This is a genomic window from Limnobacter sp., assembly GCF_043511195.1.
GTDB lineage: Bacteria > Pseudomonadota > Gammaproteobacteria > Burkholderiales > Burkholderiaceae_B > Limnobacter.
Window position 1 is genome coordinate 400,533 of record NZ_CP121330.1, and the last position, 115,343, is coordinate 515,875.

Genomic DNA, 115,343 nt, shown 5'->3' on the forward strand with positions numbered 1-115,343 from the left:
CAAAGAAAGCCCCCCTCGCGCCGCCTGATTCAGCGCAATTTTTTGTGCGCTGTCACAAAAGTTTCATCAAATAATTCCATATTTCCATTATTATCGAATTATGGACGAACAAAATATTATCAAAGCGCTTGCCGCACTTTCACACGTATCTCGATTGCGTGTATTTCGCACGCTCGTGGTCACAGGGCCTGAAGGGCTCACGCCTGGCCAGCTGTGCGAAAAACTGGACATTCCCGCTGCCACCATGTCCTTTCACTTGAAAGAACTCAGCAACGCGGGCTTGGTTCAACCCATTCGCGACGGGCGCAATCTGATTTACAGCGCCCAATTTGATCACATGAACGGCGTGATTGCTTACCTGACCGAAAACTGCTGTGAAGGTCGGAACTGCGCCACCAACACCCACCCTGCCCACAATGAGGCTCACCATGAGTGACAAAACATTCAACGTGCTGTTTATCTGTACAGGCAACTCGGCCCGATCCATTTTGGCCGAGGCCATCCTGAATCAACTGGGCCGTGGCCAGTTCAAAGCCTATTCTGCAGGCAGCTTCCCGGCTGGCCGCGTGAACCCTTACACCCTTGAAATTTTGCAACGGTGGGAAATGGACACCAGCACTCTACGCAGCAAAAGCTGGGACGAGTTCGCTGCGCCTGGCGCACCAAAAATGGACTTCGTATTCACCGTGTGCGACCAAGCCGCAGGTGAGGTTTGCCCCGTGTGGCCCGGTCAACCCATTCTGGCGCACTGGGGTGCCCCCGACCCGGCCAAAGCCGAAGGCAGCCACGAGCACATCATTCAGGAATTCCGCAATGTCGGCCTGTTGCTGCGCAAGCGCATTGAGCTAATGCTTGCCCTGCCAATTGCAACACTCGAAAAATTAGCCATTCAACACGAAGTCGAACAAATAGGAAAAGTATCTTCATGAGCACCAACGTACTCATTCTTTGCACTCACAACTCTGCACGCAGCGTATTGTCGGAAGGCATGCTGAATCACCTTGCCCGGCAATACGGCAAAGACATCAAAGCCTTCAGCGCAGGCAGTGCGCCCAGTGGCCGTGTGAATCCATACGCGCTTCAGGCGCTTGCCAATGTGGGCATTGACACCAGCCAATACACCAGCAAAAGCTGGGACGTGTTCACCGAGCCCGGTGCACCAAAAATCGACATTGTAATTACCGTGTGCGACAGTGCGGCCGCCGAGCAATGCCCCTACTGGCCTGGTAGCCCGGTAAAAACCCACTGGGGCTACCCCGACCCCTCCAACGAGCTAGAGGAAAACAAGCCCCGCGCATTCGAGCTGACCCGCCAAGCCATTGCATTCAAAATGATGCAGCTGATTCAGCTGCCGCTGAGCACCATGAACCCAGCGGAATTGAATACCGCCCTGGCTGCCATTTCACGGAGTTAAAACAACCATGTATTCCTTGCAAAAACGTTTGGGTGCCGAGTTTCTGGGCACCCTGTTGCTGTTGGCCATTGTGATTGGTTCTGGCGTCATGGCCGAGAACCTGTCAGAAGGCAACAACGGCATTGCCCTGATCGCCAATACCCTGGCCACCGTGTTTGGCCTTTATATTTTGATCGAGGTGTTTGGTCCCATCAGTGGTGCCCATTTCAACCCGGTCGTCACGCTCGGCATGGTGCTTCTAAAACGCCAACCCGGTGCCGAACTGCTGCCCTATGTGGTGGTTCAACTGGCAGGCGCATTTCTGGGTGCCATACTGGTTCACCAAATGTTCGACATGGAGCTGTTTCAGTTCTCTGAAAAGGCCCGCACAGGTTGGGGCATCTGGACCGGGGAAATTGTAGCCACGGCGGGTCTGCTGCTGGTGATTCTAATGGCCAAGGCCGAACGGGTTTCTGGCATGGTGGCCTGTTACATTGGTGCTGCGTACTGGTTTACTTCCAGCACCTCGTTCGCCAACCCGGCCGCCGCATTTGGTCGCCAGTTCTCCAACAGTTTTGCGGGCATTGCGCCAGCCGATGTCCCCGCTTACGTGATTTTTGAAGTGGTGGGCGGTTTGCTGGCACTGGTGTTGTACAAAGCCTTCAGTGCAAACAGCGAAGTCACCACTTCTCAGGCACCCAACCCGGCGGCTTGATCAAGCACAGCATCCGGTTTTTGAAGTCTCGGGTGCTGGCTTTGTTTTCTCTGAAACCACATCCAAAAAAAGAAAAGGGTCCCGAAGGACCCTTTTCCGATCAACCTGGGTTGATTTTTACTTCAGTGCAATCGCCTTGCCGTTGTCCGACTTTACAGACTTCCAAGCGTTTTCGATCAGCTTGACTGTTGCATCTGGCAGTGGAACATAGTCCAGGTCAGAGCTCAACTTGTCGCCCTTGGCGTAAGCCCAGTTGAAGAACTTCAACACTTCAGAAGCCTTGGCAGCGTCAGCCTGTTGTGTGTGAAACAGGATAAACGTAGCACCGGTGATGGGCCATGCGGCTTTACCTGGTTGCAATGTCAGAATTTCGTAGAAGCTGTTGGACCAATCGGCACCTGCAGCAGCCGCCTTGAAAGTCTCTTCATCAGGCTGAACAAATTCACCTTCCTTGTTGTTCAACTGTGTGTGCGTCAGCTTGTTTTGTTTCGCGTAAGCATACTCAACGTAACCAATTGAACCGGGCACGCGTTGTACGAAAGCAGACACGCCCTCGTTACCCTTGCCACCCAAACCGACTGGCCACTTCACTGCGGTGCCTTCGCCAACAGTGCTCTTCCAGTCTGCGCTGACCTTGCTCAGGTAGTTGGTAAAAATAAAGGTTGTACCGGAACCGTCAGCACGACGAATCACGCTGATGTCCTGCGCTGGCAACTTCACGCCTGGGTTCAGGTCTGCAATTGCCTTGTCATTCCACTTGGTAATCTTGTTCAGGTAAATGTTGGCCAGTACTTCACCGGACAACTTCATTTGGCCTGGGGCGATACCTTGCAGATTCACCACGGGCACAACGCCACCGATCACGGTTGGAAACTGCATCAAACCTTTTTCTTTCAGGTCTTCTGGCTTCAAAGGCATGTCAGAGGCACCGAAATCGACTGTTTTTGCAGAAATCTGCTTGATACCACCACCGGAACCGATGGACTGGTAATTCACCTTGTGGCCAGTTTCTTTGTTATAAGCATCGGCCCACTTGGCGTAAACAGGAGCGGGGAAGGAAGCGCCAGCACCAGTAATTTCAGCGGCGTTCACAGAAGTCATACTCAGGGCCAGGGCGCCTGCGGAAATCGCTGTAGCGATTGTTTTGATGTTGAACATTTTTCACCTCACTTATTAAAGTGCCTCAATCATGCCGCAGCAATGTTTCAGAATAATGACAAATATAAGGCAATAACATAAATGTCAAAAAACCACACCGGGCGACCCAAATGTGGTTTTTCAGCAAACAAGTCAAGTACTTGTAGGCCGCGTTAACCGAATCGACCCGTAATGTAGTTCTCAGTTTCCTGCTTTTTGGGTTTCAGGAAAATTTGATCAGTTACGCCAAATTCAATCAACTCACCCAAATACATATAGGCGGTGTAATCCGACACACGCGCAGCTTGCTGCATGTTGTGGGTCACAATCACCACGGTGTAGTCCTCTTTTAATTCAGTGATCAGCTCTTCAATGCTCGCCGTTGAAATAGGGTCAAGCGCCGAACAAGGCTCGTCGAGCAACAGAATTTCGGGCTTGATCGCAATGCCACGTGCAATACACAGGCGTTGCTGCTGACCACCCGACAAGCCATTGCCACTTTGGTGCAGCTTGTCTTTCACTTCTTTCCACAAGGCGGCTTTGGTCAGCGCCCATTCCACGCGCTCTTCCATTTCGCCTTTGGACAACTTCTCGAACAGCCGCACACCGAAGGCAATGTTTTCGTAAATGGACATCGGGAACGGTGTTGGCTTCTGAAACACCATGCCGATCTTCGAGCGAATCAAAGCGATGTCTTTCTTGCTGGTGATCAGGTCTTCACCGTCCATCAGGATTTGGCCTTCTGCACGCTGCTCAGGGTACAGTGCGTACATTTTGTTGAACACGCGCAACAAAGTGGACTTGCCACAACCTGAAGGTCCAATAAATGCGGTGACCTTCTTCTCGGGAATGCTCAAGTTGACCGATTTCAAGGCCTGAAATGAACCGTAATAAAAATTCAGGTTCTTCACTTCAAGTTTGATCTTTTCTTCAACGTCAATCGTGGACATATTCTTGGCCTTTAAAGGTCAGTTATTTCGAGTTCTTCAGTAGCGAACGCGCGATGATATTCAACACCAGCACGCCAGCAGTAATCAGGAATACACCAGCCCATGCCAGTTCCTGCCACTCTTTGAAAGGGCTGAGCGCAAAGTTGAAAATCATCACTGGCAAGTTCGCCATGGGTTTCATCATGTCGGTGTTCCAGAACTGGTTCGACAAGGCTGTAAACAACAAGGGCGCAGTTTCACCGGCAATTCGAGCCACCGACAGCAAAATGCCGGTCATGATGCCCGCATAGCTGGCCTTTACAGTAATGGCCATGACCATTTTCCACTTGGGTGTACCCAAGGCAAAGGCCGCTTCGCGCAGGGCATCTGGCACCAGTCGCAGCATGTTCTCGGTGGTGCGAATCACAATTGGAATCTGGATCAATGCCAGTGCCACAACGCCTGCCCAGGCGGAGAAGTGCCCCATGATGCGAACCATGACCGCATATACAAACAAACCAATCACGATAGAAGGCGCGGACAGCAGAATATCGTTGATGAAACGGACAGAGCTGGCCAGCTTGTTGTCTTTGCGGGACTCGGCCAAGTGAATACCCGCCAAGATACCCAAGGGCGTGCCAAACAAAGTGGCAAAGCCCACCATCAAAAGGGTGCCGGTAATGGCATTGGCCAAACCACCGCCTTCTACACCCGGGGGTGGCGTCATTTCAGTGAACAAGTCCCAAGACAAACCATTAATGCCCAAGGTCACTGTGGTGTACAAAATCCAGATCAACCAAAACAGGCCAAAAGCCATGGCCGCCAGCGACAGTGTCAAGGCGAAAGAGTTGATCCGTTTGCGCTTGGCCTGCATTTTCACGCGCATTTTTTCATCCGTGGCAACAGTAGTCACCGAGGAGTCTTTGGACGTCACAGTGGGATCAGAATGAATGCTGCTCATGCTTTATCTCCCGTTGCTCGATAGTTTGGCCAAAAGCAGCTTGGAGGCGACCAGCACAAAGAAGGTGATGACAAACAGAACCAAGCCCAGCTCCATCAAGGCAGATGTATGCAAACCTGGGCCAGCCTCGGCAAACTCGTTGGCCAAGGCGGAAGTGATACTGTTGCCGGGCGAGAACAGGGAAATGTCATTGAGATAATTGGTGTTACCAATCACGAACGTCACCGCCATGGTTTCACCCAAGGCACGGCCAAGGCCCAACATAACTCCACCAATCACACCCACCTTGGTGTGCGGCAATACAATTTTCCACACCACTTCCCAAGTGGTACATCCCATGCCGTAACCCGCTTCTTTCAGCATCACAGGGGTTACTTCAAATACATCGCGCATTACTGCGGCAATGTAAGGAATGATCATAATGGCCAGCACAACACCGGCTGTCAGCAAACCAATGCCGATGGGAGGCCCGGAGAACAATGCACCGATCACAGGCACCTGACCAATGGTGGCATTCATTGGGCCTTGCACGTACTTGGCAAAAATTGGCGCAAAAACCAGCAAGCCCCACATGCCGTAAACAATGGATGGCACCGCGGCAAGCAACTCAATGGCCGTGCCCAGTGGGCGGCGCAACCAGGGAGGAGAAAGCTCAGTAAGAAACAATGCAATACCAAAGCTGATTGGAACGGCAATCACCAATGCAATCAGCGAAGTGACCAAGGTGCCGTAGATCGGGACCAATGCGCCGTATTCATCAACGGGAGGATCCCAGTTGGCGGTAAACAGAAAATCAAAGCCAAACGCAGTGATTGTGGGCCACGAGGCCACAATCAACGAGGCAATGATGCCACCGAGCATCAGCAAAGTGAAAACAGAAGCTCCGCTGGTTAACAAGCCAAATATGGCGTCGCCCCGCTTGGTTGGGGCCTTGATCGTCGAAGTATCAGACATATTGGTAAGTAATTAATCCAGCAGAAAGTTTCACGCAGACCTGCAAGGGTATCCAAGAATTATGACAAAAAAATGACAAAAATTTGACACACCCGTGAAATCGAATATCACGGCACGGAACCGTGGGCTAAAACCTCATGCTGGCTTGCGCTTCATGAATGTGATTGGCACCACCGACGGAGGCGGGCTATTGAAAATGTCTTTGCGCATTTTACCCATGATGTGCATTTCACAAGGTTTGCAATCGAATTTCAGGGTGTACTTTTGATCACCATTGACCAACACCATGGGCTCGGCCTTCACCTGCCCCTGCACACCTGTTACACCCTTAGCTTGTTTTGGGCACAAATTAAACGAAAATCGCAGACAATGCTTAGTGATCATAACAGGCACCTCGTCAGCTTCCTCATGTGCCTCGTAAGCTGCCGCAATCATCTGCACGCCATGTTTTTTGTAAAATTCACGCGCTTTGTCGTTGTAAACATTGGCCAGAAAGCTGAGCGACTTTTCGGGATAGTCCACATAGGGCTGCACAGGCGCTTTGCGAGCAGGGCGTTGCCAGGCCGCAATCCGCACCCTGTTCAAGGCCTCGATCGCGTCTCGACGCATGCCATTCAAAGTACTGGCCGGCACAAACCAGGGCTGACTCAGGTGTACATTCAGGCCCAAAGCGGAATAATCAGTACCCCCCAGCTTGCCCAAGTGGGTTTTAATGCTTTCTACTGCCGTGTCGGCCTGTTTGGCCAACTCCAGCGCCATTTCAACCTGCGCAGTGGTGGCAATGCCGTCTTCGTCGGTCAGGCTAAGTTGCAGGCCTTTCAACACATCGCCTTCCATCCACTCGGTCAGTGTTAGCCAAAGGCCAATTCGGCGCTCGGCACTTTCTTTGGTCAGCGCCATGTCCCAAGCGTGGTCGCGGTTACGGTGCATGGGCAAGCCAGCCTTCAGGCCGCCATAACTGCCAATCGTGTCTTTGGGAAACACGCGGTACACCGCCTGCCCTTCGCCTTTGCTGTGCAGTTTCTCGGCACGGTTCACGTGCAAGCCCACCACTTCGCGTTTGCGCATGAAGTTCAAGCCGTCGCCGTTGTTCAGCTCATCGCTGGTTTGAATGTCGATGCTTTTGTCATTCACCGCAATCACATGGCCAATGGGCTGACCAATGAATTTGGGTGAATCGAAGGCGCCGATGTCGATTTTCCGGCCACTGGCAAAATAATCGGTTGAGCCACGGTGAAAGTTGCGGTCCGGATCGGGCCTGAAATAGTGGCGTGCAGCACCACTGGATGCGCGGGTAAACTCTCCGCGCTGCTCCATGATCTCGTCCAGCAAAATGCGGTAGTGAGCCGTGATGTTTTTTACATAGGCCATGTCTTTGTACCGGCCTTCAATTTTGAAAGACCTTACACCCGCATCAATCAAGTGCTCCAGGTTGCCGCTTTGATTGTTGTCTTTCATCGACAGCAAATGCTTGTCAAATGCCACCACGGCACCACTTTGATCGGTCAGCGTATAGGGCAGGCGGCAGGCCTGCGAACAATCGCCCCGGTTGGCACTGCGCCCGGTTTCGGCGTGGCTGATATAACACTGCCCCGAAAAAGCCACACACAGGGCACCGTGAATAAAATACTCAATGGTTGCTGAATTGCCCACTGCGCCATGCACGGCGGTAATTTCTTCAACTGTCAGTTCTCGGGCCAATACAAGCTGGGAAAAACCACTGTCGGCCAAAAACTTTGCTTTTTCTACTGTGCGAATGTCGCACTGCGTGCTGGCATGCAGCTGAATCGGCGGCAAGTCCATTTCCAGCAAACCCATGTCTTGAATAATCAGGGCATCCACACCCGCGTCATACAACTGCCACACCAGCTTGCGGGCCTCTTCAAGCTCGGCATCGTGAAGAATGGTGTTGATGGTTGTAAAAATACGCGCATGGTAGCGGTGGGCAAACTCAACCAGTTTTGCAATATCCGCCACCGAATTGGCTGCATTGGCGCGTGCGCCAAACACCGGCCCACCCAGGTACACCGCGTCTGCGCCATGCAAAATCGCCTGGCGACCAATTTCAACGTCGCGTGCGGGGGCTAGCAATTCCAACTCGTGCGGCAACAAACTCATGATTTCACTAATCTTTTCAGGCAAAGGGTGAACATTATTTCAAAAAGCGGGTCTGAATGAAAGCAAAACCGTGGTGCTTGCCACAATCAGTTTGAACATTGCGCAAGGAGTCCTGGCATGACATGGGTAAATTGGTCCCGTAATACCGCAACCTTTCTGGTGGGGCTTTCCAGCTTTTTACCCGTGGCACACGCCCAACAGCTTGATGAAGCCATATTTGGGGGCGGGTGTTTCTGGTGTATGGAAGAGACATTCGAGAAAATCAGGGGCGTTAAATCAGTCGATTCCGGTTACACCGGCGGGCGCACCCCCTCACCCACCTACGAACAAGTCAGCCAAGGCAACACTGGCCATGTTGAAGTGGTGAGGGTGCAATACGACCCCCAACAAGTCAGCTACAGCACCCTGTTGAAGGCCTTCTGGACCAATATCGACCCCACAGTCGAGAACCGTCAGTTCTGTGATGTGGGTGCGCAGTATCGATCGGCGATTTACTACTTGAACAGCGAGCAGCACCAACAAGCCAAACGCAGCAAGGAAGAATTGCAAGGAACGGGCAAATTCAAAAAAATCTACACCACCATTGAAGCGGCCCAGCCCTTCTACGTAGCCAAGGAATATCACCAGGACTTTTATCGCAAAAACCCATTGCGTTACCAGTACTACAAAACCACCTGCGGCCGGGAAAATCGCTTGAACGAGGTGTGGGGCTACAAACCCAAATAACAACACCTAGAAGCCAAACTCCAGGAAAAACAATCACATCCGGCTACACTTCACCCCAAATTCACTCTGGCTTATTGTGATGAAGCATCAAGTTCGCCTGTTGGTCGCCCTTGTATTTACTACTTTCACCGCCTGCTTTTCCCCTGCTGCGTTGGCCGAAACGCTGGAGAAAGTTCAGGATTGGCGTACCGTACTTCCCGACAACTGGGGCAAAAGCGAGATCGTATCCGTTCAGGTGCGCAACAGTCGTTTGGCACTCGCCAACAACATTCAATTCGACGTGAAGTCACTGCACGGCCAGCTGCTGCCGCACCAGGCCAATGCACCTGTATTGCTGGAAAACCTGTCGGCCTTTGACGTTCGTGTTGACCATGCTCAACTGCGCATTTCCGATGACGTGCTGCAGGCATTGGTACAAGCCGAATTACAGGCCAGTGAAGCCCCCTTGCGAATCAGGCAGGTGAGCACCCAACCCGGGGGAATTTTAATTACTGGCGATATCCGGCGGCTTGGCCTTTGGATTTCCTTCTCGATGGAAGGCACACCCACCATAGAAAATGGCCAGGAAATTACATTGACGCCACGCACACTCAAAGTGGCTGGCCTACCCGTTTACAAGGCGCTGCTCGCCACCAACATTCAACTGCAGTCACTCATCGACATGAAATCCAGGGCAGTTGCCTTGCAAGGGCAAGCCATGGTGCTGCGCTTGGGCCAACTGCTACAGGCACCCAAAATTGCGTTTGAACTGAACTCGCTGCAACTTGGGCAAGGAGAAGTTCAACTCGGGCTGGGAACCAGCAAAACAGGCCCCGCCTTTTTTTGCAAATCCGAATGCCCCAGTAATTTTGTGTACACCCACGGGGGTGAATTACGCGCCGCCGGCATGGTGCTGGCAGGCCAGCCCACCTTGGTTACGGGAATCAGCGATGGCAGCCTGCCGATTGCACTGCACGATTTAAACCGCTTGATCACCACCAGCACAGTTCAGCTTCGAACCGACGGTGCACTGTGGATAAGCGCACAAGAAGGCTTACTCAATACCGATGACCTCTTGCTGCTGGCCACGGGCGAAAAAGCGCTCGCCCAACTGGCACTTCTCGTGGGCACCCAAAGCGACCCGGTCACCCTGGCTGTGCACCATGCCACCCTGCTGTCACAAGAAGGCGTCGAATTGCGCGTTGAAAAGCTGTTGGCCAGCACCAGGTCCACCAACCTGGGCCAACTGCCCACCGCCGCACAAACCGTTCATGTGGGCGAAATTTCCCTCAGTGAAACCGCATTGAACACCATGATGAACAAAGCCCTGTTCAATTTCAAAGGCAGCCCGATCCGCAAGGTGAGTGCCACCATTGGCGAACCTCACCTTCAGCTTGCCTTGCAGGCGAGGCCTGAAATTTTTGGCATTCCCCTATTCTGGTTGCCTGCCAAACTTAGCGGGCCTCTTGTCATTTCAAACGACAGGCAGCACCTTGAATTCACACCCACCCAAGTGCGCATGTTCGGCCTCTCGGTGCTGCCGATCATCAAGTATGTGGGACTGAATCTCGGCGATCTGATTAAAATTGACGAAACTGCGGTGAAGCTGCAAGGCAATACCATTCGCATCGCCCTGGGCAGCGCACTGCCACCCTTGCAGCTCAACACCGAATTGCGAGCCATTAAAAACGTATTGCGCTCGCCTTTGGGGCCTTACTTGCAAGTGCATGTCGGCAAATTGACCGCTGAAAAAATTGGTGAAATTTACAACACCATGGAATTGCTGCCATTGGGCTTGTGGATGAACACACCTGAATTCACTGCGCTGGGCATGCGCACCGGGCCCACCCTGGGCCATGTTTACAATGACCCACGCCAGGAAAGGCTGGTAATCGACCTGGCCCGTTACCCCGATTTGTTGGCCAACGCCACACTGCGCTTGCCGAAAACAGAACGCGTGTGGGTCAGCATGCCCAGCCAGGGTGCGGGCTCACAGCACCCAGTACAAGGCCATCGGCACGAAAATCAGGCTCATCAGGTTCCCCATCATCACCAGTGAAGCCACGCGTTGGGGCTGAAGGCCATATTTTTCAGCAAACACGAAACTGAGCACCGCGGGTGGCAACGCGCCAAACACAATCAGCATGGCGGTGTGCTCAGGCGTCAAGGGCAGCAGCCACACGCACAACGCCGCGAATATCAGCCCGGTTAAAGGGCACAACACACCGCCAATTACCCCAAGTTTCACATCCGAGAAATCAGCCTGTGTCAGCCGCACACCCAGCGAAAACAGCAGCAAGGGAATGGACACATCGCCCACCATGTCGATCGCAAAATACAAAGGTGACCACACCTCGATATTCAATACACTGACCAACAAGCCCGCAATGGACGCCGCAATCACGGGTTCTTTCCAGAGCATTAAAATGCGCGCATTGGGGCTCATCATCCACGTGCCTAGCGAATAGTGCAGCGTGTTGCCCACCAAAAACAACATCACTGCGGCGGGCAAAGCCTGCTCGCCAAACGCCAGAATGGCCAATGGCAACCCCATGTTTCCCGAGTTGTTGAACATCATGGGAGGAACAAAAATCCGACTGTCTATACCCAGCAAACGCCCAATGGGCCAAGCCAACAGGCCCGAACCCAATACAACAATGGCACCGCCCACAGCCAACAACCAATACGACTCAATTTCAAACGACTTGCTGGCCAGCGCAGAGAACACCAGCGCCGGCACAAAAATTTCCATATTCAGCTGATTGGCAAACTTCATGTCGGGCTTTTTCACCCGGCCATACCAATACCCCAAAGCCACAACCGCAAACACCGGAAAAATAACTGCAACAATGCGCAAGAACATAAAAGGCCGTAAGGAGAAAGGGCTGGAAAAGTCGCAGTGTACTGCAAGCCATTAAACGGGGCGATTCGGGTTTGTATTGGTGTTGGCGTTCGGCGTGGCGTTAAACAGCAGCTTGAGCGCCGGGTGATTTAAATTGCGCGGATGGGTAAAAGCAAAAAAATCCTCAACTACACCTTGGGCGTCGCCCATGTGCACCACCGTGTGGTCACGCACCACATCTTCAATCAACAGTGCCGGCACTGCAAACAAGCCCAAGCCTGCACGCCCAAAAGTTTCCAGCAAAGCGAGGTCGTCGAATTCCCCCACCACGGTCACTTCAACCCCCACACTTTCCAGCCAGTGCTCAAGTTTCAAGCGCAGCACGTTGTTTCGCGAAGGCATCAGGAATGGCGCATGGTGCAGGCTGTGCGGGAAATTCTCTTCATACTTCTTTTTCAAGACCGGGCTTGCAAATATGCGCACCGGGTAGCTGAGTAACTTGGCCACCTGCAAGTGGGCCGTGCCTTGGCCTCCCGGGCGCTCGGCCAACACCACGTCTACACTGTGCTGCACCAACTCGGAACACAGGGCTTCAAAACGACCTTCATGACACACCAGGCGCACTGGACGCTGCATGCCCAAAATTGGCTCAATCATGTGAAACGACACTGTTTTTGGCAACGCGTCGGCAATACCCACCGACAAACGCAATGTGTAATCCAATTGCTCATCGCCCAGGCTTTCGGCCATTTGCTCGCCTAACTGGAAAATTTGATCGGCATAACGCAAGGCAATTCGCCCCGCCTCAGTCAGCCCCAAGCCCCGGCCCACCGGTTGAAACAGCGCCCTGCCCAGCGTTTGTTCCAACTGGGTAATTTGGCTTGAAAGCGTTTGTGCGCGCAGGCCCAGCCGCTCAGCCGCCGCCGTCAGACTGCCCGTGTTCGCCACCATCCAGAAGTAGCGCAGGTGATGGAAATTCAAGTCAGTAAGTTTCATCAACCCTTCGATTTATTCGAATATTCACTAAACAATTGTTCTATTTATTCTTACATTGAACCGGCGTACACTTCAACTGTCTATTTCCCCGAAAGGAGGACGCAACCATGAATACAGAAATTGTGGCTCGGCATCCCGAGATCGATGACACCCTGCGCAGGTATGTACTTCGCCGCGTGCGCTCGGCCATCAATCAACTTTCGACACAGATCAAAAACATCACAGTGAAACTGGACCGGCGCACTGCCCAACAGGCTGATCAGCGCAACTGTGTGATTGAAATTCGAATCGACGGGCAAGCGCCCGTGATCGTAGACAGCGCCGGGCCGCATTGGCTCAGCGCAATTGACCAGGCGGTTGAATCAGCCGCACGCGCCGTTCGCCGCCAATTGAAACACACCCTTCACCAGGTGACCCCCCACTTGCAATTGTTGAAAGGACAACACGCATCATGAAACGCATTGTTTTATTTTTAGCCACCAACGTCGCCATCATGGTGGTACTGGGCATTACCGTGCATGTACTGGGCTTGAACCAGTTCATGGCCGGGGGGCAGCTTAACCTGACCATGCTGCTGGCATTCAGTGCTGTACTGGGCTTTGGTGGTTCATTCATCAGCCTGTTGATCAGCAAAAAAGTGGCCAAGTGGAGCACCGGTGCACAAGTCATTGACACCCCGCGCAATCCGACCGAGCAGTGGTTGGTGCAAACCGTTCAGCGTTTTGCGCAGAAAGCCAACATTCCCATGCCCGAGGTTGCCATTTACGAAGGCGCACCCAATGCATTTGCGACCGGCCCCAGCAAAAACAATTCGCTGGTGGCAGTCAGCACCGGTTTGCTGCAAAGCATGAGCCGTGAAGAAGCCGAAGCCGTGCTGGCCCACGAAGTAGCCCACATTGCCAATGGCGACATGGTGACACTCACGCTGATTCAAGGCGTGGTGAATACCTTTGTGTTTTTCCTGGCGCGCGTCGTGGGGTTCTTTGTGGATCAGTTTTTGCGCAAAGACGATTCCCAATCCAGCGGCACCGGCATGGGTTATTTCATCACCGTGATCGTGATGGAAATTACGCTGGGCATTTTGGCCTCCATCATCGTGATGTACTTCTCGCGTCAGCGTGAATTTCGCGCTGACTCGGGTGCAGCCACGATTATGGGCTCACGCCAACCCATGATCTCGGCGCTAAAACGTTTGGGTGGCATGCAGGCTGGTGAGTTGCCTTCCAACATGGCTGCCTCGGGCATTTCAGGCAAAGGCGGTGTGATGGCCTTGTTCAGCAGCCACCCGCCCATTGAGCAGCGCATTGAAGCACTGGCACAGCAGCGATAAATACACCGCGGCACAGTCAGTGCGCACCAACAAAAACCCGCCGAAGTTTGGCGGGTTTTTTTATTGAGCTGAAATTCACATCACCCTTCTTACTTTCCAGAAGGTTTTTCGCCAGTACAAATCATCCAGCCGACTAATCGTGACACCGACTTTGGTCGAGGCATGAAGAAACTTCCCATCCCCCAGATAAAACCCCACGTGCCGGGTGGAATAGCCTGTTCTGAAAAACAGCAAATCGCCCACCTGCATGGCGTCGCGTGCAATTTCATCTCCCATTTTCAATTGCTGGGCGGTGGTTCGTGGTGCCTTGATTTGAAAATGAGTGCTCAAGGTTTGTTGCACAAACGCTGAACAATCGATGCCCCCCCTGGAATTACCACCCAATTGGTAGGGCGTGCCACGCCATTGTCGGAACTGGGTCAGCAAACGTTGTTGAACTTCACCCTTGTCTGCAGCATCACCAAAAAACAGCGAGCCATCTTCAAGCACCAGCACGTCCGAAGGTTCATCGGGCGCTGTGGCACAGGCTTGCAAAACAAGTGCCGCACACAACAGCAGGCTGCGTAATTTCATTGACTGAATCAGGCTAGACAACAGCCTTCCTTTCGCTGAATCGCAGCAAACCTTTCACAAAACGATACAGCAACCACAGGCTTAAAATGCCATACACAATAAAGCCCACGCCAAACACCATGGTGATCATGGCCACAACAAACCAGAACATACCGATCCAGAAAGTTGATATAAGCCAGTCATAGTGGCTGTAATAAATGGTGCCGGTTGATTCACCGCGCTTGACATAGCAAATAATCAAGGCGATCAGGATTGGAATGAATGCAGTGAAAATACCCACTGCGCCCAAAATATAGGCCACCAGCACGATGGTGCGATTGGACTCTTCCTGGCTGGGAACCGGGTTGGGTTGATAGCTCATCAAGTGATACCCATGTGATCTTCGAATTTTTATTTTAGACGACCCTGAGCGTGCAAAATTCAATTTAACCGGCGTTGAATGCAAAAAACCCCGCCACAGCGGGGTTTGCAATCGAAGTTCAGCGGTGATTACAGCTTCAGCGCGGCAATGCCAGCACGCGCAATTTGCGCATCTTGGTCCGATTTCACGCCAGAAACCCCCACTGCGCCAACCACTTGCCCATCAGCCACAATGGTTACACCACCTTCCAGCAGACCATCTACGTAAGGAGCGGTTACAAATGCAGTGCGGCCATTGTTGATCACGTCTTCAAGAATTTTGGTGTCTTTGCGCGCCATGGCGGCCGACTTGGCTTTGGAAGGGCCAATGTGCGCACTCATGGGGGGTGCGCCGTCCAAACGAATCAAGCCCAGCAGGTGCCCGCCATCGTCGGCCACCGCAATGGTTACAGCCCAGGCATTGGCTTCAGCTTCAGCGCGGGCCGCTGTCAAAATTGCTTGAACGTCGTCAGCAGACAACATGGGTTTGGTTTTCATAAACTTGCTCCAATTCGATTTAAAAATTCAAACCGAAGTATGCGGCACACTTCCCGTGATGGCTACACAGGAAGTCCCTAATCCAGCCAGAACTTAAGGGTTGCAAGCCAACCCTGTGTCTGCCGCGTCACAAGAAGTAGGCTTGCCAGCACCACCCTCCCCTTCGGTGGCGGGGCGCCCTGGCCCAACCTCAACAACCACCCCATGAATAATTTTGCCAGCCACATTCTCGGTTCTGACTACCGAGCGGGTTTGCTCCTGGCGGGCCAGAACCACTGCGCCCTGCGCCGTTGTCAAAGCAGCGGTCTCTTGCGGTGAAAGCAATAAGCTTCCGTTGTAAACCACCGGCACACGATTCAGATTGCGTGCGCCATCGTAAAAGAAGGCCTGAGTGCCTTTGCGCTCCGGACCGGCAAGATACACCACTTGCCCGGGCAACAGGTTGCTGCCCTCGAAAGGCAATACGGTAAGGAACCCGCCCAACCCAGGCCTCGAGGTGTCACCCACTTCAACGCGAATGGCCCCCGCACTGCCCGGCAAACCATTGTCCGACGACTCGCCGAAACTGGCATTTGAACCTTGTGCCCCACCCGATGGGCTCAGGGGGATAGACAAAGTCAGACCCGCATAGGACCGGGCGGTGCCCACCGCAACATCGTTATACGGCATGCGCGCCCTTATCAACGACTCTTCACCCGGCGTGGCCAATCCACGGGCACGAATGGCAATGACATCGGCTTCCACGCCTTGCGCACCCACGAGCAGTTTCACCGTGTTGTTCACGGCAAAAAGGCTGCCTCCCCGATTGGGCAAATAGTCAAATGACATAGCGAAACGATCGCCCGACAAGGCGCTGACCTGGCCGTTGATCTGATTACCCTGCGTCAGGACAACCGAACCATTTTGCGACGCCTTGAACTGGGTCAGCGAACCCGCTGCTGTCGTGATTTGCCCACCGGTTTGCTCAATGGCCGTACTGGCCAAACTGATTCGCCCCAAGCCGGTGATTGGATTGGCAGCTTCTTTGTTCGAGAAAACGTCCAGTGCTGGTGGTAGCAACAGTGCAATTTCAGCTGAAGACAAAGGACTGGGTACACCATGCGCAGCAAAAGTCAGCGTACCACCTTGTTGCTCAATATTACCCAGCAGAAGCAAACGACCATCCGCCGTAATTTCACCACCTCGACTGCTCAGGTTCATCAGTTGCAAATCACGGCGCCCTGCGATATTTGTTTGCTCGGCGCTTGCACTGACATGCCCGGTAAACCGGTTGTTTGAATTCAGCAGATTAATGCTTCCGCCCACCGCAACCAGCTGCGTATTGCCTTGCACTTCTAGCGCATGCGAACCTGTCAGCACCTGGGAAATCTGGTTGGCATTGACTGACAAATTTTCGCTGAACTTTGATTGCGAAAACCTGACATGCTCACCTTGCAGGTTTGTATTCCCATCAACATTCAACTTCAGGATTGCATTTGACGAGCCAACATCTGCGTTGAAATCACCAGCCGTGCGAAGCACCACCTCGTCCGAGGCGTCCAGCGTGGTGTCACCCTTAAAAAGGTTGGCAGAGTTATTTAAAACAATTCGATCTGCGTTCAGCAAAGCATTGTTCAAACTCACCGCGCCGTTTTGGGTCAACTCACCTGTCAGTATTAGCTGACTATCGCCGAGTACTGCGGTTTGCCCCAGAACCAGATTATCTGCTAGCACAGTTAAATCGCCTTGAATTTGAGCGCTTAACTGTAAATCATCCCCCTGCACGGTCAATGAATTTTTATCAGCGATTTCTACAACAGGGTTTGACGAGACATAAGCCTGAACAAGCACGTCACCCACAAAGTCATTGCCTGAATCACCCAGTTCCACTTTGCGCGCTGTCAACGTGGTTTGCCCTTGCACCAACAAGGCTGAATTTTGATCCACTTTGTCAGCGACAACATTCAACGTTTGAAATTCACCTAATGCACCCAAGCTGACTTCGTTCGCGGTCAACGACAAATGTTCAAGACCTGCACCGGTCAGGGTTAAGCGGCCAGTACTGACCAAATTGGCGTCGACTGCATTTTCGATCCGAACCACGCCGTTGAATTGATTGCCGGAATTGCCGAGGTCAACATTCGCAGATTGCAGCAGCAGGGAAGAACCTGTGGTCAAAGCACGGGTTTGCTCAACGCGCTTTGCCATGAACTGCGTGCTTCCGTTCACTTGACCTGAAACAGTCAAGGAGTTCGCATCAACCACACGGGCGCTGCCCGTGGCATTGAACACCACCTCACCCTGAAAATCGTTGTCCGCATGATCCAACGTTACGTTGTTGACATTCACATGGGTATCACCTGCCACCGCCAGCGCACCACGCTGCTCAAGATTTCGCGCGTAAACATCCAACTGGTCAACCGAACCTTCCAAACTCAGGGTATTGCTATCTCGCAGCTGCGCCTGTTCAGTGACTTGTAAATTCACCACACCTTGAAAATCGTTGTTACCACGAAGGTCAACCGCCGTTGCCTTCAGTGTAGTTTCACCATTCACCTTAAGCGTTTGCCCCGGCTGAGTTGATTGAAGAACACGCTCTGCCTCAGCATTCAGCTTGTTGGCGAGCAAGCCAGTGAAAGTCAGTGACTCATCCACTGACACATTGAATTGATCAACTACGCCGCCTACAGTCAATTGGTGCTTGCTTACAAGATTTACTGTGCCGGCACCCTCAAGAATCAACTCGCCTGCAAAGTTGTTCTCCGCATGAGTCAAATTGATGACAGGCGCTGCCAGCGTAATTTGACCGCCCGTGCTGGCAGCTTCATTTTGAGTGATCAGTTCAGCCTGTAAGCGCACTGCGTCTGTAACATCCAATTGGTTTAATTCAATCGTGGCTGCGGTCAAAGTACCTCGCTCAATTTGCAGCTTGTCAGTGTCACCGGCGATGAAAGTTCCGTTCTCGGCGCTTGCATTCAAACTTTGAGAGGCACCTTGAATTTGCAAACTATTCCGGTCAGTCACAGTGGAGTTCTCTGCGACAGCCAAATTCACAATGCCTTTGAAATCATTGCCTGCGTTGTTCAACAAAACAGACTGTGCACCCAATGAGGCTTCCTCATTAATTTCTATCGCGCTCAAGGCAGTCTGTGTAATCTGTCCCCCAGCTGCAGCTGTCAGGCGCCCCAAAGTCAACGCACCCAACTCCAAATCGCCACCCACTGTCGCATTCAGACTTTCAGCGCGTCCTGCCACCAGCAAGTTCTGCTCGGCTTGCACGTTGGCAGTTTGATCCGCATGCAAGGTAACTTCTCCGCCGAAGCTGTTCGCCACATTGTTCAGTTGAATGTTCGCTGCGGTGGCCCGCGTCGTACCGGCAACTGCAAGTGAGGCGGACTGTTCTATATCACCGTTGGCCAACAACTCCAGTGCAGCTGTACTGCCCTGAATGTGAATGTTGTTGTCGTCGCGAAGCGCGGCACTGCCAGTGACATTCAAAATGACATCACCCTGGAAATCATTGCCCGATTCACTCAAATTCACGGCACCTGCATTGATTTGGGTCTGGGTCTCGACAAGCAACGCCGAATTTTCCCGTTGACCCAACTGTTGCGCAAAGACCTCCAATCGACTGGTCGTGCCCTCCACCTGCAATGTATTTGCATCTCGCAGTTGCGTGTTCCCGGTCACTTGTAACTTCACCGCACCTTGAAAATCGTTGTTGTTGCGAAGTTCAACGTCTGCTGCAGCCAGACTGGTTTCACCACGCACCAGAACGACACTGCCAGGCGAGGTGATTTGATCGATCTGCTGTGCGCGGGCACTCAAGTTATTGGCCTGCAACGCGCCCAAGGTAAGGCGCTCTGTCGCTTCCACATTCAAGTTGCCCGTGGTACCGCTGATGGTCACTTGGTTTGCGTCCACAATATCAGCGATTCGAACACCATCTAAAACCAGTTCGCCGGCAAAATCGTTATCCGCCTGGGTCAAAGAAACCGTGTCGGCTTTCAATGTAATTTTGCCACCGGTATTGCTGGCTTGGCGTTGCGTGATTGAGTTGGCTTGCAAGCTGACGTCGTTCAACACGAGCAATCGATCCAGTTCGATAGTCGACGCTGTCAATGTTCCGTTGCTTACTTCCAGGCTTTCACTGCCACCTGCGATCAAGATCCCATTGCTGGCATCAGCGATCAAATTTTGAGTGCCCCCCTGAAGATTCAGGTCATTTCGATCCCGAATTTCGGTGCTTTCCTCGACAGTCAAATAAACAACACCTTTAAAGTCGTTGTTACTGCCATCGATGCGAACATTTTGACCGCTCAATGTAGCCCGCTCTTCGACAGTGATAGCACTTGCAGAGTTTTGCCCAATCAGACCGCCTGAAATTGCATTCAGGGTTCCTATCTGGGTGTCGCCCAATACAAGGTTTCCGGTCGTATTAACATTTAATGTCGCAGCGGTGGAGCGAAGCTGCAGATCGTGCGCGCTGTGTATTGTGGCTTCCTGCGTTGCCTGCAGATCTACCATGCTGCCAAACCGGTTGAACGTGTTGTTCAAATTGATCGTGGCCCCCTCGAAGCGGGAAAAGCCATTAATACCCACAGCGCCCGTTTGTTCAAGAATCGTGGTGGCTTCAACCTGCAAGGCCTCGGCCTGACCTTGAATGCGAATGTCATTCATGTCGTGCAGTGCTACCTGCCCGGCGTCGTTGAATATCACCTTGCCTTTGAAATCATTGGAGGAGTCGACCAACTCAACCCGGCTTGCGCCCAATGTGGTGTCACCCTCAACGGTCAAAGCGCCCTGCTGGCTTACACTGCCGCCATTCAGCGTCAAATTACCCGATGCCACTAAATTGTTTAGCACCACATTTGCCGCATTCAGTGAAATATCTTGTGCATCCAATTGACTCACAGCCAGTTCACCTGCCGCTGTTGCATTCACCAACTCGGCCTTCCCAAGAAGCGCGAGATCACCAGAGGAATGCAAAGCCACTTCACCAGTCAAATCCAGGTGAACAGTGCCCGAAAACGTATTGCTTGTTGAGGTGGCAAGGTTGGCCGTTCCACCCACCAAGCGGGTGTTACCGTTGGCAATCAGGCCACCTTCCTGTTGAATTGAATCGGCATGAATCGCTAAATCACCCTGCGCGGTCAATCCATCTATTACTGCAGTTTGCGCTTTCAGGCTGAGTGCATTAACAACGCCTTTCACGCGCAACTCGTTGGTATCCTGCAAGTCAGCCTGTCCACCCACACTCAGGTTAACTGCACCAACAAAATCATTCTCGAAGCCATTCAGCTCAAGTTCGCTGGCATTTAAACTACTTTCACCGGTTACGACCACCGAGCCACTTTGCGCAATACGCTGTGAATTCACAACAAGACTTTCAACCGTCAAATCGCCCAGCGTAACCAGGCCAGAGCCTGCAAGCGGCGTTGACACTTCCAGAGAACTCGCCTGCCCCAGCACCTCGATGCCATTTCGATCAGCGAGTACCACCTCTCCGGCGTCGAGAAGATTCACCACGCCTACAAAATCGTTTGTCGTGTTGTTCAAGCTTGCAATGCTTGATTGCTCAATCGTTGTAACTCCAGCCACGGACAGGGGAGCATTGCCTTGAACACGCTCTGCTTGCAAGTTCAAGTTGCCAGTCACGTTGAATGCTCCCGCCAGCTCGATTGAACTGGCCTCAAGCCGTGTATTGTGGGTTACACCTTCAACACGCAATTGATTGGCATCGCGAATTCTCGCTTCATCATCAACATTCAAATTGACCGTACCCGCGAAGTCATTGGCGCTGTTTGCAAGCTCAACATGGCTGGCGTTCAGGTGTGTGGAACCAGACACACGAATGGCGCTACCTGGTTCGCTTGCATTGATATGGCGCACCGAATTTGCTGCCACAGTCAACGACTGCGCCTGCAAATTACCCAACGCAACAACACCGGAAACTGCGTCTGTAGACACAACACTGATATCGCCCGCCTGGCCACTCAGTTGGATAGTATTTCGATCAGTCGAATTGACTTCAGCCAGGTCGGCTCCAGCCAAGGTCACAAGACCGACAAAATCGTTGGATGAATCAAGATTAACTGCTGATGTGTTTTGAATAGTCGTGTTGCCATGTGCTACCAGGCTCGCCGTTTGACCAATGGTGTTTGCAACAAGACTTAAATTTCCCTCGGCATTCACACCACTCAAAACAAGGTTGTCTGCCTGCAACAATGCGTTGTTTACCTGCCCGGCCACTTCAAGACGTCCACTGCCGCGCAGTTCTGTTTGCGAGCTCACATCAAGGTTCACCAAACCGCTAAAACGATTGCTGTCCTGGTTCAAGGTCACGCTGTCAGCCAGCACAGTGGTGGTGCCCCCAACAGTTAGCGCGTCATTGCCCAGTTGGCTTAATTCACTGGCCTCCACGTGAAGACGACCTGTATTCAATTCACCAAGCACCACATGGTCACCTGTCAATACGGCTTGCCCAGCCTCACCTGTCACGGTCAAAGATTGGCTGCCATGCAGTGTGGCTTGTCCTTCAACTACCAAGTCGACCACACCGTTGAAGCGATTCTCGCTGTTACCCAAGGTCACTCGGTTGGCGGTCAGGTTACTGCCCGCGCTCACATCAACTGACGTATTTTGAATTTGGCTCACGCTTTGCGTGCTGATGCTCAAGCTGTTGGCGCTCAAGTCGCCAAGGCTTGCTTCTGTGCCAGCGTCGATTCTCAAGTGATTGTTCACATGGAAGCCGTTCACCAGAATACTCTCGCCTGCATTCAGCGTTGCATCTTCTGCAACACCTTGAATATCGAGACTGTTTGAATCGCTCAAACTGAGCTGCCCAGTGACATTCAGTGTCACTTTGTCTGAAAAATCATTTTGTGCATTCTGCAAATTCACTGAATCTGCATTCAACACCACTTCACCGCCCATGCTCACCGCGTTGAGTTGCGCAATATTGCGAGCAATGACCTCGACTGTGGCATTGCTTAGCGTCGAATTAATGTCGCCACTTAAACGCACCGAATCACCCTGCACAGAAATTTGCGTGGCCTGGTTCAGGTTCGAGACATTGATCACGCTAGGTGCACCACCTGCCGAAGCGCTTGCCAGGAAAACAATTCGCCCACCCTCAGCCATCACCGTGCCAAGTTGCTCGATCAGGGCATTCTCGTGACCCGCCATGACTTGAAAAACCAGATTGCCATCGGCTGTGTTCACCGTGACTTCGCTTGCAGCAAGCAGTTGTACAGACGAGTTGGCAACATTCGACGCCAATGTTCCGTTGTTCTCAATGGTGGGGGCAATCAACAGAATGTCTTTTGCTGATATATGGCCATTGTTGATGATGCTTCCAGCGGTGCCATTGATCTCCAGGCCCACCTCATCCGAATTGGATTGCATTCCAGGCTTCAAACTCAAGGTGGAGGCCACCAGACCATTCACACTCACCTGCGAGTTCGCGCCAAATACAATACCGTTGGGGTTAATCAAAAAGACACGCCCATTGGCCTGCAAGTTACCCAGAATTTTTGAGGTGTCCTCACCGGTCACGCGATTCAGTATCACTGCGTTCGCGTTGTCTTGAAGGAACTGAACCGTTTCATTTGCCTCGATGGAGAAATCGCGCCAGTTGGCCACTGCACGGCTACCCTCCTGAACAACCACAGTAGTTTGAGCGTCAGGATTGCTCACCGTGACATTGCTGCCGAGTGAATTTTGAAAAACAGGTGCCGATTGAATGCCGGTGGCATAGATCAGCAACACTGCCGCAGCCAATGGCTTGAGTGGAAAGGAACGTACAGACGTGCAAATGGCGGAGTTCATGATTAATACTCGCTTAGAAATAGTAGATGTAAGATGCAAAAATTCGTGGTGATTGACGCTTCGGATCAGACTTGCGTATGCCCGTTAATTCCCAGGCCAAACTCAGGTTGAATGTGAATACGTCTTGGCGATCCCAGGCCAGACCAAGTCCATAACCAGCCAATTCAGCGTGATTGTCAAAGCCACTGGCCTGTGAACTTGCATCGTGTCGCAGTTGCACACGACCTTGGTCATAGAACACGTTGAACGACAATTCGCGTGCGTAACCGTCGAGCCAGGCAGCCGACGGCAAATAACGGGCTTCCAGCGTAAACAGGTCGCAACTGTCACCCGATGTTTCACCTTGGGCAAAAGCACGTACTGCCGTGGCACCGCCCAAGGAACATTGTTCACTGCTGTCAAGATTGTCAAAGGCCTGCTGGCCACGTAAATAAGCCCACAGCATGAGCTTGCCCGGAACAATTGACTGCAAGCGTCCCAGTGAATAGTTGGCCCGCATGGCACTCAGGTCATCATCCAGACCAAACGGCACTCCACCGGGATAGTTCACTTTGCTTTCTTCGTAAGTCAGATTGAAAAAATTCAAACCGCCGCCTGCGAAACTGTCACGGGAATCACCGTTTAAACCCAATCTGAACGAGTCCACTTGCTTGACTGTTTCCAAGCCGGTCAGCGTTTGTCGGTCAGTAAATTCTTTTTGATCCAAACCTGCCAGGACAAACAGGTTCAAGTTTCGCGAACGCAACAAGGGGTACAAGGCAAAGACCCCGAATGACTCAGCATCGCCATTCAATCCCAAGGGAAAATCATCTTCGCTCAGCTGGTAATTCACTGTGGACACGTTCGCGCCCAACTTCAATCCATTCGAACCCACCGGCAGTGTGTAACCGAGCAAGGTAAAGTCCAGACCACCGGTATCAGACTTCAAATGGCTGACTGACAGGGAATCACCAAGGCCCAAAGGGCTTTCCCATGACAGGGTGGCAATTCCACGGTATGTGCCCGCGAAACGTGAGCCATTTGTATCCACCCCAACGCTTCCGGTCAACGGCTTATCGTTCGTGGGTGTGGCCACCAAAATTGCCTTTCCGGCTTGAGTGCCTGGCTTGATCGCAAAAGACATTCGAATGCCACGCAGATCATTGAGCAGGAAAACCACGCGCTCAACCTCGTCCACGCGAATGATTGACCCGGGCCTCAGGCTTGCCAAATGTGACTGGACAATTTCGCGCTTCACCCTGAGTTCATCTGCAGGCCACACCACCTCTACAGACTCAAGAATCCCTGGCAGTACCGCAATACGAACCACACCATTTTTGATGTCCTGCGCAGGCAGGGAAGCATAGGCCAGGTACAAACCCAGTTCACGCTGAAGGTATGCCGTTACAAGTTGCGCTGCGTTGCTGAGGTCTTCAAACGACCGGCCTGCTCCCACATAGGGAGCCAACAATGTTTCAAGATCGTTCTGGTATCGGGCTTCCACGTCGTCAATTCGGTAAGCCGTGACATCGATTGAGATGTCATTCAAGGGCTTGCCAAGTTCGGGCGCTGCTTTGTCGGGCAACTGATTGTCAATCGTGGGCACTGGTGAGTTTTCTCGGCTTGATACGGCGGGCTTGGCGTTCAACAAGGTGGAGGGGGTATCAACCTGCGCCTGCAATGGCAGGGCGAACACCGCACACAAAGTGGCAAGAAAAAAACGAAAGGGGAACATGGCTGGAACACTTAAAATAAAGGCGAACGCGATTGAAGCATCAAACTGGAAAATGAGAAAATAGGGTCGTTGGCATGGCATCAACCGTTCGAATGACACCCCTCACCTACGAAAAGAACCATGCTGCTTAAATTGTCTGCACGCCCTGTCGCACGATTAAGCGCAAGTTGGTGAATGTGCGTACAAAAACTCTCCTGATTCCAAAGACTCGATCCGATCAAGCCCAGTTCTGCATCACTGAAATGCTCCCAAAGCCCGTCACTGCACAACAAAAACCAATCGCCAGGCGTCACGATGTAAACATCAGAAATATCAATGGTGAGTTCAGAAGGCTGCTCGCCCAGCGCGGTATAGAGCGTGTTGCGGGCTGGTGGCGAATGGTCAGGCTGGTGGTCAGTCATCCACTGCAACATGCTGTGGTCACGGGTTCTTGACACCAAATTGTCTTGATGAAACCTGTATACGCGCGAATCACCAACATGCAACCACAGAGCCTGCAGGGTGTCACGATTCACAACAAGTGCGCAAAAGGTGGTGTGCATGTCCTGTAGCCCGGCATTCAATTGCTGCATTTCAAGAATGCGTTTGTTCACCTGATTCACCATGGCGAGCAATTGCACACGGCAAACAGTTGGTTGCAGCAAGAACAATTCGAGAAAAAAATCAACGGCCTGCTGAGCAGCAACCTGACCACCTTGGTGCCCCCCCGCACCATCAGCAAGCGCGCACACATGCCACGCACCCGAAATAGCATGGTTCAATGCGTCCTGATTCTCGTCACGATCACCTTGATCGCTACGAGAAATCACATGCAGTGAAACGGGTCGCGATTCACCGCAGGCTCCGAGCTGAATGGTCAACTCCATAATTCGCCCAACAATCGATACCGCTCGCAATAAAGATCCCACAAACGGGCTTTTCGGGAAGATGCGAGCTTCAGGTTGAATCCGCCTTCGTGCTGAAGTTCGTCAGCGATCAACTGTGGGTTCAGTGTCGTTTGTGCTTGTTCAATCACTTGTTGAACCTGTGCAATGCTCAGCTGCATGTGCGCAAGCAAATCCTGACAGGCCTGCTCCAAGGACTGTTCTGCAGGCAAGTATCCGGGAGACTGCCCGCCGGTCAGCAAGGCCATGGCTTCATCCACGGTCTTGGAGAATTTCAGTGGATTATTGCCCTTGCCGGACAGGGACGTGTAGTCGCCCCCCAATTCTGTTTTGTACAATCGTCGGGCTTGCAACAACTGCATGTAACCTTGAACGCTGATGCGTAACAGTTGCCTGACAGTGGCCAGCTCCATTTGCAACCCGGCGCTATCCACTGGTGCAACTGCAGGCCCCGGTGCGACTTGTGCCTGCTGCTGGGGACCCACATACATTCGCTGAGCGAGCACCGGAACCTGCCCGGAATCGTTGGATAACTCCGCAACTTGCTGTTCATCGTGATCACTCAACAGCGCATCAATCTGAATTTCGGGTACCGACTGTGGCGACAGAAAATCAAATGAATCCGTCGCGGGGTCAAACCAATTGTTCGGGAGTTTTTCCACAACAATCGAATAATCGCCCAACTTTACAATGTCGCCTGACATCAAAAGCGTGCGCTGAGAAGGATTCATCGGCTTGCCATTGACCTGTGTGCTGTTGGTACCCAAATCGGTCCAGTAGCATTGCTCAGCCTCAAGATCTATCCTGGCGTGCTGGCGTGAAATGACCCTGCCGGGATCGGGCAACACCCAATCGCAGTCAATCGCCCGACCAAGCAAACCGCCTTTCGACGGCACTCTCCATTCATCGATGGAAGGCGACAGCAAAAAACTCGACTGAATTTTGAACACCCAACTTGAACTCATGATGAAGCCCTATCGCAGTACAAAAACCTCACCGCCCAAAACGCCCACATGCATGGGAATTTGAAGTGCGGTGCCGTCATCGTCAAATTGAAGTTGAAAGAGCGGCTGATGCTGATTGTTGAGCAAGGCATACACTGCAGCTCGACGAACCGGAAGCAAACACCACGATTGAGAATCCCATACGCAGTCCGGGAAAATTCCATGTGTGGTGATGCGCCGAAGGTGCTGTTGAAAATCATGATGAACCTGCTGCGCATCCAAACCGTATGCAATGGCGATCTCCCTGTTTCTGACTGAGAAGAAAGGCAGCAAAAGGGTAGTTTTCTTCTCTTGCATCAGACGCAAGAGTTGGAGAATGAAGTCTTGGATTTTTTGCAGATCCTGACCATCGCTGCTTGCCTGCATCACGTCCAGGTAACGCCATTTCGGAAAGGACACGGGCAGATCAACACAAACATCGATCAGTCGGTTTTTCTCCAAACGTTCTCCACGTAACAGCGATTCTTCAAATTCATACAAGACCTGAGGCTGAACAAGTACATCGGCACCCCTGTCTTTCTGTAACTCGACGCACACACGACTGTGGGTGTCATTCAGTACGCTTCCCAGCAAAATCACTTGAATCCGGTTTTCACCAGACTGAATAAACTCATGCACCGGCAAACGCATTTCTTGCCCTGAAATCAATTTGCACAAGACCATGCCATTGAGGCACAGCAGCGCATCTGAGCCTGTCACGCACGCGCGTATCAACAAGGTTTTATCCATGCGTTACATTCCAGCTTGCAATGTGCGCTTGTGTGAGCAATGTCGATGAACCGAAGGACCTTCCCAGCAAGGCGTCCGCAAATTGCCAGTGATACTGCAACTCTGAATGACTCAAACTCAATTCAAGATCTAAGCAGTGCGTATCGGCATTTACGTGACCCTGCAAGCGAATGGTCAGGTATCCAGCCACACCGGGGGGCGTACTCAATACAGCCTGACCAACCGCCAAGGGTGTGGTGCAGTTCACCACCACAGGCACAGTGTGCTCACGGATTAGAAACGGTTCCTCGAAGGGCAGTTGCCCCTCGTCCCATGCATGGGACAAACACCATTGCGTTTGCGAGTTCTGCTCGGGTTGCACAGTGAGGTACATGCGCACGCCCTTGTGCACAAGGCTTGCATGCCATTGAATTGCATCTGCCTGAATTTCCACTGATGCGTTGCCTTGTACTTTGAACTGAAACTTGTGCCCCACCTTCTCCCATGCGGCAGTCAGTTGCATGGCGAAATCAAGCAAATACTTTTGTACCAACACCTGCGCTTCACTGAGAGAACGCTGAGATTGCCAAGTGGACTGAAGAGCTTGCTTATCGCTCGCCGGGCATTCAAGTGGCCTGCGATCGAACTTGAACTGCAGCTGCCTTGCATCCAGCAAAGCGACATGGTGAGCAACTGTGAACTTGTTGTGGCGCATTTCACCAAAACTGCATTGAGCAACAACAGCTTGGAGGCTAAGTGCAGTTTCGCATCGGGGCAACGCCTGAAGGCACACTTGTTGAATCAATGCCGACGGTGTGAATTTTCCAGATACCTTGTGCCGGAAACCCGACTCTGTGCACAAGTGATTAATGTCCTCGGAAAAAGGAGGCAAATGATCTGAATTCAAAACTCCGTCGTGAGTACAAGCCAAATACAGAAGACTTGGATCGGCCTTCGAATTCACCGCGGCAGGCAAACTCACGGTGCTGTTCAATGGCGCAAGCCAGATCTCATCAAACCGGCCCAGACCCGCAAAAATTTGTTGTATCCGATCCAGATTTTGCTGCAGATTCTTTGAATCAGGAGACTGCTCAACACACTGCTTCAAACACACATCAAACGAATTATTCGTTTGTAGGGTCTGTAGCAGTGTGGTCATGCAACATGCTTCAGTGAGCACGCAATAAAGCGCTTGTGTTTGCTCGGTGGCACCGTGTAGCCCCTGGTCTGCCAACGCTGAAATACAAGCGACAAGCCGCGTATTGAAATCAGTTTGTTGACTATAGCCATGACTGATGTCCAGATCCGTCAGGGTCGCTGACACTCGCAGAAGGTGATCTGCTCGCGCCAACTCGGAGAAACGTTCCTTGAGGTCCAGGGTGATCATGCCGCAACCTTTTTGACAAGCAAACCATCCAGACCCAATTGATACAATTCAATCGCGTGAATATTGTCCGCGTTGTCATTGGCTACGAATCCGAAAGCCTGAATCGGACCAAACATGAAACTTAGCTCTGAACCTTCAAGCGAGTTCAGTGCCAGCTTGAGATAACGTGGGTCAAACCAAGGCCACACTCGGTTCTGTCCAAACTCATCTTGAAGATAACGAATCTTTCTCAGTTGATTTTTCAGTGCGCTGCCAGGCTGTTCGTTGAGCAAAACAACATAGCCACGGTTTGTCGGCTTCCATGGCCAATGCTCGGAAGACTTCCCAGCCGAACTCGAGAGCTCGAGAACTCCCGTTGGGCAGTCTACCGGGACAACGCCCCCCACTGTTTGCCCAGAGAACGACGGGAATTCAGCCACAACTTTTCCGGATGAAATCAGATCGCTTGGGGCCACACCAAAGACGCTCAACATGATGTGCAATCAGGAAATCGGATCAAGCGGTGGCTCAACCACGGAAGGAGCCTGAGCTTGCTCGGGCGGTGCAGGCGAGGCGCTGGCAGCACCCGAGCCCCCACCGCCTGAATTGACTGAAATGGAGGGTCCGCTCATCGTGATTCCGGCGGCTGAAATCGACAATGAGGAGCCACCCACATTGAGTGAAAGACTGGAACCAGCGGTAAGCTTCAGACTGGCACCGGCTTTTAAATTCCCTTGTGCTGCAGTACTCAAGCTCAAATTTCCACTGGCATCGAGCTCGGTGCTTCCTCCAGACTTGATGGACAGTTGGCCCGTGGTGCTGACTGCAATTTGCCCCTGACTAATCAGACCCAGCAATCCTTGTACCGTGGCGAGAAGATCGTCGTTCACGGTGAGGTGCAAGGCTTTCTCGATTTGCTGACTGACCTGACCCAACACGGTACGAGATACATCAGCCTTGATTTCTTCAATCAGGTTGCCGTGCACAAGGCTGTTTGAATTGCCGCCAATTTCTGTATTGCTGTTGTTTTTGATCAAGCTGAGATAATCTTTTTCTGCTTGAAACCACACATATTCACTGCCAAGTTTGTCTTCGAATCGAAGCTCATTGAAATTGGAGGGAGCACCCTTCTCAGTAGATTGGGTGCGCCAACCTGACACTGTTTTGTGATCGGGCAAGGAATAGGGAACCGTTTGCTCAGCGTTGTAGACAACCCCTGTAATCAAGGGGCGATCGGGATCGCCGTCTTCAAAGGACACGACAACCTCTTGCCCAATGCGTGGAATGGCAATAAATCCCCAACCTTTTCCAGCAGCCGGTGTTGCAACACGAACCCAACATGAACTGTCCTGATTGCGCTTGCCGTAACGATCCCAGTAGAACTGCACTTTCACGCGTCCAAATTCATCAGTGTGAATTTCACGCCCTTCAGGCCCAACCACCAAAGCAGGCAAGGGGCCTTTCACATGCGGCTTTCTGGATTTGCGCTCTGGTCGGTATGGTTGAACCGATTCAATGGCTTCAAACTGGCAGTCAAAATCGGACTGTGCTCCGCCATTGGCCTCAGGTTCGGCTTCGTAAATTGCCAAATGGGTACTGACAATCAACAAGCTATTGGAGAATGCTGGATTGTCTTTGCACACCGACGTTAGCAGGCAACCTGTGCTGACACCGCGTGCTGTTGTGCTGCCACTGAAAATTTGTTGACGCGCCTGGGCCTCTTGGTGTCGCAGTTTGCTGTAGTGAGTCCCCTCGCCTTCGTCATTGTATTCCCCTGGATACTCAAACACTTCAAAAGCCGAGTTATAGGATTCTGACTTGCCTTGCGAATTGACCAGCAAAGACGTGGAAGGCGTTTTGAAGTTGTAATCCGACTGTGCGTGCCTGGGGGGCTCAATCGATTTTTTCAACGACAAGCTGGAAATGACTTCTTCTGGACTCAATCACCCGCCCAAAGAACCCGGATTGTAATTAAGCGATTCGTAACCGGGGTAAGGTGCATGGCTTGTACCGGAATCCACCAGCACCAAGGTGTGCTGATTCTCGGCATGCTCGAAATAAAAATAAACGCCTTCTTGTTCAAGCACGCGCCGAATGAAATTCAGGTCACTTTCGCCAAACTGCACAACGTATTCCCACACACGCTTGGCTCCCAGTGTGCGATCAGAAAAACGCACGGACGAATGGGCGTGTCGACCAATGACCTCGGCCACAATATCGGGAATACTTTTGTGCTGATAAACACGAAACTCCTGATTTTTACTCAACAACCAGGACCATGATTTCAACTCAACACGATAAGAACAGCGCCCACTGATCGCCATGGAGGTTTGCTCCATTTCCACGACCACACCATCGAAGTAGCGCTTTTGTTGCTCCCGAGTCTCAAAACCCAGGCAAAGATTCTTTCCGAGGAAATCATCGGCATTCAAGGTGGCGACATCCGATTCAAGATAGACGGTGCCAGTGCTGTTTTCCGACAAGGACTCCAGAAGGCGAGCCGATCTGAAGTGCAGTTCTTCCAGCGGCACTGCGCCGCTCATGGTGATCAGTCTGTTCATGTGATGAGGTGATTGTGTTATCAGGGCAAACGGCTGATTTCAACCCGGCGGTTGGCCGGCGCAAATGGATTGTTCACATCTGCCAGTTTCTCGGCACCCTTGCCTTCAATGCGCAACAAGGCTGGCGAGACCCCTTTCTGGATCAAATAGCTTTTGACCGCTTTGGCCCGATCGGCTGAAAGTGCCTGATTCAAAGGTTCGTTGCCACTTGCATCCGCATGGCCAGTCACCAGCACCGGGGCTGAGTCGGCGGGTCGATTGCTCAAGACCTTCGCAAAGACATCGAGCTGCTTTTTTAAATCGACCGGCAGCTCTGCGGAACCCAACTGAAAGTGGGCATTCGGAATCGAGAAGCGCACCGCGGGCTTGAAGCCCATGCACTTGAAACCGTTCTTGCGCAATTCCTCGCAAGCCTCTTCGGGAAACAAACCCTCTTTGACCTGTTCGACTGCGGGAACTGTACCGGCCAGATCAACCACCAAGGACTCTGCATGGCCAGGTGAAAGCATGCTGAAGAAAAACGGCACTGCCAATGAACACTTCAGAATGGATTTATCAAACATAGCTACTCCGAAATAGGTAGGAGATTGGTAAAAAAATCACCTTAAAAAATCTCGTGTTAGGATTTTTCGCGACTTGGGCGTCGAGTCTATTCCTTTTGAAAAAAGTCGCTCAAAGAGTGATACATCCCCATCAGCAGAGAGTGAAACTCATCCCCCGTTATGACTAAAAACAACCGCGTCATCTGGAGTGAGGGCCTTTTCCTTCAGCCCCAACATTTCCAGCAACAAGAACGACATTTCGAGCACGAGGTCCATATAAGGACCGCTCACTTCAATGCGCACTGCCATGGTTTTCATGAATTGAAACTGGATCAAGACTTGCTGTTGGCCGGAAAAATTTCGATCTTGAAAGCATCGGGCTATTTTCCGGATGGAAGTTACTTTTCCATTCCCGATCAAGACCCGGCTCCGGCATGCCTGGACCTTTCAAGCAACGTGAAAGACAACAAGGTTTTTTTGACATTGGCCCGACCGCATTGGCAGGCTCAACATGTGGCTTGGTGTGCCGAGAATCCCGAAACTGGTGTTCAGCCAGACACACGATATGTGGCTCAAGGCGCGGAAATCCTCAGTATTTATGACCACGAGCTGGAAGCACAGACCATTGAAGTGGGACAACTCAATATGTTTCTAAGCGCTGGGCAACAGATCCGAGACGGCGTGGTTGGTCTGCAAATCTGTGAACTGCGCGAGACCAAACACGGCATGCAGCAAGTCGACGAAACATTTATAGAACCCTGTTTGTGCGGCATTCAGAACAGCAATATTCGTCGTACGCTGGAAACAGTGGTCAGTTTGCTCCAAAGCAAAATTGATCAGCTTCGACAACGGCGTGTGCGCAAGGGTAGCCACAACAGTTCGGAAATTGGCGATTTTCTGCTGCTACAAAGTTGCATTGAACACCGTTTGGTTTTTTTGCATTTGCTGACCAGCCACAGGCTACACCCAGAGTCTGCCTATATTCGACTGCTTGAATGCCTGGGTTCCGTAACCTTGTATGGTGACGACTCTGCCGCTGACTTTAGCCCCGCCTACTACCATGACAACCTTCGTACCGCTTTCTCCCCAGTGCTGGCCGCCATCAGAAATGCTTTGGCATCCATGCATGACCAACACGCCGTTCAAATTCCACTTAACCTAAAACAAAGCGGCGTACACCTGGCACAAATTACAGACCGCACCTTGCTCACCGATGCCCATTTCTATTTGACAGTGCATGCACTTGCGCCGGAAGAACTCGTACAGCGTCAATTCCCAAGCACCGTGAAAATTGGCCCAGCTGAGAAACTGCGCGATCTTGTCAATTTGAATTTGCCAGGAATCCGCTTGAAGCCCGTTCAGCAAAACCCGCCAGCCTTGCCCTACTATGCAGACCATCTTTACTTTCAACTGGAAACCCGCGCCGAGGTACTTTGGAAAATACTGGATCAAACCGGGCATTTGGCGATTCACTACGCGGGAGATTTGCCAGAGCTAAGAATGGAACTGTGGGCTGTTAGACGCGAACAGGAGCGCTTGCTTTGAATCCACTTGACCCCTTTTCAGCCTTGAGTGGCGAGCGCACCATTATTAAACCCCGGCTGGGTAAAACGGGTAAAACAAATACCCACGCGATTGACTCGATTGACAACATTCTCGGCCCAGTGTCCCAATCGAAACCCATGGGTCAAGATTCACCACAGGCTGCACAGAGTCAACTGAATCAGCTGCTCAGTCAGTTGAAAAACTGCCCGCCGGCGAGCAAGAACATTCTGTTGATTCAGACTTCGCATTTGCTTCGCCTGATGTGCACCGTCGCTGAGATGGCTGACCTGCCTTCCCCCAAGTTACTTTCCACAACCTTGTCGGCAGGCCTGCTAGAACTTGACCGCTCTTTGGAATTACTTCAGCGACCGCAGGCTGAAAGGCTTTCAGTGCGCTATTTGTTGTGTACCTACATGGATGAGCGCGCTGCGAACACACCCTGGGGTGGCGCCGGGCAATGGGCCAGCCACAGTTTGCTGCATCAGTTTTTCAGTGAGACCTGGGGCGGCGAAAAAGTATTTGCACTGATCCAGAAAATGATGCAAAACCCAACAGACAACCGTGACCTGCTTGGTTTGATGGCAGTTGTTCTCAGTCTCGGGCTTCAAGGAAAATACAAAGTCGAACCAGGCGGCGAGTCTGCCCTGAACCAATTGCGCTCCAGGCTATTTCAGCTTGTTTCGTTGAACTTGAATACGGGGACTCGCGGCTTGCATCCTGATCTTTGGCAGTCAAAAGCACCCAGCCCAAACCATCGATTTTTACAGATTCCGCTCTGGTTGCCCATGAGTGCAATGTGTTTAATCGGCGCAATCTTCTTTGTTGGCCTTTACTTCGATATGAACACGCAGTCCGATACGGTTTTCAATGAAATCGCCGCCATTTCTTTTCCACAACCTGAGTTCACAAAATCACAAGTTCAACCATTGCCGCCTGCTGTTGGGCTTGAATTACCGAGCCAGCTACAACAGGAAATTATTGGCGGCCAACTCACCTTGAAACAATCGGGCAACAGGTCCACTGTCGTGTTGGTGGGTGATGGCCTGTTCAGCTCGGGTAGCGCTGAACTTTCACCCGATGCCTTGCCATTGGTCGACAAAGTTGCGCGGGAACTGGCGCAGCACCCCGGTCAAATCACGGTAACGGGATACACCGACAATCAGCCGATTCGATCAATCCGTTTCCCATCGAACTGGCAACTGTCCGCAGCACGGGCCGACCACGTGGGCCAACGGATCGCCATTCATTTGCCCAATGTGGCCATTGCCACGGAAGGAGCGGGTGCAGCCAACCCGATTGCACCCAATGACACGTCCGAAGGTCGAGCCTTGAATCGTCGTGTCGAAATTACCCTGCTTCATGCCCAATAAAACACCTTCGAGTTCACTATGTTTTTGAGATTTGCTTTAAGCCTTTTGGCGTTTTCAGGGCTTGCTGTATTCATTTGGCTGGTGGGTCCCATCATTGCGATTGGCGAAATAAAACCGTTTGAAAAATGGTGGGCCCAAGCCCTGTTGATTTTGATTGTCGGGCTGCTTGTTTTTATTCCACTGACCGGGCGCTGGTGGAAAGTTCGCACAGCTGAGCAGGCATTGAAAGCGGAACTGACCCGCCAGGATGAACAGGCTTTTGCACAAACTGCGAAGCTTCAGGATATCTTCAACCAGGCGGTGCACATGCTCAAGCAGCATCAATCCCGAAAGGCCTGGTATCAAAGCAAACCAGGTTTATACCAACTTCCCTGGTATGTCATGATTGGTCCGCCTGGCAGCGGCAAAACCACTGCCCTGAAAAATGCAGGTCTGCGTTTTCCGCTGCAAGACCCCTTGGGAAAAGATGCGATCAAGGGTGTGGGGGGAACCCGAAATTGCGACTGGTGGTTTACGGATCAAGCGGTCCTGATCGACACAGCCGGCCGCTTCACCACACAGGATTCAGACCACAACACCGACTCGGCAGGATGGAATTCGTTTCTGAACCTGCTCAAGAAACATCGCCCCAAGCAACCACTCAACGGCGTATTGCTCACGATCAGCGTTCAAGAATTACTGGACAGTGAATCAAAGCAAAAAGACACAGCCACCAAGATTGCCCTGCGCCTTCAGGAAATGATCCGTGCGCTGGGCATGTGTCCGCCGGTGTATGTGTTGATCACCAAACTCGACTTGCTGACCGGTTTTCGTGAAACCTTTGGGCGACTCGCCGAAGTTGATCGAGCCAAGGCCTGGGGAGTCAATTTTGATCACCCCAATGCTTTGGACACAACGCTGAAACAGACGCTACCCAATGCGTTAAGCCACATGTTTGAGCACCTGGGCGAGCAACTTAACCAACGACTTGAGGAAGAGGAGCAAGAAAACAAACGCATCAAACTGTTTGAATTTCCACTGGCCTTTGCCCAACTGAAGCCCGCTATTGAAGGTCTTCTACAGCAGGCACTGCAATCAGACAGTCCATTTGAGCAACCCGTTGTGCTGCGTGGAGTTTATCTGAGCAGCGGCACTCAGGAAGGCAATGTATTTGATCGAATTGCACTGGGCATTGCCCCGAATAAAGCACTGGAAACGCCCACAGGCAAGCAGGGTAAAAGTTTTTTCATTCGTGAATTGTTGGCCAAAGTTGTTTTTCAAGAACAGCATTTGGCCGGGTACGTTAAAAAAACGGCACTGTTTGAACGCGCAATTTACATCGGCCTGTTAGGTGGCTCGGCGGCCCTGCTGTCTTTGTTGTTGCTTGGCTGGTGGATTAGCTACAGCAACAACAGCACAACGCTTGACCAAACCTTGCAGACAAGCCGTGCAGTGTCCGGGCAGGCGTCTACCTTGCAGACCGAGTCGCAGGCCTCTTTGCAACCCCTGTTCTCGACGCTTAGCCGGCTGCAAGATATTGCTCAACCCAGCCCAGCGGGTTTTACACACCATCTTGGATTAAACCAGGACGACAAATTGCGCCAAGCCGAACAATTGGCCTATCACAAAGCGCTTGAAACAGCGTTGATGCCAAGGATTGCAAAGCGTTTGGAGGACAGGTTACGTACGGCCCTGAACCAAGACATGGAACTGGCCTACGAGTCATTGAAAGCGTATGTCATGATTCATTCACCCACACATTATGATGCGCAGGCGCTGGCGAGCTGGGTGGTGTTTGACTGGCAGCAGAATGTTCTGGCCAGCTATGCGCCGCCGCTGCAAGACGCCGCCATACAACACCTGCAGGCAGCAATTGCCCTGGGGGCACCAGGTGGTTTGCCTGAGAAAGACGATGAGCTGATTGAAACCGCACGACAAGTGATTGGCGCTCAGGCTCTGGATGACAGGCTGTACAAGCGCATGGTTCGATTTTACAGACCAGAACCGAATGGCGGCTTTAATTTGATCGGTGCGGTGGGCGCAAGTTCAGCTGCGATATTTACGCGGCCCAGTGGTCAATCCTTAAGCCAGGGAATTGATGCGATCTACACACGTGACACCTACATCAAGTACTTTCTAAAACAGTTGCCAGATCAAGCGAATCGCCTGACACAGGAATCCAGCTGGGTGATGGGAGAAAGTAGAACAAGCAGCTCAGTCAAGGCAACTCAAATATCCGAACTTCTGAGTCAGGTTCGCGGTTTGTACATTCGCGATTACATCCGTATTTGGGACAGCTATCTGAAAGATGTCCAGATTCAGCGACCCGCCCAGTTTGAACAAGCAGTTGATCTTGCGCGGGTTCTGGCCTCGCCTCAATCTCCCTTGAAAAAATTCCTTGAAGAGGTTTCGGAAAATACCCGGCTTGCAGGTGGACTGGTGAAAACCGGCGAGAAACTTGAGACGCTCACAAACCAGAAAGCCCAACAAACCTTGTCCCCAAGCGCGGCACTTTTGGCAGGTTCCGATTTTAAAGCCACAGACTTTGAGGCGCCGCTCGAGCAACAGGTCGACGATTACTTCAGCGACATCAACAACCTATTTGAAGGCAATCCACCTGCATACAACCAGGTGTCTGGCTTGTTGAATGATCTTTACGCACAACTGGCGGCCATTGCCAGTGCAAAAAAAAGCAAGTCTGCGCCACCACCTGCGGCTTCCATGGATTCATTGCAGGTGGGTGCCGGGGTTTTACCAGAACCAGTTCGCGCCATTGTCGGGCAATTGGCAGGGCAAGGCAGTGCGCAGGGCCGTGCAGCCGAGCGAGCCAATCTAAGCGCTGACCTGCGGCCACTGCAGGAAATTTGTCGGCGAACTGTGTCCAATCGCTACCCCATTCACCCCGGATCGGGTCTGGATGTACTAAGCGATGACTTTGCCCGTTTTTTTGCACCGAATGGATTGATGGATCAGTTTTTCATGAGCCGCCTAAGCCAGGTGGTGGATACCGGCGGGCCGAGCTGGAAACTGAAACCGCTCGGTGACGGATCGCAAGCACCGAACAACCCGTCGCTGATTCAATTTCAGCGTGCCGCAAGAATTCGCGACGTATTTTTCTCAGGCAATTCTGCAGTGGCGAAATTTGATGTGGAAATGCGCTTGGTGCAATCAAGCCACCCGAGCGATGTTTTTTATCTTGAAACCAATGGGGAGTTGAAAATGTTTTCTAAACAGTTTCAACCTAGTCACCGCATTCAATGGGGTGGGCAGGCCCCTTCGAGCACTTTGCGCATCCGGGCATCCGAGGGTGCACACAAAACTTACAACGGCCCCTGGGCCTTGTTTCGAATGTTTGATGCCGCGCAAATCGAGAACACGGAGCGCCCGGAAAAGTTCAGGGCACGCTTTGTACTTGAAGGCAAACAGTTTGATTTTGAGGTGTTGGCCAATTCGGCATTCAATCCACTTCGCTTAAGTGAACTTCGGCAGTTTAGATGTCCGGGGAATTTATGAAACGGGAAAAACGCGCGGTGTCCTGGTTTGGCAAACTGCCTTGTGTCGGCGATTTTTGTAGTAACAACATGTCTGAGCCCCTGCTTAACGCTTTGGATCTTTGGCTAAGCGCAGCCATGCAAAATGGTCACGAAAAACATGGCGCTGCCTGGACAAACGCATACTATCAGGCCCCAATGCACGGTTTTCTGTTGGGGGGAAAAGCCCTGCCAGCCCTGAGCGGTCAAAGTGCAGTCGGTGTGATCATGCCCTCTGTGGACAAAGCGGGCCGCGCGTTTCCTTTTGTACTCATGGAGCAACTGGACAGGGCTTTAACAACGCGCCCGAATCACGAAGAATTGGCAAGTTGGTTTTTACAGGCGCACACACTATGCGCCAGCGCGCTGGATGAAGAGTGGACATTGAAACGGTTCGGCGATGCGCTTGATCTTCTGCCCGAACTGCAAAGTACACACGCCTTGACCACCGAAGATACTGACAGCCATTGGTATCGGCTTGAATTCTCGGGTTCGGTCCAATGGTTGACACGATACCAAGGACTGCCCGACATCAGTGCCTTTGAAACGCTGTTTGGTTTGAATACAGCGCCATGACAGCAGACATTACCGTGATTCAGCCTGCGCCCACCGATTCAGGCCATCTCGACAAGCCCGGCAGTCCTGACACGCTTACGCACGGCACACAAATTGAGGGACTTGAAATTCGCGATGTCATCGGAATTGGTGGATTTGGCATTGTTTACAAAGCCTGGGACCCCATGCTCGAGCGGCTGGTTGCGCTCAAAGAATACTTCCCAAGTGCACTCGCCGTACGAACACCAAGAGGTACTGTGAAAGTAAGGGAGGAGCGACACCGCGGCACCTACGAATCGGGCTTGAGCAGCTTTGTGAATGAAGCGCGTTTGTTGGCCCAGTTCGACCATGCAGCACTTGTCAAGGTATACCGATTCTGGGAAATGCAGGGCACCGCTTACATGGTCATGCCCTTGTATCAGGGCATAACACTGAAGCAGTATGCAGACCAACACGCCGAACCCATTTCGAATGACCTGCTGCTGAATTGGCTTGTGGCATTGACCGAGGCCCTGGAATGCATGCATGCGCAGCAGTGCTATCACCGTGATATTTCACCCGAAAATATCATTATTCAGGAAGGCACCGGGCTTCCCATTCTTCTTGATTTTGGTGCCGCACGCAGAGCAATTGGCAGTGTCTCGCAACCATTTACGGTGATATTGAAAGCGAGCTACGCACCCATAGAACAATATGCCGAGGTGCCCACCATGACGCAAGGTCCCTGGACTGACGTGTATGCACTGGCCGCTGTTGCACATTATTTGATCACTGGCAAAACACCTCCTTCATCGGTCAGTCGATTGGTCAATGACACTTACGTGCCGCTAGAAACCCGGGTTGAATTGCAGTTCAATGCAGAAATCAAACAAGCCATTGACCATGCCTTGCGTGTACAGGTGCATGACAGAACTGCCAGCATGGCCGATTTTCGCAACGCCCTGCAGCCAAAACCGAGCGCGAACTTGCCGCACGTTTTAACTTCATCCCGAACTACAAAACGTTTAACAATGGGGGTTGTATCCGCAGCATTGTTTGCGGTGGCGTTTGCGGGTATCGCCTTGCTTGGCGTCACAACGAGCAATACGCCTGAAGACGTTGTTGCAAAACCCACAGTAATTGCAATGCAAGCTGAACCCGAAATACCTGACAACCCGATTGCCCCTGTATTTCAAAAGGTACTCGCCAAAGCGGAGAGCGCCTTGAGTATTCACATGGACAATCCTGTACTGAAAATCGGTGAGGACTTGTTGAGGTTTCAGGTTCAATCGCCATTGAACGGATATGTGGCCGTGTATGTGCTGTCATCTGATCAATCAGTCATTCAGTTGCTACCCAATGTTCGCGTGCCCCAGGTCACGATCAAGGCGAATGAAAAAATACTGCTGCCTCCTGGCAATGAACCCATACAGGCAACGGGACCCGCCGGCAGCAACCAATTTCTGGTCATCGTCACAGAAGACCCGCGTGATTACTCACAACTGAACATGACTGACCATTACGGATTTGGATTGATTCAGGAAAACAGCGCACCGCTGGAGGGCGTGACCACCTGCACAACAACAGCTTGCGGCGACGGACTGGCGGCCGCCTGGTTCTCGGTGGACGAAGTGGATTAATTATTCTGTAGAATAAAAAAAATCAAGGGGCTGAAATATTACAAAAAAAGCCCAAAACTACTGGAGACGAAATGAACACCATCAAAGCTGCAGCACTCGTATTGCTGGGCGCCAGCCTGGCCGCCCCCTTCCAGGCCCATGCAGAAAGCACCAAAATGTGTATTTTTGATATTGCTGGTCGCAGTGGGCCTGCCTTTGCACAGGCAAAAGATTACGCAATCGCCGCCAAAGCATGGGGGGTAAACATTGAGCTGGAAGCGTATGTCGATGAACGCCTGGCTGCCGAAGATTTCAAAACCGGCAAATGCGATGCTGCCGCAATTTCCACCTTGCGTGGGCGCCAGTTCAACAAGTTTGTGGGCAGTGTAGATTCAATCGGTGCGGTACCCACCTACAAGCACTTGCGCACCGTGATCGACCTGTTAAGCAATCCGAAACTGAATGACAAAATGACCTCGGGCCTTTTTGAAGTGGCCGGTATTTTGCCCATTGGTGCCGCGTATGTGATGGTGAACGACAGGGCAATTAATTCAGTAGAAAAAGCGGCGGGTAAAAAAATTGCGGTACTGGACTACGACAAGTCGCAAGCAAAAATGGTGCAGCAATTGGGTGCACAACCGGTTGCCAGCGAGGTGATCAACTTCGGCACCAAGTTCAACAATGGCCAGGTGGACATTATTGCCGCGCCCGCAATTGCCTATCAACCGTTGGAGTTGTACAAAGGCATTGGCAGCAAGGGCGGCATTTACCGTTTTCCATTGGTGCAGCTAACCGCCAATATTTTGATTCGCAAAGACAAGTTTCCAGAAGGATATGGGCAAAAATCTCGTGAATGGGTTCAAAAACAGTTTGAGCGCGCCATTGCATTGGTAGACACTTCTGAGAAAGCAGTGCCCGCTGCCGCCTGGCTGGACATTCCCGAGACTGACCGTGCCAAGTACGATGTGCTGATGCGTGAATCCAGAATTCAAATGACGGCAGACGGGTTTTATGACCCCGAAATGATGAAGATTCTGAAGCGAATTCGTTGCCGGCTGGATGGCAGCCTGGGCGAGTGTGCAGACAAGCGGGAACTTTAATCCCGCTGTGCTTTACACCAAACCATGCGCCTGTTCATCGGCATGGTATGAACTGCGCACCATGGCACCCACCGCTGCGTGGGTGAAGCCCATTTCATAGGCTTTTTCTTCAAACATTTTAAACACATCGGGGTGCACGTACCTGCGCACAGGCAGGTGGTGGCCCGAGGGGGCCAGATACTGGCCAATCGTGATCATGTCCACTTGGTGTTCGCGCATGTCGCGCATCACTTGCAGAATTTCTTCGTCGGTTTCACCAAGCCCAACCATGATGCCGCTTTTGGTGGGCGTGTCGGGGTGGGCTTTTTTGAAGTCTTGCAAAAGCTTTAACGAATGTTTGTAGTCCGAACCGGGGCGGGCTTCCTTGTACAGGCGCTCGGTGGTTTCCAGGTTGTGGTTCATCACGTCGGGCGGGGCGGCATTGAGAATGCCAAGCGCACGGTCCAGGCGACCACGGAAATCAGGCACCAGAATTTCAATTTTGGTGTTGGGCGACAGTTCACGGGTTTTTTCAATACAGGCCACAAAATGGCCGGCGCCACCGTCGCGCAGGTCGTCGCGGTCTACGCTGGTAATGACCACGTAGTTCAGGCGCAATGCGGCAATGGTTTTCGCCAAATTCAGGGGTTCGTTTTCATCCAGCGGGTCGGGGCGGCCATGGCCCACGTCGCAGAAGGGGCAACGGCGGGTGCACTTGTCGCCCATGATCATGAAGGTGGCGGTGCCTTTGCCAAAACATTCACCGATGTTGGGACAAGACGCTTCTTCGCACACGGTGTGCAACTTGTGCTCGCGCAGAATTTCCTTGATTTCGTAGAAACGGGTGGAAGGCGAGCCTGCTTTTACACGAATCCAGCTGGGCTTTTTCAGCTGCTCCACCGGCACAATTTTGATGGGAATACGGGCTGTTTTCGCGGCTGCTTTCTGTTTGACGGTCGGATCGCTCACCGCGCTCAGTTCTTTGGCAACGGCTGACTTTTCATTGATCTCGGACACGTTTTTGCTCCCTGGCCATAGGGTGAATTGGCCGTTTGTTTACTTTGACACCGCGGATCGCGCAGCCTCAAGGTGTTGAATCAGGTATTTCATCAGATGCACTTGCATCTCAGAAGGTGAAATTTTAACACCAATCGTGGCCAAGTCCACTGTTTCCAAACCCGCGTAACCACAAGGGTTTATTTGCTGAAACGGTGTCAAATCCATGTTCACATTCAATGACAGGCCGTGATAACTACAGCCCTTGCGGATCTTGATGCCCAAGGCTGCTATTTTGGCCAGGCTGCCATGGTGCATGGTGTACACACCGGGCGCACCTGGTTTGCGTTGGGCATCTGCCACACCCACTGCGACCAAGGCGTCAATAATGCTTTGTTCAAGCAGTTGGACGTACTCGCGCACCTTCAGGCCAAAGCGGCGAAGGTCCAGCAAAGGATAAATTACGATTTGCCCGGGGCCATGATAGGTAATTTGGCCGCCGCGGTCGGTATTCACCAAAGGGATGTTGTTGCGCTGCAACATGTGGGCAGGGTCACCTGCAAGGCCCAAAGTGAATACAGGGGGGTGTTCACAAATCCAGATCTCGTCGCTAAGCTGTTCTGAACGGGCGTCTGTGAAATTTCGCATGGCCTCCCAGGTGGGCAAATAGTCCACCAAGCCCAGTTCCCGAATTTGAAGTGGTACTCCAACTTGCGGGGTGTTGGGTTGCGGCTTGCTTTCTTGTTGGTGGATCATGTAGGCATATTTCCGATTTTCACAATTTTTGCAATCGAGTTCATCATGTCGTCAGAGCCCATTGAATGGTTTGATATTCCCAGCGTCCTCGGACGCCGGGCTGCTTCCATTCTTGGATTGTCCAAGGTACCCATTGTGGAACTGGATGAATCGCACCGACCGTTAATTCTTGCACACTTGCTGGCATTGGACGAAACCGATCGCCGTTTGCGCTTCAGTTATGCGCTGGGCGACGCTGCAATTGCCAAGTACGCTGCCAGTCTTGATTTTGAACGCGATTCCGTATTCGGTATTTTCGGACGGGACGATGTATTGCTGGGCGTTGTGCACCTGGCTGAACTGAATTCGTCTGCAGACAGCACTGCCCCCAAAGGCGCCGAGCTGGGTTTGTCGCTGGACGCCAATATGCGCGGCCATGGCTTGGGAACTTTGTTGTTTCAGCGGGCTTTGCGCCGTGCGCGCAATGAAGGCATTGAAATGCTGTTCATATACACCCTGATGGACAACGAGGCCATGCTGCGCATTGCGCACAAGCTGAACATGCGGGTGAGCAATGCCGACGGCCAATGCGAAGCCCACTTGCGGGTGGAACCCGCCAGCACCAGTTCGGTGGTGCGGGAGTTTGTGGACGAACATTTGGCCGACCTGGACCATTTGTTCAAGGGCTCGCTGAATCAGTTCAAGAAGTGGGCTGAAGAGTTTTAACGGGTTTGGGCATAAAAAAACCCCGCCAGTCTTGACCGGACGGGGCCAGTGGTCGCCAATCGGGCTGGCTACTACTGAGGCAGCGGATCAGAGCGACCGTTTGCCAAAATCACAATGCGTTCGTCGATTGAAAAATCGGCACCTGAGTCGGCCTGTGCGAATGGCATGGCTCGCGATGTTGTGGCTTCCAGAAAGTCCGCCAAGGCTTGTTGTTCACGACCTTCCACGGCAAAACCTGCGTCACCTGTGGTGTCCAGTTCAACGCGATTCACGTTCGTGGTCGGGAAGGGGTATCCATCGCCGCCATCGGCCAGGAAGCTGAGTGTGGCCATGCGATACACCTGATTAACCGGCACACGGAACTGACCGCCCGAGAACACGGTCTGAGGACCAGTCAAGGGGCCCAAGCCATCGGGATCATTGACAACAATGGTGCGCACCCGCGAACCTGCCGCTGCGGTGGGGTCAAAGCTGAAACGCAAGCCACCAACTTGAGGAAACTGGCCAGCCCCTTGAGCTTGAGCAAGATCATAGTTGGATACGCCGTGCTCCAGCAAATCTTTCAGTTGCTGGGCTGTGATGTCGAGCAAACTCAGGGCGTTGTTGAATGAAAGTGCACGCTCAATGTCACCACGCGAAATATCGCCCTCTTGCTTGCCCACTGACTCATCGGGTTGTGGGGGAAGTTTCTGGGCACTGCCAGTGCCGCCAGCAGGAACAATGATCGCGCCGATCGAACCACGAATACCGCCACCGTTCTTCAGGGAAACTGCAGTCAACATGTCGCTGTCTTGGCCAGCGGCCAGGTTGGCGTCAGCAGTCAAATTGCCCAAGTTACTTTCCTGCTTGCGCACAAAGGCGCGATCGCCCTCGAGGTACACGCTGGTAGAGCCCAGAATAACGCCTTCCAGGGCTTGATTGACTGCAAGAATATCCTGAGCAATTGCAGAAACTTCTGCTTGCCGATCTGCAGCATCCAGCCCGAGCGCTGCAAGACCAGTTGCGTCAGTGGAATAGGCACCATTCACGGCAGGGTCCAGCTTGCCAACAATCACTTCACCGTCTTCATCGAATGGCAACACAATGCGACCCAAGTACTTGTAATCTGCGTCCACGTTCACCAGCAAAACAGGTTCGCCACTGGCTGAGGTAAATTGCTTGGGATACTCGCCCTGGCTTGTGTCCCCTGCGCGGATCAAATCGTTCGAATCAAACAAACGTGTATTCGAACCACCCGCAATGATCAGGTCAACACCAGTCAAACGCGACGCCAACTGCTCTTCTACCGAGATCTGCTGCATGTGACCCAGCAAGATGATTTTGTCGATGCCTCGGTTCAGTAATTGATTCACCGAGGGCTGAATTTCAGCAGCCAGGTCGTCTATTGAGAAACTACCATTACCGTCCAGCGCTGGGCTGACTGTGGCGCCATTCAGCGTTGTGATGGTTGGTAGGGTGGGGGTGGCGGCAGACACCACGCCGATTTCTTTGCCGTCCACTGTAATGACAACAAACTTTGCAATTTTGCCGGCAAGTGAGCTTGCTTCCTGCCCGTCATTGGCGGGGTCGGCGAGGCTTGCCAAATTGGCATCGCCTGAGAAATCGATGTTCGCAGACAGGTAGGGGAACTGGGCGCCGCGCCAGGTTTGACCAGAAGCTGTTTCAGGGGCAATCAGGTTTCGGACTTTGGCAGTACCTTGATCAAAATCATGGTTACCGAATGCAGAGGCATCAAGGCCCAACTGATTCAAAATTTCAATATCGCCGCGGCCTGCGCTGGGTACTCCCAACTCTTCGGCAAGTGAAGGGTCTGCGGATGCATTGAAAAAGGAACCGGGAATGTAGTTGTCACCAGAACTCAAAAATACGGTGTTGTCTGGTTTTTCAGCACGAAACTTGGAAAGAATCGCGGAAATATTTTGTGAGTTTTCGACCAGGTTGCCGCCACTGTCCATGTCGGCGATGTGAAGCACTTGAAGCTCAAATGCCGTTGCTGGAAGAACTTCGGATGGATTGACGGCCACGCTGCCGTTACCGCCGCCCAGACAGGCGGCCAATGTGCCAACCGCACCCAAATACACCAGACTTTTTAATGTTGCTTTGTACACGACTACCTCTACTTTTTGCTGCTCAAGCATTCGAGGGTAGTCGGGTATTGTTACCTCTTGTTTTCAGTATTAAGGAAATAGAATCAAAGTGGTGCGCACTCCGGCAATGGGTCGCTGCCTTTGAACACCCAAATTGGCGCGCTTACAGCCACAATGCGATCGCCACGCTTGACGCGCACGAAATACCAATTCTTGCCATCATCAGGCTCTACCTCAAACCGGCCAGTTCGGCCTGCCTGGGTTTTCAAGGGCTGATAGTTCCCTGTCTCGTTGGTGGCTGGGCCGGACTGCGAGCTGAACAATTCAAACGACATGTCCTGAAGTGGGTCCATGGGCTGCGTGCTGCGAATGTTGACTTCAAACTGAACCGTGTTGGACCGGGTGCCAATGCGTGAACCCATGGGCAGGCGCTGCTGACTTTGTGATGAAGGCTGAACAGCCTCAAAGTTCATGCGCAAGGTATTTTCATTTTGAGCCACCGTGTAAAAGCGACGGGCCAAAAAGGCCTCGCGAATATCGGCCTGATTGTTGGCGCGGGCGATCACCACTGTTTTGGGCAAATTGGCACCGCCCCAGTTGGTTTCGTGATGATCCTCGGAACCCGCTGGGCCCAGGTACCAGCCTTTGTCGAGGGCATGGCCGTACCAGGAACCAAACTTGCCGTCGGTGTCGTATTCATCGCCCTTGCCAAACACTTCCAGCCCCACCACGCGATAGTCTGCGGGTGCCACGTATTTGAAGTCGTTGAAAGCATAGGCCGGATCGCCTTGCTGAAATACGTTCAGCGCGCCCAAGGCGCCCGCCATGCGGGTGGCCTGACCCACACCTTCGCCAATTTGCAGCAACGCGCTGTGAAGGGCATCCTCGCGGCCTGGGTGGTTAAACACCATGAGCCCGTCCCCACCACCGCCCAATTGTGGAGACAACACAAACCACTGCCAGAACAGGTCCATGGACACCGCGTAGCCGGGCCCAAGCTTAGCGTTGATGTTGTGCTTGCTCAAGTACACATTGGCATGCTCAAAGCGATCAGAGGTCCACTCAAAACCACGCATGGCGGTAAACAGGCCAGGTGATTCGCCAGTGACCTGATTGGCTTGGTTCAAAGTACTGCGCCACTTGGTCAGACTATTGGGCAAATTGTCTGGGTCGGAAATGAGACAAGACAAAGGGTTGTCGGTGCAGTTGTCAGGATCGGGCAAGGCCAGGGGAATGGCCAGGTTGTCCGAATGATCAGACGACATCACGAAGTTCATGCCGCGCTCGCGGGTTTGTTGGTAGACCTGCAATGGATCGGTATTGGCCTGACCATCCGAATAAGCGGTGTGCTCGTGCATGGCGCCCAGCAGGTGGGAATAACCTTGACCGTTCGCACCAGCGCCATAGAACGGCGTGCATTGGCCCGCTGAGAACTGCGCACTGTTCGGTTGCTGGACGCCGACTGGCGGTGCTGACAACAAGCCAGCCAAGGGGCAACCCAGGCGCGTTGGATCTTGCAAACATTCCAAAAGCCCGGCGTTGCTGCTGGTGTTACTGCGCACGCTCGCATCGACATTGCGCTGGCTGACCGAGGCTTGGAAATTGGCGCGATCAGACACTTCGATTCGGAAAGTGAGGGTTTGGTTGGCCAGATCAGGCGGTATTTGCACTTGGGCCATGGCTTTGTCGGCATTGCTGACTGTCAGCATGGTGCCAGCAGTTTGTGTCCAGCGATAAAACAGAGTGTCTCCATCCGCATCACTGGCGTTTGCTTGCAGTGTCAGGGTCTCACCGGGGCGTACTGGTTCGGGCAATGCGCTTGCATTTTGTATGACTGGTGCTGTGTTGGCTGGGCGGTTGGGGGTAGCGACATTGAACAGTTTGAAGCCCAAGCCGTCTTCGTTGTCAATTGCTATTGCCCGTAAGGTGTAGGTTTGTGATTCTGGCGAATTGGGAAGCTGCTCATTCAAATTGCAGCTTGTTTCTTCGTATTGAATGTTCAGTGTTTCATTGCGCCACTGGTAAGTTTGAATGGTGCCATCGGAATCGGTGGACTCACAGGCACTTGCAGCCAAGCGGTTATCAAGCCCGATGGGAGCCACGGTGGTGTTGACCACGGGCATGGCATTGTCAAAGGTGTTTCGGATGGTGATTTGAACCCGATCCTCAAGCACGGTGCCATTGGATAGCTGGGCCTGCACCACGAATTCAACGGAGGTGTCGTTGGTGACTTGCGGCAATTGCAAATTCAGAACTGATTCGTCTGATCGGCCTGCATCGCCAAAGAACACCGTTTCTTCACTGGCCGGAAACCAGGCGTAGGCCACCACTGAATTTTGATCCGTGTTTTGTACCGCGGCGCGCAGTTCGATGGTGCTGCGCTCGGCAGCTTGCTGGTCGCTTCCTGCTCTTAAGCTTGGCAGATTTTCCTGGCCCTCGATACGCCCAGCGTCCCCGATTGCTTCGCCCCCATTGCCGTTACAAGCAGCCAGCAAAGCAGAAAACAGAACAATGTGAGCAAAACAGGAATAACGCATGGTGTGCACCCGGAATAGATAGCCTTGATACCGGATACATGCGGAAAGGGATTTGTGGATTCACCCTAAGCGACAAGTCACCAAAATGACATATGCGGCAAATGTGATCTATTGGTCGACCAAATGCCCTGTGCGCACAAGAATGGTACAACCGGGTTTGCTGAATGGTGTGTGCGCACTGGCATGCGGGCTGCGCAACCAAGTGCCGGCCGGGTAGTCGCCGTGTTCATCTGAAAACACACCCTCAAGCACGAAAATTTCTTCGCCACCCATGTGGCGGTGCATATTGAAATAGGTACCAGGCGCCCACTTCACCAAGGCGGTGTGGCGGGTCTCAAAACTGTCCAGCGGCATCACCTTCAAGCCGGGAACAAGACCCTGCCGCCATTCCGCATGGTTGGTGTTGATCACCACAGGGGTTTGATCCTCTGGCCGCATGTGGCGCAGCTTGACCAGAATGGTGCAACCTTCGGTGGACTTGGGTGAATGTTTGGTCCCCACCGGGTTCTTTACAAAGGTGCCAGCCGGGTAAGCACCAAACTCGTCTTCGAACGTGCCGTCCAACACGAAGAATTCTTCGCCGCCACCGTGCTCGTGTTCAGGAAACGCACAGCCTGCGTCGTAACGAACAATCGAGGTAAGGCGAGCCACTTCATCACCATCGCGTTCCAGCGGCTTGCGCCAAACCCCAGGGGCTGGGGACTGTACCCATTCCACTTCGTTGCTGTTGACGACTGCGCGTTTGGAGAGATCGGCGTTGAGTTTCATGGTGCTGCTTGTTGTGTATTTACTGCGAGGGATTCATCTTACCGCAAAGTACGGCCGCCGGTTTTTTAGCCCGATCGGCTTGGGTTGTTGCTCACTCAACTGCTGGTTAGCTGCCCCAATCGGCTTGGGTTTCAATCTCTCGCCTGAAAACCTGTATTTCCCTTTTTGAGATTCACCCTGACTCACCTCGCTCGGCAAAAAGGCGGGCCGAGTCTCGGTGCCGGCCGATGGCCGACCGTGGCGGGTGAATTCAAACGGGCAGGTTTTCTTGAAGGCGAGGCGATCGAAACACCGCCGCCGATTGGGCGTTGAACTTGCAAGTGGTCGCGCACGGGAGGTTTAAGCCAACTCGGCAGTGGGATTGCTTGGGACGCACTTCAAGGAAACCGCCCCGTTTGAGTTTATTCGCAGCGGTCGGCTTCAAGCCGACACCGAGACTCGGCCCGCCCTTTTGCCGAGCTCGGTGAGCAAGAATAAATTCAAAGAGGGATCAAGCGGTTTTCAGTGCGGCACGAGTAACCCACGCCGGGTTGGCAAGAAACCGCAACAGTGACCCTTCAAGTTCAGATCAAAAGTCGCTCACACTGAATTACGCAATAAACCGCAGCAACATGCACCATGGGCAACTCTTACATCGACCTGCGATACTTCCCGCCCACTTCAAACAGCGCCTGCGTAATCTGCCCCAGCGAGCAAACCCGCACGGCATCCACCAGTACCTCAAACACATTGCCACCATCCATGGCTGTTTGCTTCAAGCGCTCCAACATGGCGGCGCTTTCTGCTGAATGCCGCTGCTGGAAATCCGCAAGGCGATCCAATTGACTCAACTTTTCCTCCTCGGTGGCACGGGCAAGCTCCAGCGAATTCAAGGAATCGGCGTTCTCATTCGGATTGGTGAAGGTGTTCACACCCACAATTGGCAGGGTTCCGTCGTGCTTCTGAATTTCATAATGCATCGACTCTTCCTGAATTTTGCTGCGCTGGTAACCCGTTTCCATGGCACCCAACACACCACCGCGTTCGCTGATGCGGTCTAGTTCATCCAACACAGCGTTTTCAACCAGTTCAGTCAGCTCTTCAATGATGAATGCGCCTTGGCTTGGATTTTCATTTTTGGCCAAGCCCCATTCCTTGTTGATAATCAACTGAATGGCCATGGCACGGCGCACGCTTTCTTCGGTGGGCGTGGTCACGGCCTCGTCATAGGCATTGGTGTGCAAGCTGTTGCAGTGGTCGTACACGGCAATCAAGGCTTGCAATGTGGTGCGTATGTCGTTGAACGCAATTTCCTGTGCGTGCAAACTGCGACCGCTGGTTTGAATGTGATATTTCAACTTCTGGCTGCGGTCGCTGGCGCCGTAACGGTCGCGCATGGCGATGGCCCAGATGCGCCGCGCCACCCGGCCCATCACCGTGTATTCCGGGTCCATACCGTTGGAAAAGAAGAAGCTTAAGTTGGGCGCGAAATCGTCAATGCTCATGCCACGCGCCAGATAAGCCTCAACAAATGTAAAGCCGTTGCTCAGCGTAAAGGCCAGTTGTGAAATCGGATTGGCTCCGGCTTCGGCAATGTGATAACCACTGATCGACACACTGTAGAAGTTGCGCACTTCATGGTCGATGAAATACTGCTGAATGTCGCCCATCACACGCAGGCTGAATTCGGTCGAGAAGATGCAGGTGTTCTGGCCTTGGTCTTCTTTCAGAATGTCAGCTTGCACTGTGCCGCGCACCGCTTTCAAAGTAGCAGCCTTGATGTTCGCGTATTCATCTGCATTCGGCGCGCGCTTGTTCTCAGCCGTGAACTTGTCCACTTGTTGGTCAATTGCTGTGTTCAGGAACATGGCCAAAATGCTGGGTGCAGGGCCGTTAATCGTCATTGACACACTGGTGCTGGGTGCGCACAAATCAAAGCCGCTGTACAACACTTTCATGTCGTCGAGTGTGGCCACGCTCACGCCGCTGGTGCCTACCTTGCCGTAAATATCGGGGCGTAAATCGGGGTCGAAACCATACAAGGTGACCGAATCAAATGCAGTGGACAAGCGCTTGGCGTCGCTGGCGCTGCTGAGCATTTTAAAACGACGGTTGGTGCGCGCTGGGTCGCCTTCACCAGCGAACATGCGGGTGGGGTCTTCGCCCTCTCGCTTCACGGGGAATACGCCGGCGGTGAACGGGAAGTAACCGGGCAGGTTTTCCAGCATCACGAACTTCAACAAATCAGCACGGCTGGTGAACTTCGGCAAACTGACCCGGTTGATTTTTAAACCGCAAAGGGATGTGACCGTTAGCGGTGCCTGCAAGGCTTTGCCGCGCACCTCGTAAGTCAGCGTGTCGCCTTGGTAGCCTTCGGCCAATTTGGAATAATCTTTCATGGCCTTTTGAGCCGCCATGCTGATGCGGGTGTTGGTCAGCTCAACAATGTCGTCCAGTGCTTCAACTGCTTTGGTTTTGTCAGGCTTGTGGGCCAGCAACAAAGCCTGCGCACGCTCCATGCATTCCAGGTCGTACATCGAGACCACGTCTTTCTGAACCTGCGCCTTGTAGCTGCGCACAGCCTGCGCAATTTCGGCCAGGTAGCGCACACGCTCAGAGGGCACCACCGCCTTCATGGTGGTGGAGTGTTTGGTGTCAACCGCGTTGAAAAGCCCTTTGGAAGGCTTGGCAATGGGCAAGGCTGCACGCAATGCCTTGTACAAGGCACTGACACCATCGTCGTTAAAGCGGCTGGCCAAGGTGCCATACACAGGCATGGTGTCGGGCATGCTGGTAAACGCCATGCGGTTGCGCTGCACTTGCTTGCACACATCTCGCAGGGCATCAAGCGCGCCCTTGCGGTCGAATTTGTTCACCGCCACGAAATCGGCGAAGTCGAGCATGTCGATTTTCTCGAGCTGGCTGGCGGCGCCGTACTCAGGCGTCATCACATACAGGCTGAAATCCACATGCGGCACAATGGCGGCATCGCCCTGGCCAATACCGGGGGTTTCAATCAGCACCACATCAAAACCCGTGGCGCGGCACAGCGCAATAATGTCGGGCAGGGTGGCGGGCACTTCCTGCGCGGAATCGCGTGTGGCCAGGGAACGCATGAACACCTTGGGACCATTGCCAGCCCAAGGGCCAATTGCATTCATTCGAATTCGGTCGCCCAACAAAGCGCCACCGGTTTTGCGGCGGGATGGGTCTACGCAGACCACGCCAATGGTCAGGTCGTCGCCGTGGTCCATGCGCAGGCGGCGAATCAACTCATCGGTCAGGCTCGATTTACCCGCACCACCCGTGCCTGTAATACCCAACACGGGAGTTTTGCTGGCTTTGGCTTGTTCGCGAATGGCTTCAAGATCTGCGGCAGGTACTTCGTCGCGCTCCAGGCGGGTAATCAGCTGGGTGAGCAGGGGCCAATTGTTGGCCAAGGCCTGAATGCCAGCCGATGTGCAAGCCACCTCGGCTTTTTTGCGGGCGTCGCGCACTTGTGCAGCACGGGCGATCATGTCACCGATCATGCCTTCCAGGCCCATTTTCTGGCCGTCTTGCGGGCTGTAAATGCGGTTCACGCCATAGGCCTGAAGCGCCTCAATCTCGGACGGCAAAATAACCCCGCCACCGCCGCCAAACACCTGGATGTGACCGGCGTTGTTGGCCTTCAGTTCGTCAACCATGTACTTAAAGAATTCGTTGTGCCCGCCTTGATAGGAGCTTACGGCCAGGCCGTCGGCGTCTTCCTGAATGGCGGCATCGACCAGTTCCTGAACAGAACGGTTGTGACCCAGATGAATGACTTCAGCACCTTGGCTTTGCAACAAGCGGCGAATCATGTTGATCGCGGCATCGTGTCCGTCGAACAGCGACGAGCCGGTTACAAAACGCAGGGGCGTGCCTTTGGTGTCAGTGAGGGGTTTTCCCACCTCGCCGGTGCTGCTTTTCATTCGTGTCTCCAAGATAGTTGCGGTTGTTTTCCACCGCTCGTTTGAATCTTGATTCTAACCTATCCATGCGCCAGGCGTAGCACGCAACCAATCCTAAAAAACTCAAAAGCAGAACACTTGAGATGACCCAGTAAGTCAACGGGACCCCATAAACAGTGATCCCGAGCCGGGGAATGAACAGCACCACGCTGAGGATCAAGGCGATCCAAACAACCAGCAAACGCCAGGTAATTCGCTTAACCTGCCGCCAATACTCGGTTTCAAGTGGGGTGGGTTGCGGGTTTTTCATGGTGTTGGCCTAGGCCACAAACTGGGGTTTGAAGCGATAAACTGCCAAAGTGCTGCGCAAATTGCCCAGGAACTCAACGGCCTCGCCGTTCAAAAAAAGTTGTTTGCCCAGTACTTTATGTCCGATTTGAGCAACCAGCGCTTCGAAGTCTTTGGGGGTGCACAAATGGATATTGGGTGTGTTGTACCACTGGTAGGGCATTTGCTTGGACACAGGCATACGACCAAAAGCGATCGACCACACATGGTACCAATGGCCAAAGTTGGGGAAGCTGACAATGCCTTCCTTGCCCACCCGTGCGATCTCTTTCAGGATTCGCTCGGTGTTGTGCATGGCTTGCAGGGTTTGCGACAAAATGACCACGTCAAAGGCATGGTCCTCGAACATGGCCAAGCCTTTTTCAAGGTCTTGCTGAATCACATTGATGCCGTTGCCCACACTGCGCTGCACATTGATGTCATCAATTTCAACACCATAGCCAGTGGCTTTACGGGTTTTCATTAGGCGGGCCAGGAACGAACCATCACCACAACCCAAATCAAGCACGCGCGCGCCCATGGGCACCCAGCTTTCAATCAAGTCCAGGTCGGCCCTTGGCACCACAATGGGCAAGGGTTGTACATCTTGTCGAACAGCGTGCAGGGTTTTCATGCAAGCTCCTTGGCAATGCGCTCAAAGTAGCTACGCACCACGTTGTGGTAGCGCTCATCGGTCAGCAAAAAAGCATCGTGGCCATGCGGTGCGTCAATTTCGGCGTAGGTCACATCGCGCTGGTTGGCCATCAGGGCCTCCACAATTTCGCGGGTGCGTTCAGGGGCAAATCGCCAGTCGGTGGTGAAACTGACCAGCAAAAATTTGGCTTTGGCGGCGTCAAGCGCCTTGACCAGATCGCCGCCGGTGTGGCGTGCCGGGTCGAAATAATCGAGCGCCTTGGTAATTAACAAGTAAGTGTTGGCATCGAAGTAATCGGCAAATTTGTCACCTTGGTAGCGCAGGTAACTTTCTACTTGAAAATCGACTTCGAGCCCATAGTTGTAGTCGCCGTTGCGCAGGGTGCGGCCAAACTTTTCGGCCATGTCGTCACCACTCAAGTACGTGATGTGACCAATCATGCGGGCCAGGCGCAAACCCCGCTTGGGTACCACGCTGTGCTCGTAGTAGTTGCCACCATGAAAATCGGGGTCGGTGACAATGGCCTGGCGAGCCACTTCATTGAATGCAATGTTTTGCGCGCTCAGCTTGGGTGTAGACGCAACCACCATGCAATGGCCAACACGGTCAGGGTAACTCAGGCTCCACTGCAAGGCTTGCATGCCACCCAGGCTGCCGCCCATCACCGCTGCAAATTTCTGAATTCCGAAATAATCCGCCAGGCGCACCTGCGCATTCACCCAGTCTTGTACGGTCACAAACGGGAAATCAGCACCGTAAGGTTTTCCGGTTTGCGGATTCATGCTGCTGGGGCCAGTCGAACCAAAACACGAGCCCAGGTTGTTCACGCCGATCACAAAAAAGCGGTTGGTGTCCAGGGGCTTTCCGGGGCCCACCATGTTGTCCCACCAGCCTTCGCTTTTTTCCTGCCCTTCATAAAGGCCCGCCACGTGATGGGAAGCGTTAAGCGCATGGCACACCAACACAGCATTGCTTTTGTCGGCATTCAAGGTGCCATAGGTTTCCACCATCAGCGAATAGCTGGGCAAAGACTTTCCGCACTCCAGCAAAAGCGGTGCAGTGAATTCAATAAGTTCGGGCTTTACGAAGCCCACGGACTGGTTGGCAAACACAATTCGGCGTTTCTTAGGTTGGATTGTTGGTTTTCGCAAGCCTTTGAGTATAAATCGCAAACTGGCTTTGACGGTGCTTTGAGTGCGGGCTTGGGCGCCCAGTGGGCACCTGGTTTTCCTTAATCGTCGTGCAACTGGCGCATCAATGCATCAATTTTTTCAATATCGAAGCTGCGTGTTACCTTTTTCACCAGTTTTTGAGTGGCCTCAAAATCGGTTTTCAAGAGCAGTTCTTTCACATCCAGCAACTGCGAAAGATGCATTGAATATTGGGTCAAGCCCATGCCCAGCAACAAGCGGGTCAAGCGTATATCGCCTGCCATTTCGCCACAAACACTGACCGGGACCCCTGCTTTTTCTGCGCTCGAGATTACCTCGTACACCAGCCGAAGTACCGCCGGGTGAAGTGGGTCGTAGAGATGCGCCACCTGGTGATCAACCCGGTCCACAGCCAATGTGTACTGAATCAGGTCGTTGGTACCGATCGACACATAATCCAGATACTTCAGGAAATGTGGCAGGCTGAGTGCAGCCGCAGGCACTTCGATCATGCCACCAATGGGCACGGCCTGATTGGCCTGAAAACGCCGCTCGAGCAATTGCTCACGCGCCATGTCGATGTAGGCCAATGCCTGCTTGGTTTCCCGAATATTGGTGAGCATGGGCAACAAAATTTTTATCGGCCCGTGCTTGGCTGCCCGCAACAATGCGCGTATTTGAGTCAGAAAGATCGCGGGCTCGGAAAGGCTGAATCGAATAGACCGAAGACCCAGCGCAGAGGTACTGGATACGGGCGGCGCGCTACTGTTGGCACCATCAAACTGCAAGGTTTTGTCGGCGCCCAAGTCCAGCGTGCGAACCGTCACCGGTTTGCCTTTCATGGCCTTGATGACCTTGCGGTACGCTTCGTATTGCTCGTCCTCCGAAGGCCATTCTTTGCGATTCATGAACAGAAATTCGGAACGAAACAAGCCCACGCCGTCTGCGCCAGCGTCCACAACGCCTTTGATGTCTTCAGGCAACTCAATATTGGCCAGCAACTCGATGCGGCGCCCACATTGCGTACGCGCTTCTGTGGTGATCAGACGCTTTAAGCGTTGACGGGAAAGCGCCAGTATTGCCTGTTTGCGCTGGTATTCCTCCACCACCATGGTCGCGGGGTCCAGAAACACGGCCCCCACTTTGCCATCCACCACCACCAGGTCACCGTTGTGCACATACTCCAAAGCACGCGGCACCCCCACCACTGCGGGAATGCCCAAGCTGCGCGCGACAATGGCAGTGTGGGAGGTCGCACCACCCATTTCTGTCACGAATGCGCCCACCCGGCGACCCTTTAACTGCACCATGTCGGCCGGGGAAATATCGTGCGCAACAATCAGCCAAGGGTCTTCGTTTTCGCCTTCGGGTGGCAATGGCAGCGCGGTAGCATGGCCGCGCAAAGACTTTAATACCCGTTCAACCACTTGCCGAACATCGCTGTTGCGCTCACGGAAGTAGTCGTCTTCAATGGCAGAGAACTGCTCCAGCAGCACTTCCATTTGCTCGATCAATGCCCATTCCGCATTGATCAGTTTGCTTTGAATCAGGTTCTTGGGTTCTTCCGACAGAATCGGGTCGGCCAGAATAAGGCTGTGCAAATTCAGAAAAGCATCAAACTCAGCCGGGGAGTCCGCCGCAATTTGACTGCGGATTTCAACCAGTTCATCAGCCACTCGCTTAATGGCATTGTCGAACCTTTTCTTCTCGAAGCGAACCGACTTTTTCTCGATGCGATTGCGGGGTATATCCCGCATGGCCGTGTCCCACACCAGGGCGCGGCTGACTGCAATGCCTCGTGAAACTGCGATGCCATGCAAGGCCAGGGTCATGGTTTACTCGCCTTCGCCAAATTTGTCATCAATCAAAGCCACCAGTGCAGCAATGGCCTCGGTTTCGTCACTGCCTTCAGCTTCCAGCAACACGTTGTGCCCTTTGCCTGCGGCCAGCATCATGACACCCATGATGCTTTTCGCATTCACGCGGCGACCGGCTTTGCCGATCCACACTTCAGACTGAAAACGGCTGGCGGTTTGGGTCAGTTTGACTGACGCTCGTGCATGCAGGCCCAATTTATTGCTGATGGTCATTTCTTGCTGAATCATCGTTTTTCGCCGGGTTAAAGGTTTGACGTTGTGGCGCCGTGGCACCAGTGCTTACGATACCGTTTCGGCCACCCATGACCAATCGCTCAGCCACTTCGTTGATGGGCAAATCCCGAAAACCAAGGGCACGCAGTACCATCGGCAAGTTACACCCGGACACCAACACGGTCGGCAGGTTGAGCGACTCGATACCGGCACGCACTGCCGCATTGGAAGGCGTTGCACCAAACAGGTCGGTTAAAAACACCACACCGTCACCGGCATGCACTTGCCTGGCGGCAGCTTGAATGCGTTGCACGGACTGCTCGATGTCTTCATCGCCCGGTACGTCCACCACAGCCAGCCCATCGGGCAAAGAGCCCATGACGTGCCTCACGCACTGGGCAATTGCATCGCCCAAGGGGGCGTGAGTAACCAGCACGAGCCCCAGCATCAGTGGGTCTCCTTCAAGGCAGTTTCAACAGCTTGCACAAAGGTATCTGCCACCGGAAAACCGGTTTGATCCATGATCTCGCGAAAGCACGTTGGGCTGGTCACATTCACCTCGGTGAGGTTTTGACCAATAATGTCCAAACCCACCAGCAACAAACCACGCTTTTTAAGTTCAGGCCCCAGTGTTCGGGCAATGTGCCAGTCACTTTCGCTCAGGGGCTGGGCCCGGCCTGTACCGCCAGCAGCCAGGTTGCCACGGTGCTCTCCTTCTTTGGGCAAGCGCGCCAGACAATACGGCACTGGCTCGCCATTGATGAGCAACACACGTTTGTCGCCATCCACAATCTCAGGAATATAGCGCTGAATCATGGCGGTTTTTTTGCCGTAATCAGTCAGTGTTTCCAGAATAACGCCCACATTCTGGTCGCCTTTTTTAAGACGAAAAATGGAGGTGCCGCCCATGCCGTCCAAGGGTTTGGCGATGGCATCGGGGTGTTGCTCCAGAAAACTGCGAAGCTGAGCAGCGTTGCGCGACACCAGCGTGGGCACCACGAATTGCTCAAACTGGGCAATGGTGAATTTTTCATTGTGATCACGAATGGCGCGCGGGCTGTTAAACACACGTGCGCCCTCGCGCTCACCTTGCTCGAGCAGCCAGGTAGCCGTTACAAACTCGGCATCAAAAGGCGGGTCTTTGCGCATGATGATTGCATCGAGATCTTTCAAGGCCACTTCTTCGCGGCCCACTTCCGAGTACCAGGGTTTGTTGGCCCGATCAAGGCTTATCCACACCACCTGCGCCCGCACACCCGAACCACTGGCCCAATGCATGCCACCATCTTCGATCACACCCACCTTCCAGCCATGGGACTGTGCAGACTCCATCATGGCAATGGTTGAATCCTTTTTTGGATTCAGGCTGGTGAGCGGATCAATGACACACACAAAGCTTCGGCTGCTCATGCGGCCAACTCCACGCTGGCGGTGGCCTCCAGTTCTTGCGACGCAGCCAAGGCCGCCAGCCGGCCGATTACACCATAGGCATAAAAGCGGTTCATGGCCGCATCGGGGCGGTCACTGCAATCTGGGGTGTTACAGGGTGTTTCGAATGCCAGGGGCACAAAGTGCATGCCGGGCGCATTCAGGTTTTCGTCACGGCCACGGCCTGTGTGCACGCGGTAAAAACCACCCACCACATAACGGTCGATCATGTACACCACGGGTTCGGCGACCGCATCTTCGATATTCTCAAATGTGTGTACGCCTTCCTGAATGATCACATCAGACACTTGCATGCCTTCTTTGATCACCGACATTTTGTTGCGCTGCTTGCGATTCAGACCCACCACTTCAGAGGCATCTTTCACGGTCATGATTCCCATGCCGTAAGTACCCGCATCGGCTTTCACCACCACATAGGGCTGCTCATCAATGCCGTATTCCGCATATTTCAAGCGCGTTTTGGCCAATACTTCATCCACGGCTTGCGCCAAGGCTTCCTCGCCCACACGTTCCTGAAAATTAAGCTGGTTGCGGTGGGTGAAATAGGGGTTGATCAACCAAGGGTCAATTTCAAGCATTTCAGAGAATGCTTCCACCACAGAATCGTAGGCCTTGAAGTGGGCACTTTTGCGGCGGGTTGCCCAGCCGGCATGAAGAGGGGGCAACAAGATTTGATCTTTGATGCCTTGAAGAATATGCGGCACGCCCGCAGACAGGTCGTTGTTCAACAGCACTGCGCAAGGCTCCAGGCCTTCTACGCCAACCCGGTTGCCATTGCGCTTCAAAGGCTCCAGCACAATGTGCTGGCCATCGGGCAAATCAAAGCGCGTGGGCTCGGTGATTTCAGGCGACACAGAGCCCAACCGGATGTCCAGACCCGTTTGTTTCAGAATGGCGGCCAGGCGAGCCACATTCGTGAGATAGAAGGTGTTGCGGGTGTGGTTTTCAGGAACCAACACCATGCTGCGTGCTTCCGGGCAAATTTTTTCGATGGCACTCATGGCCGCCTGGATAGCCAATGGCATCATGTCAGGCGACAAATTATTGAACCCACCAGGAAACAGGTTGGTGTCGACCGGCGCCAGCTTGAAGCCCGCATTGCGAACGTCCACTGAACTGTAGAAAGGCGGAGTGTTCTCGTTCCAGGCCATCCGGAACCACCGTTCGATTTCGGTGGTTTTGTCGAGCATGCGTTTTTCAAGATCCAGAAGCGGACCGGTTAAAGCTGTTACTAAATGTGGAACCATCAACATTTCCTGGGTAAGACACTTCGCCAAGTGTAATCCAAAACGCTGCACTGCCACATTGGGGAAGGGAAATCGGGGGCGAAGCAAAAAAGGCACCCGAAGGTGCCTTTGAATCAGCCCTTTACCCCGGGCTGAAGGAATCCACCGAAGTGGAGAGTGTGCTTACTTGCTGTAGGCTGTCTCACCGTGTGAAGTGATGTCCAGACCTTCGCGCTCTGCATCTTCAGTTACACGCAGACCCACGATCAGATCAACCAACTTGAAGGTAACTGCAGCCACGATGCCAGACCAGACGATGGTGATGATCACGCCCTTGGCTTGTACAGCCAACTGGGAAGCGATCACGAAGTCGTCACCCATGGTGCCGCCCAAGCTAGGTGCAGACAACACACCCACCATCAAGGCACCCAGGATACCGCCCACGCCGTGCACGCCGAATACGTCAAGCGCATCGTCAGCACCCATCATTTTCTTCAGACCAGTTACGCCCCACAGGCAGATTGGGCCGGCCATCAAGCCAAGGATAAGCGCGCCCATTGGGCCGATCGTGCCGCAAGCCGGTGTAATTGCAACCAAACCACCAACTGCACCAGACGCAGCGCCCAGCATGGAGGCCTTGCCTTTCAGCAACGCTTCAGCGCCGGCCCAGCTCAATGTTGCAGCCGCAGTGGCCAGCAATGTATTGATGAAGGCCAATGTGGTACCGCCGTTGGCTTCCAGGTTTGAACCGGCGTTGAAGCCGAACCAACCTACCCACAGCATGGAGGCACCGACCATGGTCAATGTCAGGCTGTGTGGAGTCATTGCTTCTTTGCCGTAACCAACACGCTTGCCGATCATGTAGGCGCCCACCAAACCTGCCACAGCAGCGTTGATGTGAACCACAGTACCGCCGGCGAAGTCGATTGCGCCGTCTGCGAAGATGAAGCCAGCAGCGTCCCACACCATGTGTGCAATCGGGATGTAGCTGAATGTGAACCAGATTGCGCAGAACAACAGCACCGCAGAGAACTTGATGCGCTCAGCGAATGCGCCCACGATCAGGGCACAGGTAATGGCCGCGAATGTGGACTGGAATGCGATGAAGATGAACTCAGGAATCATCACACCTTCAGTGAACGTGGCCGACAAGGAATCGGGCGTTACACCGCTCAGGAAGAGCTTGCTGAAGTTGCCTACAAAAGGATTGTCGCCACCGCCAAAAGTCAGGCTGTAGCCATAAATAGACCACAACACCACGATCAGACAGAACACAGACATAACCTGCATCAGTACAGACAACATGTTCTTTGCGCGAACCAAGCCGCCGTAGAACAAGGCCAAACCTGGAATTGTCATGAAAATCACCAAAATGGTGGCAATCATCATCCAGGTGATATCACCCTTGTCTACTGTTTGCTCAACAACAGGTGCGGCTTCTTCGGCTGGTGCAACTTCAGCAGCAAGTGCTGCCGCGGGAGCTACATCCATTGGAGCAGCCATTGTTTCAGTGGCTTCGGTGGCAGGTGCCGCCGGGGTTTCTTGCGCAAACACACCGGGACTAGCAACACTGAAGCTCAGTGCCGCGGCCGCCAGCCAGACAGTCAGAAGTTTTTTCATGATTTCCTCACTTCTCTCTGGTTAAAGGGCGTCTTTACCGGTTTCGCCTGTGCGAATACGGGTAACACTCAACAAATCAAACACGAAAATTTTGCCGTCACCGATCTTGCCGGTTTTGGCTGCGCCTTCAATGGCTTCGCAAGCCTGATCAACCAGGCTGTCATCCACTGCGGCTTCAATTTTCACTTTGGGCAAAAAGTCGACAACATACTCGGCACCGCGATACAACTCGGTGTGACCTTTCTGGCGACCAAAACCTTTCACTTCGGTAACCGTAATGCCTTGTACGCCGATGGCAGACAGCGCTTCACGGACTTCATCGAGTTTGAAAGGCTTAATGACTGCTGAAATTAGCTTCATTACGCACTCCTGAATTAAGTTTGAAGAGGGTGGAAACAGCGCCCTCTTCAGAGCGCTGTCTGGATACGATTTAGAACGTTTTACCAACAGAGAAAACAAGCACGCCATCGGTGTTGTTCTTGCCTTTTGGCTTGATGTCTGTATCAACGTAGGTCAAGCCCAAGTCAAAGCCAGAGTAGGCATAGGTCAAACCAATGCTGTAGTCATCGTAATCGGCATCGCCGTTGCCAGGACCTTCAACACTTGTTGTACCGTAGTGAAGTGCCAAGCCGAGGTCGTCGGTAATTGAATAGTCGTAGTTCAGGTACGCGTATGTCGAGCCGTCCGCATCAGTAAAACCGAAATAATCTTTGGACAAGGAATAGGCACCACCCAAAGTGAAACCGTACGCGCCAACGCTACCGTATAGCTCAAGGGTATCTAAGTTGTCTGTTTTTTCAGCGCCAGTGTAGAGATACTGAAGCAGACCAACATCATAGGAAATCCCGGACGCTTCGCCAGCGTAACCAAGGTAAACATCTGTCTCCAAGCCGCCGGCATCCAGGCCGAAGAACGGCTGAAAGTCGATACTTGAATTCCAGACACCCGCGTAAAGGCCGCTTGAGTGGCCGTAATCAAAACCACCTTGCAAAGCCAGCTCACCGTCCGTCTGGGAAACACCACGGAAGCGGTAGTCAGTGACCATACTCACGTTTGCAGACATTGTGTGCTCAGACTCTTGAGCAGAGACAGTTGAAACAGCCCCGAAGGTTGACGCAGCGATTGCAGCGACCATTACTAATTTTTTCATCTCACTCTCCTAAAAATAGATGAATGCCGTAAAGTTTTTTTGGCAAGGGTCTATTAGCGAGAAGCGTGCCAGCCGTGAACTCGTCAGTAATTTCGCGATAAATCCCCCTTTTTCGGGCACAATAGCGATGCAATTTTTTGAATTTTTCACTGCGGCACCAATTTGGTGCACTCCTTTGGTGCGATGCACGACTACTCTTTTGGGGGAAACATTGGCGAACAAACCTTTCGACACCATTGCGGCCAAAGTTGGTGATTTGCTGAATGCAAAAGGCCTTCAAAACATGGAAAACCCAGTCACACAGCTGATTCGCCAGGGTTTGCAGGACATGGAATTTGTCAGCCTGGAGGATTTTGAAATCCAAAAGGAAGTGCTGAACCGGCTACGCGAAAAGGTGCATGCACTGGAAATGCGCGTGGCGGAACTCGAAAAGCGGACCTGACCCCACTGGGTGACCTCAATATGAGCACCCATTTGCCAAACGAAGCGGTGTGGGGATAATCGTCGGGGTTTGACTGCGCCCCCAACCATGCCTTTAGCCACCCTTCACAGCCTTACCTTTGTGGGCGTGCGCCCTGTTGCAGTACAAATTGAAGTCCATTTGTCGGCGGGCTTGCCTTCATTTGCACTGGTTGGTCTGCCCGACACGGAAATTCGCGAGTCCAAAGAACGGGTTCGGTCTGCACTGCTCAACAGCGGCTTCGAATTTCCCTCCCAACGCATTACCGTCAACCTGGCGCCTGCCGACCTTCCCAAAGGCAGTGCCGCATTCGACTTGGCTGTGGCGTTGGGTATTGCCAGCGCATCGGGGCAACTGGCCAAGGCCGATCTTTCCGACTGGCTGTTCGCCGGAGAGTTGTCGCTATCAGGCGCACTCACCGGCATGCGCAGCCCGTTTGCACTGGCGGTGGCAGCGCGAAAAGAAGCGCAATTGCGCCAACGCCCCTTGAAATTAATGATGCCCAAAGCACAGGCTAGTCTTGCTGCAACAGTGCCTGACATTGCAGTGTTTGGTGCAAGCACTTTGTTTGAGGCAGCTGCGCATCTGGTTGGGCATGGCAATCCGCTTGAGCAACAACACGGCAGTGTACAAAGCAGTCAAAGTCAGCCGTATCTTCCTGACATGGACGAGGTCATTGGGCATCAAACGGCAAAAAATGCGCTACTGACCGCCACCGCGGGTCAGCACCACATTCGCTTGGTGGGGCCTCCCGGAAGTGGAAAATCCATGCTGGCACAGCGTGTTGGTGGGCTGATGCCGCCCTTGCCTTTCGAGGACTCGCTTGAAATTTCCGCCATTCGAAGCTTGAAAGGCGAAAGCGATTTACTCAGCCCGCAGCGCCCTTTCCGCAACCCGCACCCCAGCAGCTCAATGGCAGCCCTGATTGGCGGGGGAAACCCGCCCTCTCCGGGAGAAATTACCCTGGCGCACCAGGGCATTTTATTCACAGATGAAGTGCTGGAATTTGATCGCCGTTGCCTGGAGTCGTTGCGTGAGCCCCTGGAAACAGGGCGGGTCAATATTTCCAGATCGGGCCACCAAGCCAGTTTCCCGGCCAGGTTTCTGTGGGTGTGTGCACACAACCCCTGCCCATGCGGCTGGTTGGGTCACCCGGCCAGAGAATGCCGCTGCACCCCAGACCAGGTTCGGAAATATCAAAACAAGCTTTCTGGCCCCTTGGCCGATCGGCTTGATATTTCAGTGGAGGTGCAGGCCATTGACCACGGTACACTGCTGCACGCAGAAGTAGAGCACAACGAACAGGCTGGCAGTGCACGGCTGCGTGCCCAGGTTGAAAAGGCCCGTGCCATTCAACTTCAACGCCAAGGTTGCTTGAATGGTGAAATGAGTGCCGGGCAAATCAGCAAGCATTGCAAACCGGCCAACAGCGCAGAAAAACTATTGCTGGCCTATGCCCAGAAAAACCACCTTTCTGCACGGGCGTTGCACCGAATTTGCCGAGTGGCCAGAACGCTTGCGGACCTGGACGAGGTCAGTCAAATCGATAAAAAACACATTGCCACAGCCATTCAGTACCGCAGGGCGCTAGCTGGCGAGTCAAGCAGCCAGTCGCCAGTGACCCATACACCGTAAGCCATGCTCAACCCCCGCGTTGTTGCTCTGCTCCGAATGGGATCAGATGACTGACCTTGCGGCCGGGTCGCGCATACCAAACCCAGCTGCACAACTGCATGACCCACAAAATGGCCAGGGAAATCCGCATGGCATCGGTGCTGCTGAGCCCCAATGCCGCAAATGAATCAATACCAATACCAATGCCCCATTGAATGCTGAAAGCACCAATGAAGATCAACAAATTCAACGCTGTGCTGGAGCGACCGGTGAGTTTTTTTGGAAATGGCTTGTTACAAGTTGCGTAGGTCATGATGCCTGACGAAATCAGGAATGCATGAATCAGCCAACCCCACAGGCCCGATTGTGCCCCCTGCACAATTTGAACCGCAAAGATCACCAGCGACAACCCCATGCCAATCAGCATGATCTGGTCTTCATCACCCCCTGCCTTCGACACCCGACGCGTTAAAAAACCAAGCGCCAAATACCCAAGCATGAGCACCGCGGAAATCCAGAACATGTTTTGTGCAGCCTGCGCATTGCTCACCCCGATCACGTTGGTAAACCAAGGGCCAACCCACAAACCATGAAACGCCATGAATCCGCCTTGCGTAATCATGGCCAGGGGTGCCACACGCCAAAAGTGCGGGTGTGCATAAATGGCTTTGTAGCCTTGGGCCATGTCAGCAACGGACTGGGTTTTTTGCGGTTTGAACAGCGAAGGCAATGCAAACCACAAGGCCAAACCTGCCAATACACACAGCACTGCTGCCACACCAAACACACCGCGCCAACCCAAAGCGGGCAAAGCCGCCTCGACGGGCGTTGTGACGGTAAGCGCACCCAATGAACCAGCCACCAGCATCCATGAAGACAGACTGGCCTGCATGTGCGGTCGAAAGTACAGCGAGTAGGCTTTCACCGCCGCCATCAAGCAGGCTGACACACCCACGCCAATCAATGCACGGCCCAACCACAGTACCAAGTAGGAGTCTGCCACTGCAAAAAGCAAGGCACCCAAGGCAGCAAAACCAATGAGTACCGCTTCTACGCGCCGGGGACCATAGCGGTCAAGCATCACGCCTACGGGCAACTGCATGATGGCAAACGAGAGGAAATAGGCCGAGGCCAAAAAACCCAACTGCCCCGCAGTCAATCCCAGTTCCTGAACCAAAGGTTGGGCGATCACCGCATTGATGGCCCGAAACGCATAGGACATGACGTAGGCCACAGCGAATATGATGAACACGCGCATGGCCAGGCCACCGCTGACATACATATGCTCAACGCCATCGGGGCCTATTTCATGTGACACGTCTTGAGGGTTGTACCGCATTACTGCCCCAACAGCGAAAATCCGCCAAACCATGAGGTGACCGAATCAGGATTGGCAGCCTCGCCGGGACCCATCATCATTACCTGGTACAGAATTCCCTGGTGCTCAAAAAAACGGGCTTGCGCAAAAGCAGTTTCACCGTTTGGCAAAGTGCCTTTGATTGACATTTCATGCACAGTTTTACCCAGCCATTGAATCGGTTTCAGATCCGGTTGACCTGCGGAAATATTGTTGGCCACCGCTTGTGCCAACGCATCGCGCAACACACCGCCTTGCGCTGCCAACTCACCCTGCAAAGGCACGGTGCCAACCGCAAAGTACAAACCTTCAACCTGCGCAGCATGCAAAGTCAACGGCACCTTCAGGCCAATCAGGTCCATGGTTCGTGTGACTTGTGCAGGCTTGTCAGGAAAGGTGGCCATGTAGCCTATGTCGGGATTGGGCACCACGCGCCAGTTGAACTGGGGCGAGCAAGCGACCAGGGCGCATAATGCAAACAAGGTGACAAAAATTGCGCGGCTTTGAGCAAAGGCTTTATTCATGAGACGCTTTAAGGCGAAAATTAGGCAGGTGCTCCATTGTAGGGGCACTTCATGCAGATCAATAGCAGTGATAACCAGAGTGTGAACAGAATGGGTATTGTGAAATTTAAATCCAAAGCAGCCGGCGACATTGTGATGTTCAAGTCCAACGCAGAGCAGCTATTTCGAATTATGGGAATTGAGGCCAGCGAATGCGGCGTGATCGAGCCCCAGGACCTTGCACATGCGCATGCACAACTGGTTGCTGCTGTGAACATGGAGCGCATGGCCAAAGCCGAGAACCCGGTCAATGAAGACGAACTGACGGTGGAAGAGAAGATTGCCCTTAAAGACCATGTGGCTCTTGAGCAGCTGGCCTTCCCATTGCTGAAAATGCTGGAAGAGGCGCAAAAGAAGAATGTGGATGTGCACTGGGGATTCTAAATAATCCCCCTGATTTCTTCAGGCGTTCGCCGTGTCGCGGCGACGAACAGGCCCTGCGATTGCTTCAACCTGCAACTGGGTTTTCTTGCCCAGGCCGATTAAAAAGCCCAGTTCGGCGACGACAAACAAAGGGCCAATTGCCAAACCAATCACATCGTCCACAAACGCGGGTTTGCGCCCTTCGTAGTAGTGACCAACAAACTGGATAATCCAGCCCACCACAAAACTTCCCACGCCGGCACCCAACCAAGCCACTGTGCTTAACGTTGCGAAATGCCCGGCAGTCAACAACAAAGCGCCGTGAATAAAAAACATGGCCAGGCCGTAACTCAAGCTGAGCTTGAAATAAAACAGGCTGGACAGCAGAAACATCACCAAAGCTGGCGTTACCGCAATACCGGCAACATCGATCGACGCACGCGACAAGAGAATAAGCACCGACAACACAATAAGGGGCACGCCAATAAAGTGCGTGGCAATGTTGCGAGGGTCACGGTGATAGGTGGCATACGTGGCCAGTTGGTCAACCAGGGTTCTCATGGCTTGTTCTCCTCGAAGCGGCAATTGCACTAAATATTTGATTTTGAGGGTATATGGTTACAAATCACACTCCAAAGGTCTGTCAATTGCCTGACATTTGATGCTAATTTAGTGGCAAAGGTGGAGACATTTACAAAACAACAATGCAAACACTCAATATTCAACACATTTTGAACCGCGGAAAGTGGTTTGCCAACCTGCCAAGTAACCTTCAACAGGCTTTGCTAAAACACGGTGCGCTGCGCCAGTTTCAAAACGGGCAACGCTTGTTCTCGAGGGGTGACTGTGCCGACGGGCTGTACGCAGTGCTCAGTGGTTCGGTTCAAATTGTAGGGGCCAGCAAACACGGCGCGGAAGACAAACACGTGATCTTGACTTTGATCGACCCGCCCGACTGGTTTGGGGAAATTTGCCTGTTTGACCGGCAACCCAGAACCCACGACGCCATGGCCGATGGACCGGCCACCGTGTTCCACGTTCGGCAAACATTGCTCGACCAACTCATTGCAGAGAACCCCAATTACTGGCGTGATTTTGGCCTGTTGCTGACTCAGAAAGTGCGTCTTATTTTTGGCGCGATTGAGGATGCGGCCCTGCTGCCCACCCACACACGACTGGCCCGCAGATTACTGCAAATGGCAGAGGGTTACGGTATACGCGCTGACAGCAACACAGTTAGCGCCCGAACTTTGCATGTGTCGCAGGAAAAACTGTCGGCCATGCTGTCAGTTTCCCGGCAGACCGTGAACCAAATGCTGAAAGAACTCGAAAATGACGGCTTGCTGCAACTGGGACGGGGCAATATTGAAATTTTGAACCTTGACGGTTTGAAACTAAAAGGCCAGGTGATATAGCTGCATCCAAAACCCGCCACCGGGTGTTCCCTCTCTGTCGACTTGTAATTTGACACCTGTTTTAAGCATCAACGACAGAGGGATTAAAAATGATATTCAAGAAAAAATTTGTGGCACTGGCTTTGTCCAGTTTGGTGTTGGGTGGTTGTTTTTCAGATGATGACAACCTGAACTTAAGTGCCGGTGATGTGTTCTTGCTGACAGACGCAAACCAGTTGGCGTCGCTCAACCGTGACAACCCCTCTCAGCTTAGAACCAGCACCCAGCTAAGTGGCTTCATGAGCAGCGGCGAAGTCGCCATTGGCATGGACTTCCGCCCTTTCAACAGTAAGCTGTACGTGGTCACCAAAGACGCCAGCGATGTGGGTCGGGCTTACACAGTCAACACAAGCACTGGCGAACTGACTTTTATTGCCACCTTGGTGGCTGACCCTGCAGACGACTCGCCAGGAAATGCCGCGTACGCCACTTTGCTGGGCGATAATTTTGGCGTCGACTTCAACCCGGCGGCTGACGCCTTGCGCGTTGTCAGCGATGCAGGTCAGAACCTGCGTATTTTTCTGGACAACGATCGCCGCGCTACAAAAACAGCGGGGCAAACCATTACCGATCTGGAAATCAATGGCGGCCCGGCCAATGCTGAAACCACTGGCGCGGCGTACACCAACTCGTTCGACGGCACCAGTGGCACTCGCTTGTTTGACATCGACACGGTGAACAGCCGCTTGGTACTACAAAGCGCAAACCCTGGAACTTTGACCGACATTGCGCCCCTGGGAGTGAGCGCAACAGCTGTTAACGGCTTTGACATCGATCCAGAAACGAATGTCGGCTATGCCCTGCTGACAGTGGGTGCGAGCAAAGGGTTGTACACGGTACGGATTCCTGACCCCGCAGAGACATTGCCCATTGCGACCAACGCAGCTGCGCTGCTTGGCAATGTGAACATCAGCGGCAATGTGATCGGACTCGCTCTTGAACTGAACAAAAATCCAACCGTAGTTGGTCTGAACGGTACATTGACAGCCCCCACGCTGTTCTCCTTCACGCTGCGCACACCAAACACCATTAGCACACCAATTGCGGTGACTGGCCTGGCAGCGGGTGACCAATTGCTAGGCATTGATGTACGCCCAGCCACCGGCGAGTTGTACGGCTTTGTGCGCAACGGAACGAATGGCAAGTTGTACACCATCAATCCTGATACAGGTGCATCGACTTTGAAGTCGAGCCTGAGCAATGCCAACACCGCAGGTGCTGCGCTGGCATTTGATGCCGCAAAGGTTTACAGCATTGACTTCAACCCGGCTGCAGATCGTTTGCGACTGGTCAGCTCGGGCAATGGTGACGGCGAAAACTATCGCATCAATGTGGACACGGGTGCAACCATCGTTGAAAGAGACCAAACGGCTGCGCCAGGTGGAGACCCGGCAGGCGGAGATCTTAGATCAGACGCTGGTGCACCAACGCCAGCCGCAGTTGATTTCAGCGTGACGCAAATTGCGTATACCCGCAATTTCTCGTCGACCATTCGCCCAGCCCCATCCACAAGAATGTTTGATATTGATTCCGTCAACTCAACATTGTTGCAACAGCTACCACCCAACACCGGTTTGCTCAGGCAAATCGGCGCCGTTGGTGGTGGCGGTTTGAATAACTTTGCCGGCTTCGATGTGGTGGGTGGTGACGATGGTGCCCGTGTGATTGCAGGACGTATCGGTACGACTGGACCATACAGCCTGTTTGACATCAACTTGAGTACAGGTGCTGCGATGCCAGCTGGCGCCTTGATTGGTGCAGGTGCCACCAATCAAATCGGTGGCGGGACAGGGCCTGCCGATCTTCGTGACCTGGCGATTATTTACAACCAGCAGTAATTCAAAGCTGAAAAAAAACCCCGGTTCAAAAGACCGGGGTTTTTTTTCGTTTCCAACTTTGCGACGAATTACCTCAACGCCACCGCCGTACCAATGAACATGATTTCACCGGAAGGTCGATTGCCCAAAGGTGATCCTCCTGCCGGCTCCAGCGTGACTTCAAACAATTGCTTCTCTACCAATTCAGGTAAATTGTTTGCGGGCACCACCATCGGCTTGCCCCATTCCATCAGCCCCAATGAAGTGGGCGCTGGGTCCGAAGGTGCTTTGGTCCACAATTGCAGCGTTTTGCCCATGTTGGCCGGGTTGCCCTCAATTGGAAGGTTGCCGATTTGATACACACGAATGGTGTCATCTGGCATGGCTTCGACCAACCACTCGGTTGTTTTGTCGGGGCTTTTCATCACAGCAACATAACGTGGGCCATCATTGGGCGCTTGGCCTGCACCCAGCAACTGCACACCCAGCACCACCGCAGCAGTGCTTGCAGCAACCGCCCAACCTTTCCAAAGCCATGCCAGAGGAGCAACTGAAGCTGTTGTCTCGCTTGCACGGGTCAATGAATGGTCTACCTTGGCCCACACTTTGGCACTAACTGGCTCTTGCTCGAATTTTCGAGACATGGCGGCAAAGTGATCCGTCCAGTTGCTCACCTCTTTGGCGAGTTCTGGGTCCTGGTTCAAGCGGCGCTCAAAATCCTGTCGCTCAGCGTCTGTCATTACGCCGAGCACGTACTCACCAGCCTCGATAATCTTGGCTTCTGTCTGCGTCGTCTCTGTCATGACAAACACTCCTTCAATTTCAACAATCCCCGGCGTATCCAGCTTTTCACGCTGCCGAGGGGCGAATTCAGCCTCTGTGCGATTTGCTCATGGGTGTAACCATCAACAAAGGCCAACACAATGGCGTTGCGCTTGGTTTCGTCGAGCTTTCCCAAACACGCGCTTAGTTTTTCAGCTTCCTGGGCCAATTCCTGATTGTCGTTGGTCGACAGCTCGGGCACATCGTACTCTTCGGAAGACACTTCCATCAGACGCTTGCGTACAGAGTTTAACGCCTGGTTGCGAACCACCGTGTACACCCAACCACGCGCTGATCCCAAGGCGGGTGAGTATAAGCGAGATCGATTCCAGACCTTGACCATGGCATCGTGTAACACCTCTTCGGCCAATTCACGCCGTTTCACGATTCTGTACGCCACCGAAAACAGCCAACGGCTGTCGCGCGCATAAATGGCCTGCAACGCAAATTTTTCGCCTCGAGCACAGGCCAGAAGCGCAGCCTCATAGTCAAAGTCGCTCGGGTCTGGAGAATTTTTTTCGGTCACGTTAACACTACTCGCAGCAAGGTCAAACAGATGCAAAAGAAAGGGCAAAACAGGTTTGCCCACCCGCTTGGGTTACCAGACAACACCGGAATCAATCTTCAAGCAAAGCACGAAGCATCCAGGCTGTTTTTTCATGTATGTCCATGCGCTGGGTCAGGATATCCGCAGAAGGCTGATCATCCCCGTCTTCAATGATCGGAAAAATCTCGCGGGCTGTACGCGCAAGCGCCTCGTGGCCCTTGGCCAGAATTTCCACCATTTCCATGGCCTTTGGCGGCTTGGCGGGCGCATCTTTCAAGGTGCTTAATTTTGCGAACTCGGCGTAAGAACCCGGTGCATGAAAACCCAGTGCTCGAATGCGTTCCGCAATTGGGTCCACTGCATTCCACATTTCGGTGTATTGACCCATGAACATGGTGTGCAGGGTATTGAACATTTTGCCAGTCACATTCCAGTGGAAATTGTGCGTGGTCAAATACAAAGTATAGGTTTCAGCCAACAGGCGGCTAAGGGCCTGGGCAATAGCTGCACGCTTGGCATCGGGAATGCCGATGTTGATTGAAGGCATGTCGGGTTTTTTTGCTGCTGCTTTTGCCATCAGAAAACTCCTTTACGTACCAATGAATTCTTTATTGACCCAAGGGGTTGGAAATAGTTGCCACCCCGTTGATGTGCACAGATCCAAAGTACAGTTTGCCATCAAAGGGCGTGGCCTGCGTGATGTAATGGTAATAAGCCCCCGCCTTCTCGGCTTGCAGGTTGGCAATCACTGTACCCTGCGGATTAATCGCCAGGGCCATGGCCTTGGGCGTGATCAGAAATTGAACGTAATTCAGTAATTTTGCCATTGCTTTTCGAACAGCTGGCTTGCCTGCCAGCGAATCCAGCAAAGGGTCACGTAAACTGGGTACTGCCACCCAGTAATTGCCGTCTGTGTCGGTGCGAATGTTGTCGGGAAAACCAGGCAAGGCGTCGATGAAAATATCGCTGGTCCCGGCTTTCTCGCCTTGCAACCAGTATCGAACCACGCGGTATTCACCCGTTTCATTCACCAATACATAGTCGCCCGCTTTTGACACTGTGACACCGTTTGCGAATTGCAAGCCACTGAGCAGCGTCTTGGTTTCGCCCGTTTGAAAATCGTATTGAAGCAAGCGCCCGTTTGGACCATGTTCAAGAATATCCAACACGTAATTATTCAGATCAAACTTGCTAGACGCGTCTGAAAAATAGGCATAACGGCCATCGGCGCTCACTGCCACATCGTCTACAAACTTGAAGGGCAAACCTTGCGACTCGGTGCTCAACACCGACACCTCGCCTTGCTGCGTCACTTTCAACAGGCCTTTGATTGCATCGGCCACCACCAGAAATCCGTCAGGATGAAACACCAGACCCAAGGGGCGGCCTTTCGTATTGGCAATCAAATCGAAGGGGGTTGTTTGCGGACTTTCGGGCACTTGCAGTTTGACGGGGTCGAACCGAACAATCTCGCCAGTGTTCATGCCGGTGTATAGCAAACCATCCGCCCCCGGAGCAATCGATTCTGGCTGCAACAGGTTGTAGGTGCCAAATACCTCGGCTTTTTCAAGCAAGTTATTGTTTGCATAGGGGCCGGAAGTCAGGCTGGGCATGAGCGCCGGATTCCAGGCCACAGGCTCTACAGGAGTAGAACCAAACACTACAACACCACCAATCACCGCCACAGGCAGCAAAACTGCTGAAATCAAAACTTTGCCCAAAGCACGCATATTGTTGACACCTTGTAATTTCCGTTAGCATGGATGATATCGGAGGAAACAAGCCGAACCGCCAAAATAATCAGGAGACCGGTTGTGAATTTTGAACCCAGCGCCAAAGCGCAAGACTTTGTAAAGCGCGTTCGCGCCTTCATGAAAAATGAAATTGCCCCGCTTGAAGCAGCCTACTGGGACAAAATCGACGCCCAGTGCAACGGTCGGGAGTGGGTCAACTGGCGCATTCCCCCTGAAATGGAAGCCCTGAAAAGCAAGGCGCGCGAAGCCGGTTTGTGGAATATGTTTTTGCCCGACGACAAACTGGGCGCAGGCTTGACCACCATGGAATATGCGCTGATCGCTGAGGAAACAGGCCGTAGCCTGATGGCACCCGAGGTGTTCAACTGCAACGCCCCGGACACCGGCAATATGGAAGTGCTGTGGAAGTACGGCAGCGACGCACAGAAGAAAGAATGGTTGGAACCTCTGCTGGCGGGCGAAATCCGATCTGTTTTTTGCATGACCGAACCCGATGTGGCCAGCAGCGATGCCACCAATATGCAGGCCACCGCCACACTGGAAGGTGATGAGGTGGTGATTAACGGCACCAAGTGGTGGAGCAGCGGGATTGGCGATCCGCGTGCAAAAATTGCCATCGTGATGGCTCGCACCGAAAACCCTGACAAGGACCGCCATCACCAGCACACCATGGTGCTGGTGCCATTGAACACACCTGGCGTTTCCATCAAACGCATGCTGCCCGTGTTCGGCACCTACGATGAACCACATGGCCACGGTGAAGTTGAATTCAGCAATGTTCGCGTGCCAGCCATCAATGTAATTGCCGGGCTAGGCAAGGGTTTCGAAATTGCACAAGGCCGCCTGGGCCCAGGCCGCATTCACCATTGCATGCGCTGCATTGGCGCAGCCGAAGAGTCGCTGGACCTGATGATCAAACGCGGTATTTCACGCGTGGCATTTGGGAAACCTCTGATCAACCTGGGCGGCAATCGCGAACGTGTGGCCGAGGCACGTTTGGCCATCGACCAGGCCCGCCTGCTGACCTTGTACGCAGCTTGGAAACTCGACCAGCTTGGTGCACTGGGTGCAATGACTGAAATTGCAGCCATTAAAGTGGTGGCGCCCAACGTGCTGGAGCAAGTGGTGGACATGGCCATTCAAATGCACGGTGGTGCGGGTGTAAGCCGCGACACGCCATTGTCTGGCTTTTACATTCAGGCCCGCAGCCTGCGCCTGGCCGATGGCCCGGATGAAGTACACAAAGGCGTGATTGCCAGAATTGAGTTGATGAAGCGAGGTTTCAAATAATGACTGAGCTTTCAAAATCAGTCAGTGACTCAGTGCTCGACAAAGGCAGTACGGTTCGAAAGGGTGAGGAACTAAATACCGATGTGGTTACGGGCTGGCTGCGCACGCAGGGTTTGACACTGAGCGACGAGCCCGAATTGACGCAGTACTCTGGCGGCGCATCGAACTGGACCTACCGGCTAAAATATCCCGAAGCCGATTTGATTTTACGCCGCCCACCCAAAGGCACCAAGGCAAAAGGCGCGCACGACATGGGCCGCGAGTTTCGCATTCAAAGCCTGTTGAGGCCCGTGTATCCCTATGTGCCCAATATGGTCGGCCACTGCGCCGATGAGTCACTGATCGGCAGCGAATTTTATGTGATGCACCGCATTGAGGGCATTATTCCGCGCAAGCACATGCCGCGCGGTGTGCAACTGAATCGTGAGCAGGCCAGGCAACTGAGCATTAATTTTCTGGACCGTTTGATTGAGCTACACCAAATCGACATTCACGCCAGCGGGCTGGACAGCTTAAGCAAAGGCGGTGGCTACACACGGCGCCAGCTAGATGGCTGGAACCAGCGTTACGACAAGGCACGCACCTGGAATGTGAGTTCATTCAACAAAGTGCGCCGCTGGCTTGATTTGAATTGCCCAGAGGATGTGAAGCTGTGCATGATTCACAACGACTGGCGTTTGGACAATGTGGTGTTGAGTCCGACCAACCCCACTGAAATTATTGGCACGCTGGATTGGGAGCTGGCTACGGTGGGCGACCCATTGATGGATTTGGGCAGTGGGATTACCTACTGGGTGCAGGGTGACGACAACTTCTTGATGAAGATGTTGCAACGCCAACCCTCCAATTTACCAGGCATGATGACCCGACAAGAAATGGTGGATTACTACATGGAAAAAACCGGCATTCACACCAACAACTGGACTTTCTACGAGGTATTTGGTTTGTTCAGAATTGCCGTGATTGCCCAGCAAATTTATTACCGCTATTACCACAAGCAAACACGCAACCCGGCTTTCAAAAACTTCTGGATCATGGTGAATTATTTTGACTGGCGCTGCAAATCGCTGATCAAAAAACTGGGCTGAACACACATGGGCACTATTTACTTGGTTCGTCACGGGCAAGCCAGCTTCGACAGCGCAGATTACGATCAACTGTCGGAGCTTGGTCAACTGCAAGCCGCGCAATTGGGCGCTTGGTTCAGGGCGCGCAAAATTCACCTGCATGGCTATTTCAGCGGCAGCATGAACCGGCATTTACAAACGGCGCAGGCCTTTGCCAACACCTATGGCGTGTTCAAGGAACCAATACAACACGCGGGCCTCAATGAGTACGACCATGAAGCCATTTTGCAGGCACTGATTGGGCAGTACGACGATTCCGATGCGTTTGAAAAACAGGTGATGCAAAACACCGACCCCCGCAAGGTCTTTCAGCAAATTTTCGAGAAAGCCATTGCGCGCTGGGTAAGCGGGGAACACGATGCCGATTACCCGGAAAGCTGGCGGGCGTTTAAAACCCGCGTCATGAGTGGTTTGGGCGCAGTGACTGCGCAAGCCACGCAATTGAAACGTGGCACGGCCTCGGCCAATGTGATTGTGTTTACTTCAGGTGGGCCAATTACGGCTGTGGCGCAAAACCTGTTGCAACTTCCAGATACAAACGCATTCAAGCTGAACTGGATGATTACCAATTGCAGTGTCAGCAAGCTACTGTTTGGGCAACGTGGAATCAGCCTGGCAAGTTTTAACGAGCAAGCCCACTTTGAAGGCGAAATTGCAGGTGTGTTGGCAGACCAGGCCAACGGGCTGGAAGCATTCGCTGCCAAACCCAATGGCCTGATCTCTTATCGCTGAGTTTAGTTGGCTTTCTTGATCTCGGTCACGGTGTAGTTCGAGCCTTCCTGCTTCACATTGAACTTCACTTTGTCACCTTCTTTCAGGCCTTCCAGCATGGCTTTGTCGGCCACACCAAACACCATGGTCATGGGTGGCATTTCAACACTTTTGATTTCGCCGTGTTTCACGGTGATCTTGCCGGTGTTCTTGTTGATCTTGCGAATTTCGCCATCGGCCATTTCAGTGTTGGCGGCCGTGGTTTCTTTCGCCTCTTTGGCACCACCATGGTCGTGGCTGTGACCACCTGCATGGTTGCCCGCATAAGCCAGGCTTGAGCCCAACAAGGCCAAAGTGATTGCACTCAGTTTGATTGTGTTGTTCATGGTATTGCTCCTTCAAAAATTTAGTTGGCGATCACAGTAATTGTGCCCACCATGCCAGCCTGAAAATGGCCCGCGATCAGGCAGGCAAATTCAAAAGTGCCCGCCCTGTTAAAAGTCCAAACAATCTCCCCGGTTTGTCCTGGATCCACATGGGCCATGTACGGCTCATCGTGTTCCATACCAGGGAACCTCAACATCAACTCTGCATGTTTTGTATTTTCGGCTTGGGTGCCAATCACAAATTCATGCAGCAAAGTCCCCGTGTTGCGCACCACAAAACGAATGGTTTCGCCCTGCCTCACTGTCAGCTTTTCCGGGCTGAAACGCATGTCATCGCCCATGCTGACATCCACAGTTTTGTTGGCGGATTTTGCATCGCCCGCAATACCCCAGTCTGTCTGTTCTTTCACAACCGGGGCGCTGCCATGCTTTTTCTCGCCGTGGGCCTGGGCAATACCCTGCACACCTGCAAATAACGCAACACTCGCAATTAAGACACCCAGCAACTTCGACATTTACATTCCTTTACTTGCGTTACACGCTCAATGGCCGGAATGACCGGTGGGTTTGCGCACTTGCAGTTCAATGTGCGGCTGATTCTTCTGCGCAAGCTTCATGCTGGGCGTACCCGCATTGCTGCTGCGCGCAGGCCGGGCCAATTCACCAGTGAACTCGTACGCCACCGTGCCCTCTGGGTGCTTGTACCAACCGGGGTCGGAATAGTCACCAAGCTTTTGGTCCTTCCGCACTTTCAACATGCTGAACATGCCGCCCATTTCCACCGAGCCAAAAGGGCCCTCCCCGGTCATCATGGGAATGGTGTTGTCGGGCAGGGGCATTTGCATTTCTGCCATGTCGGCCATGCCACGCTCACCCATGGCCATGTAGTCTGGAATCAGGTTGGTGATTTTCTTGGTCATGCCCCGGTGATCCACGCCAATCATGGTGGGCACATCGTGACCCATGGCATTCATGGTGTGGTGGCTTTTGTGGCAGTGAAATGCCCAGTCGCCTTCCTCGTTGGCAATGAATTCCATTTGCCGCATTTGGCCCACGGCCACATCCACCGTCACTTCCGGCCAGCGGCTACCCTTGGGTGTTGGGCCACCATCGGTGCCCGTCACTTCAAACTCATGGCCATGAATGTGAATGGGGTGATTGGTCATGGTCAAATTACCCACGCGTAGTCGTACACGGTCATTTTTGCGCGCAACCAGCGGTGAAATGCCGGGGAACAGGCGGCTGTTCCAGGTCAACAAATTGAAGTCGAGCATGGTCATGATCTTCGGCGTGTACGCGCCAGGATCAATGTCGTAGGCATTGAGCAAAAAGCAATAGTCGCGATCCACTTCGCTGATCAACGGGTTTTTGTTTTTGGGGTGAGTCACCCAAAAGCCCATCATGCCCATGGCCATTTGCACCATTTCATCGGCATGCGGGTGATACATAAAGGTACCGGGCCTGCGTGCCTCGAATTCATACACAAAAGTTTTGCCTGCCGGTATGCCGGGCTGGTTCAAACCTGTTACCCCGTCCATGCCGTTGGGCAGGCGCTGGCCATGCCAGTGAATACTGGTGTGCTCAGGTAACTTGTTGGTTACAAAAATTCGCACGCGGTCGCCTTCCACCACTTCAATGGTGGGGCCTGGGCTTTGGCCGTTGTAGCCCCACAAGTGGGCTGTCATGCCCGGTGCCATTTCCCGCAACACAGGCTCTGCCACCAGGTGAAATTCCTTCACGCCCTTGTTCATGCGCCAGGGCAAGGTCCAACTGTTCAGTGTGACAACAGGGTTGTACGGCCGCCCCGTATTGGGCACCAAAGGTGGCATGGTGTCGGGTGAGGTTTGCAAAATGGGTTCAGGCAAAGCGCTCATGGCGACCTTGCTGACACTGGCCGCAGCCACTGCACCACCTGTCAGGGCGGCGGCTTTAAAAAATTCTCGTCTGGAAGTCATGTTTATAATCCTTTTACTTAGTGACCACCACCAGCGTCGCCGCCAGCACTTGCTGCTGCGCCACTGACCGATACCATCATGGGCTTGCCCACGACCGTGGCTTGCAATGCGGCATCCGCTCGCCAAAAATCCGCTTGGGCATTGATGGCTTGAACCACCGTGTTCACCTGATCACGGCTGTCTGCCAACAGCTCGAACACACCAATGAACATGCCGTTGTAACGCAGCACATTTTCATCGGCGATGGTTTGCCGCAACGGAATGATTTCATCGCGATAATGGCGGGCAATGTCGTAGGTAGTGCGGTAGGCAGAATAGCTTTCACGCAGGGTAGATTGCGCGCCCCGCAATGTGGCCTCCAGCCGGTTGGCCGCAGCCAGTGTGTTGGCATTCATGGCATCGCGTTTCATGCCACCCCAGTCAAAAATTGGCAGGCTAAGCTCCAACTCGTAACCTTTGACATTGCCGCGCTCACCGCTTTCATTGTCAAACACCGTGTCGTAACGCACACCCGCCTCAAGGTCCAGAAAACTGGCCACATTGCCCAAGCCCTGTGCCTTGGCACTGGCATCAAAACCCTGTTTCGCCATGCGCACATCCAAACGATCTTCTGCGTGCCTGGCCACTTCAGCAGGGGCTTTAGGCGCTTCAGGCAAATCGGGTAGTCGATCTGGCAACTTCAGTTGTGTGGTTTGTTCAGTGTTCAGGCCCAGCATGCGCACCAAGGCTTCTCGGGTTGCGGTGGCTTTGTGTCGGGTCGCAGCCAGGTTCACGGCTGCATCGGCGTAAAAGCTTTGCTGTCGGGCACGCTGCAGGCGCGTGAAATTGCCCACTTCCTGCATGCGGCGAGCCAGCTCTGCGCTGGTCTGTGCGCTTTCAAAAACCTGTTGGGCGTAGCTGTGTGCCTGTTTGGCCGCCACGGCATCCACCCAGACTTGGCGTACCTGTGTGACCTGGTCCACCACACTGCTGGTCAATTGCAACTGCGCACGATCAACCTGGGTACGGGCAATGCCCTGACGGGCCGGGAAACTGAGCAAATCCAACAGCCCAAAACTCAGCAATCTGCCAATTTCCAGTTCGCTGTTAAAACGAAGTCGCTCAAACGCAAAAACCGGGTTGTGAATACGGCCACCTTGCGCAGCCTGTGCAGCCTGCGCCCAGTTTTCAGCCAGTACGGTTTGGAACTGGGGGCTGTGGGTCAACATCAGCTCCACGGCGGCTGGCTGGCTTAGTGGCTCTTTCAGAATGTCGTTGGCTTTGCTCGCCATGGCCTGGCGTTGTTCATCGGTTTGAACAAGGCTCAATTTGCCATTGGTGAAACCGGTCAATTCCTGATTGGTTTGGCTCACCGATTCATCGATATTCACGCTTGCACAACCTGCCAGCACCAACACAGCCGCGGCCGCAGCAGTTTTTTTCAACACAAATGGCATGTTCATTTTGCGCCCCCGTGTTGGTGACCGTGTTGGTGCTTCGCAGGTTCTTGTGTCTCTGTGGGTTTGCTGTTTTCGGTTTTTTCGTAAGGCTCCCGGGCGTAAACGCGCCAGCCTCCAATTTCATCAACCAATTGATTGGCATTCGGCCAATTTTTTATTTCAGGGTCGTTGTAGGGCTGATAAGCCTCGAACGCAGACTGGTATTCAAGCTGTGGTGCGGCAGTTTCTGCATGCGCAGGCAAAGCCATGGCAAGCAGCGGCAGCACGAATAAGGGTTGGAACTTCATAGATCCTCGCAATCATTCAATACACAAGGCATGCAGGGCTTTCATCCCACGCATGCCCACGAATCAAATGGCGAGTGTTTTGGGCGGTCGGTCTATTCGGCGCGTGTCGGCGGAATGGGGAAGTTGTGGCGCTGAAATTGGGTGTAGTGCAGCCTGCTGTACCGCTGCGAAACTGGTTTGAACCGGTGCAAACAACACCACCGCGCAGGTGGGCGCACAATTGCAGCAACCGTGCAGCGACTTCATTAGTTTTTTGGAGGAATCCGGGTCGGCGTGATCACCTGAACCCATTGAATGCATGCTGTGGTCCATGCCGTCGTGGTGCATCATTTCAGCCCCACTGGTGGTCGAATCGCCTTTCAAATGACAGGCGAACATGCTGGCCTGCGCCATGCCTTGAACAGGCAACGCAAACAGCATCATCCACATCAGAAAGGTTCGAACCACTTTTGTCATAGGTCGCAACATAACATTGTCGGTCAGACTCGGCAAGTTAGGGAAAGTTGCAGTAACTACCCCAAAGCCTCACTGATTTCACCTTGCGCTTTCAATTCTTCAAGCAGCAGGGCACGCACCACTTTTGTTTCAATGCTGTCGGGCTGCAGCAGATTCATGCGCTCAAGAAATGGCTGGGCTGAAGCAGGGGGGTTGGCCGCAAGCAAAGCTTTCATGGCCAATTTCCATTTTGGTGTGCTCGCAGCACGCGCCTTTACTCGCTTCAAGGCTTTGGCCAGCGCCCACTCCACGGGCGTGAAGTCGCTTCCCAACGGAAAAGGAGCCAATACCCCTGAACCGACAAACTGACCCAAGCTAGAATTCAGCGCACCGGGGGTGTTATTCAAAAACTCAGCAGGAATTTCATAGTCAGTTTCAATTTTTCCGGCCTTTTTGGCTTGCGCCAGCAAGTCCGCCTGAAAACGCGCATCCGCGATGTGGATCAAAGCCTTGGCCACCTGAGAATCCGACTTGCCCCGAAGGTCGGCAACGCCATATTCGGTGACAACAATGTCGCGCAGGTGGCGCGGTATGGTGCAATGTCCATAGCTGAAAACAATGTTGCTGCTTGGCGCATCGCCCTGCCCATTCTCCCGTACGGCACGAATCATCAAAATACTTCGACCCGTGGGCAACTTGTGGGCCATCGAGACAAAGTTGTACTGCCCCCCCACACCGGAGATCACTCGCCCGTCGTCCAAGCCATCTGACACCACGGCGCCACCCAAAGTCACCATAATGCCGGTATTGATAAAACGGGCATGTGTGCGTTGTTCGCTATACAGCACGGGGTTCAAGTCGAGCTGGTTCACATGCTCCACGCCCAGCATGTGGATGGAATCACGTTCCGCCTCGGGCATGTTGCTTAATGTGGAGTACATCGAGCCTGGTCCCAAGAAGAAGCCTGCATGCAGCACAATGCCCTGCTTCAAACTGCGGCCAAGGCCACTGGCCTGTAATGCGATCCGGGTGGACTTGTCGGCGAAATTGGCCAGAACACGCTGACCGTTGGGCAGCACCAGCCATACCCCCTCATGCAACACGCCTTCCTTGAACAGGCCATGTTGTTTCAATACCGAGAAGTCATCGGGAGAAATTTCCCGAACTCCGATCTCGGCCAGATCATCCAGCACGGTGGGCTCAAGTTGCTGCGGGTTACAGCGACCCAGGTTGATTAACTTTTGCAATGCCCAGTGCCCGTATACCTTGCGTTTTAAAACCCCGGTTTGCATCAAATGCAAAAAGCCGTCCACAAACATTTCAGTGGCACCATAAAGCCCACCATCAAATGGCGTGTGTCCGCCGATCTGCTCGGCAAATACCTGGCTGGCATTGGGCCGGTTCAGCGCATTCAAAACGTTGCAGTAATTTGAATTGTCCGTTTGGCGCAAAGCCAGTGCATGTACTACGGCATCACCCAAAGCGCCAATGCCCACTTGCAGGGTGCCGCCGTCTTTCACCAGCGCACTGGTGTAAAAACCCAAGGCATAATCGGCAAGGTCAACGGGCAACTTGGGTGTAGAAAACAAAGTGGTGTAGTAGCGCGAATGGTCAACCACCACATCGAAAACATGGGCTGGAACCACTGCGCTGTGCCCCATGAAGGGCAAACGTTGATTCACAACCCCCACTACCAGGTGTGTGCGACCACTGGCCTGCAGCATGCGGACCAGCTCAATGGATGTGTCGGGGTTACAACTAAGTGAGTACTGCGTGGCCGGGCCATCGCCGGGCTTGCAAACAGCCTGCATGGTCAGGTTACAACCCATGTTGAAAATATCCCGGGCTGCAGTGGTGTAGTTGGTGCTCACATAGTTTTGTTGAGCCGCCAAATTGTTCATGCGGCTACCCGGTTTGAAGAAAAACTCCTGCACCTTCACATTGGCGGGCAATTGGCTGTTGGTCGCATCGACTGCATACAACAAGTCGGGGCAATCACCCCACACACGCTCAACAAAAGGTGTCAGGAATGCCGCTTCTACGGCAGACCCAGCAACCGGCTTTTCCAGCGAAAGCGCGGTCAGTATGGTCAGGTTGATTGAAGGGTCGGCCTTGGCACGCAGATACAGTGCATTGATCAATTCGGGCGGTTTGCCCAAACCCAGCGGCAAACCAACTCGAATTTCCTTGCCCAGGCGCTGGATGATTTCATCCACACACTGCTCAACATGATCCAGAATCAAGGGCTTCGTTGTGCACTGTGTTGGCATGAATTCTCGCTCAGTTTATGCGGCCACCTTCATGTTTGCGGCAATCGCGCTTGCAGCCAAAGCCGCTGGGGATTGGTCCAGATAAGCCTGGGCCATGTCTGTTGAACCTTCTTTTGAAGGATCGTACCACGGGCTGAAATACGGCAACTGTTGCAACACCAGCCACAGGGGGTTGGGCAGCAATTGCCTGCGCGAGGCCTTGAACCACTCCACCCACATCCAGGGTTTGTACACCGCAGGTTTTTTCTTCGCAAAACGGGGATCTTGCCCGGCAATATTTGCTGCGCCATCCACCCACAAACCAATAATCATGGGGACCACAATCGCGGCCAGGTAATAACGCGACAAGTAATCCCCACCCAGGTGTTTGTACAGGTCGAAGGCAACACTTCGGTGCTCCACTTCTTCGGCGCCATGCCAACGAATCAGGTCCAGCATCACCTGGTCTGCGTTGATCTCGTCCCACTTTTTGTTTTCCAGCGCGTACATGCCCAAAACGCAAGTCATGTGTTCAATGGTTGCCACCAATCCCAAACGGGCCAGCATCCAACGGCGCGCTAAAAGCGCAGGTACTTTCTTTCCGAATGGCTTGTCATCCAACACCACGTCAAACAACCATTTCATCAATTGCTGGTTGCGTTCGGTGTTGATGCCCCGCGCAGCCAGATATTCCTCGGTGGCAGAACTGTGTCCGCGCGCATGCATGGCCTCTTGCTTGATAAAACCACGCACATCCGCTTTCAATTTTTCATCCGTCACGAAAGGCAACGCCTTGTTGTAAAGGCGGCAGAACCAAAACTCGCCAGCGGGCAAAATCAGGTTGATTTCATTGATGAAATAGCTGGAGAACGGCTCATTGGGTAGCCAGTCGATCGGCGTTTCCGACCAGTCAAACTTCACATTGCGCTGTTTCAGTACGGTGTCTGTGTTCGACGCAGGGCGCGCGGCTTTTTTTCGTGCAGCAGTGGTGGTGGCGGTCATGGTGGGGCTCCAACAGCTATGTTTAGGATGACATTCTTTGATGTCATGGTTTAATCATAACCGTGAAGTTACAGAACCGATAGGGGATTTGCTCTACCGCAGTGCGGCAAATCATGCAGCGTGAATGCTGCATGATTCTCACTCTATGTCAGGCTGTCGAATCCTTCACAGTCGTCGACTTGCCATTGGTTTTCACCGACTCAATGCCGTTGTCGCAGCCTGATTCTGTGGCATACATCTGGCTGGAACCAATAATCTGATGATTGGCAGCTTTCAAATTGAAATGATGCTTTCCGTTGGCAGCCACTTTTTTCTCGTAACGAGCGGCATCACCACAGTTTTTCTGAACTGATTCAATGCCGTTCTCAGCCGCTGCTCTGGTTTTGTACAGCTCGCTGGTCAAAATGGTTTCGTGGTTGCCTGCTTTCAACACAAACCTGAACTGACCATCGCTGCTTTTGCTCAAATCAAAATAACCTGCCATCTCCAACTCCTTTGCATGAATTATTGGTAAATGCTGTGGGTTAACCCAATTTGGTTATATCACAGGCCGGTGAAAGTTCAATACATAAAGCAAAAACGGCGGCCAGTTGCCCGGTCGCCGTTTGACTATTAACTTCAATTAAAAGCTTATTCCTTCAAGGCCACTTGGTCGGCATTAAAGCCACCGCCCAAGGCGCGAATCATGGCCAGGGTTGCACCCTGCTGGCTTTGCCAGGCCGAGGCCCAGCTTAGCTGTGCATTCAGCAAATTACGCTGGGCGTCCAGCAATTCAAGCTGATTGGCCACGCCATTGTCTACGCGCAATTGCGCCAAACGCACCACCTGGGTCAGGGTTTGAACCTGCTCCTGACGGGCTTGCAGCCGCTCGCGGGCTTCACGTTGTGCCACGATGGCATCGTAAATTTCCTGGAATGCCCTTCGAACACTCGCTTCGTATTGCAACACGGTTTGATTGCGGCGAGCAATGGCCGCATCTCGTTCATTCGTCAAACGACCTGCCTGGAAAATAGGCTGCGTGATCTGTGACTGAAAACTCCAGATGCGTGCCGGGCCACTGAACAAATCGCTCAGATCAGCACTTTCCCGACCACCGAACGCACTCAAACCAATGGTGGGGAAAAAGGCTTTGCGTGCCGCTTCAAGATTGGCCTCACCGGCCAGCAATTGTTGTTCAGCAGCAGCCAGGTCGGGGCGGCGCAACAGCAATTCGGAGGGTGTGTTCTCCGGCAAAATGAACAGGGTAGTCAAGTTCAGGTTGTCGACCCCCAACGGTGGCAATTCAGGGGTGTTTCCACCCACAATCACCGCCAGTGCATTTTCAGCTCGGGACAACTGCTCACGGGTATCGGGCAACTGCGCACGCACCGCCAACAACTCCGCTTCCGTTTGGCGCAATTGCAACTCATTGCTCAAACCCACGTCGTAACGTTGCTTGGCCAGCTTGTAGGCGGAATCGCGGCTTTCCAGTGTTTGTTCCAGCACTTTCACCTGAAGGCGTAGTACACGCACCTGGGTGTGCAAGGAAGCAGCGGTTGCGGCAACACTTAAACGAGCGCCACGCACGTTGTAGCCTTGCTGCATAAAACTGGCACGAGCAGAGTCTTCGAGCGCACCAATTCGACCCCACAGGTCCAGTTCCCAACTGGCACCAACGCCAATCTGATTGCTTTGATACACGTTCTGACCACCAAACACAGGCACGTTACCAGCCTGCGAAGGGCGGTTGCGGCCACTGGTGAACTGACCAAAAATAGAAGGCCATTGCTGCGATTTGGCGATGCCAAGCACCGCACCCGCTTCATTCAACCGTTCATTGGCAAGGCGCACATCGGTGTTGTTCTTCAAGGCCTGCTCAACCACGGCAATCAAACTGGAATCACCCAACAGTGACCACCACGCCTCGTTTTGAACATCCTTCATGCCGATGCCCTTGACGTTGTCCGGCACCACAACCTCAACGGGCTGCTCGGGCTTGGCGGTGAATTTTTCCAGCAAAGGAATGCTGGATGCACAGCCGGTCAAGGCCAGGGTCAAACCCAAGGCAATTGCTGTTTTTGGAAGGGTTTTAAACATGCTCGCCCCCTTTGTTCGTTGTAGATTGATTGGATGAATCATTTGCTTCCTCTTCATCACCATGGTGTCGCCCACCTTTCTCACTTCTGTCAATCAGACGGTAAAACAGGGGCACAAAGAAAATGGCCAGCAGGGTAGCTGCGGTCATGCCACCCATGACACCGGTACCCACCGCAGTACGTGCGCCAGCACCAGCACCGCTGAAAAACGCCAGCGGAACCACACCTAGAATAAACGCAAACGAGGTCATCAGGATTGGGCGGAACCGCAAACGGGCCGCTTCCAGAGAAGCATCAAGGGCGCTCATGCCTTCTTCACGTTTCAACACAGCAAACTCGACGATCAAAATTGCGTTCTTCGCAGCCAGGCCCAACAAGGTCACCAAGCCGATCTGAAAGTACACATCGTTGGTCATGTCGCGCATCCACACAGCCAGCAGCGCGCCGAATATGCCGAAAGGCATGGCCAACAGCACCGAAAACGGCAAGGTCCACTTTTCATACTGGGCAGCCAGAATCAGGAACACCATCAGTGCACCCAAAATCAACGCGAAGCTCGATGATCCTGCTGAACGCTTTTCCTGAAAGGACGCGCCTGAAAAGTCATAACTGAAATCATCGGGCAACACTTCGGCTGCAATGTCTTCAATGGCTTTAATGGCCTCGCCAGAGCTGATCCCTGGTGCGCCACTGCCCAACAGTTTCACTGCAGGCAGATTGTTGAAACGCTCCAAAGTTTCCGGGCCTTGTGAAAACTCCACCTTGGCGAATGCCGAAATGGGGATCATCTCGCCTTTGTTGGAACGCACATACATATTGCCAATGTCAGTCGGGCTTTTGCGGTATTGCGCATCGGCCGACATCAGCACCTGCCAGGTGCGACCAAACTTGTTGAAGTCGTTCACATAATAAGTACCCAGACTTGCAGACAGGGTGTCGAATACCTCATTGATGTTCACACCCATGGCGCGCGCACGTTCACGGTCCACATCCACATAAAGCTGTGGAGTACCCGGGCGCCACAAGGTTTGAACACCCGCAAGGCGTGGGTCTGCATTGGCTTTGGCCATGAAATCATTCATGACCTTGGCCAATTCGGCCGGGCCGCCTTCACCCCGGTTTTGAATGTAAAACTCAAAGCCACCGGCATTGCCCAAACCGAAAATGGGCGGTGGTGCAAATGCCAGCACCAAACCTTCTTGAACACCGGCTGTGCGGCCGAACAGTTCGCCCACCAGGTCTTTGGTCACCGCCTCGCGTTCATCCCAATGGCGCTGGGTCACGAACATGGTGGCGGCGTTGTTCTTGAAGCTACCGCCCAAAAAGTCGAAACCGGTAAACGCCACAGAATATTCATTGGCCGGGTTGGCTGCCACGGCATCCACCACTTCGGCCACGACTTTGTCGGTGCGCTGCAAGGTTGCGCCATCGGGCAAAAACACCGCTGCAATAAAGTAGCCTTGGTCTTCATCGGGCACCAGTGAACCCGGTGTGGCCCTGAACAAACCGGCAGTCACCACCAGCATCACCAAGAACAGACCGATACCAATGGCTGGGCGCATGCTGATGAACTTCACACCGCCCACATAGCGGGTGGTTACGCGTGCAAACCAATTGTTGAATGCCGTGAAAAACCTGCCTGGCTTTTTGTGTTCATGCTTCAACATCAACACACACAATGCGGGGGTTAATGTCAACGCCACCACGCCGGAAACAATCACCGCGATAGAAATCGTGATTGCAAACTGACGATACAGCTCACCGGTCAAACCACCCAGAAAACCAATTGGAATAAACACGGCCGACAACACCAACACAATGGCAACCACCGGGCCGGTTACTTCCTGCATGGCCTTAATGGCGGCTTTGCGGGCGCTTAAACCCTCCTCGTGCATAATGCGCTCAACGTTCTCCAGCACCACAATGGCATCGTCCACCACAATACCAATGGCCAGCACCATGCCAAACAGCGTCAACGTATTGATCGAATACCCCAGCACATACAAACCAGCAAAGGCACCCAGCAAAGAAACCGGCACTGCCATGATAGGAATCAATGTGGCACGCCAGTTTTGCAGAAATACATACACCACGATGAACACAAGAATCATCGCTTCAATCAGCGTTTTTACAACCTCACGAATCGACACCTCAACAAAGCGTGTGGTGTCATAGGGCACCGCATAATCCAGCCCCTCCGGGAAATCTGCTGCAATGTCATCCACCGTGCCTTGTACGGTTTTTGCTACCTCCAGCGCATTGGCGCCTGGCTGCAAGAACACGCCCACCAGTGTGGCTGGCTTGCCATTGATGCGACCGGTGAAGTCGTAGTCTTTCGAGCCCAGTTCAACGCGGGCCACGTCTTTAAGACGCAATGAAGAACCGTCGGCATTCACCCGAATCAACACATTTTCGAATTCTTCAACATCTTGCAGGCGACCTTGCGCCGTAATGGTGTACACCAGCTCCTGACCATTGTTGTTGGGCGCCTGGCCCACTTTGCCTGCGGCAAACTGAGCGTTCTGCTCATTCAACGCGGCGGCAATGTCGCCCGCTGTCAGCTTCAACTGGGCCATGCGATCGGGCTTGATCCAAATACGCATCGCGTAGTCTTTCGCACCAAAAATTTGCACATTGGTGGTACCGGGAATTCGCTTGATGCGGTCGAGCACGTTCAAGGTCACATAGTTCGAGGTGTAGAAGTCGTCGAAACGGCCGTCTTCAGAATAAAACGCCAACACCTGCAAGAACGACGACGAACCCTTGTTCACGGTCACACCTTGCCTGCGCACTTCCTGCGGCAAAATGTTCTCAACCTGCTTCACCCGGTTGTTCACGTTCAGTGCGGCCTGGTCGGGGTCTGTACCAATCTCGAACGTGACCACAATCTCAACTACGCCACTGCTGGCCGAAGTTGAGCTCATGTACATCATGTTCTCAACACCATTGATGGCATTTTCAATGGGGGCAGCCACGGTACTGGCAATTACCTCGGCCGAGGCACCGGGATAAACTGCACGCACCTGCACCACGGGCGGTGCAATTTCAGGGTACTGCGCAATCGGCAAACCACGCATGGCGGCCAAACCCGCCAGCATGATGAAAATCGACAACACGGCCGCAAACACAGGCCGGTCGATAAAGAATTTTGAAAACATGTGTTACCCCTTATTGCTTCTGCTCAGTGGCTGCTGGCGCTGCAGCAGCAGCGGCCTCGGCAGGCGCAGGCTGCACATCGGCGCCTGCAATCACGGGTTTTACGGGCGTACCAGGGGGCGCTTTCATGAATCCGTCGGTGATCACTTTGTCGCCTGCAACCAAGCCATCTGTGATTACCCATTGATCACCCTTCCACTGGGCAACTTGCACGGGACGCGGAGCCACTGTGTTTTCAGGGCTAACAGTCATCACAACCTTGCCGCCGGCCGGGTTTTCAAGCACGGCGCGTTGGGGCAACAACACGGCATCTTTTTGCACAGCGCCGCTGACACGCACGCGCACAAACTGCCCCGGACTCAGCACTTCTTTCTGGTTGGCCAGCACCGCACGCGCATCTACCGTGCCAGTGGCCGGGTTCACACGCACATCCTGAAAGCCCAGCTTCGCCTTAAAGCCCATGGGCTTGCCATCGGCACCCAGCACTTCCACCACCAGGTCGCCGTTGCTCAGGCTGATCTCACCGCTGGCAATGCCTTTGCGCAATTGCTCATGGTCTTTTTCAGGAATACCAAAATTCACATACACCTGATCAATCTGGGTTACCGTGGTCAACAACTCGGAGGGACCCGATACAAAACTGCCCTCGGAATACTGCGAGCGACTGGCAAATCCATTCACGGGCGATTCAACCCGCGCATATTCCAGATTCAAACGCGCAGTGCGCACGGCAGCACTGGCCACCAGCAAATCGGCCTTGGCCACTTCAAATGCGGATTGCGCATTGTCCAGTTCCGATTGGGAAACAGCCTTGCTGTCTGCCAAAGGCAAAACACGTTTGTAATCGCGCTCGGCCTGAGCTGCGCGAACCTTGGCTGCATTTTCATCGGCCAAAGCACGGGCCAGTGCAGTTTGGTAAGGGGCGTTGTCCAGGCTGTACAAAGATTGCCCTTTCTTCACGCGACCACCTTCCTCGAACAGACGGCGTTCGATAATACCCGCCACGCGGGCGCGAATTTCAACCTCGCGCAGGCCTGCAATTTGCGCAGGGTATTCATAGGTCAGTTCGAGTGCTTCGGTTTTCACCTCGACAACGGGTACAGGTGCGGCCTGGCCGGCACCACCGGGTGCTTGTGCATCGGCACCCTGGCCGCAGCCCAGCAGCAAAGCGCTGGACAGAACAGTCACCAGCAGCGCAGGCAGAAGGGTGGCTCCTGCAAATGCGCGGCTGTAAGGGGAAGCTTGAGTTTGCTTTGAATTCAATGAGTTGCTGTGCATGATGTGTGCCCTGTACTATCCTTGTGGGAATTTTTCGGGGTTGATTTAATGACCGAGAAGTCAGATAATACATACATACATGAGTGTATGTAAATAAATTTTTCAATTTGGCGTAGACGATTGTGGTGAGAAAAACGAAGGAAGAAGCGCAGGAAACCCGCAACCTGATTCTGGACACAGCAGAGGCCGTGTTCTCGGAAAAAGGGGTGTCGAGGACCACGCTCAACGACATTGCCAAGGCTGCGGACCTGACGCGGGGGGCCATCTATTGGCACTTCAAGAACAAGGCCGACCTGTTCGATGCCATGTTACAGCGCGTCATATTACCAATGGATGAATTCATCGCCACGCCTGACCTGCACCCTGAGCAGCAGCCGCTGGCTTACCTGCGCACGCGATCCATGCATGTTGTGCGCACCCTGGCCGAAGACCCACGTACACAACGGGTGTTCGACATCGTGATGCACAAAGCGGAAATGGTCGACGACATGTTGCCGATTCGAGACAGGCATTTGGAAGCCATTCAAGGTTGTATTCAAACCATTGAAACAGACTTTCAAGCCGCCATCGACAAAGGTGAATTGCCCACAAAAACCAACGCCCGTCAGGCCGCCATCGGTTTACATGCCTTGATTGACGGGCTATTTGCCAATTTTGTACTCAGCCCGAATTTGTTTGATTTGATGGAACAAGCTGAATTCACCATCGACAACTACCTCAATGGCCTGGCCAGCCGAAAGTAAAGCCCAACTACACCCGGCCAGTCACCGGAAGACCTGCGCCGTTTATATCGCGGGCTGCGTCTGACAGCAAAAATGCAATTACGCCCGCCAATGATTCAGGGCGAACCCAGTCTGCAGGGTCGGAATCCGGCATGGCTTCGCGATTGGCGGGCGTGTCCAGAACACTGGGCAACACCGCATTGGCCCGAATACCCAAATGTTTGTTCTCTGCGGCCAGCGCCTCGGTCAACCGAAGCACACTTGACTTCGCCGCTGCATACGCGCCCATGCCCTCGGCTGCCTTGCCTGCGGCAGCTGCGCCAATGTTAATAATCGCACCGCTTTGCTGCCCCTGAAACTGCGGCAATATGGCTTGGCACATATTGACCGTGGTTTGAACGTTCATGGCGTACTGGGTATTCCAGGACTCCAGACTGCTGTCCGCCTGTTTTTCCCACACAAAACCACCTGCAATATTCACCACTGCGTCGATCTGGCCAAAGTACTCCCAAGCCTGATTCACCACTTCCTGTGCATGCTCGGGCTGAGTCAAATCCACATTGCCAATCGACACCGCATCGCTTTCGCCTTCCCACTCGGGTTGGTGCAAATCGATCAACAGCAGTCGGTAACCCAAACTGCCCAAATGGGTGGCAACGGCCTGTCCCAAATTGCCCGCTGCGCCTGTAATGATCGCCACTGGATTGCTGTTGCTCATGAAAATCGACCCCTGCGTTGAATAGTTGACTGCTTGCATTTTGACACGAGCACAGCCGTTTCACGTCCCCACCCCCTTTGAATACCCCCTTTAAGGGCAACGCATTGGTGCAATACTGAAGCAATCAATACCTGCCGTTCACAAGACATCACCGGAATTTTTGGAGCATGTCATGTGGAACGGTTTATTTTTTGGCTTGGTGAGCTTGTTCACGCCCCAGGCAACCCTGCCCGACACGGCCGCCATGAAGGTGGAAATCGAGCAGTTTGCACAGGTCTACGCCATTGACACCGATCGCATTCATGTTCGCGAAAGCACCATGAACAACCCCTCCCCGTTTCTCACCAACAGCGGTATCAAGGCCTGCGTGCTTCATGTGAACCAACATGCCGACGCCAAGCGGGTGTGGTCACACTTCCTTGACTCAGGCCATGAAGGCGCAGAACCCGCGTTTCTCGCATTCACCTCTGCGCATGAATTGACCCATTGCTTGATGTCCGAGAAAGGCAAACGGGCCACCACAAAAAAAGCACTTCAAGACCATTTGGGCATTCAATTCAAGAACAATGTGCATTTTGAAGAAACGCTGGCCGACCTGGTCGGCCTGGCTTATGTTCAAAAAGTCATGCCAGAGTACTTTGACGTGGTGTACAAGCGTGTGAAATCGATTCGCACAGACTTTTCCAACCGCGACCCCGAACACGACAGCTCACGCGCACTGAATGCCCCCACCATTGCGTTTGCAGACCAAATGTTTAGTAAAACTGAGAACATTCGTTTGGCGGATGCGGGTAGCCGATAAACATCGCAATACAAAAAAACTTCTGTGAATTGGCTTGTAATCAAGCACACATTCAAAAAGCATGTTTAAATTCAAACGATCGTTTGAATAATTAACAAGCACAATTCACAGGTGACCCTCTTGAACAGCTTCCAATCCGTTTTTCGCCCCAACCTTTTTGCAGGACAAACGGTGCTGGTCACAGGTGGCGGCTCGGGCATTGGTCGCTGCACCGCACACGAGCTGGCCAGCTTGGGTGCCGACCTCGCCTTGGTTGGTCGAAAAATGGAAAAGCTGGAAACCGTGAAAGCGGAAATCGAGCAAACCTGTTCTGTGAAAATTTCCCTGCACAGTTGCGACATTCGCGAAGAAGAACGCGTGAAAGAAACCGTGACGGAGGTGTTGGCAATTCACGGCAAAATCAACCACCTGATCAACAACGCTGGCGGGCAATTTCCATCGCCCTTGAACATGATCAGCGGCAAAGGCTTCGAAACCGTGGTGCGCAATAACCTCACAGGCGGTTTTCTCATGGCCCGCGAAGTGTTCAACCAGTACATGATGTTGCACCTCGGCGAAACAGACATGTCCATCACCAACATCATTGCCGACATGTGGAACGGCATGCCAGGCATGGGCCACTCCGGCGCCGCACGCGCGGGTATGTTGAACTTCTCCGAGACCGCATCCAATGAATGGGCGCCCGTGCGAGTCAATGCTGTTGCCCCGGGCTTCATTGCCTCCAGCGGCATGGACACTTACCCCGAACCCATGAAGCAAACCATCATGCAACTGGACAAAACCATTCCGCTACACCGCTTGGGTCTTGAAGCGGAAGTGTCTGGCGCACTGGTCTTCTTGTGCAGCCCGGCAGCCTCTTTCATTTCCGGTTCCTGCATTCGAATTGACGGCGCAGCCCCCAACGCCCGCCGTATCTGGCAAGTTGGCACTGGCAAACCCAACCCGGCATTCAACAGCTTCCATCTGGGTGGCGTACCCGAGGTGATCCAACGTCGCGATGCGGCACGCGCAGCCCAACAAAAGAAATAAGCCGCAGTTCATGTATAAGGCTTGACACACCCAAGCCTCACCCTCAAAATCAAACAAACGTTTGATTTTTTAATTACACCAAGAGCACAGAATTCAATGCCAATTTTAGAGACCGCCGTTGCCACAAACTCGGCCGAGTTTGAACTCAACAAAGCCAACATGGAAACGGCCCTGAATGAACTTCGGGCATTGGAACAACGCACCCGCGACGCATCGGCCAAAGCGGCTCCCTCGTTTGCCAAGCGGGGGCAACTGCTGCCGCGTGACCGGGTGGCATTGCTGCTCGATTCAGGCTCCCCTTTTCTGGAACTCAGCACACTGGCTGGGTATATGCAAGACGGCCAAAAAGCCGAGAAAAGCATTCCAGGCGGCGGCATCATTGCCGGCTTGGGCTATGTGGCCAATACCCTGTGCATGGTCGTGGCCAGCGATTCCGGCATTGAGGCAGGCGCGCTCCAAGCCATGGGCATTGAGAAAATGCAAAGGGCCCAAGACATTGCGCTGGAAAACAAACTGCCTTTTATTAATTTGGGCGAATCCGCCGGGGCCAACCTGCTGAAATACAAGGTCGAGCATTTTATTCTGGGCGGCGGCAACTTCTACCGTTTGGCCAAATTGAGTGCTGCGGGCTTGCCTGTGATCAACGTGCTGCACGGCTCATCCACAGCAGGTGGTGCTTACATTCCCGGTTTAAGCGACGTGGTGATTATGGTGCGAGAACGCGCCCGCGCCTTTCTCGCTGGCCCCCCTTTGTTGAAGGCCGCCACTGGTGAAATTGCCACCGATGAAGAATTGGGCGGTGCCGACATGCACTGTTCCATCTCAGGCCTTGGTGACTACATCGCCGATGACGACCGCCACGCCATTGCTCTCGCCCGCGAAGTGATGGCCAAAATCGACTGGAACAACAGCAACCGGCAGGTATTACCCGCATTGAATTCCAATGCACCTGCCCCACGCTATCCCGCGGAAGAATTGCTGGGCGTCATGCCTGCCGACATCAAAACCCCGGTTGACATGCGTGAGGTCATTGCACGCATCGTGGACGACTCCGATTTTCTGGAATTCAAAGCCAATTACGGTTCAGCCACCCTGTGCGGATACGCCAAACTCTTGGGTGTTTCAATCGGCATCATCAGCAACCTGGGCCCAATCGACACCGCAGGTGCCACCAAAGCCACACACTTCATTCAAAGCTGCTGCCAAACCAAAACGCCAATCATCTACCTTCAAAACACCACGGGTTACATGGTGGGCAAGGAAGCCGAGCAGGGCGGCATCATCAAGCACGGCTCAAAAATGATTCAGGCAGTGAGCAACGCCACCGTTCCGCAAATCACCTTGCTGTGTGGCGCCAGTTTTGGTGCCGGCAACTATGGCATGTGTGGTCGCGCATTTGGCCCACGCTTTGTGTTTGCCTGGCCCAACAGCAAAACAGCGGTGATGGGTGCCGAGCAGGCAGCGGGCACCATGGCCACTGTGATGCAGGCCAGCGCAGCCCGCAAAGGCATTGAAGTACCCGAATTCATGCTTGAAAACATGAAGAAACAGATCATCGACACGTTTGAGTCGCAAACCAGCGCATTTCACACCAGCGGCCTGCTGCTGGATGACGGCGTGATCGATCCCAGAGACACCCGGCAGGTATTGGCGCTCGCGCTAATCACCTGCCTGCAACAAGAGCGCAGTGTGCAGCCCATGCAATTTGGCGTGGCCCGCCCCTAATGCGTATCAGTACCCAATAACGAGGAGGAAGTGCAGTGAGACTAAGCCAGGAACACAAAGAACTACAACGCACCATCGAACGATTTGTGGAAAAAGAGATCAATCCACACGTGGCCACCTGGGAACAGGAACAAATGTTTCCCGCCCACGAACTGTTCAAAAAGATGGGTAATCTTGGCTTGCTTGGCCTGACCAAACCAGAAGAGTTTGGCGGCATGGGTTTGGACTACAGCTATTCCGTGGTGGCGGCGCAAGCTTTGGGAAAAATTCATTGTGGCGGCATACCCATGGCAATCGGCGTTCAAACCGACATGGCCACGCCCGCTTTGGCACGGTTCGGCAGCGACGAACTGCGCCGTGAATTTCTGGCTCCTGCCGTTGCGGGCGACATGGTGGCGTGTATTGGCGTGTCCGAACCCGGCGCTGGGTCCGATGTTGCCGGTGTAAAAACCACCGCCAAAAAAGACGGCAGCGACTACGTCATCAATGGCAGCAAAATGCGGATCACCAACAGCTTGCAAGCCGACTGGATTTGCTTGCTGGCCAACACCAGCGACGGCAAACCGCACCAGAATAAATCCTTGATCATCGTGCCGATGAAAACACCCGGCATTACGATCGAAAAGAAGATTCACAAAATTGGTATGTGGGCTTCCGACACCGGCCTGATCCACTTCGACAATGTGCGCGTACCCCAACGCAACCTGATCGGCATGGAAGGTGCGGGCTTCATGTACCAAATGATCCAGTTTCAGGAAGAGCGCCTTTGGGGTGCGGCCAACAGCATTGAAGGCATGATGCATGTGGTGAATGAAACCATCAACTACACCCGCCAACGCAACCTGTTTGGCAGCACTGTGTTGGACCAACAAGTGGTGCACTTCACACTGGCTGAATTGAAAACCGAAATTGAAGCCCTGCGCGCTTTGGTGTGGCAAGCCACTGAAGAATATGTAGCAGGTGGCGAAGTCACTGAACTGGCCAGCATGTGCAAACTCAAAAGCGGCCGCTTGGTGCGCGAAGTGGCCGACAAATGCCTGCAATTCTGGGGCGGCATGGGCTTCACTTGGGAAAACCCGGCATCGCAGTTGTATCGCGACGGTCGCCTGATTTCCATTGGCGGCGGTGCAGACGAAGTGATGTTGAGCATTATCTGCAAGTTCATGGGTATTTTGCCGGGCAAGAAAAAGAATGCCTAGAATCAAAAAACTGCTGATTGCAAACCGCAATGAAATTGCGCGCAGAATTTTGCGCGCCGCTCAACCCTTGGGCATTGCAACGGTGGCGGTGTATTCCGAGGCCGATGCCCAAGCGCTGCACGTGCAAGAAGCGGACGAGGCCTACTGCATAGGCCCCGCACCGTCGCTTGAATCGTATTTGCGAATCGACAAGCTGATTGAAACTGCCCTGAAAGCCGGGGCAGATGCCATACACCCTGGTTACGGTTTTGTGTCGGAAAGCCCGGCTTTCGCACAGGCCTGCGCCGAGGCTGGCATTACCCTGGTTGGCCCCACACCCCAAGCCATTGCCAACATGGCTGACAAAGCCTGTGCCAAAGAAATTGCACAACAGGCGGGCCTGCCCTGCATACCCGGTTTCAGCGAACCCAACGCAAGCGTTGTCGATTTAATGGCTGCAGCCCAGCGCATTGGCTACCCGGTCATGATCAAAGCACTCGCCGGCGGTGGTGGGCGTGGCATGCGCCTGGTACTGAATGAATCCGAGTTTGCATCGCAACTGCACTCCGCACAGCTTGAAGCGAAAAACGCTTTCAACGACGACCGGGTCATGCTTGAAAAAGCCATCATCAACCCGCGCCACATTGAAATTCAGGTGTTGGCCGATACTCATGGTCACGCCGTGCATTTGGGCGAGCGCGATTGCTCAGTGCAGCGCCGCCACCAAAAAATTGTCGAAGAAGCACCCAGCCCCGCAGTGAGCCCTGAACTTCGCGCACGCATGGGTGAAGCGGCATTGAAACTGGTGCATGCCACCGGCTATGTGGGCGCAGGCACGGTTGAATTTTTGCTCGACACCCAAGGCAACTTTTACTTCATTGAAATGAACACACGTCTGCAGGTTGAGCACGGCGTCACCGAAGCAATCACGGGAATTGATTTGGTGCAGTGGCAATTACGCATTGCATCGGGCGAACAACTTAGCCTGCAACAAGAGCAAATCACGTTCACAGGCCATGCCATTCAAGGCCGCTTGTGCGCAGAAGACCCAGCACGCGACTTCATGCCGCAAACCGGACCAGTCCTGGCCTGGCAGCCCGACCCCAACAGCCGCTGCGATCACGCCTTGCAAACCGGTGGCGAAGTCAGCCCTTGGTACGACAGCCTGCTGGCCAAGGTCATCGTGCATGCCGACAATCGCTTGGCCGCCTGTGAAAAACTGGCTGATGCATTGAACCGGACCGTGCTCGTCGGCTTCGAGCACAACGCGCTTTACCTGCAACGCATTGCCAGCCACCCAGTGTTTCAGGGTGGCGAATTTGGCACAGGTTTTCTGGCCACGCACGCCGATGCCTTGCTTGCACCCCAAGTGTTTCAGCATGAAATTGCAGTGGCCGCTGCCTATCTTGCGTTCGAGCAACACGGCGACTCACGTGCTTGGCCAAAGCCATTGAACAACTTCTCCAGCACACGCGCGCTGGTGCGTCCCTTGAAGCTCAAGGTCAAGGGTAAAACGCTGTTGCTTCAGGTGACCCAAGGCAGCAACGCCTACACCATCAATGGACTCGGCGACGAAACAATCCACATTGCGCAATTGCAAATCAAACGTTGCACCTTGCTTTCAAGCAATCAGGGCGTTTGGGTCAAAAGCTGGCTGAACCCGCAAGCCGTATTGGTCGAGGATGAAACCCTGCTCAGCGCCTCCGCACTGGGTGAAGGTGTATTCCAGCCCAGTATCACCAGCCCCATGAACGGCAAAATTACACAAGTACTGGTTCAGCCCGGCCAACAGGTTGAAGCTGGCACAGTGTTGGTGTGTCTGGAAGCCATGAAAATGGAGCACCGCATTACAGCGAAATCAGCAGCGGTGGTCGAGGCGGTACACGTGAATGTGGGCGATCAAATGAAATTGAAACAGATCATGGTTCAACTCAAGCCTACCCAATAAGGACACCCTCCATGGACGATTTTTTCCGCTCCGTCGAGCGATTTGTGAATGAACAAATCAAACCCAATATCAACGATTGGGATGAGGCGGGTGAGTTTCCGCGCGAACTTTACCGACAAGCCGGTGAACTTGGCTTGCTTGGTTTGGGCTACCCGGAAGAAGTGGGAGGGTTCGAGTGCACACTGGCGGATCGCCTGAAGCTGTCCAACCTGGTGTGTTCCGCCGGCAGTGGCGGCTTGCTGGCAGGTCTGTTCAGTCACAACATCGGTTTGCCTCCATTGTTGAACCATGGCAGTGAAGAACTGGTACAAATGATCGCGCCTGCTGTATTGAAAGGCGAAGCCATCAGTGCCTTGGCCATTACCGAACCCTCGGGTGGGTCCGATGTGGCCAATCTGAAAACCAAAGCCGAGCTGTTTCAAAAAGACGGCTCACCCCACTACCGCATCAACGGTGAAAAAGTATTCATCACCAGTGGCGTGCGTGCAGACTGGCTCACCGTGGCAGTGCGCACCGGTGAACCTGGTGCACGCGGTATTTCAGTGCTGATGGTGCCCGGCAATGCCAAAGGCCTCACCCGCAGTCTGTTGAAGAAAACCGGCTGGTGGATGAGCGACACCGCCAGTATCTATTTCGACAATGTGGAAGTACCCGCAAGCTATTTGGTGGGCAAAGAGGGCAAAGGTTTTCGCATCATCATGGAAAACTTCAACACCGAACGCCTCATGTTGGCAGGTGCTTGCATCGGGTTCTCCAAGGTGTGCCTGAACGAAGCGCTGGATTGGGCCCAAAATCGCCAAACATTCGGCAAACGCCTGATGGACCACCAGGTGATTGCTCACAAACTGGCCGACATGCGCATGAAGATTCGCGCCACCGAAGCCTGGTTTGACGAAACCATTTCGCGCATCGACCGGGGCGACATCAACGAAGAACTGGTCGCAGACATTTGTTTGCTGAAAAACCAGGCCACACAAACCCTGCAGCATTGCGCCAACGAGGCCGTACAAATTTTGGGGGGCATGGGTTTCATGCGGGGCAGCTCTACCGAGCGAATTTACCGGGAAGTCAAGGTAATGTGCATTGGCGGTGGTGCCGAGGAAATCATGAAAGAGTTGGCCATTCGGCAATTGGCCTGGTGAGAACCAATTTTGGGTGTCCTCAGACACCCCCCAAAAGAGGTACACTACCCGACTGAACTAAAAAAATTAGGTTCGATCGGCTTCCCCCGAGGCGTTCTTTACATGCGGCAAATCAGAACTTGTAAGTATAAAACTTACACATAATGTAAAACATTGTTAATTATTAAGCAATATTCGCATCCATTTCCTGATTGACGCCAGTAAAACTCTCACAAGGCGAAACTTTTGCCGAACTTTTAAATGAACACACCATTGTCGGAGAATGCACTGTGGCTAATATCACTGGAGTTATCAAAAGCGTGTTGGGAGAGGTTTCTGTAACCCGTCCCGACGGAGAACAAGTCCTTCTCAAAGAAGGCGACATTATTTCTGCTGGCGACACCGTTACCACCAGTGCAGAAGGCTCGGCTTACATCGAGTTTCCCGGTGCAGATGGTCAAACAGCCACCGAAGGTATTTTGCAATCCAATGCAGTAGCCACATTGAAAGAAGGTGAGGCTGGTGCAGAATTTGAAGTCGCAGAGGGCGAATTCGAATTGCTGACTGAAGGCGAAACAGTTGCAGTCACCGGCGCAGGCGGCATGTTTGGCTTGTTTGGTGCAGGTTTGGCTGCCGGCGGTTTGGCTGGCCCATTGGCCGCAGCAGCAGGTGCCGCATTCGTGCTGGGCAGTGATGACAGCGACGGCGGTGCAGGTGGCGGCTCCACAGGTGGCGGATCTGGCGAGGCAACCGCTGGTACCCTAGAGCCTGTAACAGACGCAGCTGGCCCGGCTTCTCCAGCGCTTGAAGAAACTCTGGATGCCCTTGCACCAGTGACAACCGTTGTTGATGCGCCTGTAGGTGCCCTTGAACCGGTTACCGAAGCACTCGACCCCGTGCTGGATGAAACAGCGCCAATCACTGACGCACTCGAACCCGCGCTGACCCCAGTCAACAACACCTTGAGCGGCGCACTCACCGGTCTTGAGCCCGTAACTGATTCACTGGACCAAAACCTTACCCCTGTGACTGAAGCGGTTGAAACAGCGCTGTCACCGTTGGTAGACGTGATTGCCGGCAACGAAGATGGATTGGTGACTGCTGCCGCAGACACACTGCCAGTGAACCTGCGCGTGGTTGCAGAGCAACTGGGTGGTGGCTTGAGCATGGTGACTCCCCAACTGGCCGACGGTTTGTCGCAAGTGGTTGGTCAACTCGACCCAATTCTGTCCCCCTTGAACGACGGTCTAACCCAAGGTTTTGACGCGGCGGCCCCCCTGTTTGATGGCTTGTCCACAGCAACTGATGCCCTGCCCATGGTTTCCCAACCCTTGGCCGATGGCCTGAACCAGGCTTTCGACGCACTGACCCCAGTAACAGACCCGTTGATCGGCGCATTGTCAGGCGGCTTGCCCCTGCCAGGCGGCGACGGTGGTGGTGGCTCAGACGGCCCCACTGGAACACCTTTGGACGCAGTACTCGGCCCAGTAACTGACGCCTTGGCTGGCGGTGGTGGTGGTGGTTCTGACGGCCCCACTGGAACACCTTTGGACGCGGTACTCGGCCCAGTAACTGACGCCTTGGCTGGCGGTGGTGGTGGCGGCATTCCCGAAACCGGCACCCCGTTGGACATGGTGACTTCGCTGCTCGATCCAAGCGTATTGACCGACCTGGCAGCAGGTGGTGATGCAGGTGGCAGCTTGCCAAGCTTCCCATCGACAGGCACACCGCTGGACGATGTAACTTCGTTGCTCGACCCGTCCAGCCTGCCAATCTCCTCTGGCGCAAGCCCGCTGGATGCACTAACCAGCGCGCTGCCCACAGACAGCCTGCCCATTTAAGCTTTTGTAGTATTGCGTGGGGCTCCGACCCCCGCGCAAAGTGAAAAGGCACACTTCGGGGTGCCTTTTTGCGTTTTTACACCACTTAAATAAGTTGAACTTTCCTTGGAGATTAACCACGCAAAAAGACAATCAGGACATTCATCATGCCAGCTTCAATAGGCTCAAATCAGGTTCAATCAAACAGTCAACGGCCAAGTATCCAGCCAATAGAAAACACGACAGACCCCAAAGCACAGGCACTCGGTCAAAAAACCGCCATGGTCATGGCCACCACAGGGCTTGCCATAGCCGCCTTGGGAGCAGGGATATGTTTTACACCTGCTGCACCCACAGGCCCATTAATAATCGCGCTTGGCCTCGCATTAATGATCGCCGGAGGCGTAGTGTACAAATCGCCTGCCTCTGCCGTTGCCAACACCAGCCCATTCAATGGGTTAAACAACGATACATTCGTTCCGCCTTCCCACTACTACGACAACTGCGAACACTCGTCCCCTGACAACAACCACAATAACTGCTAGCTCCGCAACAAATGGAACTTTGCCCCTTGGGCGGAAACCTAGATGGGCAGGTATCTTTTTTCTGTTTTGACGTGTACCACCCGGCTACACCTTCCGCTGCAGGAGCATAAGAATTGGAAAACTCAAACTTTAATTTATTACAACTTGTGCCTCCTGCCGCCGTCATGGTCTTACTGGTATCTGCCTGTTTCTTTTTCTACACGCGCTACGTCAAAGTATCCAAAGCACTTTGCCTGACACTGCAAAAAATCAGCACCACGATTCGCTCGATGAGCGACGGTGACGAAATGATCAGAAAAACCGGCGTAGGTCGAGTTTTTCAAAACACACAACTCGAACCCATTTGGCGAGACTTCTCTAAAACACTGCACACACAAACAGGTCTCATCAACGGAATTACAAAAAACAAAAAATCACGCCTGACAGTCCCCGTTTCTTACTACTTCTCCGTCTCATCGGTTGTCGATCGTCCGCTTGCAGTTGATTACTTCAAGCACCTGCCAGGCATTCTGACAGGCATCGGAATTATCGGAACATTTTCAGGTTTGCTATTTGGACTATCCAATTTTGACGCGTCCAATCCCGAACTGATGGCACAAAGCGTCTCTCTTTTACTGGGCGGCGTACGCGACGCTTTCTATGCATCAGCAGCGGCCATCACAATCGCAATGATCATCACCCACTGGGAAAAGATGCTTTACCGCCGATGCCTGAGCTCGCTCGATGATCTCGTCGATGCAATCAGCAGCCTCTTTGAAGCCGGCGTTGGAGAAGAATATTTGGCCACACTTGTCCATCACTCAGCAAACTCAAGTGATCAAGCAAAAAGCCTGAAAGACGAACTGATTCAAGCCATGGTTCCTGTGATCAAGCAATTGGAATCTATTCAGTCACAACAAGTCGCCAGCATGGGCGGTGCGCTTGAACAAGCGCTTACCGAGTCCAATCGACGACTGGCCAGTCAAATAGAAACCGCACTGATCCGTCAAGTCAAAAGTCCAATTGAAGACATGGGCAAAAAAATGGACAACCGACTAAGCCACATCAAAAGCAATCCCCAGGATCTTGCAAGAAAGGTCATTCGGGCAAGACAGCAAGACGGTCAAATAGAAAACAGCCAGGAGGCCGTATGAGCTTCGGGCAATATCAACAGCCATCAAGAAACGCTGAAGAAGCTGAAAAACCTTTCTGGATTTCTTACGCCGATTTAATGACCGCCCTAATGATTCTCTTTCTGGTGATCATGGTGACTGCGCTGGCCTCGATCACAAAAAAAGCGGAGCAAACAGTCAAAGAAACTCCAGAGATCAAAGAGCAAGTGGACATGACTAAAGTTCGACTTCAAGAAATTTCAAATATCTGTCAACACTTATCCGAGGAAGTCGCAAAAACAAATACATCCGTTGAAGTCGATTGCAAACTGAATCGAATCAATTTCGGAGAAGTCGGTCGATTTCAGTCGGACCAATTCAGATTGAGCGCAGAAGGTGAACAGGCACTCAATCAAGTTGTACCTGCAATTCTGAGCACAGCGAACACGCCAACAGGACAAAAATGGTTAAAACAGGTGCTGATTGAAGGCTTTACAGACACCGATGGCTCCTACCTTTACAACCTGAACCTAAGCCTGAAACGCTCAGAATGGGTGATGTGCACATTGCTGCGAAACGACCAAAGCACCGCAGTGCGTTTAAACAATGACCAAAGGCAGCAAGTCAAAAAACTCTTTCTCGCCGGCGGTGTTGCATTCAACCACGTGCGCGACTCCAAAGATGCAAGTCGACGCGTAGAACTTCGACTCCAGTTCTACGGGGTAGACAAAGCCGAAAAAAATCGATCCCAATACGATGCGAAGTTTGAAGACGACGCAAAAGAACGTTGTTGGTTGTGACCATGCACGCGAACTTTTAGCCCAATCCGTCAACTCAGACAACACGAGTTCATCAGGAGCACCTTCAATGATTAATTCCGCCGCAGCAACATCAGCCATCGCACTTGGCCAAGCAGGTCAAATTCAGGCCCCCCAAGACAACATCAATCAGTTTCAAACACTCCTGAAAAGCATCAATGGTGCATTAAGCAGTGGAACTCAAAGTCTCTCCAAACGATCCGTAGAAGATACCAAGCGCAGCCAGGGCACGCTAATCGAAGAGACTGCCGCAAGTGTCAACGAAGCGGAACTCGCCATCAAGGAACTTGAAAAAGAGGTCAATCAAAGCACTTTTGAGCTGAAGGGTTCGCTCGCATTGAACTCCGAATTTACGCAATCCGTTGTTTACCAGAAATTTACCGCCACAGCCTATTTTGTAAGCATGAGCAGAATCAGCAACCGGGGCGAGAACATTTCCGAAGAAATGAATTCCATTACCAAAAGGCGCTAAATTTTGAAAACCGCGCTCAAACTCATCATCCGCTCAATCGGCTACCTCTTTCTTATCGGTGCCTTGCAAGCCTGTTCCGGCAACAGTCAGCTTTTCAGTGGATTGTCGCAAGAAGAAGGCAATGAAATTTACTCCAGTCTTCTAGAGGCCGGCATTCCCGTAGAAAAGTCATCGGGCAAAGAGGGAGTCATCATCTCGGTACCCAAGCAAATGTCCTCTGACGCACTCCGAATTCTTCAGTCGCAAGGACTACCCCGAGCGAAAAAAACATCGATGGGTGAGGTCTTCAAGAAAGAAAGCATGATTAGCTCACCACTGGAGGAGCGTGCCAGATACCTGTATGCACTGTCCCAGGAGCTCGAAGAAACCTTGATGAGCATGGATGGCGTTTTATCTGCCCGAGTACACATTGTTCTGCCGGAACGTGCCAACCCAGGTGAAGTACTCTCCCCCTCGTCGGCTGCTGTGTTCGTTAAATACGAGAACGGATCGTCCTTTCCAGCTTACGTTCCACGCGTCAGGGAACTGATATTCAAAAGCATTCCCGGAATAACAGGCGAAGTCAATACAAGTATCTCCGTGGCCGCCATTCCTTCAGAACCGCGTGGCGATGCCTGCTTACCGCTTCTTTGGTATGGCCCGCTGGCGCTAAGTGAAGAAGACCGCATTTACTTTCTCAGCATCGTTTATATGATCGTGGCGCTCTGGGTACTCTCACTGGGGATAGTGTGGCTCCAGGCCAAAGACGAAAATGAGTGGCCCGAAGTATTGCGCAAACTAAAACTCAGGATCTTCAAATGACTGGTGAACTCACATTTTCGAGTCGCTGGTGGGCATGGTGGTCGAACCCGCTCATCGCAATTCACGAAGAACATCGCGTCTCACTGCCCCTGACAAAAGAGCAGCTCGACAACATCGATTATTTCAACTTGCTTCAATTGCGAAGTACATTGAATATGCCAGAACTACCCGATGATCGCCTGATCCTGCGTCCAGAGTTACGCAGCATTGCCATCGCGACAAACAACGTACTTGAAGAACATCTTCAACGATTCGCCTTGTTCAGCCTGGACGCAAGTATTCTTCACGCACGTCCACAAGACTGGGAAAGTAGTTTTGGCGTGAACTCGCCCGAAGTAATCCGCGAAATCATTGTATTGAAAAACGATCTGCCCGAGGCCTTGATCCAATGGCAGGAATCGGCGGCGCGCCATATGGCCAACACCTTGAAGAAACAACTGTTTCTTCACGACAGAATACGACTGGGGTTTGCGGTTTACCTCCGAAGCTACTTTCCGAAAATCTATCAGCGCTGGCAACTTACACAAGCCAAAGAGATCATCGACTGGAGCAATGATCTTGAGCCCATTCCACAAGAGCTGTGGGACGTGATTGACCACTGGAGTGAAGCCGCCTTCTGCGCCTTGCACAGCGAAGTCTATTCGCACCACGAAGTCGTGGAACTTCACTTCGACCCAGACGACACATCCGACAATTCATTTGAGGAAATCGATTTTCTACACAAGGAAGATCATGCTTAACCTCATCAAGCGGGTGCATTTTCCTGAAGGCCTTCAAATATCAGGCGGTGTCGTTAACGCGGCCCTGTTAAATCACGTAAGCACCTATCACGATTTACTGAATCAGGCGCACAGGCAAGCCCAAATCATTTTGCGTGATGCAAATGACGAAGCTGAACGAATCAAGGAACAATCCCGGCAGCTTGCTGCAAACTCAGTGCGCGAAGACCTGGTGTCCCTCAAAGAGATCACTGCCCGGAAAGAAAATAATCTGCTCGATAATTCCTCGTCAATTTGCACAGAAGTTTGCGTGGTTGTTCTTGAGCAGTTCATTTCAACTGCATCCGATTTTCTCAAAATCAAAACACTTGCCGAAGCGCTGGTCATCCGTTCTCACAGCGCACGGGAACTGAATCTTCAAGCCAATCCAGACCAGGTAGATTTGGTTAAAAAGGTACTTGCCGAAGTCCTCGCTGAACAAATGAACCTTAGAAAGTGGAATGTAAAAGCCGATGAAGAACTACAACCATTTGAACTGAAAATAAGCACTGCAAACGGAGCCGAAATCAATGTGTCTTTGAATAATCTGATCGCGATGTACAAAGAAGAGATTGAACGTCTCGAACCTGCATTGGTACCTGTGATAAAAAATCTTGAGGTCAACAGTGAAAGTATTTCTTAAATTACTCATTCTTGCTTTAGTCCTCGCCCCGCTTGCATCACGCGCAGCCACAACAGACAAAGTCGAAACAAAAGTCTATCTTGCGCAAGACGAGAGTGCCAAACGGGTTATTGAAAAAATGTTGTCGATGTTTGGAAAGCGTTTGGTTGCAGACAGTATTCCAAGCTCGCCAGTCAGTGGTCGATTTGAAGTTAAAACAGTTGATGACGTGATGGCCTATTTTGAAAGTGCCTATCAAATCAATTGGTTTCAGAACGGCCTGAATGTGTATACCTACAGATCAGGAAACTGGCGAACAAAGCGCATTTATGTGGGTGGCGATCGCTCCAACGACGACTGGAAAGAACTGCTTACTTCAGCAGGCCTTTACTACAAAGAGTTCCCGTTTGTATTTCATATGGACAGCAAAGAACTCATTGTTTCCGGCCCCGCCAGCTACCTGTCATTAATAGAAGACTCCTTTGAGCAGGACCGGCCCGATCCATCCGAGATCGCAAAGCACGGAACGCAACTGATGGTTTTTCCGCTCAAGCACGCATCCGTCGAAGACAGGCAAACCAACTTGCGTGGAACCATGGTTACCACGCCGGGTGCACTCTCGGTGCTGTTGAACTTGCTGGGGCTTCCAAATCAGCAAATGGCAAACTCTCCAGAAGCAAAAAAACCGGGCATGAACGTTGAACGCTCCCCCTACAGCCTTAGTCCTGGCGAAGGTTTGATGATGGGGGAAAGAATTGGTGCTTTGCCTGTCTCACCCAGTAGCGGGGTGAAAAAGAAAGCCGATGACGACCCTGAGAAAGCAGAGTTTGTTAGCGTCACAGCGGACCCGCGTACCAACTCAATCTTGATTCGTGACGCAAAGAGTAAGCACGACTACTACAAGAATCTGATTGATCAACTGGACCGTCAGGTGGCGATGATCGAGGTTGAAGCAATGATGGTCGAGGTCGATCAAAAAGGACTCAATGAATTGGGTCTGGAATTTGGTTTGCTGTCGGATCGGTTTGCCTACGACTTTCCCGGCAGCGGCGTTGGCCGGCCAAGTTTGATCGCAGCCGGCGCCACTTCCATCGTTGACCCAATGCGTTTTATGGCCAGGTTAAAAGCACTCTCTGCCGATGAAAACGCAAAAGTACTTGCGCGCCCAACAATTGTGACCCAAGACAATGTGTCCGCTTACATCGACCTTAGCCAAACACTTTATATCCAGGTTTCTGGCGAACGCGTTGCCGACGTTATTCCAATTACAGCAGGTAGCCTGTTACAGGTCACTCCCCGAGTAGTCATCGATGAACAGGAAGAGCGGATTTTCCTGCGCATTGAAATTCAAGACGGCAGCCTTACCGAAAATACGCAAGGAATCAACATGCCCAGGGTGCAGAACACATCACTAAGCACCCAAGCTGTAATTCAACGGGAAAAGGCCATCCTAATTGGCGGATATAACAGAGAATCCACTGAAGTTAATGACTACAAAGTCCCCCTGCTCGGAGACATACCGTATATCGGAAAGGCGTTCACTTCCACGGAAAAGCGTACACAAACTGTTGCAAGGCTTTTCCTGATTACGCCACGACTGATTGACCGGCCAATTCACGATTCGGAATCCACACGCAAAGCGGTGAAAGAACTCCAGATGTCATTCAAATTGAAAGGAGACAACCTTGAAGGAACTCCCTCTTTGAAACTCGACAGCACTATTCCGAGGTAAGCATGGCAATTACGATTCCACCAATTGTCCAAGAGGTCACAACAGCTGAAGCGCTTCAAAGTGGCGCCTTGGCAAAAAAGCAACTAAGTGCAGTTGAGCAGAAAAAACTCAATAACTTTATTCGCGCACATGCACAACGCAACAGTTCAGGCGAGCCGCCTGTTGAGGTAACTCAAAAAAACCGGCTGGAAGGCAAGCCACAAGTTACGGCTGAAGAACAGGCCATTGCAGTAGCCGCCCGCAGCCGGGAAGACGCGCACGCAAAGCGCGCGTCTGAAAAATACAAAGAGGCGTATCGGGTTATGTTCACTTCGGACATGACATTTCTGAGTAAAGACCTGATTTCGCTAAACACAGCAGTCAAGACAAAAAGTAAAAGTTTGGTCGACCTGGCGGGAAACTTGCGGCCGGAAGAAAAGGCATTGCGCAAGTTCTTGCTTGTCAGCCTGTTGCTTGAAGAGCCAGGCTTGAGCAAAACAGAAATCAAAGATTTAAACACTTATAAAAAATCACTTAACTCAGAACACGGTGACTTCATCTCGGGCTCCATTTCTGCGTTTGAAGTGGGCAAACAAAGTCGACTTTCACAAGCGACCCTTCGTGAATTCATCAAGGCGTACCAAACAATTGAAATACAACCTCACGTTGATGCATCAGACATATTGTCGCTGTTCAAGGCAATCAGGAACAATGTAACAAAAGAAGATTTCAGCGCTGACATGAATAAAATGCGCGATGGATTCATCAATATCCTGTCGAGAGAGTAAACACAAAACCCCAAGAAAATTACCGCACCTCGGCACTACATGATCCTTAGCCGAATCAATCAAATCAATCTGTTAATCAAGGCTCAGGGAATCCATAAAAAATTTCTCAACTGCTGCACCGCGGCGAAATTGAGTGGTCTGCCATCGCTGAGTAACTTGCTGGAAAGTTGCTTGCAAACTGTTGCATCGGCGGAAGTTGTTACAGGGCTGAATTCGCTGGTAAGAATTGCCTCGGCCGTAAGTGCGAACAACCGACCCGGTAAAAACATATTCATCACGAACTACAACCGCTTGGTACTTAAAAGTGACTTGCTTGAAGATCTTTACAAAAATGGATCTCACAGAAAACAAGTAACCGACGGAATTGACAAAAATCTGAAGGCTGCAGGAGTTCTATCCGTAGGAGCTTCGCATGCACAGTCATGAGATCGAACCAGTCGAACTGTCAGTTTCCAATAGCGACTGGGTCATGGTGAAAAGCGAGAACAGGACAACTCATTTCTCAGCTCAACATCAAGAATACTTTATGGTCTGGGTTTCCGAAACTCCACCATCGACTCGCATCACAGAGGCGTCCAAGGCCCTGGCAGAAATGAAAAACCCCCTCCCCGGAATTCATATTAATTGCCAACTCGAACCCGAACTGGGATTCATTCTTCGCACCACAAAAAACTGGCATCTGGAAACCCTTCGGGAAATGCAACTCACTTTCGACAAGATCACTTGGGAAATTGACCGTTTGAGCCAAAGGTAAACAATGAAGTCTGACAACAAATATGATCCGCTGTGTTTATCAGCCAGCGTGCAAGAACGCATCGACAAAAAAGCAAGCGGTTGCACTGTCAATATCAGCAAGGCCTCAAAGCCGCTCGCATTGTCAAACCCTTCTATGCCAAGGCCACAACAAGATTCACTCAAAGATGATTTTCTGGAAATGCTGTTTCCGGTATCGCCTGAAAGTCACACACACTCGAACTCAGAGAAAACACCTAAAAACACGGGAAATTTTCAAACAAACGGAACAAAAGAACTTTTTTCTCCACTTAAAAAAGGAGAAGTAAAAGAAAAGGGTTTGTCAGAAACACAAAACTCATTTTCCTTCCAAATTGATAACTCTGCACTTGGTGCACTGGAAGTGAAAGGAAGCTACAACCAGGGAAACCTGCTTCTCAATATCGAACTGCCACCAGCAATGGGGCTTAACGAACAGAAAGTACTGATTAAAATTTTAGAGGCCAAATTGTCTAAGCAGCTTGGCGTCGCTCTGGAGGTCAAAATTGGTCGCAGCAATTAACAACATGGCAATGCTTGCTTCGCCACCGGGCGCACAAACACCTCAACCACCGCTACACGATATTGCTGACTTCAAAGCAATGATCAACGATGCCGGGCCCATCAACAACACAGTGAAAAGTTTTGTTGAAAATGCCCAAACAAAGCTGAATCAGAGTGACATGAACATGGGTCAAAAACTCAAAGATTTTGACGCCAATGACAACGTACTCAGTCTGATTGAATCAATTCACGAAAGCTCCATGAAGTCTGTGTCAATTCAGCTGACAGGGAAAATTGGCAGCAAAGTTTCGGAAAGTTTTGAGCAATTGGTTAAACAACAGTAGGAGGTATTGTGGAAGTTATTCAAGCAGGCGATCGCGTATTCAACTTTGCAGATCGACACGGCAAGAACGTCAACAACATGCTTGCCCGTTCAGATTTTGGTGATTCTCCAGTCGACTCTGTGATGTTGAACTACGAGATTCAAATGATGGGTTCATTGTGGCAATTGGCTGCTGGTTTGGTCAAAGACCTTACCGAGCCATTAAAAAGTATCGTCAACAAATAAGGAGTCAATTATGGCGGTTGAAGGAACAGCGTCGGTGCCCGCAGGGGCCTACTCACCAGAGCTTTTAGATGCTCTGGAGGAAATCACAGTGGGCTTCATTCTGGACGACTTTCTCAGCGAGGCCACCGACCCTGTCGGTGGTAACGATGACGACTGATCAAACAGATCAGTCGTATTTGGTGTGCATGGTATTTACATATTAATCAGGAGAATCAAAATGGCAGCAATCGAAGGTCCAATCGGCGTAATGACAACCACAGGTCAGGATTTCCAGGACAACGCGCTTCAGCAATTTCAAGATGTACTGGATGACCCCGATGTAGAGCCTGGTGACATTGTGGAAGCCGCGGCAAAATTGAAAATTGACCTCGCTTCAGCCCAGGCAATTTTCGATGCTGCGGGCAAGTCTGGCGACTTCTACCGCGACGTTGTTTCCCGGGCACTTAACTAATAAATCCAAAGGGAGAATCATGACTGCTACCACCCCAATTACGAACCCCGAACCATTGACCGAACCCTACGAGATCGATGAAAGCAAAGTCGATCAAATGTTTGAAGCGGCAGCAAGGGGAGACACTCAAACAGTGCTACTACTGGCTACAGGTCTGCAATTGGGGGGGTACACCTATGACATAGAACGCCTCACCGAGCTGGCAGCATGGTACGGCCCACTCGAGACGAACGGCGATGCCTTGATATCTCTCCTTCAGACACATGAAGAAGGTGCGGTAGAAGCCAACGAAGACATGAAACGCTATTTGAATGAAGCCCGCGCGCAGATGAGTGCTTCCGGAAAACCGATTCCGAACGATGTTCTTGAAGTGTTCAACAAAGTCATGAATGGCGAGAAGGTCAATGAAGAACAAGCAAAGAAACTTTACTCATGGTGCCTTGAGGCTAAAGAACTGGTCATTCCTTCAGACTACCGTTCCGCAATTATTGGAGAGCAGTTGCAACGCCTGCGCGATCAATATGACCAAAAAGTAGACTCGGGCACAAAACGACTGTCCAGTTTCTCGGTTCGATAAACACACAACAACACACATTGAGGTATTTATCATGGCAGGCGTAGATCCAAACCAATCAGTACAGTGGCAACCAACAACGATTGCTGGTGAAGTCGATACAGCCGAGGAGGCTGTTCAAGCATGGCTTAATCAGAACCCGGGCGTAAACCTGGCCGACATGTCCAAATCAGAGTTGACGCAACTAATCAACTTTTTACAAAGCCAATCAAATCAACCATGGGCTCGGGGAAGTGATCTCAATGCCCTGATTACCGATCTGAAACAAATTCGTAACAGCTGGGACTCATCCACCGGCACAGCCCCATTGAATCAATTGGACAGCGAACTGAAAAGTGAGCTGGCACTGTTAAAAGTGCTTGCGGAGCACACGCAAGGCACAGATGCCTTGGACACCGCAATTGCTGAACTGCAACCGCAGGCCGATGCCGTGGCTGAAGTAATGTCGGCAATTTCAACCTCGACGAGTTCGTGGAGTGCAGAGAACAACATCAAAACTGTAAACCAGGTCAATGAACTGCTGGCAAAACTGGACACACTGGAAGCCAGTGGCGTAGACCTTGACGCGGTGGGCCTGGGCGCCTTGAAAACAGAACTGATTACCGCGAAAGCTGCATACGAATCATCAATTGCAGCAGACCCCAGCGCAGAAAACCAACAATTGGCCTTGTCCCAGTTCCGCGAATCGGTCGCAAAAGCCAAGATGAATTATTTGTTGTCCACGGGACTCAGCGCGTCAGACCCGAAAGTTCAAGCTGAGCAAAAGGTGATGCGCAGCGAAGATCTTTGGCAGTACAACCTTGAAACAAATTGGGATGTGAGTGAAATTCCCGGTCCGGAAGGATACAGCGAGCAAGAATTACAAACCTATCTTGATGAACTGAAGCTTCAATACAGCTTTGCTGTCGACCGGGGCGACACAAATGCGCAACGTTACATTTCTACCAAAATGAGTCAGATTGAAGGCGCATTGAATAGCCTAGTAGAAGGGAATGACGGATTCGGTGTCAGCATTAATTTGTTTTTGGATCTGAAAGGAACTGACATCGCTGAAAATACCCGCCTGCGAGACGAAGCTTTCAAAAATGGCGATCAAGCACTTGTAGACCAGCTGGACCAAGAAATTGAATCCATCAGCAAACTGGTTGAGGCGGTCATGAGTGAGTTTTCTGCAATTATGAGCAAACTCGCCGAGGTTGCATCACAAGCCTATCAATCCGCATTCTGAGGTACGCCAGATGCTTGATCAAGTAAGAGACACAGGCTATGCAAGCCTGATTGACAACGGCGCAAGTAGGCCACTGACAGAAACCTTGGCCGAATACATGATCGCGGCGCTTGAGCAAACCCGAGATGTCATCGGCAGTTACCTGGTCGGCCTCGAGGGCGCGGAACGCGCCAAGGTTGAAAAGGTCAAGCAACAAATTGAAGACTATCTCGAGCAGTTGCGCAAAGCCAAAGCGATGAGTGGATTGGCCAAGTTTTTCAAAGCACTCGGTGCATTGGGTGTGGCATTGGCAATGATCACAGCCATCTTGATTCCAACGCCAATGACCATTGCGATTCTTGTTGTGACCTTGGTCATGTTTCTCGAGCCCTTGATCAGCGAAGCAGCTGGCTCTGAGTCTTTCATTGAAAAAGGGATGGGTGCAATGTTCGAAGCGTTAAGCGACGCTTTGGGACCGATCGGCGCCATTGTGGTCGGCACTTTGTTGATGATCGCGATTGTTGTAGTTTGCACAGCCTTGATGGCAGGTGGCCTGTCGGCCATGTCGTCAAGCGTTTCAGCGGGCGTACAAGCAGCCAGGGAGTTTGCATCGTCGCTTCCAGCCTACATCGCCAAAATGTTGACTGGTTCACTCACCGAGGCGCAAACAATAGCGCTAACCCGCTTTCTTGAGTATGCGCAGTCCGCAATCCTGATGGCACAAGCTGGCCTTCAGGCAGAAATGGGTCAGCTGCAGTACGAGGGTGCAAAACTACTGAAAGAAGCAGAAGTAGCCCAGGCAATTATTGATGGCTGGAGCCAGATTATTGAAATGTTGAGCCAGGAAAATTCCAATTACCAAGATTTGCTGCAACGTTTTCAAATGTTGATTGCGCAACTATTTGGTGTTTGAAACACACCTATTCAGGAGAACAAACAATGGTAGACGTCGCAACAAGAACCGACTCCCTAAGCACAGGCAATGTCGATAAGCCCAACGAACTAACCCAGACTGAAAAAGAAAAATTTCTGGCGTACATGATGGACAAATTCGGCTTGACTGAAGAGCAAGCCAACCGAATGCTCGCCAACCTGTCGCCGGAAGAAGTGCAAACGTATCTTGGTTTGGCCAGTGGCAAAGACACCATTACGCGTGATGAGGCCAAAAAACTTTGGGGTCTTACCGACGACGAGGCGGACATTCTTTTCGGCGGTTCCGAAAGGATCGGGATTCAC

Annotated in this window: 107 protein-coding genes and 1 pseudogene (2 of these 108 cut by a window edge); 52 read left to right on the forward strand and 56 right to left on the reverse strand. The window is 52.7% G+C overall.

Features of this window, described 5'->3' with window-relative positions; translation table 11 throughout:
- The 5 genes from P0D43_RS01990 to P0D43_RS02010 all read left to right on the forward strand — a co-directional run.
- Nucleotides 1–28, forward strand: partial view of an alpha/beta fold hydrolase gene (locus tag P0D43_RS01990; RefSeq protein ID WP_341236723.1) — the end only. The gene continues 1,172 nt to the left of window position 1, outside the view; 28 of the gene's 1,200 nt are visible here — the last part of the coding sequence; its start codon lies beyond the left edge, outside the window; it ends in the stop codon at nt 26–28.
- A gap of 72 nt (nt 29–100) precedes the next feature.
- The gene (locus P0D43_RS01995) at nt 101–436 is read left to right on the forward strand and encodes a helix-turn-helix domain-containing protein (protein ID WP_341236724.1); all 336 of its coding nucleotides are present in this window, start codon (nt 101–103) and stop codon (nt 434–436) included.
- Nucleotides 429–929: an arsenate reductase ArsC gene (locus P0D43_RS02000; RefSeq protein WP_341236725.1), complete on the forward strand. Its 501-nt coding sequence runs from the start codon at nt 429–431 to the stop codon at nt 927–929. The genes P0D43_RS01995 and P0D43_RS02000 overlap by 8 nt, the downstream gene beginning before the upstream one ends.
- Nucleotides 926–1,414, forward strand: a complete 489-nt coding sequence (locus tag P0D43_RS02005; RefSeq protein WP_341236726.1) for an arsenate reductase ArsC — start codon at nt 926–928, stop codon at nt 1,412–1,414. Before P0D43_RS02000 ends, P0D43_RS02005 begins: the two co-directional genes overlap by 4 nt.
- Before the next feature lie 7 nt (nt 1,415–1,421).
- Nucleotides 1,422–2,108 (forward strand): MIP/aquaporin family protein, encoded by a 687-nt coding sequence (locus P0D43_RS02010; protein ID WP_159569108.1) that lies wholly within the window; start codon nt 1,422–1,424, stop codon nt 2,106–2,108.
- A gap of 117 nt (nt 2,109–2,225) precedes the next feature.
- Here P0D43_RS02010 and pstS read toward each other — a convergent pair whose 3' ends face one another.
- The 5 genes from pstS to P0D43_RS02035 form a co-directional block, all read right to left on the reverse strand.
- Entirely contained in the window at nt 2,226–3,266 is a 1,041-nt protein-coding gene (gene pstS, locus P0D43_RS02015) for a phosphate ABC transporter substrate-binding protein PstS (protein WP_256366105.1), read from the reverse strand.
- Nucleotides 3,267–3,418: 152 nt separating this feature from the next.
- Complete coding sequence (pstB, locus tag P0D43_RS02020; protein ID WP_159569109.1) at nt 3,419–4,195, reverse strand: phosphate ABC transporter ATP-binding protein PstB; 777 nt, start codon at nt 4,193–4,195, stop codon at nt 3,419–3,421.
- Between the two features lie 22 nt (nt 4,196–4,217).
- Complete coding sequence (gene pstA, locus P0D43_RS02025; protein WP_159569110.1) at nt 4,218–5,135, reverse strand: phosphate ABC transporter permease PstA; 918 nt, start codon at nt 5,133–5,135, stop codon at nt 4,218–4,220.
- Nucleotides 5,136–5,138: 3 nt separating this feature from the next.
- Nucleotides 5,139–6,089, reverse strand: a complete 951-nt coding sequence (pstC, locus tag P0D43_RS02030) for a phosphate ABC transporter permease PstC (RefSeq protein ID WP_159569111.1) — start codon at nt 6,087–6,089, stop codon at nt 5,139–5,141.
- A gap of 135 nt (nt 6,090–6,224) precedes the next feature.
- Nucleotides 6,225–8,207, reverse strand: a complete 1,983-nt coding sequence (locus P0D43_RS02035) for a U32 family peptidase (protein ID WP_394673092.1) — start codon at nt 8,205–8,207, stop codon at nt 6,225–6,227.
- Nucleotides 8,208–8,324: 117 nt separating this feature from the next.
- Here P0D43_RS02035 and msrA point away from each other — a divergent pair, with 117 nt between their 5' ends.
- The gene (gene msrA, locus P0D43_RS02040; RefSeq protein WP_394673093.1) at nt 8,325–8,933 is read left to right on the forward strand and encodes a peptide-methionine (S)-S-oxide reductase MsrA; all 609 of its coding nucleotides are present in this window, start codon (nt 8,325–8,327) and stop codon (nt 8,931–8,933) included.
- Between the two features lie 79 nt (nt 8,934–9,012).
- Nucleotides 9,013–10,971 (forward strand): hypothetical protein, encoded by a 1,959-nt coding sequence (locus tag P0D43_RS02045; protein ID WP_394673094.1) that lies wholly within the window; start codon nt 9,013–9,015, stop codon nt 10,969–10,971.
- Here P0D43_RS02045 and P0D43_RS02050 read toward each other — a convergent pair.
- The gene (locus P0D43_RS02050) at nt 10,903–11,775 is read right to left on the reverse strand and encodes an AEC family transporter (RefSeq protein ID WP_159569115.1); all 873 of its coding nucleotides are present in this window, start codon (nt 11,773–11,775) and stop codon (nt 10,903–10,905) included. The two genes, P0D43_RS02045 and P0D43_RS02050, sit on opposite strands and share 69 nt — an antisense overlap.
- A 51-nt stretch (nt 11,776–11,826) precedes the next feature.
- Entirely contained in the window at nt 11,827–12,750 is a 924-nt protein-coding gene (locus P0D43_RS02055; RefSeq protein WP_159569116.1) for a LysR family transcriptional regulator, read from the reverse strand.
- A gap of 107 nt (nt 12,751–12,857) precedes the next feature.
- On the opposite strand from P0D43_RS02055, the gene P0D43_RS02060 reads away from it, so the two are divergent.
- Together P0D43_RS02060 and htpX are read left to right on the forward strand one after the other, a co-directional pair.
- Entirely contained in the window at nt 12,858–13,205 is a 348-nt protein-coding gene (locus P0D43_RS02060) for an HPF/RaiA family ribosome-associated protein (protein WP_159569117.1), read from the forward strand.
- Nucleotides 13,202–14,080, forward strand: a complete 879-nt coding sequence (gene htpX, locus P0D43_RS02065) for a protease HtpX (RefSeq protein WP_394673095.1) — start codon at nt 13,202–13,204, stop codon at nt 14,078–14,080. The genes P0D43_RS02060 and htpX overlap by 4 nt, the downstream gene beginning before the upstream one ends.
- A gap of 75 nt (nt 14,081–14,155) precedes the next feature.
- Here the strand turns inward: htpX and P0D43_RS02070 are convergent, their stop codons facing one another.
- The 12 genes and pseudogenes from P0D43_RS02070 to P0D43_RS02125 form a co-directional block, all read right to left on the reverse strand.
- Nucleotides 14,156–14,653 carry an NlpC/P60 family protein gene (locus P0D43_RS02070; protein WP_394673096.1) on the reverse strand — a complete coding sequence of 166 codons (498 nt, stop codon included), beginning with the start codon at nt 14,651–14,653 and terminating at the stop codon, nt 14,156–14,158.
- Nucleotides 14,654–14,666: 13 nt separating this feature from the next.
- The gene (locus tag P0D43_RS02075) at nt 14,667–15,014 is read right to left on the reverse strand and encodes a hypothetical protein (protein ID WP_159569119.1); all 348 of its coding nucleotides are present in this window, start codon (nt 15,012–15,014) and stop codon (nt 14,667–14,669) included.
- A gap of 128 nt (nt 15,015–15,142) precedes the next feature.
- Nucleotides 15,143–15,550, reverse strand: a complete 408-nt coding sequence (locus P0D43_RS02080; RefSeq protein ID WP_159569120.1) for a heme-binding protein — start codon at nt 15,548–15,550, stop codon at nt 15,143–15,145.
- 93 nt (nt 15,551–15,643) lie between these two features.
- The gene (locus P0D43_RS02085) at nt 15,644–23,359 is read right to left on the reverse strand and encodes a beta strand repeat-containing protein (protein WP_394673097.1); all 7,716 of its coding nucleotides are present in this window, start codon (nt 23,357–23,359) and stop codon (nt 15,644–15,646) included.
- A 13-nt stretch (nt 23,360–23,372) separates the two neighbouring features.
- A complete protein-coding gene (locus P0D43_RS02090) occupies nt 23,373–25,073 on the reverse strand; it encodes a ShlB/FhaC/HecB family hemolysin secretion/activation protein (protein WP_394673098.1) in 1,701 nt (566 codons plus the stop codon).
- An 80-nt stretch (nt 25,074–25,153) separates the two neighbouring features.
- Nucleotides 25,154–25,939 (reverse strand): PP2C family protein-serine/threonine phosphatase, encoded by a 786-nt coding sequence (locus P0D43_RS02095; RefSeq protein ID WP_394673099.1) that lies wholly within the window; start codon nt 25,937–25,939, stop codon nt 25,154–25,156.
- A complete protein-coding gene (locus tag P0D43_RS02100; RefSeq protein ID WP_394673100.1) occupies nt 25,930–26,922 on the reverse strand; it encodes a type VI secretion system-associated FHA domain protein in 993 nt (330 codons plus the stop codon). Before P0D43_RS02100 ends, P0D43_RS02095 begins: the two co-directional genes overlap by 10 nt.
- Nucleotides 26,923–26,931: 9 nt before the next feature.
- Complete coding sequence (locus P0D43_RS02105) at nt 26,932–27,690, reverse strand: hypothetical protein (RefSeq protein WP_394673101.1); 759 nt, start codon at nt 27,688–27,690, stop codon at nt 26,932–26,934.
- Nucleotides 27,683–29,056 (reverse strand): hypothetical protein, encoded by a 1,374-nt coding sequence (locus P0D43_RS02110; RefSeq protein WP_394673102.1) that lies wholly within the window; start codon nt 29,054–29,056, stop codon nt 27,683–27,685. Before P0D43_RS02110 ends, P0D43_RS02105 begins: the two co-directional genes overlap by 8 nt.
- Complete coding sequence (locus tag P0D43_RS02115) at nt 29,053–29,529, reverse strand: hypothetical protein (RefSeq protein WP_159569127.1); 477 nt, start codon at nt 29,527–29,529, stop codon at nt 29,053–29,055. The genes P0D43_RS02110 and P0D43_RS02115 overlap by 4 nt, the downstream gene beginning before the upstream one ends.
- A gap of 9 nt (nt 29,530–29,538) precedes the next feature.
- A pseudogene (locus P0D43_RS02120) lies at nt 29,539–31,596 on the reverse strand (type VI secretion system Vgr family protein).
- Nucleotides 31,597–31,616: 20 nt separating this feature from the next.
- Entirely contained in the window at nt 31,617–32,159 is a 543-nt protein-coding gene (locus P0D43_RS02125) for an OmpA family protein (RefSeq protein ID WP_159569129.1), read from the reverse strand.
- Between the two features lie 159 nt (nt 32,160–32,318).
- Here P0D43_RS02125 and tssK point away from each other — a divergent pair, with 159 nt between their 5' ends.
- The 6 genes from tssK to P0D43_RS02155 all read left to right on the forward strand — a co-directional run bounded on the left by tssK (nt 32,319) and on the right by P0D43_RS02155 (nt 41,815).
- Nucleotides 32,319–33,683: a type VI secretion system baseplate subunit TssK gene (gene tssK / locus P0D43_RS02130; RefSeq protein WP_394673103.1), complete on the forward strand. Its 1,365-nt coding sequence runs from the start codon at nt 32,319–32,321 to the stop codon at nt 33,681–33,683.
- A complete protein-coding gene (tssL, locus tag P0D43_RS02135) occupies nt 33,680–35,053 on the forward strand; it encodes a type VI secretion system protein TssL, long form (RefSeq protein ID WP_341236744.1) in 1,374 nt (457 codons plus the stop codon). Before tssK ends, tssL begins: the two co-directional genes overlap by 4 nt.
- An 18-nt stretch (nt 35,054–35,071) precedes the next feature.
- Nucleotides 35,072–38,545 carry a type VI secretion system membrane subunit TssM gene (tssM, locus tag P0D43_RS02140; RefSeq protein ID WP_394673104.1) on the forward strand — a complete coding sequence of 1,158 codons (3,474 nt, stop codon included), beginning with the start codon at nt 35,072–35,074 and terminating at the stop codon, nt 38,543–38,545.
- Complete coding sequence (gene tagF, locus P0D43_RS02145; protein ID WP_341236746.1) at nt 38,542–39,138, forward strand: type VI secretion system-associated protein TagF; 597 nt, start codon at nt 38,542–38,544, stop codon at nt 39,136–39,138. Before tssM ends, tagF begins: the two co-directional genes overlap by 4 nt.
- Nucleotides 39,135–40,736 carry a protein kinase gene (locus tag P0D43_RS02150; RefSeq protein ID WP_394673105.1) on the forward strand — a complete coding sequence of 534 codons (1,602 nt, stop codon included), beginning with the start codon at nt 39,135–39,137 and terminating at the stop codon, nt 40,734–40,736. The genes tagF and P0D43_RS02150 overlap by 4 nt, the downstream gene beginning before the upstream one ends.
- A 71-nt stretch (nt 40,737–40,807) precedes the next feature.
- Nucleotides 40,808–41,815, forward strand: coding sequence for a putative solute-binding protein (locus tag P0D43_RS02155; protein ID WP_159569135.1), 1,008 nt, complete (start codon nt 40,808–40,810; stop codon nt 41,813–41,815).
- Nucleotides 41,816–41,827: 12 nt separating this feature from the next.
- Here P0D43_RS02155 and lipA read toward each other — a convergent pair whose 3' ends face one another.
- Both lipA and lipB read right to left on the reverse strand, forming a co-directional pair.
- The gene (gene lipA / locus P0D43_RS02160; protein WP_159569136.1) at nt 41,828–42,811 is read right to left on the reverse strand and encodes a lipoyl synthase; all 984 of its coding nucleotides are present in this window, start codon (nt 42,809–42,811) and stop codon (nt 41,828–41,830) included.
- 39 nt (nt 42,812–42,850) lie between these two features.
- Nucleotides 42,851–43,546 (reverse strand): lipoyl(octanoyl) transferase LipB, encoded by a 696-nt coding sequence (lipB, locus tag P0D43_RS02165; protein ID WP_394673106.1) that lies wholly within the window; start codon nt 43,544–43,546, stop codon nt 42,851–42,853.
- Nucleotides 43,547–43,591: 45 nt separating this feature from the next.
- Between lipB and P0D43_RS02170 the strand changes: the two genes are divergently transcribed.
- Nucleotides 43,592–44,251: a GNAT family N-acetyltransferase gene (locus tag P0D43_RS02170; protein WP_394673107.1), complete on the forward strand. Its 660-nt coding sequence runs from the start codon at nt 43,592–43,594 to the stop codon at nt 44,249–44,251.
- A gap of 71 nt (nt 44,252–44,322) precedes the next feature.
- On the opposite strand, the gene P0D43_RS02175 is transcribed toward P0D43_RS02170, so the two are convergent.
- From P0D43_RS02175 to P0D43_RS02245, 15 genes are all read right to left on the reverse strand, one after another.
- Complete coding sequence (locus P0D43_RS02175) at nt 44,323–46,389, reverse strand: bifunctional metallophosphatase/5'-nucleotidase (protein ID WP_394673108.1); 2,067 nt, start codon at nt 46,387–46,389, stop codon at nt 44,323–44,325.
- A 53-nt stretch (nt 46,390–46,442) separates the two neighbouring features.
- The gene (locus tag P0D43_RS02180; RefSeq protein ID WP_394673109.1) at nt 46,443–48,875 is read right to left on the reverse strand and encodes an Ig-like domain-containing protein; all 2,433 of its coding nucleotides are present in this window, start codon (nt 48,873–48,875) and stop codon (nt 46,443–46,445) included.
- Between the two features lie 108 nt (nt 48,876–48,983).
- Nucleotides 48,984–49,643 carry a cupin domain-containing protein gene (locus P0D43_RS02185; protein WP_394673110.1) on the reverse strand — a complete coding sequence of 220 codons (660 nt, stop codon included), beginning with the start codon at nt 49,641–49,643 and terminating at the stop codon, nt 48,984–48,986.
- 629 nt (nt 49,644–50,272) lie between these two features.
- A complete protein-coding gene (gene icmF / locus P0D43_RS02190) occupies nt 50,273–53,575 on the reverse strand; it encodes a fused isobutyryl-CoA mutase/GTPase IcmF (RefSeq protein ID WP_394673111.1) in 3,303 nt (1,100 codons plus the stop codon).
- Complete coding sequence (locus tag P0D43_RS02195; protein WP_341237676.1) at nt 53,535–53,864, reverse strand: DUF4212 domain-containing protein; 330 nt, start codon at nt 53,862–53,864, stop codon at nt 53,535–53,537. The genes icmF and P0D43_RS02195 overlap by 41 nt, the downstream gene beginning before the upstream one ends.
- Before the next feature lie 9 nt (nt 53,865–53,873).
- Nucleotides 53,874–54,515: a methionine biosynthesis protein MetW gene (gene metW, locus P0D43_RS02200; RefSeq protein WP_394673112.1), complete on the reverse strand. Its 642-nt coding sequence runs from the start codon at nt 54,513–54,515 to the stop codon at nt 53,874–53,876.
- Nucleotides 54,512–55,648, reverse strand: coding sequence for a homoserine O-acetyltransferase (locus P0D43_RS02205; RefSeq protein ID WP_394673113.1), 1,137 nt, complete (start codon nt 55,646–55,648; stop codon nt 54,512–54,514). The genes metW and P0D43_RS02205 overlap by 4 nt, the downstream gene beginning before the upstream one ends.
- Nucleotides 55,649–55,767: 119 nt before the next feature.
- Complete coding sequence (gene ptsP, locus P0D43_RS02210) at nt 55,768–57,519, reverse strand: phosphoenolpyruvate--protein phosphotransferase (protein WP_159569144.1); 1,752 nt, start codon at nt 57,517–57,519, stop codon at nt 55,768–55,770.
- Nucleotides 57,520–57,522: 3 nt separating this feature from the next.
- Nucleotides 57,523–57,792: an HPr family phosphocarrier protein gene (locus tag P0D43_RS02215; protein WP_159569145.1), complete on the reverse strand. Its 270-nt coding sequence runs from the start codon at nt 57,790–57,792 to the stop codon at nt 57,523–57,525.
- The gene (locus P0D43_RS02220; RefSeq protein ID WP_341237680.1) at nt 57,761–58,225 is read right to left on the reverse strand and encodes a hypothetical protein; all 465 of its coding nucleotides are present in this window, start codon (nt 58,223–58,225) and stop codon (nt 57,761–57,763) included. The genes P0D43_RS02215 and P0D43_RS02220 overlap by 32 nt, the downstream gene beginning before the upstream one ends.
- A complete protein-coding gene (gene gshB, locus P0D43_RS02225) occupies nt 58,225–59,187 on the reverse strand; it encodes a glutathione synthase (RefSeq protein ID WP_341237681.1) in 963 nt (320 codons plus the stop codon). Before gshB ends, P0D43_RS02220 begins: the two co-directional genes overlap by 1 nt.
- The gene (gene gshA / locus P0D43_RS02230; protein ID WP_341237682.1) at nt 59,184–60,473 is read right to left on the reverse strand and encodes a glutamate--cysteine ligase; all 1,290 of its coding nucleotides are present in this window, start codon (nt 60,471–60,473) and stop codon (nt 59,184–59,186) included. The genes gshB and gshA overlap by 4 nt, the downstream gene beginning before the upstream one ends.
- Nucleotides 60,474–60,635: 162 nt before the next feature.
- Nucleotides 60,636–62,072: an ammonium transporter gene (amt, locus tag P0D43_RS02235; RefSeq protein ID WP_394673114.1), complete on the reverse strand. Its 1,437-nt coding sequence runs from the start codon at nt 62,070–62,072 to the stop codon at nt 60,636–60,638.
- 21 nt (nt 62,073–62,093) lie between these two features.
- Nucleotides 62,094–62,432, reverse strand: a complete 339-nt coding sequence (locus tag P0D43_RS02240) for a P-II family nitrogen regulator (protein WP_159569150.1) — start codon at nt 62,430–62,432, stop codon at nt 62,094–62,096.
- Between the two features lie 70 nt (nt 62,433–62,502).
- Nucleotides 62,503–63,222, reverse strand: coding sequence for a TorF family putative porin (locus P0D43_RS02245; protein ID WP_159569151.1), 720 nt, complete (start codon nt 63,220–63,222; stop codon nt 62,503–62,505).
- Between the two features lie 211 nt (nt 63,223–63,433).
- Between P0D43_RS02245 and P0D43_RS02250 the strand changes: the two genes are divergently transcribed.
- Together P0D43_RS02250 and P0D43_RS02255 are read left to right on the forward strand one after the other, a co-directional pair.
- Complete coding sequence (locus P0D43_RS02250) at nt 63,434–63,664, forward strand: accessory factor UbiK family protein (protein WP_394673115.1); 231 nt, start codon at nt 63,434–63,436, stop codon at nt 63,662–63,664.
- A gap of 87 nt (nt 63,665–63,751) precedes the next feature.
- The gene (locus P0D43_RS02255) at nt 63,752–65,317 is read left to right on the forward strand and encodes a YifB family Mg chelatase-like AAA ATPase (protein ID WP_394673116.1); all 1,566 of its coding nucleotides are present in this window, start codon (nt 63,752–63,754) and stop codon (nt 65,315–65,317) included.
- Nucleotides 65,318–65,324: 7 nt separating this feature from the next.
- Here the strand turns inward: P0D43_RS02255 and P0D43_RS02260 are convergent, their stop codons facing one another.
- Together P0D43_RS02260 and P0D43_RS02265 are read right to left on the reverse strand one after the other, a co-directional pair.
- Nucleotides 65,325–66,635 carry an MFS transporter gene (locus P0D43_RS02260; RefSeq protein ID WP_341237685.1) on the reverse strand — a complete coding sequence of 437 codons (1,311 nt, stop codon included), beginning with the start codon at nt 66,633–66,635 and terminating at the stop codon, nt 65,325–65,327.
- Complete coding sequence (locus tag P0D43_RS02265) at nt 66,635–67,177, reverse strand: hypothetical protein (RefSeq protein ID WP_341237686.1); 543 nt, start codon at nt 67,175–67,177, stop codon at nt 66,635–66,637. The genes P0D43_RS02260 and P0D43_RS02265 overlap by 1 nt, the downstream gene beginning before the upstream one ends.
- Nucleotides 67,178–67,228: 51 nt before the next feature.
- On the opposite strand from P0D43_RS02265, the gene P0D43_RS02270 reads away from it, so the two are divergent.
- Entirely contained in the window at nt 67,229–67,600 is a 372-nt protein-coding gene (locus P0D43_RS02270; protein WP_394673117.1) for a DUF1840 domain-containing protein, read from the forward strand.
- 18 nt (nt 67,601–67,618) lie between these two features.
- On the opposite strand, the gene P0D43_RS02275 is transcribed toward P0D43_RS02270, so the two are convergent.
- Complete coding sequence (locus P0D43_RS02275) at nt 67,619–68,140, reverse strand: DUF962 domain-containing protein (RefSeq protein ID WP_394673118.1); 522 nt, start codon at nt 68,138–68,140, stop codon at nt 67,619–67,621.
- Between the two features lie 143 nt (nt 68,141–68,283).
- Between P0D43_RS02275 and P0D43_RS02280 the strand changes: the two genes are divergently transcribed.
- Nucleotides 68,284–68,994, forward strand: a complete 711-nt coding sequence (locus P0D43_RS02280; RefSeq protein WP_159569158.1) for a Crp/Fnr family transcriptional regulator — start codon at nt 68,284–68,286, stop codon at nt 68,992–68,994.
- Nucleotides 68,995–69,083: 89 nt separating this feature from the next.
- Nucleotides 69,084–70,871 carry a DUF4394 domain-containing protein gene (locus P0D43_RS02285; RefSeq protein ID WP_394673119.1) on the forward strand — a complete coding sequence of 596 codons (1,788 nt, stop codon included), beginning with the start codon at nt 69,084–69,086 and terminating at the stop codon, nt 70,869–70,871.
- Nucleotides 70,872–70,939: 68 nt separating this feature from the next.
- Here the strand turns inward: P0D43_RS02285 and P0D43_RS02290 are convergent, their stop codons facing one another.
- The 4 genes from P0D43_RS02290 to P0D43_RS02305 form a co-directional block, all read right to left on the reverse strand.
- Nucleotides 70,940–71,653: an anti-sigma factor domain-containing protein gene (locus tag P0D43_RS02290; RefSeq protein WP_159569160.1), complete on the reverse strand. Its 714-nt coding sequence runs from the start codon at nt 71,651–71,653 to the stop codon at nt 70,940–70,942.
- The gene (locus tag P0D43_RS02295; RefSeq protein ID WP_159569161.1) at nt 71,650–72,198 is read right to left on the reverse strand and encodes a sigma-70 family RNA polymerase sigma factor; all 549 of its coding nucleotides are present in this window, start codon (nt 72,196–72,198) and stop codon (nt 71,650–71,652) included. The genes P0D43_RS02290 and P0D43_RS02295 overlap by 4 nt, the downstream gene beginning before the upstream one ends.
- 91 nt (nt 72,199–72,289) lie before the next feature.
- Nucleotides 72,290–72,796 (reverse strand): Dps family protein, encoded by a 507-nt coding sequence (locus P0D43_RS02300; RefSeq protein ID WP_159569162.1) that lies wholly within the window; start codon nt 72,794–72,796, stop codon nt 72,290–72,292.
- 31 nt (nt 72,797–72,827) lie between these two features.
- Nucleotides 72,828–73,928: an SMP-30/gluconolactonase/LRE family protein gene (locus P0D43_RS02305; protein ID WP_394673120.1), complete on the reverse strand. Its 1,101-nt coding sequence runs from the start codon at nt 73,926–73,928 to the stop codon at nt 72,828–72,830.
- 105 nt (nt 73,929–74,033) lie between these two features.
- On the opposite strand from P0D43_RS02305, the gene P0D43_RS02310 reads away from it, so the two are divergent.
- The 3 genes from P0D43_RS02310 to P0D43_RS02320 are packed head-to-tail and all read left to right on the forward strand — an operon-like array spanning nt 74,034 to nt 77,122.
- The gene (locus tag P0D43_RS02310; RefSeq protein ID WP_394673121.1) at nt 74,034–75,263 is read left to right on the forward strand and encodes an acyl-CoA dehydrogenase family protein; all 1,230 of its coding nucleotides are present in this window, start codon (nt 74,034–74,036) and stop codon (nt 75,261–75,263) included.
- Nucleotides 75,263–76,351: a phosphotransferase family protein gene (locus P0D43_RS02315; RefSeq protein WP_394673122.1), complete on the forward strand. Its 1,089-nt coding sequence runs from the start codon at nt 75,263–75,265 to the stop codon at nt 76,349–76,351. Before P0D43_RS02310 ends, P0D43_RS02315 begins: the two co-directional genes overlap by 1 nt.
- Before the next feature lie 6 nt (nt 76,352–76,357).
- Nucleotides 76,358–77,122 (forward strand): histidine phosphatase family protein, encoded by a 765-nt coding sequence (locus P0D43_RS02320; RefSeq protein ID WP_394673123.1) that lies wholly within the window; start codon nt 76,358–76,360, stop codon nt 77,120–77,122.
- Between the two features lie 2 nt (nt 77,123–77,124).
- On the opposite strand, the gene P0D43_RS02325 is transcribed toward P0D43_RS02320, so the two are convergent.
- The 12 genes from P0D43_RS02325 to P0D43_RS02380 all read right to left on the reverse strand — a co-directional run bounded on the left by P0D43_RS02325 (nt 77,125) and on the right by P0D43_RS02380 (nt 91,363).
- Nucleotides 77,125–77,487 (reverse strand): copper-binding protein, encoded by a 363-nt coding sequence (locus P0D43_RS02325; protein ID WP_394673124.1) that lies wholly within the window; start codon nt 77,485–77,487, stop codon nt 77,125–77,127.
- Between the two features lie 20 nt (nt 77,488–77,507).
- Nucleotides 77,508–78,002: a cupredoxin family protein gene (locus P0D43_RS02330; protein WP_341237692.1), complete on the reverse strand. Its 495-nt coding sequence runs from the start codon at nt 78,000–78,002 to the stop codon at nt 77,508–77,510.
- Between the two features lie 27 nt (nt 78,003–78,029).
- Nucleotides 78,030–79,442 carry a multicopper oxidase family protein gene (locus tag P0D43_RS02335; RefSeq protein WP_394673125.1) on the reverse strand — a complete coding sequence of 471 codons (1,413 nt, stop codon included), beginning with the start codon at nt 79,440–79,442 and terminating at the stop codon, nt 78,030–78,032.
- Nucleotides 79,443–79,459: 17 nt separating this feature from the next.
- Nucleotides 79,460–80,884, reverse strand: a complete 1,425-nt coding sequence (locus P0D43_RS02340; RefSeq protein WP_394673126.1) for a TolC family protein — start codon at nt 80,882–80,884, stop codon at nt 79,460–79,462.
- Nucleotides 80,881–81,168 (reverse strand): hypothetical protein, encoded by a 288-nt coding sequence (locus tag P0D43_RS02345; RefSeq protein WP_159569170.1) that lies wholly within the window; start codon nt 81,166–81,168, stop codon nt 80,881–80,883. Before P0D43_RS02345 ends, P0D43_RS02340 begins: the two co-directional genes overlap by 4 nt.
- 63 nt (nt 81,169–81,231) lie before the next feature.
- The gene (locus P0D43_RS02350) at nt 81,232–81,636 is read right to left on the reverse strand and encodes a hypothetical protein (RefSeq protein ID WP_394673127.1); all 405 of its coding nucleotides are present in this window, start codon (nt 81,634–81,636) and stop codon (nt 81,232–81,234) included.
- A gap of 44 nt (nt 81,637–81,680) precedes the next feature.
- Nucleotides 81,681–83,873 (reverse strand): acetyl-CoA hydrolase/transferase C-terminal domain-containing protein, encoded by a 2,193-nt coding sequence (locus P0D43_RS02355; RefSeq protein ID WP_394673128.1) that lies wholly within the window; start codon nt 83,871–83,873, stop codon nt 81,681–81,683.
- A gap of 15 nt (nt 83,874–83,888) precedes the next feature.
- Nucleotides 83,889–84,854, reverse strand: coding sequence for a metal-dependent hydrolase (locus tag P0D43_RS02360; protein ID WP_394673129.1), 966 nt, complete (start codon nt 84,852–84,854; stop codon nt 83,889–83,891).
- Nucleotides 84,855–85,002: 148 nt separating this feature from the next.
- The gene (locus P0D43_RS02365; protein WP_341237737.1) at nt 85,003–85,338 is read right to left on the reverse strand and encodes a YegP family protein; all 336 of its coding nucleotides are present in this window, start codon (nt 85,336–85,338) and stop codon (nt 85,003–85,005) included.
- Between the two features lie 146 nt (nt 85,339–85,484).
- A complete protein-coding gene (locus P0D43_RS02370; protein WP_159569174.1) occupies nt 85,485–86,930 on the reverse strand; it encodes an efflux transporter outer membrane subunit in 1,446 nt (481 codons plus the stop codon).
- Nucleotides 86,923–90,087: an efflux RND transporter permease subunit gene (locus P0D43_RS02375; protein ID WP_394673130.1), complete on the reverse strand. Its 3,165-nt coding sequence runs from the start codon at nt 90,085–90,087 to the stop codon at nt 86,923–86,925. Before P0D43_RS02375 ends, P0D43_RS02370 begins: the two co-directional genes overlap by 8 nt.
- Before the next feature lie 10 nt (nt 90,088–90,097).
- On the reverse strand, nt 90,098–91,363 hold the full coding sequence (locus P0D43_RS02380; RefSeq protein ID WP_341237735.1) for an efflux RND transporter periplasmic adaptor subunit: 1,266 nt from the start codon (nt 91,361–91,363) through the stop codon (nt 90,098–90,100).
- Between the two features lie 125 nt (nt 91,364–91,488).
- On the opposite strand from P0D43_RS02380, the gene P0D43_RS02385 reads away from it, so the two are divergent.
- Nucleotides 91,489–92,106 (forward strand): TetR family transcriptional regulator, encoded by a 618-nt coding sequence (locus P0D43_RS02385; RefSeq protein ID WP_159569177.1) that lies wholly within the window; start codon nt 91,489–91,491, stop codon nt 92,104–92,106.
- 7 nt (nt 92,107–92,113) lie between these two features.
- Here the strand turns inward: P0D43_RS02385 and P0D43_RS02390 are convergent, their stop codons facing one another.
- A complete protein-coding gene (locus P0D43_RS02390) occupies nt 92,114–92,803 on the reverse strand; it encodes an SDR family NAD(P)-dependent oxidoreductase (RefSeq protein WP_341237734.1) in 690 nt (229 codons plus the stop codon).
- 172 nt (nt 92,804–92,975) lie between these two features.
- Between P0D43_RS02390 and P0D43_RS02395 the strand changes: the two genes are divergently transcribed.
- From P0D43_RS02395 to P0D43_RS02525, 27 genes are all read left to right on the forward strand, one after another.
- Complete coding sequence (locus P0D43_RS02395; RefSeq protein WP_159569179.1) at nt 92,976–93,605, forward strand: hypothetical protein; 630 nt, start codon at nt 92,976–92,978, stop codon at nt 93,603–93,605.
- Nucleotides 93,606–93,725: 120 nt separating this feature from the next.
- A complete protein-coding gene (locus P0D43_RS02400; RefSeq protein WP_394673131.1) occupies nt 93,726–94,634 on the forward strand; it encodes an SDR family oxidoreductase in 909 nt (302 codons plus the stop codon).
- A gap of 96 nt (nt 94,635–94,730) precedes the next feature.
- Nucleotides 94,731–96,359 (forward strand): acyl-CoA carboxylase subunit beta, encoded by a 1,629-nt coding sequence (locus tag P0D43_RS02405; protein WP_394673132.1) that lies wholly within the window; start codon nt 94,731–94,733, stop codon nt 96,357–96,359.
- Between the two features lie 35 nt (nt 96,360–96,394).
- Nucleotides 96,395–97,558 (forward strand): acyl-CoA dehydrogenase family protein, encoded by a 1,164-nt coding sequence (locus P0D43_RS02410; protein ID WP_394673133.1) that lies wholly within the window; start codon nt 96,395–96,397, stop codon nt 97,556–97,558.
- Entirely contained in the window at nt 97,551–99,485 is a 1,935-nt protein-coding gene (locus P0D43_RS02415) for an acetyl/propionyl/methylcrotonyl-CoA carboxylase subunit alpha (protein WP_394673134.1), read from the forward strand. Before P0D43_RS02410 ends, P0D43_RS02415 begins: the two co-directional genes overlap by 8 nt.
- 11 nt (nt 99,486–99,496) lie before the next feature.
- Nucleotides 99,497–100,627, forward strand: coding sequence for an acyl-CoA dehydrogenase family protein (locus P0D43_RS02420; protein ID WP_394673135.1), 1,131 nt, complete (start codon nt 99,497–99,499; stop codon nt 100,625–100,627).
- Between the two features lie 269 nt (nt 100,628–100,896).
- Nucleotides 100,897–102,447: a hypothetical protein gene (locus P0D43_RS02425; protein WP_394673136.1), complete on the forward strand. Its 1,551-nt coding sequence runs from the start codon at nt 100,897–100,899 to the stop codon at nt 102,445–102,447.
- A 146-nt stretch (nt 102,448–102,593) separates the two neighbouring features.
- Nucleotides 102,594–102,971, forward strand: a complete 378-nt coding sequence (locus P0D43_RS02430) for a hypothetical protein (RefSeq protein ID WP_394673137.1) — start codon at nt 102,594–102,596, stop codon at nt 102,969–102,971.
- A 113-nt stretch (nt 102,972–103,084) separates the two neighbouring features.
- Nucleotides 103,085–104,104, forward strand: coding sequence for a hypothetical protein (locus P0D43_RS02435; protein WP_341237362.1), 1,020 nt, complete (start codon nt 103,085–103,087; stop codon nt 104,102–104,104).
- Nucleotides 104,101–104,862 carry an OmpA family protein gene (locus tag P0D43_RS02440; RefSeq protein ID WP_159569187.1) on the forward strand — a complete coding sequence of 254 codons (762 nt, stop codon included), beginning with the start codon at nt 104,101–104,103 and terminating at the stop codon, nt 104,860–104,862. The genes P0D43_RS02435 and P0D43_RS02440 overlap by 4 nt, the downstream gene beginning before the upstream one ends.
- Nucleotides 104,828–105,352 (forward strand): hypothetical protein, encoded by a 525-nt coding sequence (locus P0D43_RS02445; RefSeq protein ID WP_341237361.1) that lies wholly within the window; start codon nt 104,828–104,830, stop codon nt 105,350–105,352. The genes P0D43_RS02440 and P0D43_RS02445 overlap by 35 nt, the downstream gene beginning before the upstream one ends.
- A gap of 3 nt (nt 105,353–105,355) precedes the next feature.
- The gene (gene sctJ / locus P0D43_RS02450) at nt 105,356–106,153 is read left to right on the forward strand and encodes a type III secretion system inner membrane ring lipoprotein SctJ (RefSeq protein WP_341237360.1); all 798 of its coding nucleotides are present in this window, start codon (nt 105,356–105,358) and stop codon (nt 106,151–106,153) included.
- On the forward strand, nt 106,150–106,893 hold the full coding sequence (locus P0D43_RS02455; RefSeq protein WP_394673138.1) for a hypothetical protein: 744 nt from the start codon (nt 106,150–106,152) through the stop codon (nt 106,891–106,893). Before sctJ ends, P0D43_RS02455 begins: the two co-directional genes overlap by 4 nt.
- Entirely contained in the window at nt 106,853–107,554 is a 702-nt protein-coding gene (locus tag P0D43_RS02460) for an HrpE/YscL family type III secretion apparatus protein (protein ID WP_394673139.1), read from the forward strand. Before P0D43_RS02455 ends, P0D43_RS02460 begins: the two co-directional genes overlap by 41 nt.
- Nucleotides 107,538–109,265, forward strand: a complete 1,728-nt coding sequence (sctC, locus tag P0D43_RS02465) for a type III secretion system outer membrane ring subunit SctC (protein WP_159569191.1) — start codon at nt 107,538–107,540, stop codon at nt 109,263–109,265. The genes P0D43_RS02460 and sctC overlap by 17 nt, the downstream gene beginning before the upstream one ends.
- Before the next feature lie 2 nt (nt 109,266–109,267).
- Nucleotides 109,268–110,032 carry a hypothetical protein gene (locus P0D43_RS02470; protein ID WP_394673140.1) on the forward strand — a complete coding sequence of 255 codons (765 nt, stop codon included), beginning with the start codon at nt 109,268–109,270 and terminating at the stop codon, nt 110,030–110,032.
- Nucleotides 110,033–110,071: 39 nt separating this feature from the next.
- Nucleotides 110,072–110,458 carry a hypothetical protein gene (locus P0D43_RS02475; RefSeq protein WP_394673141.1) on the forward strand — a complete coding sequence of 129 codons (387 nt, stop codon included), beginning with the start codon at nt 110,072–110,074 and terminating at the stop codon, nt 110,456–110,458.
- The gene (locus P0D43_RS02480) at nt 110,445–110,786 is read left to right on the forward strand and encodes a hypothetical protein (protein ID WP_159569193.1); all 342 of its coding nucleotides are present in this window, start codon (nt 110,445–110,447) and stop codon (nt 110,784–110,786) included. The genes P0D43_RS02475 and P0D43_RS02480 overlap by 14 nt, the downstream gene beginning before the upstream one ends.
- 3 nt (nt 110,787–110,789) lie before the next feature.
- A complete protein-coding gene (locus P0D43_RS02485) occupies nt 110,790–111,326 on the forward strand; it encodes a hypothetical protein (protein WP_159569194.1) in 537 nt (178 codons plus the stop codon).
- Between the two features lie 4 nt (nt 111,327–111,330).
- Nucleotides 111,331–111,651, forward strand: a complete 321-nt coding sequence (locus P0D43_RS02490) for a hypothetical protein (RefSeq protein ID WP_159569195.1) — start codon at nt 111,331–111,333, stop codon at nt 111,649–111,651.
- 8 nt (nt 111,652–111,659) lie between these two features.
- The gene (locus P0D43_RS02495; protein ID WP_008248331.1) at nt 111,660–111,875 is read left to right on the forward strand and encodes a hypothetical protein; all 216 of its coding nucleotides are present in this window, start codon (nt 111,660–111,662) and stop codon (nt 111,873–111,875) included.
- A gap of 10 nt (nt 111,876–111,885) precedes the next feature.
- Nucleotides 111,886–112,032, forward strand: coding sequence for a hypothetical protein (locus tag P0D43_RS02500; protein WP_159569196.1), 147 nt, complete (start codon nt 111,886–111,888; stop codon nt 112,030–112,032).
- A 60-nt stretch (nt 112,033–112,092) separates the two neighbouring features.
- Nucleotides 112,093–112,326, forward strand: a complete 234-nt coding sequence (locus P0D43_RS02505) for a hypothetical protein (protein ID WP_159569197.1) — start codon at nt 112,093–112,095, stop codon at nt 112,324–112,326.
- A 19-nt stretch (nt 112,327–112,345) separates the two neighbouring features.
- A complete protein-coding gene (locus tag P0D43_RS02510) occupies nt 112,346–112,903 on the forward strand; it encodes a hypothetical protein (RefSeq protein ID WP_159569198.1) in 558 nt (185 codons plus the stop codon).
- Between the two features lie 31 nt (nt 112,904–112,934).
- On the forward strand, nt 112,935–114,128 hold the full coding sequence (locus tag P0D43_RS02515; RefSeq protein WP_394673142.1) for a hypothetical protein: 1,194 nt from the start codon (nt 112,935–112,937) through the stop codon (nt 114,126–114,128).
- Nucleotides 114,129–114,138: 10 nt separating this feature from the next.
- The gene (locus tag P0D43_RS02520) at nt 114,139–115,020 is read left to right on the forward strand and encodes a hypothetical protein (protein ID WP_341237351.1); all 882 of its coding nucleotides are present in this window, start codon (nt 114,139–114,141) and stop codon (nt 115,018–115,020) included.
- Nucleotides 115,021–115,046: 26 nt separating this feature from the next.
- Nucleotides 115,047–115,343, forward strand: partial view of a hypothetical protein gene (locus P0D43_RS02525; protein WP_341237350.1) — the 5' portion only. 444 nt of this gene lie beyond the right edge of the window; only the first 297 of its 741 coding nucleotides appear in the window; its start codon is at nt 115,047–115,049; its stop codon lies off the right edge, out of view.

What these genes read in the sequence shown, in the direction of transcription:
- P0D43_RS01995 (WP_341236724.1), top strand. Translation starts at nt 101, where the DNA reads ATGGACGAACAAAATATTATCAAAGCGCTTGCCGCACTTTCACACGTA.
- P0D43_RS02000 (WP_341236725.1), top strand. Translation starts at nt 429, where the DNA reads ATGAGTGACAAAACATTCAACGTGCTGTTTATCTGTACAGGCAACTCG.
- P0D43_RS02005 (WP_341236726.1), top strand. Translation starts at nt 926, where the DNA reads ATGAGCACCAACGTACTCATTCTTTGCACTCACAACTCTGCACGCAGC.
- P0D43_RS02010 (WP_159569108.1), top strand. Translation starts at nt 1,422, where the DNA reads ATGTATTCCTTGCAAAAACGTTTGGGTGCCGAGTTTCTGGGCACCCTG.
- pstS (WP_256366105.1), bottom strand. Translation starts at nt 3,266, where the DNA reads ATGTTCAACATCAAAACAATCGCTACAGCGATTTCCGCAGGCGCCCTG.
- pstB (WP_159569109.1), bottom strand. Translation starts at nt 4,195, where the DNA reads ATGTCCACGATTGACGTTGAAGAAAAGATCAAACTTGAAGTGAAGAAC.
- pstA (WP_159569110.1), bottom strand. Translation starts at nt 5,135, where the DNA reads ATGAGCAGCATTCATTCTGATCCCACTGTGACGTCCAAAGACTCCTCG.
- pstC (WP_159569111.1), bottom strand. Translation starts at nt 6,089, where the DNA reads ATGTCTGATACTTCGACGATCAAGGCCCCAACCAAGCGGGGCGACGCC.
- P0D43_RS02035 (WP_394673092.1), bottom strand. Translation starts at nt 8,207, where the DNA reads ATGAGTTTGTTGCCGCACGAGTTGGAATTGCTAGCCCCCGCACGCGAC.
- msrA (WP_394673093.1), top strand. Translation starts at nt 8,325, where the DNA reads ATGACATGGGTAAATTGGTCCCGTAATACCGCAACCTTTCTGGTGGGG.
- P0D43_RS02045 (WP_394673094.1), top strand. Translation starts at nt 9,013, where the DNA reads ATGAAGCATCAAGTTCGCCTGTTGGTCGCCCTTGTATTTACTACTTTC.
- P0D43_RS02050 (WP_159569115.1), bottom strand. Translation starts at nt 11,775, where the DNA reads ATGTTCTTGCGCATTGTTGCAGTTATTTTTCCGGTGTTTGCGGTTGTG.
- P0D43_RS02055 (WP_159569116.1), bottom strand. Translation starts at nt 12,750, where the DNA reads ATGAAACTTACTGACTTGAATTTCCATCACCTGCGCTACTTCTGGATG.
- P0D43_RS02060 (WP_159569117.1), top strand. Translation starts at nt 12,858, where the DNA reads ATGAATACAGAAATTGTGGCTCGGCATCCCGAGATCGATGACACCCTG.
- htpX (WP_394673095.1), top strand. Translation starts at nt 13,202, where the DNA reads ATGAAACGCATTGTTTTATTTTTAGCCACCAACGTCGCCATCATGGTG.
- P0D43_RS02070 (WP_394673096.1), bottom strand. Translation starts at nt 14,653, where the DNA reads ATGAAATTACGCAGCCTGCTGTTGTGTGCGGCACTTGTTTTGCAAGCC.
- P0D43_RS02075 (WP_159569119.1), bottom strand. Translation starts at nt 15,014, where the DNA reads ATGAGCTATCAACCCAACCCGGTTCCCAGCCAGGAAGAGTCCAATCGC.
- P0D43_RS02080 (WP_159569120.1), bottom strand. Translation starts at nt 15,550, where the DNA reads ATGAAAACCAAACCCATGTTGTCTGCTGACGACGTTCAAGCAATTTTG.
- P0D43_RS02085 (WP_394673097.1), bottom strand. Translation starts at nt 23,359, where the DNA reads ATGAACTCCGCCATTTGCACGTCTGTACGTTCCTTTCCACTCAAGCCA.
- P0D43_RS02090 (WP_394673098.1), bottom strand. Translation starts at nt 25,073, where the DNA reads ATGTTCCCCTTTCGTTTTTTTCTTGCCACTTTGTGTGCGGTGTTCGCC.
- P0D43_RS02095 (WP_394673099.1), bottom strand. Translation starts at nt 25,939, where the DNA reads ATGGAGTTGACCATTCAGCTCGGAGCCTGCGGTGAATCGCGACCCGTT.
- P0D43_RS02100 (WP_394673100.1), bottom strand. Translation starts at nt 26,922, where the DNA reads ATGAGTTCAAGTTGGGTGTTCAAAATTCAGTCGAGTTTTTTGCTGTCG.
- P0D43_RS02105 (WP_394673101.1), bottom strand. Translation starts at nt 27,690, where the DNA reads ATGGATAAAACCTTGTTGATACGCGCGTGCGTGACAGGCTCAGATGCG.
- P0D43_RS02110 (WP_394673102.1), bottom strand. Translation starts at nt 29,056, where the DNA reads ATGATCACCCTGGACCTCAAGGAACGTTTCTCCGAGTTGGCGCGAGCA.
- P0D43_RS02115 (WP_159569127.1), bottom strand. Translation starts at nt 29,529, where the DNA reads ATGTTGAGCGTCTTTGGTGTGGCCCCAAGCGATCTGATTTCATCCGGA.
- P0D43_RS02125 (WP_159569129.1), bottom strand. Translation starts at nt 32,159, where the DNA reads ATGTTTGATAAATCCATTCTGAAGTGTTCATTGGCAGTGCCGTTTTTC.
- tssK (WP_394673103.1), top strand. Translation starts at nt 32,319, where the DNA reads ATGACTAAAAACAACCGCGTCATCTGGAGTGAGGGCCTTTTCCTTCAG.
- tssM (WP_394673104.1), top strand. Translation starts at nt 35,072, where the DNA reads ATGTTTTTGAGATTTGCTTTAAGCCTTTTGGCGTTTTCAGGGCTTGCT.
- tagF (WP_341236746.1), top strand. Translation starts at nt 38,542, where the DNA reads ATGAAACGGGAAAAACGCGCGGTGTCCTGGTTTGGCAAACTGCCTTGT.
- P0D43_RS02150 (WP_394673105.1), top strand. Translation starts at nt 39,135, where the DNA reads ATGACAGCAGACATTACCGTGATTCAGCCTGCGCCCACCGATTCAGGC.
- P0D43_RS02155 (WP_159569135.1), top strand. Translation starts at nt 40,808, where the DNA reads ATGAACACCATCAAAGCTGCAGCACTCGTATTGCTGGGCGCCAGCCTG.
- lipB (WP_394673106.1), bottom strand. Translation starts at nt 43,546, where the DNA reads ATGATCCACCAACAAGAAAGCAAGCCGCAACCCAACACCCCGCAAGTT.
- P0D43_RS02170 (WP_394673107.1), top strand. Translation starts at nt 43,592, where the DNA reads ATGTCGTCAGAGCCCATTGAATGGTTTGATATTCCCAGCGTCCTCGGA.
- P0D43_RS02175 (WP_394673108.1), bottom strand. Translation starts at nt 46,389, where the DNA reads ATGCTTGAGCAGCAAAAAGTAGAGGTAGTCGTGTACAAAGCAACATTA.
- P0D43_RS02180 (WP_394673109.1), bottom strand. Translation starts at nt 48,875, where the DNA reads ATGCGTTATTCCTGTTTTGCTCACATTGTTCTGTTTTCTGCTTTGCTG.
- P0D43_RS02185 (WP_394673110.1), bottom strand. Translation starts at nt 49,643, where the DNA reads ATGAAACTCAACGCCGATCTCTCCAAACGCGCAGTCGTCAACAGCAAC.
- icmF (WP_394673111.1), bottom strand. Translation starts at nt 53,575, where the DNA reads ATGAAAAGCAGCACCGGCGAGGTGGGAAAACCCCTCACTGACACCAAA.
- P0D43_RS02195 (WP_341237676.1), bottom strand. Translation starts at nt 53,864, where the DNA reads ATGAAAAACCCGCAACCCACCCCACTTGAAACCGAGTATTGGCGGCAG.
- metW (WP_394673112.1), bottom strand. Translation starts at nt 54,515, where the DNA reads ATGAAAACCCTGCACGCTGTTCGACAAGATGTACAACCCTTGCCCATT.
- ptsP (WP_159569144.1), bottom strand. Translation starts at nt 57,519, where the DNA reads ATGACCCTGGCCTTGCATGGCATCGCAGTTTCACGAGGCATTGCAGTC.
- P0D43_RS02215 (WP_159569145.1), bottom strand. Translation starts at nt 57,792, where the DNA reads ATGATTCAGCAAGAAATGACCATCAGCAATAAATTGGGCCTGCATGCA.
- P0D43_RS02220 (WP_341237680.1), bottom strand. Translation starts at nt 58,225, where the DNA reads ATGCTGGGGCTCGTGCTGGTTACTCACGCCCCCTTGGGCGATGCAATT.
- gshB (WP_341237681.1), bottom strand. Translation starts at nt 59,187, where the DNA reads ATGAGCAGCCGAAGCTTTGTGTGTGTCATTGATCCGCTCACCAGCCTG.
- gshA (WP_341237682.1), bottom strand. Translation starts at nt 60,473, where the DNA reads ATGGTTCCACATTTAGTAACAGCTTTAACCGGTCCGCTTCTGGATCTT.
- amt (WP_394673114.1), bottom strand. Translation starts at nt 62,072, where the DNA reads ATGAAAAAACTTCTGACTGTCTGGCTGGCGGCCGCGGCACTGAGCTTC.
- P0D43_RS02240 (WP_159569150.1), bottom strand. Translation starts at nt 62,432, where the DNA reads ATGAAGCTAATTTCAGCAGTCATTAAGCCTTTCAAACTCGATGAAGTC.
- P0D43_RS02245 (WP_159569151.1), bottom strand. Translation starts at nt 63,222, where the DNA reads ATGAAAAAATTAGTAATGGTCGCTGCAATCGCTGCGTCAACCTTCGGG.
- P0D43_RS02255 (WP_394673116.1), top strand. Translation starts at nt 63,752, where the DNA reads ATGCCTTTAGCCACCCTTCACAGCCTTACCTTTGTGGGCGTGCGCCCT.
- P0D43_RS02260 (WP_341237685.1), bottom strand. Translation starts at nt 66,635, where the DNA reads ATGCGGTACAACCCTCAAGACGTGTCACATGAAATAGGCCCCGATGGC.
- P0D43_RS02265 (WP_341237686.1), bottom strand. Translation starts at nt 67,177, where the DNA reads ATGAATAAAGCCTTTGCTCAAAGCCGCGCAATTTTTGTCACCTTGTTT.
- P0D43_RS02270 (WP_394673117.1), top strand. Translation starts at nt 67,229, where the DNA reads ATGCAGATCAATAGCAGTGATAACCAGAGTGTGAACAGAATGGGTATT.
- P0D43_RS02275 (WP_394673118.1), bottom strand. Translation starts at nt 68,140, where the DNA reads ATGAGAACCCTGGTTGACCAACTGGCCACGTATGCCACCTATCACCGT.
- P0D43_RS02280 (WP_159569158.1), top strand. Translation starts at nt 68,284, where the DNA reads ATGCAAACACTCAATATTCAACACATTTTGAACCGCGGAAAGTGGTTT.
- P0D43_RS02285 (WP_394673119.1), top strand. Translation starts at nt 69,084, where the DNA reads ATGATATTCAAGAAAAAATTTGTGGCACTGGCTTTGTCCAGTTTGGTG.
- P0D43_RS02290 (WP_159569160.1), bottom strand. Translation starts at nt 71,653, where the DNA reads ATGACAGAGACGACGCAGACAGAAGCCAAGATTATCGAGGCTGGTGAG.
- P0D43_RS02300 (WP_159569162.1), bottom strand. Translation starts at nt 72,796, where the DNA reads ATGGCAAAAGCAGCAGCAAAAAAACCCGACATGCCTTCAATCAACATC.
- P0D43_RS02315 (WP_394673122.1), top strand. Translation starts at nt 75,263, where the DNA reads ATGACTGAGCTTTCAAAATCAGTCAGTGACTCAGTGCTCGACAAAGGC.
- P0D43_RS02320 (WP_394673123.1), top strand. Translation starts at nt 76,358, where the DNA reads ATGGGCACTATTTACTTGGTTCGTCACGGGCAAGCCAGCTTCGACAGC.
- P0D43_RS02325 (WP_394673124.1), bottom strand. Translation starts at nt 77,487, where the DNA reads ATGAACAACACAATCAAACTGAGTGCAATCACTTTGGCCTTGTTGGGC.
- P0D43_RS02330 (WP_341237692.1), bottom strand. Translation starts at nt 78,002, where the DNA reads ATGTCGAAGTTGCTGGGTGTCTTAATTGCGAGTGTTGCGTTATTTGCA.
- P0D43_RS02335 (WP_394673125.1), bottom strand. Translation starts at nt 79,442, where the DNA reads ATGACTTCCAGACGAGAATTTTTTAAAGCCGCCGCCCTGACAGGTGGT.
- P0D43_RS02340 (WP_394673126.1), bottom strand. Translation starts at nt 80,884, where the DNA reads ATGAACATGCCATTTGTGTTGAAAAAAACTGCTGCGGCCGCGGCTGTG.
- P0D43_RS02345 (WP_159569170.1), bottom strand. Translation starts at nt 81,168, where the DNA reads ATGAAGTTCCAACCCTTATTCGTGCTGCCGCTGCTTGCCATGGCTTTG.
- P0D43_RS02350 (WP_394673127.1), bottom strand. Translation starts at nt 81,636, where the DNA reads ATGTTGCGACCTATGACAAAAGTGGTTCGAACCTTTCTGATGTGGATG.
- P0D43_RS02355 (WP_394673128.1), bottom strand. Translation starts at nt 83,873, where the DNA reads ATGCCAACACAGTGCACAACGAAGCCCTTGATTCTGGATCATGTTGAG.
- P0D43_RS02360 (WP_394673129.1), bottom strand. Translation starts at nt 84,854, where the DNA reads ATGACCGCCACCACCACTGCTGCACGAAAAAAAGCCGCGCGCCCTGCG.
- P0D43_RS02365 (WP_341237737.1), bottom strand. Translation starts at nt 85,338, where the DNA reads ATGGCAGGTTATTTTGATTTGAGCAAAAGCAGCGATGGTCAGTTCAGG.
- P0D43_RS02370 (WP_159569174.1), bottom strand. Translation starts at nt 86,930, where the DNA reads ATGTTTAAAACCCTTCCAAAAACAGCAATTGCCTTGGGTTTGACCCTG.
- P0D43_RS02375 (WP_394673130.1), bottom strand. Translation starts at nt 90,087, where the DNA reads ATGTTTTCAAAATTCTTTATCGACCGGCCTGTGTTTGCGGCCGTGTTG.
- P0D43_RS02380 (WP_341237735.1), bottom strand. Translation starts at nt 91,363, where the DNA reads ATGCACAGCAACTCATTGAATTCAAAGCAAACTCAAGCTTCCCCTTAC.
- P0D43_RS02390 (WP_341237734.1), bottom strand. Translation starts at nt 92,803, where the DNA reads ATGAGCAACAGCAATCCAGTGGCGATCATTACAGGCGCAGCGGGCAAT.
- P0D43_RS02395 (WP_159569179.1), top strand. Translation starts at nt 92,976, where the DNA reads ATGTGGAACGGTTTATTTTTTGGCTTGGTGAGCTTGTTCACGCCCCAG.
- P0D43_RS02405 (WP_394673132.1), top strand. Translation starts at nt 94,731, where the DNA reads ATGCCAATTTTAGAGACCGCCGTTGCCACAAACTCGGCCGAGTTTGAA.
- P0D43_RS02415 (WP_394673134.1), top strand. Translation starts at nt 97,551, where the DNA reads ATGCCTAGAATCAAAAAACTGCTGATTGCAAACCGCAATGAAATTGCG.
- P0D43_RS02420 (WP_394673135.1), top strand. Translation starts at nt 99,497, where the DNA reads ATGGACGATTTTTTCCGCTCCGTCGAGCGATTTGTGAATGAACAAATC.
- P0D43_RS02430 (WP_394673137.1), top strand. Translation starts at nt 102,594, where the DNA reads ATGCCAGCTTCAATAGGCTCAAATCAGGTTCAATCAAACAGTCAACGG.
- P0D43_RS02440 (WP_159569187.1), top strand. Translation starts at nt 104,101, where the DNA reads ATGAGCTTCGGGCAATATCAACAGCCATCAAGAAACGCTGAAGAAGCT.
- P0D43_RS02455 (WP_394673138.1), top strand. Translation starts at nt 106,150, where the DNA reads ATGACTGGTGAACTCACATTTTCGAGTCGCTGGTGGGCATGGTGGTCG.
- P0D43_RS02470 (WP_394673140.1), top strand. Translation starts at nt 109,268, where the DNA reads ATGGCAATTACGATTCCACCAATTGTCCAAGAGGTCACAACAGCTGAA.
- P0D43_RS02475 (WP_394673141.1), top strand. Translation starts at nt 110,072, where the DNA reads ATGATCCTTAGCCGAATCAATCAAATCAATCTGTTAATCAAGGCTCAG.
- P0D43_RS02480 (WP_159569193.1), top strand. Translation starts at nt 110,445, where the DNA reads ATGCACAGTCATGAGATCGAACCAGTCGAACTGTCAGTTTCCAATAGC.
- P0D43_RS02485 (WP_159569194.1), top strand. Translation starts at nt 110,790, where the DNA reads ATGAAGTCTGACAACAAATATGATCCGCTGTGTTTATCAGCCAGCGTG.
- P0D43_RS02490 (WP_159569195.1), top strand. Translation starts at nt 111,331, where the DNA reads ATGGCAATGCTTGCTTCGCCACCGGGCGCACAAACACCTCAACCACCG.
- P0D43_RS02500 (WP_159569196.1), top strand. Translation starts at nt 111,886, where the DNA reads ATGGCGGTTGAAGGAACAGCGTCGGTGCCCGCAGGGGCCTACTCACCA.
- P0D43_RS02505 (WP_159569197.1), top strand. Translation starts at nt 112,093, where the DNA reads ATGGCAGCAATCGAAGGTCCAATCGGCGTAATGACAACCACAGGTCAG.
- P0D43_RS02510 (WP_159569198.1), top strand. Translation starts at nt 112,346, where the DNA reads ATGACTGCTACCACCCCAATTACGAACCCCGAACCATTGACCGAACCC.
- P0D43_RS02515 (WP_394673142.1), top strand. Translation starts at nt 112,935, where the DNA reads ATGGCAGGCGTAGATCCAAACCAATCAGTACAGTGGCAACCAACAACG.
- P0D43_RS02520 (WP_341237351.1), top strand. Translation starts at nt 114,139, where the DNA reads ATGCTTGATCAAGTAAGAGACACAGGCTATGCAAGCCTGATTGACAAC.